At 71.2% G+C, this 92,222-nt stretch carries 78 protein-coding genes and 7 pseudogenes; 27 read left to right on the top strand and 58 right to left on the bottom strand.

Going from position 1 to position 92,222, the window contains the following annotated elements; genetic code table 11:
• Positions 1–89: 89 nt before the first annotated feature.
• Positions 90–2,051 (top strand): annotated as a pseudogene (locus ACIBJF_RS27630) (discoidin domain-containing protein); the annotation flags it as partial.
• 145 nt (positions 2,052–2,196) lie between these two features.
• On the opposite strand, the gene ACIBJF_RS27625 reads toward ACIBJF_RS27630, so the two are convergent.
• A complete protein-coding gene (locus ACIBJF_RS27625) occupies positions 2,197–2,910 on the bottom strand; it encodes a DUF1275 family protein (protein WP_399177667.1) in 714 nt (237 codons plus the stop codon).
• Between the two features lie 113 nt (positions 2,911–3,023).
• Between ACIBJF_RS27625 and ACIBJF_RS27620 the strand changes: the two genes are divergently transcribed.
• Positions 3,024–4,238 (top strand): permease, encoded by a 1,215-nt coding sequence (locus tag ACIBJF_RS27620; protein WP_399177665.1) that lies wholly within the window; start codon positions 3,024–3,026, stop codon positions 4,236–4,238.
• Positions 4,239–4,275: 37 nt separating this feature from the next.
• Here the strand turns inward: ACIBJF_RS27620 and ACIBJF_RS27615 are convergent, their stop codons facing one another.
• The 15 genes from ACIBJF_RS27615 to ACIBJF_RS27545 form a co-directional block, all read right to left on the bottom strand.
• A complete protein-coding gene (locus ACIBJF_RS27615; protein WP_399177663.1) occupies positions 4,276–4,827 on the bottom strand; it encodes a DinB family protein in 552 nt (183 codons plus the stop codon).
• A gap of 80 nt (positions 4,828–4,907) precedes the next feature.
• Positions 4,908–5,087: a hypothetical protein gene (locus ACIBJF_RS27610; protein WP_365331574.1), complete on the bottom strand. Its 180-nt coding sequence runs from the start codon at positions 5,085–5,087 to the stop codon at positions 4,908–4,910.
• Between the two features lie 258 nt (positions 5,088–5,345).
• Positions 5,346–6,494 carry a glutamate--cysteine ligase gene (locus tag ACIBJF_RS27605; RefSeq protein ID WP_399177660.1) on the bottom strand — a complete coding sequence of 383 codons (1,149 nt, stop codon included), beginning with the start codon at positions 6,492–6,494 and terminating at the stop codon, positions 5,346–5,348.
• A 527-nt stretch (positions 6,495–7,021) separates the two neighbouring features.
• Positions 7,022–7,645, bottom strand: a complete 624-nt coding sequence (locus ACIBJF_RS27600; protein ID WP_399177659.1) for an RBBP9/YdeN family alpha/beta hydrolase — start codon at positions 7,643–7,645, stop codon at positions 7,022–7,024.
• Positions 7,642–8,982 carry an MFS transporter gene (locus tag ACIBJF_RS27595; protein ID WP_399177657.1) on the bottom strand — a complete coding sequence of 447 codons (1,341 nt, stop codon included), beginning with the start codon at positions 8,980–8,982 and terminating at the stop codon, positions 7,642–7,644. The genes ACIBJF_RS27600 and ACIBJF_RS27595 overlap by 4 nt, the downstream gene beginning before the upstream one ends.
• A 33-nt stretch (positions 8,983–9,015) precedes the next feature.
• Complete coding sequence (locus ACIBJF_RS27590; RefSeq protein ID WP_399177655.1) at positions 9,016–9,936, bottom strand: TauD/TfdA dioxygenase family protein; 921 nt, start codon at positions 9,934–9,936, stop codon at positions 9,016–9,018.
• 38 nt (positions 9,937–9,974) lie between these two features.
• Entirely contained in the window at positions 9,975–10,949 is a 975-nt protein-coding gene (locus tag ACIBJF_RS27585; RefSeq protein WP_399177653.1) for a quinone oxidoreductase family protein, read from the bottom strand.
• A gap of 47 nt (positions 10,950–10,996) precedes the next feature.
• Positions 10,997–12,055, bottom strand: coding sequence for a 3-keto-5-aminohexanoate cleavage protein (locus ACIBJF_RS27580; protein ID WP_399177651.1), 1,059 nt, complete (start codon positions 12,053–12,055; stop codon positions 10,997–10,999).
• A 310-nt stretch (positions 12,056–12,365) separates the two neighbouring features.
• Entirely contained in the window at positions 12,366–13,388 is a 1,023-nt protein-coding gene (locus ACIBJF_RS27575; protein ID WP_399177649.1) for an AraC family transcriptional regulator, read from the bottom strand.
• Positions 13,389–13,841: 453 nt separating this feature from the next.
• Complete coding sequence (locus ACIBJF_RS27570; protein ID WP_399177647.1) at positions 13,842–14,723, bottom strand: bile acid:sodium symporter family protein; 882 nt, start codon at positions 14,721–14,723, stop codon at positions 13,842–13,844.
• Between the two features lie 18 nt (positions 14,724–14,741).
• The gene (locus ACIBJF_RS27565) at positions 14,742–16,076 is read right to left on the bottom strand and encodes a Dyp-type peroxidase (protein WP_399177645.1); all 1,335 of its coding nucleotides are present in this window, start codon (positions 16,074–16,076) and stop codon (positions 14,742–14,744) included.
• Positions 16,077–16,097: 21 nt separating this feature from the next.
• Positions 16,098–17,108 (bottom strand): hypothetical protein, encoded by a 1,011-nt coding sequence (locus tag ACIBJF_RS27560; RefSeq protein WP_399177643.1) that lies wholly within the window; start codon positions 17,106–17,108, stop codon positions 16,098–16,100.
• Positions 17,109–17,118: 10 nt separating this feature from the next.
• The gene (locus ACIBJF_RS27555) at positions 17,119–17,652 is read right to left on the bottom strand and encodes a hypothetical protein (RefSeq protein WP_399177641.1); all 534 of its coding nucleotides are present in this window, start codon (positions 17,650–17,652) and stop codon (positions 17,119–17,121) included.
• A 667-nt stretch (positions 17,653–18,319) separates the two neighbouring features.
• Positions 18,320–19,315, bottom strand: coding sequence for a hypothetical protein (locus tag ACIBJF_RS27550; protein WP_399177639.1), 996 nt, complete (start codon positions 19,313–19,315; stop codon positions 18,320–18,322).
• A 68-nt stretch (positions 19,316–19,383) separates the two neighbouring features.
• The gene (locus ACIBJF_RS27545) at positions 19,384–19,809 is read right to left on the bottom strand and encodes a PPOX class F420-dependent oxidoreductase (RefSeq protein ID WP_399177674.1); all 426 of its coding nucleotides are present in this window, start codon (positions 19,807–19,809) and stop codon (positions 19,384–19,386) included.
• A 168-nt stretch (positions 19,810–19,977) separates the two neighbouring features.
• On the opposite strand from ACIBJF_RS27545, the gene ACIBJF_RS27540 reads away from it, so the two are divergent.
• From ACIBJF_RS27540 to ACIBJF_RS27515, 6 genes are all read left to right on the top strand, one after another.
• Positions 19,978–20,790: an amidohydrolase family protein gene (locus ACIBJF_RS27540; RefSeq protein WP_399177637.1), complete on the top strand. Its 813-nt coding sequence runs from the start codon at positions 19,978–19,980 to the stop codon at positions 20,788–20,790.
• A 486-nt stretch (positions 20,791–21,276) separates the two neighbouring features.
• Positions 21,277–21,738 carry a hypothetical protein gene (locus ACIBJF_RS27535; RefSeq protein ID WP_399177635.1) on the top strand — a complete coding sequence of 154 codons (462 nt, stop codon included), beginning with the start codon at positions 21,277–21,279 and terminating at the stop codon, positions 21,736–21,738.
• A gap of 222 nt (positions 21,739–21,960) precedes the next feature.
• On the top strand, positions 21,961–22,803 hold the full coding sequence (locus ACIBJF_RS27530; protein ID WP_399177633.1) for a hypothetical protein: 843 nt from the start codon (positions 21,961–21,963) through the stop codon (positions 22,801–22,803).
• A gap of 134 nt (positions 22,804–22,937) precedes the next feature.
• Positions 22,938–24,794, top strand: a complete 1,857-nt coding sequence (gene dnaK, locus ACIBJF_RS27525) for a molecular chaperone DnaK (RefSeq protein WP_399177631.1) — start codon at positions 22,938–22,940, stop codon at positions 24,792–24,794.
• 2 nt (positions 24,795–24,796) lie between these two features.
• Positions 24,797–25,330 (top strand): nucleotide exchange factor GrpE, encoded by a 534-nt coding sequence (grpE, locus tag ACIBJF_RS27520; protein WP_399177629.1) that lies wholly within the window; start codon positions 24,797–24,799, stop codon positions 25,328–25,330.
• 81 nt (positions 25,331–25,411) lie between these two features.
• Positions 25,412–26,371, top strand: a complete 960-nt coding sequence (locus tag ACIBJF_RS27515) for a DUF4240 domain-containing protein (protein WP_399177627.1) — start codon at positions 25,412–25,414, stop codon at positions 26,369–26,371.
• A 352-nt stretch (positions 26,372–26,723) separates the two neighbouring features.
• On the opposite strand, the gene ACIBJF_RS27510 is transcribed toward ACIBJF_RS27515, so the two are convergent.
• From ACIBJF_RS27510 to ACIBJF_RS27500, 3 genes are all read right to left on the bottom strand, one after another.
• Positions 26,724–27,032, bottom strand: a complete 309-nt coding sequence (locus tag ACIBJF_RS27510) for a putative quinol monooxygenase (protein ID WP_399177625.1) — start codon at positions 27,030–27,032, stop codon at positions 26,724–26,726.
• Positions 27,033–27,344: 312 nt separating this feature from the next.
• Positions 27,345–27,884 carry a hypothetical protein gene (locus ACIBJF_RS27505; RefSeq protein WP_399177623.1) on the bottom strand — a complete coding sequence of 180 codons (540 nt, stop codon included), beginning with the start codon at positions 27,882–27,884 and terminating at the stop codon, positions 27,345–27,347.
• Between the two features lie 681 nt (positions 27,885–28,565).
• The gene (locus ACIBJF_RS27500) at positions 28,566–29,288 is read right to left on the bottom strand and encodes a VOC family protein (RefSeq protein ID WP_399177622.1); all 723 of its coding nucleotides are present in this window, start codon (positions 29,286–29,288) and stop codon (positions 28,566–28,568) included.
• Positions 29,289–29,793: 505 nt separating this feature from the next.
• Here ACIBJF_RS27500 and ACIBJF_RS27495 point away from each other — a divergent pair.
• Positions 29,794–30,231 (top strand): MarR family transcriptional regulator, encoded by a 438-nt coding sequence (locus ACIBJF_RS27495; protein WP_399177620.1) that lies wholly within the window; start codon positions 29,794–29,796, stop codon positions 30,229–30,231.
• Between the two features lie 173 nt (positions 30,232–30,404).
• Here ACIBJF_RS27495 and ACIBJF_RS27490 read toward each other — a convergent pair whose 3' ends face one another.
• Entirely contained in the window at positions 30,405–32,669 is a 2,265-nt protein-coding gene (locus tag ACIBJF_RS27490) for a SpoIIE family protein phosphatase (protein ID WP_399177618.1), read from the bottom strand.
• A gap of 450 nt (positions 32,670–33,119) precedes the next feature.
• Here ACIBJF_RS27490 and ACIBJF_RS27485 point away from each other — a divergent pair, with 450 nt between their 5' ends.
• Positions 33,120–34,397: an ATP-binding protein gene (locus ACIBJF_RS27485; RefSeq protein ID WP_399177616.1), complete on the top strand. Its 1,278-nt coding sequence runs from the start codon at positions 33,120–33,122 to the stop codon at positions 34,395–34,397.
• A 53-nt stretch (positions 34,398–34,450) separates the two neighbouring features.
• Here the strand turns inward: ACIBJF_RS27485 and ACIBJF_RS27480 are convergent, their stop codons facing one another.
• Positions 34,451–35,674 carry a saccharopine dehydrogenase family protein gene (locus tag ACIBJF_RS27480; RefSeq protein ID WP_399177614.1) on the bottom strand — a complete coding sequence of 408 codons (1,224 nt, stop codon included), beginning with the start codon at positions 35,672–35,674 and terminating at the stop codon, positions 34,451–34,453.
• Positions 35,675–35,810: 136 nt separating this feature from the next.
• On the opposite strand from ACIBJF_RS27480, the gene ACIBJF_RS27475 reads away from it, so the two are divergent.
• Positions 35,811–36,518, top strand: coding sequence for a TetR/AcrR family transcriptional regulator (locus ACIBJF_RS27475; protein ID WP_399177613.1), 708 nt, complete (start codon positions 35,811–35,813; stop codon positions 36,516–36,518).
• 145 nt (positions 36,519–36,663) lie between these two features.
• Positions 36,664–37,611: a hypothetical protein gene (locus ACIBJF_RS27470; protein ID WP_399177612.1), complete on the top strand. Its 948-nt coding sequence runs from the start codon at positions 36,664–36,666 to the stop codon at positions 37,609–37,611.
• 133 nt (positions 37,612–37,744) lie between these two features.
• Here the strand turns inward: ACIBJF_RS27470 and ACIBJF_RS27465 are convergent.
• The 5 genes and pseudogenes from ACIBJF_RS27465 to ACIBJF_RS27445 all read right to left on the bottom strand — a co-directional run.
• Positions 37,745–37,840 (bottom strand): annotated as a pseudogene (locus ACIBJF_RS27465).
• Between the two features lie 444 nt (positions 37,841–38,284).
• A complete protein-coding gene (locus tag ACIBJF_RS27460) occupies positions 38,285–39,004 on the bottom strand; it encodes an alpha/beta fold hydrolase (protein WP_399177610.1) in 720 nt (239 codons plus the stop codon).
• A 21-nt stretch (positions 39,005–39,025) separates the two neighbouring features.
• The gene (locus ACIBJF_RS27455) at positions 39,026–39,997 is read right to left on the bottom strand and encodes an alpha/beta hydrolase (protein ID WP_399177608.1); all 972 of its coding nucleotides are present in this window, start codon (positions 39,995–39,997) and stop codon (positions 39,026–39,028) included.
• Between the two features lie 285 nt (positions 39,998–40,282).
• Positions 40,283–40,555, bottom strand: a complete 273-nt coding sequence (locus tag ACIBJF_RS27450; protein WP_399177672.1) for a (2Fe-2S)-binding protein — start codon at positions 40,553–40,555, stop codon at positions 40,283–40,285.
• A 76-nt stretch (positions 40,556–40,631) separates the two neighbouring features.
• Positions 40,632–42,557 (bottom strand): annotated as a pseudogene (locus ACIBJF_RS27445) (xanthine dehydrogenase family protein molybdopterin-binding subunit); the annotation flags it as partial.
• A 307-nt stretch (positions 42,558–42,864) separates the two neighbouring features.
• Here ACIBJF_RS27445 and ACIBJF_RS27440 point away from each other — a divergent pair.
• A complete protein-coding gene (locus ACIBJF_RS27440) occupies positions 42,865–43,440 on the top strand; it encodes a Dps family protein (RefSeq protein ID WP_399177606.1) in 576 nt (191 codons plus the stop codon).
• Positions 43,441–44,225: 785 nt separating this feature from the next.
• Here the strand turns inward: ACIBJF_RS27440 and ACIBJF_RS27435 are convergent.
• The 4 genes from ACIBJF_RS27435 to ACIBJF_RS27420 all read right to left on the bottom strand — a co-directional run bounded on the left by ACIBJF_RS27435 (position 44,226) and on the right by ACIBJF_RS27420 (position 50,207).
• The gene (locus ACIBJF_RS27435) at positions 44,226–45,197 is read right to left on the bottom strand and encodes a helix-turn-helix domain-containing protein (protein WP_399177604.1); all 972 of its coding nucleotides are present in this window, start codon (positions 45,195–45,197) and stop codon (positions 44,226–44,228) included.
• On the bottom strand, positions 45,191–46,231 hold the full coding sequence (locus ACIBJF_RS27430) for a helix-turn-helix domain-containing protein (RefSeq protein WP_399177602.1): 1,041 nt from the start codon (positions 46,229–46,231) through the stop codon (positions 45,191–45,193). Before ACIBJF_RS27430 ends, ACIBJF_RS27435 begins: the two co-directional genes overlap by 7 nt.
• A gap of 73 nt (positions 46,232–46,304) precedes the next feature.
• On the bottom strand, positions 46,305–47,291 hold the full coding sequence (locus tag ACIBJF_RS27425) for an alpha/beta hydrolase (RefSeq protein WP_399177600.1): 987 nt from the start codon (positions 47,289–47,291) through the stop codon (positions 46,305–46,307).
• A 69-nt stretch (positions 47,292–47,360) separates the two neighbouring features.
• Complete coding sequence (locus tag ACIBJF_RS27420; RefSeq protein WP_399177598.1) at positions 47,361–50,207, bottom strand: AAA family ATPase; 2,847 nt, start codon at positions 50,205–50,207, stop codon at positions 47,361–47,363.
• A gap of 268 nt (positions 50,208–50,475) precedes the next feature.
• On the opposite strand from ACIBJF_RS27420, the gene ACIBJF_RS27415 reads away from it, so the two are divergent.
• Positions 50,476–53,247 carry an AAA family ATPase gene (locus ACIBJF_RS27415; protein WP_399177670.1) on the top strand — a complete coding sequence of 924 codons (2,772 nt, stop codon included), beginning with the start codon at positions 50,476–50,478 and terminating at the stop codon, positions 53,245–53,247.
• Positions 53,248–53,289: 42 nt separating this feature from the next.
• Here ACIBJF_RS27415 and ACIBJF_RS27410 read toward each other — a convergent pair whose 3' ends face one another.
• From ACIBJF_RS27410 to ACIBJF_RS27365, 10 genes and pseudogenes are all read right to left on the bottom strand, one after another.
• Positions 53,290–53,715, bottom strand: a complete 426-nt coding sequence (locus ACIBJF_RS27410) for a hypothetical protein (RefSeq protein WP_399177596.1) — start codon at positions 53,713–53,715, stop codon at positions 53,290–53,292.
• A 2-nt stretch (positions 53,716–53,717) separates the two neighbouring features.
• Complete coding sequence (gene ctaD, locus ACIBJF_RS27405; RefSeq protein WP_399177594.1) at positions 53,718–55,427, bottom strand: cytochrome c oxidase subunit I; 1,710 nt, start codon at positions 55,425–55,427, stop codon at positions 53,718–53,720.
• Positions 55,428–55,756: 329 nt separating this feature from the next.
• The gene (locus tag ACIBJF_RS27400) at positions 55,757–56,107 is read right to left on the bottom strand and encodes an ArsR/SmtB family transcription factor (RefSeq protein ID WP_399177592.1); all 351 of its coding nucleotides are present in this window, start codon (positions 56,105–56,107) and stop codon (positions 55,757–55,759) included.
• Between the two features lie 203 nt (positions 56,108–56,310).
• Positions 56,311–56,724, bottom strand: coding sequence for an anti-sigma factor antagonist (locus ACIBJF_RS27395; RefSeq protein ID WP_399177591.1), 414 nt, complete (start codon positions 56,722–56,724; stop codon positions 56,311–56,313).
• Between the two features lie 47 nt (positions 56,725–56,771).
• The gene (locus tag ACIBJF_RS27390) at positions 56,772–57,197 is read right to left on the bottom strand and encodes an ATP-binding protein (RefSeq protein ID WP_399177588.1); all 426 of its coding nucleotides are present in this window, start codon (positions 57,195–57,197) and stop codon (positions 56,772–56,774) included.
• Positions 57,197–57,604, bottom strand: a complete 408-nt coding sequence (locus ACIBJF_RS27385) for a pyridoxamine 5'-phosphate oxidase family protein (protein WP_399177585.1) — start codon at positions 57,602–57,604, stop codon at positions 57,197–57,199. The genes ACIBJF_RS27390 and ACIBJF_RS27385 overlap by 1 nt, the downstream gene beginning before the upstream one ends.
• Positions 57,601–59,349, bottom strand: a complete 1,749-nt coding sequence (locus tag ACIBJF_RS27380; RefSeq protein ID WP_399177583.1) for a SulP family inorganic anion transporter — start codon at positions 59,347–59,349, stop codon at positions 57,601–57,603. The genes ACIBJF_RS27385 and ACIBJF_RS27380 overlap by 4 nt, the downstream gene beginning before the upstream one ends.
• On the bottom strand, positions 59,346–59,687 hold the full coding sequence (locus ACIBJF_RS27375) for an ArsR/SmtB family transcription factor (protein ID WP_399177581.1): 342 nt from the start codon (positions 59,685–59,687) through the stop codon (positions 59,346–59,348). The genes ACIBJF_RS27380 and ACIBJF_RS27375 overlap by 4 nt, the downstream gene beginning before the upstream one ends.
• Positions 59,688–59,851: 164 nt before the next feature.
• On the bottom strand, positions 59,852–60,211 hold the full coding sequence (locus ACIBJF_RS27370; protein WP_399177580.1) for a zinc ribbon domain-containing protein YjdM: 360 nt from the start codon (positions 60,209–60,211) through the stop codon (positions 59,852–59,854).
• A gap of 109 nt (positions 60,212–60,320) precedes the next feature.
• Positions 60,321–60,744 (bottom strand): annotated as a pseudogene (locus tag ACIBJF_RS27365) (response regulator); the annotation flags it as partial.
• 344 nt (positions 60,745–61,088) lie between these two features.
• On the opposite strand from ACIBJF_RS27365, the gene ACIBJF_RS27360 reads away from it, so the two are divergent.
• Genes ACIBJF_RS27360 through ACIBJF_RS27340 form a run of 5 tightly spaced genes read left to right on the top strand, consistent with a single transcriptional unit; the run spans position 61,089 to position 67,425 of the window.
• Complete coding sequence (locus ACIBJF_RS27360) at positions 61,089–63,017, top strand: maleylacetate reductase and hydroxyquinol 1,2-dioxygenase domain-containing protein (RefSeq protein ID WP_399177578.1); 1,929 nt, start codon at positions 61,089–61,091, stop codon at positions 63,015–63,017.
• Between the two features lie 17 nt (positions 63,018–63,034).
• Entirely contained in the window at positions 63,035–64,807 is a 1,773-nt protein-coding gene (locus ACIBJF_RS27355; protein WP_399177577.1) for an FAD-dependent oxidoreductase, read from the top strand.
• A gap of 31 nt (positions 64,808–64,838) precedes the next feature.
• Positions 64,839–65,597 carry a CoA transferase subunit A gene (locus tag ACIBJF_RS27350; RefSeq protein ID WP_399177575.1) on the top strand — a complete coding sequence of 253 codons (759 nt, stop codon included), beginning with the start codon at positions 64,839–64,841 and terminating at the stop codon, positions 65,595–65,597.
• A complete protein-coding gene (locus tag ACIBJF_RS27345) occupies positions 65,594–66,238 on the top strand; it encodes a CoA transferase subunit B (protein WP_399177573.1) in 645 nt (214 codons plus the stop codon). Before ACIBJF_RS27350 ends, ACIBJF_RS27345 begins: the two co-directional genes overlap by 4 nt.
• A complete protein-coding gene (locus ACIBJF_RS27340; protein WP_399177571.1) occupies positions 66,235–67,425 on the top strand; it encodes a thiolase family protein in 1,191 nt (396 codons plus the stop codon). The genes ACIBJF_RS27345 and ACIBJF_RS27340 overlap by 4 nt, the downstream gene beginning before the upstream one ends.
• A 24-nt stretch (positions 67,426–67,449) precedes the next feature.
• Here ACIBJF_RS27340 and ACIBJF_RS27335 read toward each other — a convergent pair whose 3' ends face one another.
• Positions 67,450–68,319: a helix-turn-helix domain-containing protein gene (locus tag ACIBJF_RS27335; protein WP_399177569.1), complete on the bottom strand. Its 870-nt coding sequence runs from the start codon at positions 68,317–68,319 to the stop codon at positions 67,450–67,452.
• Between the two features lie 182 nt (positions 68,320–68,501).
• On the opposite strand from ACIBJF_RS27335, the gene lpdA reads away from it, so the two are divergent.
• Complete coding sequence (gene lpdA / locus ACIBJF_RS27330; RefSeq protein WP_399177668.1) at positions 68,502–69,914, top strand: dihydrolipoyl dehydrogenase; 1,413 nt, start codon at positions 68,502–68,504, stop codon at positions 69,912–69,914.
• Between the two features lie 36 nt (positions 69,915–69,950).
• Here the strand turns inward: lpdA and ACIBJF_RS27325 are convergent, their stop codons facing one another.
• The 3 genes from ACIBJF_RS27325 to ACIBJF_RS27315 are packed head-to-tail and all read right to left on the bottom strand — an operon-like array spanning position 69,951 to position 72,254.
• Positions 69,951–70,658: a B3/4 domain-containing protein gene (locus ACIBJF_RS27325; protein WP_399177567.1), complete on the bottom strand. Its 708-nt coding sequence runs from the start codon at positions 70,656–70,658 to the stop codon at positions 69,951–69,953.
• A gap of 52 nt (positions 70,659–70,710) precedes the next feature.
• Complete coding sequence (locus ACIBJF_RS27320) at positions 70,711–71,358, bottom strand: FMN-binding negative transcriptional regulator (RefSeq protein ID WP_399177565.1); 648 nt, start codon at positions 71,356–71,358, stop codon at positions 70,711–70,713.
• Between the two features lie 59 nt (positions 71,359–71,417).
• Positions 71,418–72,254, bottom strand: coding sequence for an EamA family transporter (locus ACIBJF_RS27315; RefSeq protein WP_399177563.1), 837 nt, complete (start codon positions 72,252–72,254; stop codon positions 71,418–71,420).
• 120 nt (positions 72,255–72,374) lie between these two features.
• Between ACIBJF_RS27315 and ACIBJF_RS27310 the strand changes: the two genes are divergently transcribed.
• Both ACIBJF_RS27310 and ACIBJF_RS27305 read left to right on the top strand, forming a co-directional pair.
• Positions 72,375–72,959, top strand: coding sequence for a helix-turn-helix domain-containing protein (locus ACIBJF_RS27310; RefSeq protein ID WP_399177561.1), 585 nt, complete (start codon positions 72,375–72,377; stop codon positions 72,957–72,959).
• Positions 72,960–73,195: 236 nt separating this feature from the next.
• Positions 73,196–74,224, top strand: coding sequence for a LacI family DNA-binding transcriptional regulator (locus ACIBJF_RS27305; protein ID WP_399177559.1), 1,029 nt, complete (start codon positions 73,196–73,198; stop codon positions 74,222–74,224).
• 55 nt (positions 74,225–74,279) lie between these two features.
• On the opposite strand, the gene ACIBJF_RS27300 is transcribed toward ACIBJF_RS27305, so the two are convergent.
• The 3 genes from ACIBJF_RS27300 to ACIBJF_RS27290 all read right to left on the bottom strand — a co-directional run bounded on the left by ACIBJF_RS27300 (position 74,280) and on the right by ACIBJF_RS27290 (position 78,416).
• The gene (locus ACIBJF_RS27300; RefSeq protein ID WP_399177557.1) at positions 74,280–76,397 is read right to left on the bottom strand and encodes a SpoIIE family protein phosphatase; all 2,118 of its coding nucleotides are present in this window, start codon (positions 76,395–76,397) and stop codon (positions 74,280–74,282) included.
• 199 nt (positions 76,398–76,596) lie between these two features.
• Complete coding sequence (locus ACIBJF_RS27295) at positions 76,597–77,829, bottom strand: MFS transporter (protein ID WP_399177555.1); 1,233 nt, start codon at positions 77,827–77,829, stop codon at positions 76,597–76,599.
• Positions 77,826–78,416 (bottom strand): helix-turn-helix domain-containing protein, encoded by a 591-nt coding sequence (locus ACIBJF_RS27290; RefSeq protein ID WP_399177553.1) that lies wholly within the window; start codon positions 78,414–78,416, stop codon positions 77,826–77,828. The genes ACIBJF_RS27295 and ACIBJF_RS27290 overlap by 4 nt, the downstream gene beginning before the upstream one ends.
• Here ACIBJF_RS27290 and ACIBJF_RS27285 point away from each other — a divergent pair.
• The 4 genes from ACIBJF_RS27285 to ACIBJF_RS27270 all read left to right on the top strand — a co-directional run bounded on the left by ACIBJF_RS27285 (position 78,415) and on the right by ACIBJF_RS27270 (position 81,244).
• A complete protein-coding gene (locus ACIBJF_RS27285; RefSeq protein WP_399177551.1) occupies positions 78,415–78,936 on the top strand; it encodes a GNAT family N-acetyltransferase in 522 nt (173 codons plus the stop codon). The genes ACIBJF_RS27290 and ACIBJF_RS27285 overlap by 2 nt on opposite strands.
• A gap of 156 nt (positions 78,937–79,092) precedes the next feature.
• A complete protein-coding gene (locus tag ACIBJF_RS27280) occupies positions 79,093–79,593 on the top strand; it encodes a winged helix-turn-helix transcriptional regulator (protein WP_399177549.1) in 501 nt (166 codons plus the stop codon).
• Between the two features lie 86 nt (positions 79,594–79,679).
• Positions 79,680–80,186 carry an SRPBCC family protein gene (locus tag ACIBJF_RS27275; protein ID WP_399177547.1) on the top strand — a complete coding sequence of 169 codons (507 nt, stop codon included), beginning with the start codon at positions 79,680–79,682 and terminating at the stop codon, positions 80,184–80,186.
• Positions 80,186–81,244: an LLM class flavin-dependent oxidoreductase gene (locus ACIBJF_RS27270; protein ID WP_399177545.1), complete on the top strand. Its 1,059-nt coding sequence runs from the start codon at positions 80,186–80,188 to the stop codon at positions 81,242–81,244. The genes ACIBJF_RS27275 and ACIBJF_RS27270 overlap by 1 nt, the downstream gene beginning before the upstream one ends.
• 180 nt (positions 81,245–81,424) lie before the next feature.
• Here ACIBJF_RS27270 and ACIBJF_RS27265 read toward each other — a convergent pair whose 3' ends face one another.
• From ACIBJF_RS27265 to ACIBJF_RS27220, 10 genes and pseudogenes are all read right to left on the bottom strand, one after another.
• Positions 81,425–82,660: an RNA polymerase sigma factor gene (locus ACIBJF_RS27265; RefSeq protein ID WP_399177543.1), complete on the bottom strand. Its 1,236-nt coding sequence runs from the start codon at positions 82,658–82,660 to the stop codon at positions 81,425–81,427.
• Entirely contained in the window at positions 82,647–82,988 is a 342-nt protein-coding gene (locus tag ACIBJF_RS27260; RefSeq protein ID WP_399177540.1) for a YciI family protein, read from the bottom strand. Before ACIBJF_RS27260 ends, ACIBJF_RS27265 begins: the two co-directional genes overlap by 14 nt.
• A 95-nt stretch (positions 82,989–83,083) precedes the next feature.
• Positions 83,084–84,346 (bottom strand): FAD-dependent oxidoreductase, encoded by a 1,263-nt coding sequence (locus tag ACIBJF_RS27255; RefSeq protein WP_399177537.1) that lies wholly within the window; start codon positions 84,344–84,346, stop codon positions 83,084–83,086.
• A gap of 124 nt (positions 84,347–84,470) precedes the next feature.
• A complete protein-coding gene (locus tag ACIBJF_RS27250; RefSeq protein WP_399177535.1) occupies positions 84,471–85,130 on the bottom strand; it encodes a flavin reductase family protein in 660 nt (219 codons plus the stop codon).
• A 66-nt stretch (positions 85,131–85,196) separates the two neighbouring features.
• Entirely contained in the window at positions 85,197–86,213 is a 1,017-nt protein-coding gene (locus ACIBJF_RS27245) for a cytochrome c oxidase assembly protein (RefSeq protein WP_399177534.1), read from the bottom strand.
• Between the two features lie 155 nt (positions 86,214–86,368).
• Positions 86,369–87,519: pseudogene (locus ACIBJF_RS27240) on the bottom strand (sulfite reductase flavoprotein subunit alpha); the annotation flags it as partial.
• A gap of 149 nt (positions 87,520–87,668) precedes the next feature.
• Positions 87,669–88,226 carry a lamin tail domain-containing protein gene (locus ACIBJF_RS27235; RefSeq protein ID WP_399177532.1) on the bottom strand — a complete coding sequence of 186 codons (558 nt, stop codon included), beginning with the start codon at positions 88,224–88,226 and terminating at the stop codon, positions 87,669–87,671.
• A 359-nt stretch (positions 88,227–88,585) separates the two neighbouring features.
• Positions 88,586–90,250, bottom strand: coding sequence for an alkaline phosphatase family protein (locus ACIBJF_RS27230; RefSeq protein ID WP_399177530.1), 1,665 nt, complete (start codon positions 90,248–90,250; stop codon positions 88,586–88,588).
• A 260-nt stretch (positions 90,251–90,510) separates the two neighbouring features.
• Positions 90,511–91,062 (bottom strand): YciI family protein, encoded by a 552-nt coding sequence (locus ACIBJF_RS27225; RefSeq protein ID WP_399177528.1) that lies wholly within the window; start codon positions 91,060–91,062, stop codon positions 90,511–90,513.
• 151 nt (positions 91,063–91,213) lie between these two features.
• A pseudogene (locus ACIBJF_RS27220) lies at positions 91,214–91,668 on the bottom strand (hypothetical protein).
• A gap of 30 nt (positions 91,669–91,698) precedes the next feature.
• Between ACIBJF_RS27220 and ACIBJF_RS27215 the strand changes: the two are divergent.
• Positions 91,699–92,085, top strand: coding sequence for a PIG-L deacetylase family protein (locus ACIBJF_RS27215; RefSeq protein WP_399177526.1), 387 nt, complete (start codon positions 91,699–91,701; stop codon positions 92,083–92,085).
• Between the two features lie 37 nt (positions 92,086–92,122).
• Here the strand turns inward: ACIBJF_RS27215 and ACIBJF_RS27210 are convergent.
• Positions 92,123–92,222: pseudogene (locus ACIBJF_RS27210) on the bottom strand (RNA-guided endonuclease TnpB family protein); the annotation flags it as partial.

Genomic DNA, 92,222 nt, shown 5'->3' with positions numbered 1-92,222 from the left:
GACGGCGATCCGGCTATCCCTGCCCTGCTCCGCAGGAGTCCGATTCCTCCCCGGCCTGAAGGCCGGGGCATCCTCGGAGGAACCCGGTGAAGTCGGTGGACAACGGGGCGGTGCCGCTGCCGTTCAACAACGGCAACGCGAGCCTGCAGATCGAGGACTTCGACCAGCAGACCGCGCGCTACGTCCGGCTCATTTGCGGGCTGCGCAACACCAGTTGGGGGAACTCGCTGTGGTCGTTCGGCGTGATCGACGGCAGTGACCCGGGTACCGACCTCGCGCTGCGCCAGAAGGCCACCGCCTCCACCGAGGAGTCCGACCATCCGGCCGCGCACGCCACCGACGGCGACCCGAACACCCGCTGGTCCTCCGCCTACGAGGACCACCAGTGGATCCAGGTCGATCTCGGCTCCTCGCGGACGTTCGGCCGCGTGGCCGTGGTCTGGGAGACCGCGTACCCGAAGACGTACGTGATCCAGGTGTCCGACGACGGCGAGAAGTGGACCGACGTCAAGTCTGTCTCGAACACCCCGGACCCGCTGAAGATCAGCGTCAACGGGGTGCGTGTGCTCGCCCGCGGCGGCAACTGGGGCTGGGACGAACTGCTGCGCCGGATGCCCGCGGAACGCATGGACGCGGCGGTACGCATGCACCGCGACATGAACTTCACCATGATCCGCAACTGGGTCGGCTCCAGCGATCGCGAGGAGTTCTTCGCGGCCTGTGACCGGTACGGAATCCTGGTGTGGAACGACTTCCCGAACGCCTGGGGCATGGACCCGCCGGACCACGAGGCGTTCAACTCCCTCGCGCGCGACACCGTTCTGCGCTACCGCGTGCACCCTTGCGTGGTGGTGTGGTGCGGCGCGAACGAGGGCAATCCCCCGGCGGCCATCGACAAGGGGATGCGCGAGGCGGTGGAGCAGCAGGTGCCCGGCCTGCTCTACCAGAACAACTCGGCGGGCGGCATCATCACGGGCGGCGGCCCCTACGGCTGGGTGGAGCCGCAGAAGTACTTCGACCCCACGACCTACGGCAGCCGGGACTTCGGCTTCCACAGAGATCGGCATGCCCGTCGTCTCCACCGCGGCGAGCACCCGCGCCATGACGGGCGACGAGCCGGAGTGGCCCATCCGGGGCGCGTGGTACTACCACGACTGGAGCGAGCACGGGAACCAGGCGCCGCAGAACTACAAGGCGGCCATCGAGGCCCGGCTCGGCGAGTGCGGCGACCTGGACGACTTCACCCGCAAGGCGCAGTTCGTCAACTACGAGAACACCCGCGCCATGTTCGAGGCGTGGAACGCCAACCTGTGGGACAACGCCTCCGGCCTGATGCTGTGGATGTCCCACCCACCTGGCACAGCACGGTCTGGCAGACGTACGACTACGACTTCGACGTCAACGGTACCTACTACGGCGCCCGTTCGGCCTGCGAACCGCTGCACGTTCAGGCCGACCCGGTCGAATGGCAGGTCATCGCGGTGAACCACACCTCGGCAGACCTGCAGAATGCGACCGTCACCGCCCGGCTGTACGACCTCTCCGGCCGGCTGCTCGGCAGGAGCCGGTCGGCACGGGTGGACGTGCAGCGGGCGGACACCGCGAAGGCGTTCACCTCCGCCTGGACGGACGACCTGCCGGATCTGCACCTGCTGCGGCTGACCCTGGAGGACTCCCGGGGCAGGGAACTGGCGCGCAACACCTACTGGCGCTACCGCGACGCCTCCGACCTGCAAGCGTTGAACAAGGCCAAGCAGGTGCGGCTGACCGGCGCCGTCACACAGGTGTCGCGTTCCGGGGACCGCCAGGAGCTGACGGCGATCGTCCGCAACGCCGGCTCCGCGGTGGCCGCGATGGTCCGGCTGTCGCTGCTGGAGGACACGCGCGGCCGCCGGGTGCTGCCGACGCTGTACAGCGACAACTACCTGTGGCTGCTGCCCGGCGAGTCCCGCACGGTCCATGTGTCCTGGCCGGCGACGTCGTCCACGTCACGGCACCCGGTGCTGACGGCCGAGGCGTACAACAGCCCGGTCGCGACACTGCGCGGCTGAGCTGCCGCCCTGTCCGGTCGCGGCCGCGCACGCCGCTACCGGGCAGGGTGGCCGGCCGGGCGTGCAGGGCGGACGTCGTCCCGGCTCAGGCGTGACGCTGCATCCGGAGTGAACAAGCCGAGGACGGCAGTAGGTGGGCGGTGGTTCAGGCGGGGGCTACGGTGTTCCGGCGCCGTGCGGCGGAAAGCGGCAGGCAGGCGGTGGCGATCGCACACAGAATCAGGATCACGGACGGCAGCGCGGCCCAGGCACGCGCCTCCTTCAGCAGCGCGGCGGAGACGGCCGCACCCGCGATGAGGCCGACGAACCGCAGCGGCACCCACACGCCGGGGCGGCCGGTGCCGATTCCCTTGACGATGTAGGTGGCGAGCGTGCCGGTCAGGTAGGTGGTCGGCGCGGCGGCATGTCCTGCGGCGACCATGCACGCGGCCTGCACTCCCATGGCCAGCGCGGCCCCGAACTGCATGACGTCCCGGGCCGTCTCGCCCGGTGTGCCGCCGGTCAGGCCCCAGGCCAGCGCGCCCGCCGCCAGCAGGGCCGCCTCGACGCCGAGGAAGAACATGACGTGCCGGGACCAGTGGCTCGTCGGCACCGCGGAGCCGCGGGTGCACCAGGCGACGACCGCCGTGCCCACGCCGAACCCGGACAGCGCCAGCACCGCCGCGGTGACGCCGACGGCCTCGCCCCGGCCGACGGCCATGCCGAGCAGCGCGAGGTTGCTGGTCATGACTCCCGCGAAGACCCGGTCGAGCCCGAGGAAGGAGACGGATTCGACAGCGCCGGACGCCGCTACGAGGAGCACCACGGCGATACGCAGAGAGCGTCCCGCGCGGGCGTCCGACTGAACCTGCTGCTCCACGGCTTTCCCCCGGGGGCTCGTCACTCAGGGTGCGCCATCGTAACCTCCCACATACCCCTACGGGGTATACACTCAAGGCTGCGGGCGGCAGGCAACGGCGAAAGGTGTGCGGCATGGATGCGATCGGGCACGCGTTGTCCATTGCCGGGTCCATGACCTGGGAGATCACCTGGGCTCTGATCCTCGGCTTCACCTTGTCCGCCGTCGTCCAGGCAGTGGTCCGCCGAGAGACGGTCGTACGGCTGCTGGGGGACGACCGGCCCCGCACGCTCGCTCTGTCCGCGGGGCTCGGCGCGGCCTCGTCGTCCTGCTCGTACGCCGCCGTCGCCCTCGCCCGCTCGCTGTTCCGCAAAGGGGCGAACTTCACGGCGGCGATGGGCTTCGAGATCGCCTCGACCAATCTGGTGGTCGAACTCGGCGTGATCCTGGCCTTGTTGATGGGGTGGCAGTTCACCGCTGCGGAGTTCGTCGGCGGTCCGATCATGATCGTCGTACTCGCGGTGCTGTTCCGGCTCCTCCTGCGTGAGCGGTTGCTGAGGCAGGCGCGGGAGCAGGCCGAGCGCGGACTGGCCGGGTCGATGGAGGGGCATGCGGCGATGGACATGTCCGTGCGCGGCGAGGGCGGCTTCCTGCGCCGGCTCCTCTCCCGCGACGGCGTCACCTCCGTCTCGCACATCTTCGTCATGGAGTGGGCGGCGATCCTGCGCGACCTGGTGGCCGGCCTCCTGATCGCCGGGGCGATCGCCGCGTGGGTGCCGGACGACTTCTGGCGCACCTTCTTCCTGGCCGACCATCCGCTCGCGGCCAAGCTGATCGGGCCGCTGATCGGGCCGGTGGTGGCCATCGCCACGTTCGTCTGCTCCATCGGCAACGTGCCGCTCGCCGTGGTGCTGTGGAAGGGCGGCATCAGTTTCGGCGGTGTCATCGCCTTCATCTACGCCGACCTGCTGATCCTTCCGATCCTCAACATCTACCGGAAGTACTACGGCGCCCGGATGGCCGCCTTCCTGCTGGGCACGTTCTTCGCCGCGATGGCGGTGGCCGGCTACGTCGTGGAGTTCGCCTTCGGGGGTCTGGGCCTCATCCCCGACCAGGCCGACGCGAAGATCCCCGAGGAGGGCGTCAGCTGGAACTACACGACCTGGCTCAACATCGCCTTCCTGCTGCTGGCCGCCGCCCTCCTCGTCCGCTTCCTGCGCACCGGCGGCCCGGCGATGCTGCGCATGATGGGCGGCTCACCGAACCACGGCGAGCATGACCACGACAACGGTCATGGGCAGACAGCGGGACACGGGCATGGACAGGGCGAGCACCACCACCATCACTGAGCCGGCCGCCCGGCGGGGCCGGCACAGCAACCCTGGGTCACACCCCGACCGCGCCGTCGATCCGTTCGCGGATCAGGTCGGCGTGTCCGTTGTGACGGGCGTACTCCTCGATCATGTGGATGAGCACCCAGCGCAGGGAGACCGTGCCGCGCCAGGGGTCCTGGCCCTCGATGTCGAGATGCGGAGCCTCGGCGACGAACGCTTGCGCGAAGGCGACTTCGGCCCGCCAGGCCGCCCAGGATGCCGCCACGACCTCGGGATCGGGGCTGGCGCCGTCGAAGTCGCCCTCGGGGACGTCCGAGGAGGAGAAGCACAGCTCGACGTCGTGCCCGGCGAGCACGGCCCGGAACCAGCGGCGTTCCACGTCCGCGAGGTGCCGGACAAGGCCGAGCAGGGAGAGCGAGGACGGAGACACGGACCGCATGGCCAACTCCGGCCCCAGACCGGAGCACTTCAGCTCCAGGGTCGCCCGCTGGGCGTCCAGCATCGCCACAAGCATGGTCCGCTCGTCACCGGTCGTGGGGCCGCTGAACCGGTTCTCGCTGCCGGTGCCGGTGAACAGTTCGATCCGTCGGTCGGGAATCTTCATGCCCACATCATGACGACACGCCGTCTTCGAGGTCGATCCCGCCGAGCGCCGTCGGCGCAGACAGCGATCACGTCCCGGCGTCACCGGGCGCAGCCGACGTCCAGCACCTCGACCACGTCGCCGCGGATCGTATACACCAGCCAACACCATTCCCCGAACGCGGCCGCAAGGTCCGGCGCCCGTGTCTCGTTGTCGTCGGTGACCACGCTGATGAGCATGATGATCTCTTCGTGCATCTCGTCCGGCACGTCGAAGAGCACGTCGGCGGCCCTTTGGATCATTTCGACTTTCATGGCACCCCCCGGGCGAGCAGGAGCGGCAGGGTTCGGCGAAGCCGAGGACTCCGGGCTGCGCTCAACGTCCGAACAAAGCCCTCAGGAACACCGTAAACCCGGCGATGTCCATCGTCGCCGAGGGATGACAGGCGAGTTCGGCCCAGGCATCCGGGCACCGCGCCGACTGGTACGGCCTGGCGCAACAACACCCACACCAGCCACATGGCCCCCAACCGGCCGACCTCACGGAACCTCGACGGCGAGGTCGTCCACCACGGCCCGCAGGCCACCCTCGTGCCGTTCCGCCGCACGCCTCTGCCGCGCGGAGCCGGACCCGTGGAGCTGGACATCGCCCAGCCAGTCCCTGACCCGTCCGTCGTCGCCGTGCCGACTGAGGTGTGGCTCGACCCGTTTCCACAGCTCCTCGATCAGCCGGCCGACGTCCGTGGGAGCGCAGTCGCGGGTGTGCGTGCCGGGCAGGGCGCCGACGGATCCGTGCCGGGCGGCCTGCCAGCACGCCGCCCTCAACAGCAGGTCGGGGACGTCGGGCGCGGGTTCGCCGGAGCGCCCCACCTCCACGGCGTGCCCGACGAGGGCACGGACGAGCAGCGCGTACGCGGTGGTGGTCCTGGCGTCGGGCATCACGTCCGCGATGCGGACCTCGACGGTGGGAAGATGCGCCGAGGGCCGGACATGCCAGTAGACCATGGCCGGATCGAGCGCCGCTCCGGACGCCACGAGCTGGTCGACGACCCGTTGGTAGTGCGCCGCATCGCGCAGGTGGGGAGGAGGTCCCGCCGAGGGCCAACGGCTCCAGAGCACCGATCGCCAGCTCGCGTATCCGGTGTCCGCGCCATCGCTGTACGGGGAGTTGGCGGTCAGCGCCAGCAGCAACGGCATCCAGCCCCGCAGATGGTTGACCGCCCGAACGGCATCCTCCCGGTCGGCCACGCCGACGTGTATGTGGCAGGCGTTCACGCCCTGCCCGTGAATCACGGGTCCGAAGCGGCGTGCAAGGGCCTGGTACCGTGCCCGATCGAGGACGGGCGGCGGCCCGGAACGGCCCAGCACCGCAACGCCACTGGGCACCAGCAGGCAGTCGTGCTCGGCCGCTGCGGCAGCCGCACCGGCGCGTAATCGAAGGACTTCCGCCTCTACTTCAACTCCGGTACGGCACACCGCACTTACCGTCTCCACCTGGGATTGCGACAGCTCGGGGGTGACATGCGCCCCGCCGAGGCGAGCGCGCGCGGCACGCACCACGGAAAGAGACCTGCTGACGGTCGACCTGCTGCGCCGGTCAACCAGGACGAACTCCTCCTCCGCACCGACCGTCGGCGGTGCGGCCGCCTCCGGCGCGTATCCCGCCCCGCCGACGGCAGCGGGGGTCACGGCATCAAACGGCTCTGGCACATCCAGCCCTTTCCGAAAGACACGGGTCACCGGAAACCAGCCGTCGCCGGCTCCGCACAGGTCACGTTCATTCCTCACGCACCCGCGCGCACAAGCCCTCTTACCGCCGGAACAACGAGTGGGAACCGTCATGCTGAGCCTTCGAGCGAAGCCCTGCAAGCGGTTGCCAAGCCACGATCACAGCGAGCGGACAGCCCATGACCGCTTCCGCCGCCGGGCACCGTAGCGCGCAGCCCCGCGGCTCAGCGGCAGGCCCGGACCCGGCTACCACCAGGGCAGTCGCCGACGGATCATGCACAAGACGCGGCGGACCGACGACACGTCCAGCCGGCGCCGGCCGTTTCCGTACGAGCAGCAGGGGGAGGGAGGGGCACCTGCAGCCGCGAGACGCTCGGCACGACGTGTCCGACACTGAACGCTCCCGCTTGGTGTCCGACGGACGGCCTCTCGGCGGACGAGCCGGCTTGCGCGGGCGAAGGGTGTCCGCAGCAGTTCGGTGTCCGGCGTCATGGGCACCCTCCGGTGGGCCTCGCCCATAGCGGCGCGCCGGCGGAGTCGGACTCCAGCATGCGGATCAGTTCCTCGGCAAGGGGCCATTCGCCGTATCCCGAGGCCGGGTTGAGGTGACCGACCGCGCCCAGCTCCACGAGGCGGCTGCCCCAGCTGCGGGCCAGCCCGGCGACGCGCTCCGGTGCGCCGAGGGGGTCGTCGGCGCTGGCGGCGACGAGGCTGGGGAAGGGCAGCGGCGCGCGGGGCACGGGGGTCCATCCATGGTCCGCCAGTTCGACAGGGGTGGGGTAGCCGTCCGGCAGCGGTGTCTCGAAATCCGTTGGCGTGGCGAGCAGCGCTCCGCGGACGTCGGCGCGGTGACGCCCGGCCCAGTGCACCGTGGTGATGGCTCCGGCGCTGTGGGCGACGAGCAGGACCGGTCCGTCCAGGGGCGCCAGCGTGGCGGCCAGGTTGCCGACCTGGACGTCCCGACCGAGTCGGTTCCCCTCCACCGGGGGAACGGTGCGGACGGCGCGGCCGGCCTGGGCCAGCCGTTCGGCCAGCAGGGTCTGCCAGTGGTTCGCGACGTGGTCGCGCAGACCGGAGACGATGACCACGGTGGGTTCCGCGGTGGGGCTCATGAGGGGACCTCCGACGGGTACTTCGGCTTGGCCTTGCTTGGGAGGTCGTCGAGGCGACGGAGGTCGCGCTCGTACCAGTGCCGGCCGACCAGGAAGGCCACCGTGGCCGCGACCGCGACGAGGGGCACGATGCGCAGGGCGCCCAGCAGGCCGAAGCGGTCCGCGAGAGCACCCGTGACCGCGGGGCCCGGGGCCAGCCCGAGCAGGCTGTTGGCCAGGGTGAGGGTGGCGAACGCGGTCGCCGCGATGGAGGCGGGGGTCAGGTTGGCCACCATGGCCGCCGCCGGGCCGGCGGAACCGGCCGACACCAGGGCGCCAGCCGCCAGAGTCAGCAACTGAACCGGCCCCGCGGGTAGTTGGAAGGCAAGGGTCAGCAGGAGGAGCGAGCCGACGCTGCACCCTACGGCGACGGCCCACTTGCGGATCGGGGTGGTGGAGCTGATGCGGTCGGAAGCGATGCCGCCGAAGATCATCCCGAAGCCGATGATCACCGCATAGCCGCCGGCGACCGCGCCCGCTCTGGCCGTTGCCATGTGGTAGTAGCGGTTGAAGAAGCTGGGCAGCCAGGACAGCAGCGCGCCTGCGACGAACAGTTGCAGTCCGCTGCCGGCATAGGCGCTGACGACGGAGACGGAGGAGAACAGACGCGGCAGGTGGGCGCGCAGCCGCCGACGCTCCCGCACGCCGTCCTCACCGCCCGTGGACCGTCCGCGCGGCGCCAGTCTGCTCTCCTTGACCACGACGCCGTACACCACGGCGAGGACCAGGCCGAAGATCCCCATCGCGGCGAACGCCCAGCGCCAGCCCGCCGCCTGGGCCACCGCGCCGCCGACGGCGACTCCGAGCACCGAGCCGAAGGCGCCGCCCGCGATGAAGGCACCGGAGAGGGTGGCCCTCAGGGCGACCGGGAAGACGCTGAGGACCACGGCGATTCCCACACTGCCGTACGCCGCCTCGCCGATGCCGACGAAGAGCCGGCCGACGAACATCTCGCCGTAGCCGGCCGACACCGCGCACCCGAGGGTGGCCAGACTCCACATCGTGGCGGCGAGCAGCAGGCTGCGTACCCTCCCCCACCGGTCGGCCATGAGGGACATGGGGAAGGTGAGCACGCCGACCGCCAGGGCCACGATGCCGCTGAGCGACCCCAGGGCGGCGTCGGACAGCAGCCATTGGGCCTTCAGCATCGGGAAGACAGCGTTCAGGACCTGGCGGGACATGTAGTCCGACAGCAGCAGGCCGAAGCCGAGTGCGAAAACCGTCCAGGCATAACCTTTGGACACGGGCCAGCCGGACGCGGCCCCGGACGTGGACTGCGCAGTGGTGTGAAACTCCATTGTCATCACCTCGACTGCTCGGGAAGTGGCAGGTCAGAACGGTCTGTCGCCCACGATTCCGGCACGCTCCATCTTGCGGACGGCGGGCCAGTAGTCCTGGACGGCGTAGTGCTGGGTGGAGCGGTTGTCCCAGATGGCCACGCTGTTGGGACTCCAGCGCCAGCGCACCTGGTACTCCGGGATGGCGGCCTGGCTGATCAGATAGCTGAGCAAGTGGCTCGCGCCCGGCGCGTAGTCCTGGCCGAAACGCACGTTCTCGGGCGTGTGGTAGTTCACGAAGTGCGTCGCGAACGCGTTGACGAAGAGGATCTTCTCGCCCGTCTCGGGGTGAGTGCGCACGACCGGGTGCTCGGCGTCCGGGAACCGCTCCTTCAGCGTGTGGCGCTGTTCCTCGGGCAGGACGGCTCCGAAGGTCGCCTCGATGCTGTGCCGGGCGCGCAGCCCCTCGATCCGGGTCTTGATGTGGTCGGGGAGCCGGCGGTACGCCTCGGCCATGTCGACCCAGATCGTGTCGCCGCCGACCGGGGGCGATTCGATGCAGCGCAGCACGGCGCCCATCGAGGGGTTCACCCGCCACGTGCCGTCCGTGTGCAGGGCGTTCTCGTAGTGCTCGGGGGGACTGTCCAGGTCCTTGTAGATCCGGACGAGTCCGGGGTGGTCGGGGTCGCTGCCGGCGACGGGGTGGTCCTCCAGCGGGCCGAAGCGCGAGGCGAACGCGACGTGGTCGGCGCGCGAGATGTCCTGGTCCCGCAGGAAGAGGACCTTGTACCGCAGCAGCAGGCTCTTGATCTCGGCGAACAGCTCGTCGTCACGGGCCGCGTCGGCGAGGTTCACGCCGGTGATCTCCGCTCCGATGGTGCAGGTCAGCGGCTCGGCTTCGATCGCGGTACGGAACGCGCCGGGGCGCACCGGCGCCGGGGCGTGCCGCGGCGAGGACGAGAGGATGTCTGGCATGGGTGCTCACTCCCTGGATGGAACGGGGTTGCGCCCTGTCACAGGACGAAGACCGAGGACCCGGTGGTCCGGCCGGCTTCCAGGTCGCGGTGGGCCTGCACGGCGTCCTGGAGGGCGTAGCGCTGATTGATTTCGATCTTGATGCGCCCCGAGGCGACGTGCTCGAACAGCTCGTCGGCCAGCGCGGTGCGCTCGGCGGGGTCGGCGATGTAGTCGGCCAGGGCGGGCCGGGTGACGAACAGCGAACCCTGGACGGCGAGTTGCATCGCGTCGATCGGCGGGACGGGGCCGGAGGCGGTGCCGAAGCAGACCAGCAGGCCGCGGCGGGACAGCGAGGCCAGCGAGCCGGCGAAGGTGTCCTTGCCGACGCTGTCGAGCACCAGCGGTACTCCGGCGCCGTCGGTCAGTTCCCGCACCCTTTCGGCGACGTTCTCCTGCCGGTAGCGGATGACGTGCCGGCATCCGTGTGCGCGGGCGATCTCCGCCTTCTCCTCGCTGGAGACCGTGCCGATGACACGGATGCCGAGCAGTGCGGCCCACTGGGAGACGATCAGGCCCACGCCGCCGGCCGCCGCGTGCAGCAGTATCGTGTCCCCCTCCCGCAGCGGGTGGATCCTGCGCAGCAGGTAGGCCGCCGTCAGGCCGCGCATGGTCATCGCGGCCGCCGTCTCGCAGCTGATTTCGGCGGGCAGCCTGATCAGGTGCGAGGCGCCCATGACCCGTTCGGTGCTGTAGGCCCCGAGGGGGCTTCCGGTGTACGTCACCCGGTCCCCCGGGGCGACATGGGTGACGCCCTCGCCGACGGCTTCCACCACTCCGGCGGCCTCGACGCCGATGCCGTCGGGCAGCCGCACCGGGTAGAGCCCGGTACGGAAGTAGGTGTCGGCGAAGTTGAGGCCGACGGCCTCGTGCCGGATGCGCACCTGGCCCGGTCCAGGGTCGCCGACGGACACCTCCTGCCAGGTGAGGACGTCAGGGCCACCGGTTTCGTAGAAGCGGACGGCGTGTGCCACGGAAAGCTCCCGGAGAGGGTCGCAGGGGTGGGGAAGGGGGCCGGGGATCAGCCCTGGACGTCGCGCAGCATGAAGCCGCGCTGTCCCGGGCGGCGGTTGGGCACCATGCCGAGCCGGGCGAGGGTGTCGTCGGCATCCGCGTAGTACTCGCCGAGCCGGTAGATCCGCTTGGCGTCCGCTCCCGTGGCGATCTCACGGCCGAGCGCCTCGGAGATCCTCACCATCTGTTCGACCTGGGCCACGGAGGACATCCGCTCGCCCTTGGCGCGCCAGAGGTTGTCCTCGTTGCCGACGCGCACGTGCTGGCCGAGGGCGATGGCGACAGCGTTCATCGGGGCCACGGCGCGCATGGAGCTCTCGATCGTCAGGACGGCGCCGTCCGGCACGCGGCGGATGAACTCGACCAGGTCGGCGGGGTGTCGGCCGGCGAAACCGCCACCGATGGCCACGTAGTTGAGGATCAGCGGCCCGGTGTAGATGCCCGCGCGGATCAGCCGCTCCACGGTCTCCAGCTGGGCCAGGTGCGCGAGCTGGAAGTGGGGCTGGATGCCGTTCGCGTGCAGGCGCTTGAGGTGCTCCAGGTAGAACTCCGGACCGGCCTCGACGACCATGTCGCGGTAGGCGCGGTAGTAGTCCGGCTTCGCGATCGACGTGCCCTCCAGGTCGTCGTCGTTCATGATCTCGACGATGTTCATCTGGCTGGTGTTGATCGCGATCGTCACCTGGTCCGGCGCCGGGGTGAGGTCGGCCAGCAGGTGGCGGGTGTCGTAGGCGAGCCACTTGGCGTCCTCGCCCTCGCCCTCGGGCGCGAAGGAGATCGAACCGCCGATCTGGAGCACCATGTCCGGCACTGCCTCGCGCAGCCGCCCGAGCAGCTCGTTGAACATGGACATCCGCTTGGAGCCCTTTCCGTCGAGCTCCCGCACGTGGATGTGCAGCACCGTCGCACCGGCGTTGTAGCAGTCGACGGCCGCCTGTACGTGCTCGTCCATGGTCAGTGGCAGGTCGTCCGCGTCTCCGGGAAGCCACTCGGGGCCGTACGGCGCGGCCTGGATCACCAGCTTCTCCTGGTTCTCGGGAAACAGGGAGTCGTCGTGGAAGTGCACGGTGCTTCTCCTTTGTCGCAGGGGTGATCGCGTCACGGAGCAGGCGGCGGACGCGGCAACAGGGCATGCCGCAGCGGACGTACGGGCTGGTGCCGACACCCGGCCCAGACCGCATTGGACCGAAACGATCCGGAGGGAGTGCCCTCAGGGGAGCGGGAAAGCACTCCCTCCGGAGGCCGGCCGCCTGCGCGGTGGTGCCACCGTAGGGCGGGCAGTACGCGCCTGCTTTGCCTGTGGTGACAGGTGACTTGCCAATCGGGGACACACCTGCGAGTCCATGGGTCCCAGCGGCCCCGCGCGTCCCGCAGGCTCAGCTCCCGCCGCGCCCTGCCGAGCCGCTCCGGCTCTTGCGCCACTCCCGCGGACCGGTGCCGAAGTGCTCGTGGAACCAGCGGGAGAACGCACTCAGCGAGGAAAACCCCAGCAGCGTCGAGACCTCGGTCAGGGAGCGGCTGGGATTGGCGACGAACTGCTCCGCGAGCCCCATGCGGGTCGCATTGAGCAGGGAGGAAAATGTCTCGCCGGAACGCGCCAGATGACGGTGCACGGTGCGCCGGTCGACGCCGAGGCTGCGTGCGATCTGCTCGATGGAGCAGCGCCCGGTCGGCAGCAGCGCCTCGATGAGGTCACGCACCCGGTCGGCCTCGGACGCCTCCCTGGGAGACGCGACGGACTCGAAGTACTGGCGGGTGTAGCTGCGCAACTGGGCGTCGGCCATGGCGTTGGGGGCGTCGAGGTCCTCGGCGTAGCAGACGATGCCGTTGAAGTCGCGGTCGAACTCCACCAAGGGCCCGAACAGCCGGCGGTGACCGGCGGTGTCCCGCGGCGCCCGGTGGGCGAAGCACACCGACGACGGCCGCCAGTGCGGGCCGAGGAAGCCGCACAGCACGCGGTGGAACGCGCCCACGGCGAGCTCCGTGCTCTGCCGGGCCGGCTGCGGTTCCCCGAGCCGGAGGTCCACCTTGAGCGTGGCCACCCCGTTGCCCTCCGAGAGCCGGGCGTGCAGGACCTCGTTGTACGTGTGCTGATGACGGATCAGCAGTGCCAGCGCGCTGCGCACATCAGGCTCTTCACGGACGAGCAGGCTGATGGGACCGAGGTTGGAGAAACGCCGCAGCTCCGCCAGGAGCAGACCGAAGTCCTCACGCCCGGAGGCAGTGGCCGACAGCTCCAGCAGTCTGACGACCGCTGTGCCGGAGATCCACCGGTCCTGCACGGCCAGGTCCGCGGTGTCCAGGCCGACGCTCTTCATCAGCGCACGGGGATCGAGACCGAGGGAACGGCTCAGCTCGACGTAGCCGTTCAGCGCGGCGGTGCGGACAAGAGGCCTCATGAGGCACGCTCCAGGGGCGGCGGCAGTCCCCAGAAGTTAAGTTTCCCGTCTCCATACATCAAGCATGAGGCGCGGGAGATTCATAGCATCCCCGTCGACGCGGTCGTGGGGCGTCCGGCAGCCGCACCCCCTCGCCCGCGCCACCGAACGAAGCCGTTCGGCTCACCCGACCTCGCGGAGGCGACCATGGCCGAAACCCCGGAGACGACGGGTGCTGCACGCCCGCTCGGCGTACGAGGACTTCGACGCCGCGGAACACAAACGTCACTTGCTGCGCCTGTGGCTGGCCCGCCACAAGGACGCCGGCCAGGCCGATCGGTCGGCCGGACCGCACTCCCGTCCCGTGACACGCGCCTGGGTCACCCCACGTGACGTCATCCTCCCCCGGAGCCTGCACACGACGCGCCCGGGCTGCGGCTGTCCGCCGCCCCGCACCGGCTTGTAGTCACCTGGTCATCGCGTTGCTGCGGCCTCTGGCACACCCCGGCGTCTGCTGAGAAACGTGGCGATCGGGAGGGCTGCCGCCATGCCGCTCAGAAGGATCGCGGCGAGTGCGCCCAGGACGGCGGGCTGGTCGGCGAAGGCGAGGCCGATGGCGGCCAGCGCGGGGCCGGCGTTGCGCACCGAGGCGACGCCTCCCATGGTGGTGCGGCGCATCGTCGGGCCGGTGGCCAGCAGCGTTCCCAGGGCGAAGGCGAATCCCGCGAGCAGGAACCCCGCGAGCAGGGCCAGTGAACCGAAGAGTTCGACGACGTCCCGCCAGTTGCCCAGCAGCATGCCGGCCAGCACGACCAGGAACGTGACGTTGGAGACCGCGGCCGCCGTGGGGTGCCACGACTGTGCGGTGGGCTCGGCGTAGCGCCGCACGAACAGGCCGATGGCGAAGGGGACGAGTTGCAGCAGCGCCACCGTCCGTACGAGCGCGCCGACGTCGAGGGAGACCTTGGTGCCGAGGTCGGCGGCGTTGAGGATGGCGTTGACGGTGGGCGCGAAGGTGAGGCTGCCGAGGGAGGCGAGCAGCACCTGCATCGCCGCGCCCGCGACGACGTCCCCCTGCTGGACCGCCGCCAGCTTCGCCCCGAACGGACCGCCTGGGGACGAGGCGATCAGGACGAGGGCGATGAAGGACGTCGAAGGAAGACCGAACAGCTCACCGATGCCCCAGCCGAGCAGCGGAATGACCACCATGTTGGCGATCAGGGCCAGCAAGAGCAGCGGAATGTCGGCGAAGACCCCGCGCAGTGCCGGGACGGTGGCTCTCAGGCCGGCGGCGAACATGGTGGCCGCGATGAAGATGACGGTGACCGCGTTGAGGACGAGATGCAGGGCGTCCATTGGTGCCTGCCCGCCCTGTCAGTCGCGAAGGTCCCCGAGCCAGCGCAGGGCGCTCAGGCTCGGCAGGAAGCAGTACTCGCCTCCTCGGGTGACGACGAACCGGGGCAGCGGGGCGAGGCGGCGCCGCACAGGCCGCCGGGGAATGGTGTAGCCCGTCTCCCCGTCCGCGGATCCGACGACGGGGTCCCTGGTGTTGCCCGCCCCGAAGAAGACGCCGTCGTTCATCCACTGCGACTGGACGAACTCGAACTGCCGGCCCAGGTGGGCGCCGATGAACGCGAACATCAGACCGCGGTCCGCCCCGTCGTCCTCCAGCACTCCCTCGGGCAGCGGCGGGCCGTAAACGGCGCCGCGCCGGATCATGCGATGCAACCGCACCTCCCCGGCGACCGAGGCGTCGCGCGGGTTGGCCCGGCGGATGTGGCAGCCGCCGGGTGTGATGAACCCCGTCGGATCGTCCTGCTCGTACAGGAAGGTGTTACGGCGGTGCGGGTCGGAGCCGAGGGCCGGGTCGTCGTGCTCCGGGGCGAGGGCCAGCGGGGCACCGCTGCGCCAGCGGCCCATGATCTTCGCGGCGATCAGCTCCTCGTCCTCGGCCCCGGTGGAGTTGTCCCCCAGGTACCGCCTGAACTGGGCAACCCTCTGATGGAGTTTGCGGAAGACCGCGTAGCTGCCGTTGCGCCCCAGCACGGCCGGCCGTGGCGCCTGGACACCGCCGATCTCGTCGGGGTGGCCGAGGACGAACTCCCCTGCCTTCAAGGGCGCTTCCAACTCATTGGATCCTGGAATGCCGCTGCCTTCGACGGCCGGATGGCTGACGCCGTCGAGGTAACCGAAGTGTTCCTTCTCGGTGGGCAGTGCGTAGCAGTCCTGCCGCCAGATCGCCGTCACGCCGGAGAGGCGGTCGTAGGCGGGCCGTGCGCGGTCAATGGCCGCCTCCAGACGTGGAGGGTCGGGTGCGACCGCTGTGATCACGACATGGACGTCGGGCGTGCCGAGCGGTGTCTCCCAGTGCTCCGGGCTGCTGTCCCCCACATCGCCCAGCGCTCTGGCCCGGGCGGCCATTCCCTGCCGGAACTCCCACGCGAACGTCTCCAGCGATGAGCGCGGCACCCCCAGCGCCTCCAGGCCCCCGTACGTGAGGGCGACACTGACCCAGGTGTCCCCGAGGGGGCTGGAGGAGTCGGCGGCCGAGGTCGCCGCCGCGCTCGCCCGCCGCATCAGCTCCCGGCCCTGGGAGCGGTCGTCGACGCGGAAGGCCAGGTACGTCGCCGCGTAGGGCGTCGGCCGCGGGCTGAGTACCCCGCGCTGGATGTCGTCGAGTTCCAGCGTGACCTCCGTGGGTGCGCTCACGTCAGCCTCCCTGCGGCATCGCTACGAGACGAGGTTGCGCCAGAAATTCCGCAGGCTGTCGTCGGCGCCGAAGAGCGTGCTGAAGATCGTCGAATCGGCCAGCAGCACGTCGGCCGCGTGGTCACCGCTCGGTGGCATCCACAGGAACATGTTGAACTCGGTGTTCCCGTCCTCGGTGAACGGATGGGGCCGGGACGTGTCGATCGGCTGCCGGGCCAGCACGTGGATGGCCTTCGGCTCATCGGTCGTCACCGCGTAGTGCGGCAGGTGCATGTGGAAGTTGAAGTTCGTGACGCCTCGCAGCCAGCCCCTCTCGTCCAGGTCCTTGACGGTCGACAGGGGAGCGATCCGGTTGTCCTCACCGGTGGCTGGGCGCAGCCCGTACCGGTTGATGACCGGCACGCCCAGGCCCTTCATCAAGTCCCTGACGTAGGTGGCGAAGCGCTGCTGGCGAGGCACCAGGGGATCGCCGTGGTGACGGTACTCCACCTCGCGCACGGACAGGTCGTCCGAGGCACCGACGTCGTGATGGGGCCCCAGGACGAGGCGGGCGTCCTCCCGCGAGAGGAAGGCCCGCAGCGCCTCGATCTCTCCGGGCTGTGCCTCCTGCCCGGTGATCATGTGGTCCAGTCCGAACACGAACAGCACGTCCGTGTCGTCGAGCACCCGCTCGTCGAGCGGGGTGTGGAAGCCGGCCTGGTCGATGCGCTGGTAAACCGGTACGCAATGGCCGGTGACCTCCTCGACGAAGTCCTGGAACGGCACCCAGGCCCAGAAGAACAGCTCCAGCGATCCCGCGATGCCCTGCTGGAACCGATAGGGGTCCGACCACTTCGGGTCCTCGTAGGCCGGCCACGCCACCCGCCGGACCTCGGTCATGGTGGAGAACCGGTTATCCAGTTCGGCCGCGTTCCGGCCCGCCTCGGCGGGGTAACTCCACGACACGTAGACGCTCACGCGCCGCCCGGCTGGGGTGTACTTCCGGGGAACGTGCCGCTGGTTGTAGGTCCGCGCAGTCGCAACCTCGCTCATCGCCCATCCCTCACTGCATCTGGTCCAGCATGTCCGACAGAGCGCTCTTGATCCGCAAGGCCTTCTTGATCTCGTCCGCCGTTACATACGGATACTCTCCGTACTCGATGAAGCTCGGACAGTGGTGTTCACGGACGAATCTGACGAACGCCTCCGGATTGGTCCGCCAGTCCTCGGGGAATCCCTCCAGATGCTCGAACGCCGTGCTCACGCCCGCCTTCGAGAAGAGCGCGATGGCGTCCTCGGTGTACTTGTCGAAGTCGGTGTCGAAGATCCCCTGGTACATGAAACGCGTGTCGTCGTCGAAGAGAATCCAGCGCAAGTAGTGCAGCTTCAACGGTGCGAGAAGGTACGGATCCTGTTCCAGAGCCTTGGCCAGCGAGTAGCCGTACTCGCGCATCGCATCGGCGTGGCCGGGCTTGACGGGCGCGACGATGGTGAACCCGTAACACGCCGGCGTCCTGGGGAAAACGGGCCCGTACTTCCCCTGTTCGAGTTGATCCGTGTCCTTGGGGAGGACAACCGCCTGCGGCCTGATTTCCATCTCCGCTCCTCCCACCGACAGTGACCGGTACGCACCCATCTTCTCGCCCGCCTACGGGGCGCGCTCGCCGGCAGGAGGAGACCGACTGCACCGCATTCTGCCGCCAGCGACGAGTTCGCCCAGCTCGGTGGGCACTTGGTCGCCGCACACAGAGCCTCGGCGACCGTGGCGTCGTCGATCGCGTGGCCGGCCCGGTCGAACCCGCACCGACGTGATGAGCACTCCGGGTGTGGTGTCGGGACACAGCTCAACGGACCGATCACCCTCCCCGGTCGTCGCCACTCCCGCGAGCAGCCGGCGGGCCAGGAGATCACCAGGGGGTGACGCCCCATCCCGGAGCGCCCGGCCCACCGCCTGCCGCCCGCCCAGCGAAGCGAGACACCATGCCGATATGACCTGGACCACACTTCCGAAGGGTTTCCGTCACGGCATGTGGAGGCGTAGGTTCCGTTTACCCCGCGAGAGCGTCCTCACAGGCGCCGGTCCGCCAAGTCCCGGGACGGCGGACCAGCGGGGGCCAAATCTTCACACATCTCCAGCGGGGCTGGACGCGGGTCAGGCCGCACCGACGTGCCCGGCCCGCTGCCACGGAGATACCCGGACAGCCGGGGCCGAGCCGCCTGCCCGTCCAGGAGGCTCAGGTCGTCCGACAGGGTACGGGAGGTCTTCAGCCGGTGGGGAGCCCAAGGCCGTAGAACGTGACGTGGTACGGGCCCATGTACTCCGCCTCGCCGCCGATTATGAGGTCTTCCGGCTGCCGCACTCCCGCCGCGCGTGCCGTCGCCACCAGCATCTCCGCCAGTTCGTGGCCTCGCGGCTGCCCCGGTCCGCCCGCGTCGACGCGCCAGCGGGGGTCTTGGTCGTCGTCCCACACCTCTCGCGTGGCCGGGTGGTCCGCCATCTGGCCCCAGCCGAGGGCCTCCGGCCGCGGGTCCATCTCGTGCGGCGGGAAGCAGCCGATCACCAGGCGGTCGTCGCAGGAGATCTCGAAGAGGAGCGGTGCGCCCGGCCCCGCCCCGCGGCCGTACACCGGCATGCCGATCGGCCTGCCCAGGGCCGTGGTCTCGGCCGGGAGGGTGGACAGGAAGTCCGCCAGCGAGTGCGTCACCGCCTCCCAGCTCCTCGCACGCCAGCCGCCGGGGTGGCCCAGGCCGATGTTCGCGGGGTCGTTGCGGCTGCCGAAGAATCCGCTGATCGCGTGTTCCTCGCCGTGCCCCTGGCGCCAGAACCAGTTCTCCAGCGGACCGGTCGGCTGCAGCACCAGCTCGGGGCCGTCCGCCCCGGCCCGGAGTTCCAGCGTGTTCGGCCGGCCGCGCCAGCGCAGGTACGGCGTGCCCCAGGCCGGACCTGAGGCGTAGAAGGGGCCGAGGTCGCCGTACACACCCATGATCGACGCCTCGCCGAGTTCCGCCGTCAGTTCCTCGCTCACCGCACGGAAGGCCGCCGCCTGGGCCGCGGCCCCCGTGCCGGCCGGCTTCAGCACCGGCACCGCGAGCTCCACGTACGCCTCGCCGTTCATGTACGGCTCCTCGAACCGGCCCACCGCGCGGAGGCGGCCCTCCCGGCCGATGGCGGCGAGCAGATCCTGGGCGCTTGTTTCCGTCCAGCCGTCCGTGTCGGCCGCGAGCAGGCGTCTTGCCAGGTGTGCGTGCGTCTCGTTCATGCGAAGATCATCGCAGTCGGCACTGACAATCATGTCTGGACGGAACGCCGGCGCCGGCGCGGACCGGCTCAGGAAGGGATGACTCCCGGGCGGAACGGTTCGACGCCGACGATGGGGCGCACCCGCTCCGGCTCGACCAGAACGTGCACCCGCTGCTCGCCTTCAATCAGCCAGGGATATCCGTTCATGCCCAGGTACTTGCGGGCCAGCCGGTCCATGCCACGCTCGGCCTCCTTCCCCTCCACGAATCGCACCGCGCGACCGGAGATCTGCACCCGGTCGTAGGGGTTCTCGGTGTCGGCGTGCGAGAGGTGGACCCGGGCGTCGTTGCGGAGGTTCTCCTCCTTGATCCGGCCGACCGAGGTGTTGAACACGATCAGCCCGTCCTCCAGACCCACCCACATCGGCGTGACGTGCGGCGCCCCGTCCGGCGTCACCGTGGCCAAGTACCAGAAGTTCGGCGCCTCCAGCCGCTTCCGCACGTGCTCGTTCATCTCCGCCGCCACGACCGCGCTCCCCTTCTTGGCCACCTCTTGCCGAACCACTTTGCCACAGCCGCTCGTTGACGGAGCGTCAGTGCCGTGCCGGGTCTGGAGACACCTGCCAAGGTCAAGCGACTATGGTTGCAGTAAGCGATCGCTTAGCCCCTTGCTGGAGGATCCATGCCGGTCATCGACGTGTGGATGCAGCATCCCACGCTCCGTCACTCCAACCACGAGATGTTCGAGTCGTTGCGCCGATGGACGGGGCAGGGACTGCTGGAGGAGCCGCTGCCGGTGAAGACCACCGTGGCGGCCATGGCCGCGGCAGATGTGGAGATCGGTCTCGCGGCGGCCTGGTACGGGCCTCAGGGACCGCTCATCAGCAATGACGAGGTGGCCGAGTTCGTCGCACAGTCCGGCGGACGGCTGCGCGGGGTCGCCGGCGCGGACCTCACCCGGCCCGTCCAGGCCGTGCGCGAGCTGCGCCGGGCCGTGGAGGAACTCGGCTTCGCCGCCCTGCGGATCGTGCCCTGGCTGTGGCAACTGCCGCCCACCGACCGGCTGTACTACCCGCTGTACGCCGCCTGCGTCGACCTCGGCATCCCCTTCTGCACCCAGGTCGGCCACACCGGCCCGCTGCGCCCCTCCGAAACCGGTCGCCCCATCCCCTACATCGACCAGATCGCGCTCGACTTCCCCGAACTGACCATCGTCTGCGGCCACATCGGCTACCCGTGGACCACGGAGATGATCGCGGTGGCCGACAAGCACGCCAACGTCTACATCGACACCAGCGCCTACACCGCCCGCCGCTACCCGCGAGAGCTCGCCGAGTACCTGCGCGGCCGGGGCCGCAGGAAGGTGCTGTTCGGTTCGAACTACCCCATGATCACCCCTGCCCAGGCACTGGAACACCTCGGCGATCTCGACCTGGACGAAGAAGCCACCGGGCTGTTCCTGTCCGGGAACGCCCGCCGGGTCTTCAACCTCTGACCGCGCAGTCATTTCGGGTCACTTGCGACGGCGGTAATAGGTGATGTCGCCCCTCGTCCTGTCCCGCAGGCAGAAGGTGCTGCCGGGCGGTGCCTGCCCGAAGCGAAGCCGGTCGTCGGCGGGGTGGCGAGTGGCCTTGGCGGCGGACTGCCCGGCAGTCGGTACGGCCTTCCCCGGGACGACGTAGACGTCGGTGAGTGGCTGGATCTCATAGGCTCCGTCGCCGTCACCCCCGGCGTCCGTGCCGACCCGGTGGATGTCGCGCCGCCGTCGCCGGTCTGCGGCGCCAGGACACCGTGGATCACTCCGCCCACCGCGGCGGTGACGGCCGCCGACACCACGGCGGTCGTCACGCGCTCACGGGTCGGCCACCGACGTCCGCCGGGCGGCTCCGGCGGTGGGTCGGAGGGATCCGCGTCCGGGCCGTCGGGCGGGTCCGCGTTCGGGGGCGTCGTCGTCGGGGCCGGTCGGCCGTCGTCCTGATCGATGGAGGGCGCGGGCGCGGTTTGCGCGGCCCACGGATTCGGTGCCTTGTCGGCGACGCCGGAGGCCGCCACAGCGAAGGCGATGACGACCGCCCACCGATTGGCCGCATCACAAGGAGCACGACCAATCGCCGCCTACCCATTGACCTTGATCGTCTACATCCTTAGCCTCCGCGTGGCCCTCGGCTCGGCCACGGTCGCCGTCGTGACCGCCTCGGGCGTGGGCTTGCCGCTGCTCGCCGGCAGCGGGGTCCACCCGGAGATCAAGGTCCTCGCCATCTCCTGCGGATCGATCGCCTTCTCGCACGTCAACGACCCCGGGTTATGGATGTTCAAGGAGTACTTCAACCTGTCGGTCATCGACGCGATCAAGGCGCGCACCACCTACACGACAGTGCTGTCCGTCCTCGGTCTCGGCGGCGTCCTCGCCATGGAATCGGTTCTCGACGCCCTGAGCGTGTGACGGCGAAAGGTCCGGAGGTTCCGTACTCATCGGCCGGCCGGACCGAAAAGCAGCGGTCCTGAAACCGACCCTGGCGGTGCTGCCGATCCACGGCACCGCCAGCACCCAGGCATCACCGTGCGGACGAAGCACGCCCGAGGACCTCGGTGTGGCAGTCATTCCATGACATAAGGGGCGAGACATGATGGAGGTACCGAGGTGTTCCGCGGGGAGGAGTACGGCATGGCCGAGTCCGGCTCTGGCGGTACCGGGGGCGTGGCGGCCGGCAAGTCGCGGTTCGACGACATCTACGACCGGCCGGACCCCCGCATGTACTTCCGTCGGCTGGCCCCGCTGGAGTACGAGATCCCGCACCATGCCCAGCCGGTCTTCCGGCAGGCCGCCGCCGAACGGGCCGCGCTCGACGACGGACACCCCGGCAGGCCGGCGGTGCTGGATCTGTGCTGCTCGTACGGGATCAACGCGGCGCTGCTCAACCACGATGTGACGCTCGCGGACATGTACGCGCGGTACACCTCACCCGATCGCCAGGAGATGTCGACGGCGCGACTCGCGGCGCAGGACAAGGAGTTCTACGCCGGGCGGCGCCGACCGGACGCGGTGCCGGTGTTCGGCCTGGACGTCGCGGCGCCCGCCGTGCAGTACGCGCTGGAGGTGGGTCTCCTGGACGCCGCCTTCACCGACGACCTGGAACAGGGACCGCCCGGCCCCGGGCTGAGGCGTGCGCTCGCCGAGGTCGGGCTCGTCACGCTGACCGGCGGCGGCAGCTACATCACCGACCGAACCTTCACGGCACTGCTCGACAGCACCCGGAGACCGGTGTGGATCAGCGCGTTCGTCCTGCGGACGGTGTCGTACCAGCCGATCGTCCGCACACTGGCCGCGCACGGCCTGCAGACCACACTCGATGTCTCGCGCACCTATCCCCAGCGGCTCTTCACCGACGAACGGGAACAGCAGTTCGCGATCGCGACGGTACGGGCACTGGGTCATGACCCCGCCGGGCGCGAGGAGAGCGGCCGCTTCCACAGCCTGCACTATGAGTCACGACCTGGCACTCGGTGACATCCGCCGGTGCAAGACTTGACGAGAAGGCACCCAAGTTTTACTCAGGCAATTGGCGACGTGGTCCGAATGAGCAGCTCGCAGTGGTCAGCCGGCGGGCCGAGAATGGAGGCGGAGCAGGAGGGAGAGTCCTGATGGCGCGTCCAGTCGGTATTGATCTGGGAACGACGAACTCCGTTGTCTCGGTCCTCGAAGGCGGCGAGCCCACCGTGGTCACCAACGCCGAAGGGGCCCGGACCACACCTTCGGTCGTGGCCTTCGCCAAGAACGGCGAGGTGCTGGTCGGGGAGGTCGCCAAACGGCAGGCCGTCACCAACGTCGATCGCACCGCGCGCTCCGTGAAGCGGCACATGGGCGATCACGGCTGGCGGTTCCCCGAGCACGGTGACATCGACGGCAAGCGCTACACGGCGCAGGAGATCTCCGCGCGCGTGCTGCAGAAACTGAAGCGGGACGCCGAGGCGCACCTGGGCGAGGACGTCACCGACGCCGTGGTCACCGTCCCCGCCTACTTCGACGACGCCCAGCGGCAGGCGACCAAGGAGGCCGGGGAGATCGCCGGCCTGAACGTGCTCCGGATCATCAACGAGCCGACGGCCGCCGCGCTGGCGTACGGGCTGGACAAGGAGAACGACCAGACGGTCCTCGTCTTCGACCTGGGCGGCGGCACCTTCGACGTGTCGCTGCTGGAGATCGGCGAGGGCGTCATCGAGGTCAAGGCCACCAACGGCGACACCCACCTCGGCGGCGACGACTGGGACCAGCGGATCGTCGACCACCTGGTCACGACCTTCAAGAACAACCACGGCATCGATCTGGCCAAGGACAAGATGGCCGTGCAGCGCCTGCGGGAGGCCGCGGAGCGGGCCAAGGTCGAGTTGTCGAGCTCGACGGAGACGAACCTCAACCTCCCCTACATCACGGCCTCTCCCGAGGGCCCGCTGCACCTGGACGAGAAGCTCACCCGCGCCCAGTTCCAGCAGCTGACGTCGGATCTGCTGGAGCGGTGCAAGGGCCCGTTCCACAACGCGGTCAAGGACGCCGGGATCAAGGTGTCAGACATCAACCACGTCATTCTGGTGGGCGGCTCGACCCGTATGCCCGCGGTGACGGAGCTGGTGCGGGAGCTGACCGGCAAGGATCCGCACAAGGGCGTGAACCCGGACGAGGTGGTGGCCGTCGGCGCCTCGCTCCAGGCCGGTGTCCTCAAGGGCGAGGTCAAGGACGTCCTGCTGCTCGACGTCACCCCGCTGTCCCTCGGTATCGAGACCAAGGGCGGCATCATGACCAAGCTGATCGAGCGCAACACCACGATCCCGACCAAGCGCTCGGAGATCTTCACCACCGCCGAGGACAACCAGCCCTCGGTGACCGTGCAGGTCTTCCAGGGCGAACGGGAGATCGCCGCGTACAACAAGAAGCTCGGCATGTTCGAGCTCACGGGTCTCGCGCCCGCGCCGCGCGGAGTGCCGCAGATCGAGGTCGCCTTCGACATCGACGCCAACGGGATCATGCACGTCTCCGCCAAGGACCTCGGCACCGGCAAGGAACAGAAGATGACCGTCACCGGCGGCTCCGCGCTGCCCAAGGACGACATCGACCGCATGGTCCGCGAGGCGGAGCAGCACGCCGAGGAGGACCGCCGGCGCCGGGAGACCGCGGAGACCCGCAACCAGGCCGAACAGCTCGTCTACTCCACCGAGAAGCTCATCCGGGACAACCCCGACAACATCCCGGCGGACGCGAAGAGGGAGACGGAGAGCGCGCTCGCTGAGCTGAAGGAGCGGCTGAAGGGCGAGGACACGGCCGCGATCCGGCAGGCCATGGAACGTGCGACAGAGGCGGCGCAGAAGATCGGTACGGCGATGTACGAGCGGTCCCGCACGGAGAGCCAGACGGCCCCCGGTGCGGACACGTCCGCTGCCGACTCCTCGGACGAGGGCGTGGTGGACGCCGAGATCGTCGACGACGACAAGCCGGAGGCGGGCTGACCATGGACAAGGGCCGGCTGCAGAACCCGGACCCCGCCCTGCTGCAGCGTCTTCTGGAGGAACGCACGGCCGACCTGCAGCGGGTGAAGGCCGAGTACGACAACTACCGCAAGCGGGTGCGCCGGGACCGCATGGCCGTACGCGAGATCGCCGTGGCCAACGTCCTGCGTGCCCTGCTGCCCGTCCTGGACTCCGTCGACCGCACGTGCGCGCACGAGCCCATGACGGTGGGGCTGAAGGACATCGCCGACACGCTTGGCGCCCAGTTGGGGTCCCTGGGACTGGAGATGTTCGGGGAAGAGGGCGACCCCTTCGACCCCGCGTGCCACGACGCCGTCACCCATCATGTCTCCCCCGACACCGACCGGTTGATCTGCACGAAGATCCTGCGCCCCGGCTACCGGCTCGGCCCCCAACTGCTCCGCCCGGCCCACGTGGAGGTCACCGGACCGCCACCACCCGCGAGAAACCCGCTGTGTACGTCGGCGTCTGAGGGCCCGCTGCGAAGCGGACCTGGCCGCTCCGTGCCGTTTTGACGGAAGTACCCTCCCGCACACACGAACAGACGCATCAAACTGCCCAAAGGCCTGTCGGATCCGAGTGCCATGATGGCCGGCATGGATGAGGACGTGTTCTGGACGCTGATCGAGGAATTCCGACTGGACGGACCTGACCCCGATGCAGATGGTCTCGCGGCGGCCCTTACCGCTCGGCTTGCGGCCGGGCCGGTGTCCTTGATCGCCGAGTTCGCCGAGCAGTTGGCCTGGGCGCTGTACCGATTGGACCTCCAGGAGTACGGCCATTGCCTCTCCGGTGACGCGTTCCTCTACACGCGTGCGGCCGTCGTCGCCGATGGACGCGAAGCCTACCGGCGGGTACTCCAGGATCCCGCGCGCTTCACGACGTATGCCGCCGGCCTGATGTGGGCCGAGCCTCTGCTCTATGTGCCAGACCGGGCGTACAAGGCCCTCACCGGGCAGGAGTGGGATCGCGGCACCCGCTACTCGTACGAGTCTTACTCGAACCGGGCCGGCTGGGGGCGACAGGCCATGACCGACGACGAGCTTGTCGAGGCCGTCCGCACCTGCGTCGCCGACCGCGACCTACCCCCGCCGGCAACGCCGGAGGACGTCGCGGCGGTCGAACGCGCGGTCGGCCGCCCGATGCCACAGTTGCTGCGACGCCTCTACCTCGAAGTCGCCAACGGCGGCTTCGGGGTTTGGGAATGCCTCTCGTTGACGGACACCGGCAATTGGTTCAGCGACGAGCGCGACATGCTCGAGGCCCACCGGCTCTTCTCGGCGCAGGACGACTCCGACATCCCCGCAACACCCGAGGGGGTCGTCCCGCTCATGGACCGCGGCTGCTGCATGTGGACGATGATCGACTTCAGCACTCCCGAGGGCCGCGTCTGGGACTGGGATGCCAATGACTGCTGCGTCCTGGTGCCGACCACTTTGACCCTCGCCCGGTGGCTCACAGGCTGGCTGGAGGGCTGGATAGTCCCAGGGCCGTACTCCCGGTTCCGCATACACGCCGACGGCTGCCCCGACCGACAACCGTCAGTTTCTTCGTAGGGGGCTCGGCTCCAAGCATCCCGTCATCGAGGTGCTGGGGCTCTACGACAACACCGCTGTTCAGGACCTTGCAGACTTGAGGTCGGACAGGGCTCGTCCGCCAGTAGTCCAGGGGAGCCCTGACCACCGCTTTAGGAGTTCGATCCGTGGCCCGCCGAGCAGCTACTCGACGCTGGCTACTTGGCATCGCCCCGTGTGCTGGGAGTCGTCGGTATGCGTCGGTGTTCGCCCTCGTTGATGTCGAGGGTGGATGTCACCCACCATTGGTCGGCCTTGGGCATCGCTTCACGGCCCGCAGACGGCCCGGAGCCGGCCGATCGACGCTCTGCTGTGACAGCCCAGAGGCGGGTCGCTAGTGGATCACGCCCTTGTTGGGGTCGCCGAGGGGGACGCTCTCCACCGGCCAGATCTCGGAGGGTGCGGCCAAGAGAGGCTTGAGCGCGTCCCTGATTCGCTGGAGGTTCGAGCTGGCCACGTGCGTCTGGAAATCCTCGGAGGTGAGCCAGTGCTCGACGATGAAGACGCCCTCGCCGTCGGTGTGCAGCGCGAACAGCTCGCATCCCGGTTCCTGATGGACCAGCGGGGCGAACTCGCGGTACACGTCAAGCACCTTCTGGGTCTGGCCCGGCGCGGGAATCAGGCGGGCGATGACAACGGGCATGCGCGCAAATCCTTCCGGGGCAGCCTCGCGAGCTGTGAACGTGGGATGGCCGGGCCTCGCTTCCAGGATGCACCTCACCAGCCGATTCGCCACCGATCGGTGGTGGCAATCGATGTGCCGGGCATCATTCGCAGCACCTGCAGCGGCCCCCTCTGCACAGCCACAACCGATCAACGGCGGCGTGACCTGCGGCCGCCTCATTGGTCACCATCGAGTGCCCCAGGCGGCGACTGTATGCAGCACGACAGCCGCCTCAGCCATGCTCCCGCGTCTCAGCCTCGGCATGGTCCGAGACCGGGGCGGTGATGTGGTTCAGGCGCCCCAACGAGTGGCGACGGCTTCCGCGACGCTGAAGACCGCATCGCACTCGGCGCACTGCGCTTTGCCGAAAACGTAAGTCAACTTATGCGCGACATCGGTCTGGCCGTCTGCGAGCGCGCGACTGTGGAGTCTTTGGGCCAGTCCCTCCAGTGTTGAGGGATTCGCAGGCTGCAGCGGGATCCTATTTGCCGCGGTCTCGTTCATGTACATGCTGTCGGTGGTCGAGAAGAAGCCGTACTCGCCGAAGGCTATGAAGTTCTCTGCACCGCACGCGGGACAGGGGACTTCGTATTCATCGTCGTTCAGTCCGTCGAGCTGTTCGCCCCACGCCTCGACCCCCTCGAAGCCGAGGAGCGCGGCGAGCAAGTAGACGTAAGTGCGGGGGTCGTCGGCGAGGATGGGATCCCGAAGAGCTTCCTCGGTCAGTTGCACCAGGTCGGACATCTCCGGGGCATAGGCCACATGGGGATCCTGCTCGCCGTATGGCTGATCGGTGCTGGCCGCGATGGCGCCGGCCACCACGAGTGGCATCTGTCGGTCCGCGGGCGACTACTGGCGTGCCATGTCTCGCAGGGCAGACAAGGCCGCGTGGCTTGCTGAGTAGACGGTGCCCTGATGACACAGCCGGGACCAGAGTTCGGTCCAGTTGGGATCCCCTGGGACCGGACTCACTGCGTTGAGCAAGCCGGGAATGTCTTCTGCCGTGCCGTAGGCGTGGTGGTACTGGGACCAGTCCGTCATGCGGATGATCTAAGCAGCCGAGTGAAGCGTCGCGCAGCTGCGGTCGTGACGACGGCCGGCCGTCGCCGACCGAATCCGTGCGCAATCTGGAGGCAGTGCGCCGCGTGAGGAACGCTGACGCCTGTGGAGCGCAACGGTTCAGACCAGTGGATTCCTGTGCGGGAGGCCCTTGTCGCGTAGCTGGCAGTGGGGCTTGCCGCGGCATCCGCTCTTCACGCGCCGACCTCAGTCCGGGCCGGACCCCGTCCTGGTGCCCAACCGAGCCGGCGAGCATGAGCGGCGCCTGGTGCGAGAGGGGCAGCGGCTGTACGACCTGGGTTATTGGGGGCCTGACCCGACCAGCTGCGTGGTCGGCGTGGTGCCCGGCGAGGGGCGTGTGCTCTGCCTGCTCCAGAACCGGTGGACTGCCGAGTGACAGCTTGTGTCACAGGTGAACGCCGGTGACCAACAGCCCAGCCGACAACAACGGCACTACCGGGGCCTCTGTACGGAGAACTCGTTGCCGTCGGGGTCGAGCATCAGTACCCGGACGCCGTCGCCATCGCCGGTGTCGGTGCGCGTCGCGCCGAGCGCGATCAGGCGGTCGACCTCCGCCTCCCAGTCGGCGTCGGCGGGGAGCGCCAGCTCGAAGTGCAGCCTGTTCGGCCCCCTCTTCGGCGCCACCGGAGGACCACCCCACGTGATCTTCGTACCGCCGTCCGGGGATTGGATCGCGGTCTCCTGGTCCTGGTCCCAGACGAGTGGCCATCGCAGCGCCTCGCTCCAGAAGTAACCGACCTCCTGCGTACCGTCGCAGGCCAGCGCTCCGATGAAGGCGGTGTCGGCGAGGAACTTGTTGCCCGCCTCGATCACGCAGAACTCGTTGCCGTCTGGATCGGCGAGCACCACATGCCCCTCTTCCGGGAGTTGGCCCACGTCGATGTGTTTCCCGCCGAATTCCAGCGCCCTGGCCACCGTCCGCTGCTGATCCTCCGGGGAGGTGCTCGTCAGGTCGAAATGCGCCCTGTTCTGGCCGATCTTGGGCTCCTGACTGGGCAGGAAGCGGATGCGGAAACCGGCGGTATCAGGGGGCAGGATCTCGACGTCGTCGTCCGGACCATCGGCCGACTCCCAGCCCAGGAGCCGGGACCAGAACCGCGCCAGGCCCGACGGCTGGGCAGTGTTGAAGCAGATCGCGTACAGCTGACTGGTCATACCCCGTGCATCTCCGATCCACTGACGGTCGATACAGCGCCTCGGCCTCACCGCGAGCGCAGCCTAGAGGTGGCCGCGGGGCACTCGCATCCGAGTTTCCATCGACGGGGAGCCCAGGACCCTACACGATGACGATCCTGCTGAACGGCACCATCGCCCACGGCACCGGCCGAGCCAGCCCGTCACGCAGGGGCGGCGGCCGGTTCGCCCTCGCAGGCGCGTCCCGGCCCACTTCGCATGGACACGCGGGCGAACTCGGCTTGGCTCTTGCGCGAGGTCTCCTCGATCCACCCGCAGGCACTGCACTGCCAGATGCCTTCTGTCCGGTCCGCCGGCGCAGGATTCCCCCAGCCCTGGGCGAGCATGCACCGGTCAGACCGGCCTTCTGGCGCACGTTTTTGCCGGGCTACCCGACGGTTCCCTTCGCCGAACGAGTCATGGTCTTGACCTCCCGCGAAGGCGCTGCTCCACAGGGGCACTGGCAGCGCTGGCCCCTCTCCGGAACATGCCTGAGGGGCTGCGCCTGCGATCTCCTCGACTCGGCGGGCTCTCCCTGGTCCAGGTCTCACTCCTCGAGCCACTGGCCGCGGAGGCGGACGTCCCGGTGGGCCGGCTGGCGAGCAGTGCGGACGTCAGCGTCCCCACGGCCACGCGCGTGCTCCGGCAACTGGTGACGAAGGGCATCGTGGTGCGGCGCCGGTCCGCCGAGGACGAGCGACGCGTGCTCGTCAGCCGCACCGATGACGGAGCCGAGAGACTCGCCCTGCTCCGGTCCCGGCTGCGGGAGCGCCGGCCAGGGGCTACGAGGCGTTCACCCGGCCGAGCGGGTCCAGTTGGTCACACTCCTGCGCCGCCTCACCGAACTCGTCGCCGATTCAGGCGGCGGTTCCGAGTCCGCCTGATTCGGAGGCGGGGTCGGCTTCGTCGACCGGGGACGACCTAATTGCCCATCGATGTGCAGATCAATGGGATTGCTCACTGCCGTGCAACTAGGGGCGCCGGGATCTCCGCCACACGATCGGCACCCAGATCGCGACGGGGTCGGCACCAGGAGCAACCGGTGGCGCTCCCCCATCGGCCGGATCGAGGACACGAAGTAGGCGGGCGCCCGTCCGGCTAAATGGAGGCCGGCGTCGGCAGTCCGGCGCCGTCGTCCAGCTCGGCCCAGACCGTCTTGCCCCGGCGGGCGTGGCGCGTCCCCCAGCGTCGGGCGACTTGGGCCACCAGGAGCAGGCCGCGTCCGCCCTCGTCGAAGACACGGGCCCGGCGCAGATGTGGGGTGGTGCTGCTGTCGTCGGAGACCTCGCACAGCAGGGTGCTGTCGTTGATCAGGCGCAGCCGGATCGGCGGCTGGCCGTAGCGGATGGCGTTGGTGACCAGCTCGCTGACCACCAGTTCGGCGGTGAAGTCGAGATCCTCAAGGCCCCAGGCGGTCAGTTGCTCGGAGACGCTCGACCGGGCTCGGGAGACGGCGACGGGATCCGCTTCCAGCTCCCAGGTGACGACCTGGCGGTCCCCGAGGCCGTTGGTGCGGGCCAGGAGCAGCGCGACATCGTCGTCCGGTCGGGCCGGGAGCAGCGCGTCGAGCACGGTGTCGCAGGTGGCCTCCAGGGAGACCGAGGGCCGGGCGAGGACATGACGCAGCTTGCTGAGGCCCGCCTCGACGTCGTGGTCGTGGGCGACGAGCAGGCCGTCCGTGTAGAGGGCGAGGAGGCTGCCGTCGGGCAGGTCGACCTCCGCCGCCTCGAAGGGCAGGCCGCCCAGTCCCAGCGGTGGCCCGGGAGGCAGGTCGAGGATGTCGACGGCGCCGTCCCGGCTCACCATGGCGGGCAGTACGTGCCCGGCACGGGCGAGGGTGCAGCGGCGGCAGACGGGGTCGTAGACGGCGTACAGGCAGGTGGCGCCGATGTCCCCGTCGCCTCCCCCGTTCGGCCCTTCGCCATCCCCGGCCGGGCCGCCACCTCCCCCGGCCGACCCGCCGCACTCTGCGGCCGGGACGGCGCCCTGTCCGTCGAGGGTGGCGGTGTTCTCGGCGGACAGCCGGATGACGACGTCGTCCAGGTGCGTGAGCAGTTCGTCGGGGGGCAGGTCGATGTCGGCCAGGGTGCGTACCGCGGTCCGCAGCCGGCCCATGGTGGCAGCGGCATGGATGCCGTGGCCGACCACGTCGCCCACCACGAGGGCGACCCGGGCACCGGACAACGGGATGACGTCGTACCAGTCGCCCCCCACACCGAGCTCCGCGTCGGCCGGCACATAGCGGCGGGCGACCTCCACGGCCGAATGCCCCGGCGCGCCCTGCGGGAGCAGGCTGCGCTGCAGGGCGAGCGCGGCGGCACGCATCTGCGTGTAGCGGAGGGCATGCTCGACGGCCACCGCCGTCCTGGCGACGATGTCCTGCACGAAGAGCAGATCCGCGTCGTCGAAGGGTTCGGGGCTCAGGTGACGAAAGAACTGGGCGACGCCCAGGGTGGTGCCCCGGGCACGCAGCGGTATCACCAGGGCCGAGTGGATACCGCGGGCGCCGGCGTCGAGGCCGGGTTCAGCGGTCGTGGGCGATGCGCCCGTGAGGCCCGTGAGAGAGGAGGCGTCGGTGTCGTACCGGGCGGAACGCCCGGTGGCGAGGGCGCGATCCGGTGGGGATCCGGGTACGTAGGTGTGGAGCTGCTGAGGCTCGGTCGTCGGTTCCGGCGACTCGCCGGCCGCTGACTTCTGGGCGATCCGGCGCAGGGCGCCCGGGTCGCCGCCGGCCGGGGTGCCAGGTGTGCGGAGCACGGAGTCGAGCAGGTCGACGGTGACGAGGTCGGCGAACTGCTCGGTGGCGAGGTCCGCCAGTTCCTGGAGGGTGCGGGCGATGTCCAGGGTGGTCCCGATGCGGGTGCTCGCCTCGTTCACGACCGACAGCCGCCATCGCACCCTGCGGTCGCGCTCCTCCTGGAACGCGATGACGCCGCGCTCGGACGCGCGGTCCACGTACTCGGTCGCAATCCCGATCAGCTTGCCCGCGGCAGCGCTGATCAGTTCGGGATCGCTGGTGAGCCGGGGCATCTCCTCGAGCAGTCTGGCGACGACGACGCCCTGCCCGAGGCGAAAGGCCCTCAGCATGGCGGTGACGGGCTTTCCGTGCCGGGCCAGCCGGCGTGCATGCTCCGCGTCGGCGTCCGGCGGTTCGAGCAGGCTCCTGTCGGGGCCGTGCTCAAGGGCGAAGAGCACGGTGGCTACGTGGTCGGCGATGTTCTGCGAGGTCATGAGGTCCGGGTCTTCCCACAGCTCGGGAACGTCCCGGCGCAGTGCATCCTCCATCTCCTGCACCAGTGCGCCCGCCTTCGGGCCGAGCACCTGGGCCGCACGGCTCAGCAGACTGTCCGCGGTGAAGTCCACGCTTACGACGTTACGCCGCGCACGCGCTCCTGCATGCGGTGCGGCCCGTCACCGGTGTGGGCGGTGCGGAGGGGCGCGGGGGGCTTTGCGACGAGGGCCTGGCACACCCCGCGTTCCGCGAAGGTCAGGCGCCGAGCTCCCGGAGGCGGTGCGGGACGGGCCGTCCAGCCACGCCTGATGGCCGTTCAGCAGCGGGTTCGGAGTCCGGCGTGGCCGGCTCCGCGGCCGGGCGATCGATCCGGGCGGTCGCGACGACGAGCAGGGCGTGGCCGGGCACGCCGCGGTCGGCGTCGGCTCCCGCTTTCCCTTGGCGGCCGGGGCACAGCGGCGGTGTCGTCGGATCCTGGTGATCGATCGCGGCGCCGCTGCGGAAGATCGGGATCGGCTCGGTTCGCCCCCGGGTGCCGCAGCGGAGACAATGGGGCTCCCGCACCGGGCGAGGTGGTGGCGATGCCCGCTTGGCATCTGCGCGATTATCACGACGACGATCTCGACCAAGCCATACAGATCTGGGACCAGAGCCGGCGGGCCGACGAGGACCGGGTGTTCCCCGTCTCGGAGGTGATGGCCGCGGCCAAGGCCGGTCAGACGGCGGTCGTCGCCGTGGTCGGCGACGAACTGGTGGGTATGGCCGTGGCGCAGGCCCACGGCAAACGGGGATGGATCCTTCTGCTGGCGCTCGCCGCCCGATGGCGCGAGCGCGGGATCGGCAGTGCTCTCCTCGCCGAACTGGAACGGCGGCTGCGCGCACTGGACGTGCGCCACATCAGCGCGCTGCTGCCGGCCGGTGCCGCGGGGACGAAGGCTCTGGAGAACTCCGGCTACCGGTTCCGCGACGACCTGACGTACTACGAGAAACTGGAACCTCCGGGGACCGCCAACGCCGACGTCCTCGCCGCGCTGGGCGGCCGTGTGCTCCCCGAGGGGCTCTGGGACACCATGGCCGGCATGGAGCGCGAGAAAGCGGTCATCGAGCGCCGTGTCGTACTCCCGCTGACCGAGCCGACGCTGGCGGACCGCTACGGTGTCACCCCGCCCAAGGCGATCATCCTGTTCGGCCCGCCCGGCACCGGAAAGACCAGTTTCGCCAAGGCGGTGGCCTCCCGTCTCGGCTGGCCGTTCGTGGAACTCTTCCCGTCCCGGCTCGCGGCCGACACGAGTGAGGGCTTGGCCGCCGCGCTGCGGGAGACCTTCGCGGACCTGGCGGAACTGGACTCGGTGCTGCTCTTCATCGACGAAGTCGAGGAGATCGCCGGGGTGCGTTCCGGAAAGGCAGTCGATCCCGGCCACGGGGTAACCAACGAGCTGCTCAAACTCATCCCCGTCTTCCGCGAGCACGACTCCCGGTTGCTGGCCTGCGCCACCAATTCGGTGCGCTCTCTCGACGCGGCCTTCCTGCGGCCGGGCCGGTTCGACTACGTCATTCCCGTCGGCCCTCCGGACCCGACCGCCCGCGCGGCGATCTGGGACCGCTATCTCAGGGCATCCGCGGCCTCCGTCAACCTCGACCAACTGGTCGGGGCCAGCGAGCTGTTCACCCCGGCCGACATCGAATTCGCCGCCCGCAAGGGCGCGCAGGCGGCGTTCGAACGGGAAGTCACCCAACGCCGGGGCCGGCCGGCCACCACCGAGGACTACCTGACCGCCATCGCCGACACGCGGCCGACGCTCACCGCGCAGGCGATCGAGGAGTTCACCGAGGACATCGACACCTACAGCCGGCTCTGAGCCACGACATCGCCCGCCGCGCGCCTGCCCGCCAAGGGAGGTGGACAGGGGGATCAGCTGTCGTCGCGCAGGCCCCACGGAGAGCCGTACTCGGTGAGCAGGTCCAGGAAGGGGCGCGGGGGCAGGGCTTCCGGACCGAGAACGCCCTTACCGGACCAGGCGCCGGTGGACAGCAGTTCCAGGGCGACGACCGGGTTGAGCGCCGTCTGCCAGACGACGGCCTGCGAGCCGTACTCGCGCATCGACCACTGGTTGTCGACCACGTGGTACAGGTACACCTCACGCGGTGCCCCGTCCTTGGTGCCCTTGACCCAGGTGCCGGCACACGTCTTGCCCGTCATCCGCTCCCCCAGGCCGGCCGGGTCGGGCAGGCACGCGGCGACCACGTCTCGCGGCGAGACCTGTACGGGGCCGTCGTTCCCGGGCACGCTCACCCTGGCCGTCGCGTCCAGGCCCAGTTCGTGGAGGGTCTTCAGCTTGGCGATGAAGTCGTCGCCCAGCCCGTACTTGAACGTGACACGACGCGCATCCACCCAGCGCGGTATCAGCAGCACCTCTTCGTGCTCGACGTTGACACACTCCACCGGACCGATGCCCTCGGGGAAGTCGAAGACCTCGGGCTCGCTGAACGGTGCCGTGGTGAACCAGCCGCGGCCCTTTTCGTACACCACCGGCGGGTTGAGGCACTCCTCGATGGTCGTCCAGATACTGAAGGACGGCGCGAAGTCATAACCCTCGACCGTCAGGTTGGCGCCGTCGCGGACACCGATCTCCTCGATGTCGTCGAACAGTTCGTCGGCCGCGTACCGGGCGAAGACGTCGGACAGGCCCGGCTCGACACCCATGCCCACCAGTGCCAGCCGTCCGGCCTCTTCCCAGCGCCGGGCCAGTGCGAACTGTTCGTCCCCGAGCTTGACACCGCACTCCTCGTAGGGGCGCGAGCCGTGCGGCGCGGACAGCGACATCGCCATGTCCAGGTAGTGCGCGCCGGCCTCCAGGGCGGCGTGGAACAGGGGCATCACGAACCGGGGGTCGGTGGCGTTGAGCAGCACGTCGCACCGCTCCTCGACAAGCGTCCGGGCCACCGCGTGCTGATCGGAGGCGTCCAGCCGCCGTGCGCTGAACCGCGCGCCCCGTTCCCCGAGCGTCGCGACCGCGGACTCGGCACGGGCGAGGTCGTAGTCGGCGACGACCATGTGGGCGAGGAAGTCGCGACGAGCGGCGATCCGGGTGACGGCCGTACCCACGCCACCCGCGCCCACCAGAAGTACGCGCATGTCACACACCTTTCTGCCGGGAGGCGAGCGCCTCCGGACGGGGTCGATGCAACGCGACGCCGGGATATAAGGTCAATCCCGTTGGCATAAGGGTGGGCGCAGGCGGCTCGCGACCGGCGACGGAAAGACGACCGAGATGGCGAAGCAAGTGGTGCCGGAGGCGGCGCGCCGCCGGCGGCGGCCCACGCGCGGCGGCACCGTGCTGTCGGAGGAGATCATCGTGCGGACCGCCCTGCGTGTCCTGCGGGAGCACGGCAGCACCGGGCTGACGGCACGCCGTCTCGGCGCGGCGCTGGGCGCCGATCCGAGCACCCTCTACCGCTACTTCGCCGGGATGGACGATCTGGCCCGGGCCATCGGGGACGAGCTGATGGGCCGGGCCCTGGACAGCTGGACGGCCACCGGGGACTGGCGCACGGACCTGCGCGCGCTGGGCCGGGCCATCCACGCCTCCTACCTCGCCCACCCGCAGGCGGCCGTCCTCACCGCCAGCCGGGTCACCGGAAGGCCTCGCGAGATCGCGGTGGACGAGACCATCCTCGGCATCCTGCGCGGCGCCGGGCTGCCCGACCCCGTGGCGGTCCGCGTGTACCACGCGTTCATCGACCAGAGCCTCGCGTTCGCCGCGCTCGACGCCGGATCCCTCGCGCTGGCGGACGAGGCTCGTGCGGGCGACGAGGAGATGTGGCACTCCACCTACGCCCGCCTGCCCGCCGAGTCGCATCCGAACATCGCCGCCACGGCCCACCTGCTCGCCCGCTGCATGCCGCACAGCGCCTATCCGGCCGCCCTGGAGATTCTGCTGGAACACACCGCCGCGCAACTGTCCCGGCCGGGGGCGTGAGGCGTGGGGTTCCGCCTGTGTGGCTTCCTGTCCGCGGGTTTCCCGTCCAGGCGTGTCCCTCTGTCAGATGTCCAGATGACAGAGCGCTCGCACGCTGCTGCAAACACCTGTGCGGTCGACCGCCTGCACCCTTTATGGTCTCGGCATGCGGCGCACGGATATCCGTCGGGACGACGGCACGTGGACGGGCCCGTCCTTGGCCGTACAGTCACGCCGCCAACCAGGCCTGTGCCTGTTCAGCACCGAGCGGCGGCTGCTTCTCGCACAGCAGTCGCGGCCCGTGCTCCTGGCCGCTGTCGAGGAGGACCACTGCGGCGTGGGGTTCTGGCGCACCGACGCCTACCGCTCTGTCATACCGCCGTTGCGTGCCGACACGGGACGGGCTCTGGCAGGCCATCTGGATCGCTGGGCGTACCGCTTTGCGCAGTACCTGTTCGACTCACCGGGCAGCCCTCTTCACGACGGCCGGTGGTTGCTCTCACGCGAGAGCCCGCTTCTGCGCTGGAATTACGGCCGCCTGCCGCAGTCCGAGTACTGGACCTCGATGCTCATCGACGGCCATCCGGACGGATACATCGACTGGTTCGTCCATTCCGGTTCGTGGGAGATCCTCCCGTTGCGGCAGATGCCCGACGCGGGTGACGGCCGGGTCAAGGCGTACCGCAAGCAGGCCCGGGACGGGCTGCTCCCGCCCGTCTTGTTGTGGTGGGTCAGCGGCTTGGACTGCCATCTGATCCTGGACGGTCATGCGCGACTCGCCGCAGCGATCGCCGAGTCGACCGCTCCGCCGCTGCTGCAACTGCACCGCACCTCACCGAGCAATGCGGTAGTCGCAGGCACTGAACAGGCAGTGCACCGTTACGAGGCCGAACTGGCCCGCTTCGCGGAACTCCGCGCCATCCACGGCGCCGCGGTCCCCGATGGTGCCGCCGTTGCAGGACCGTCCCTTGCCCGACGCCTCCGGGAACTGCACACGGCGCCACAGCCGACCTGGGCCTGGCCTCTGCCAGGCGGAGCGGCGCAGTGGCGACGCGTCGCACGTGCGGTGACTGCCAACCGGAAGTGGGACGCGGACGGCTGGCCATCAGACTGACCGATACCTGGGTTGGTCAGACTCTAAGAGGGCCGTGCCAGAGGGCGAAGACCTCCTTCGACCAGGCGCGGATCGCTCTTGAACCAGGGACGGATCGTTGCACTTTCCGTCGCTCGCACCGTGAGCCGCTGTGCGGAGAGGGCAGGATTCGAACCTGCGTGGACCCCGAGGGATCCGACCGTAAGGCGTTGCTCGCTGGTCCCCGATAAGCCGCTCCGGGCACCTCTCCCGATGCTCCCGGCGGTCCGGTCTCCCGTGCCGCCGTTCACGTGAACAACCATGGCAGGAGCGGCTGACCCGTCTCTGAGGCGTCGCTGACGGCACGGGCTACCCGGACCGCGGTCACCTGGACGCGGCGCGGGCACGGCCGACGGGCAGGTCCTCGACCGGCCAGGCGTGCGGTACGAGGAAGTCGGTGGCCATCAGGGTCTCGCCGGTGCCCTCGGCGAGGCGGAGGTGGCGGTGGACGGCGAGGTGACGAAGCTGGGGCGGTGCGACGCCACCTACAATCGGCGGCGCAGGCCCGATGATCGGCGCGGTGGGGCGGCGTCGCGCCCTGTTCGTGTGGCGCCGGCGGACGAGCCTCGGGGCTCGTGCGGTGTGCCGACGCGGGACGGCGGGCCGCGCGGACTCGGTGCGGGGAGTGGTCCGCGCGGCTGTCGATGCCGCCGGGTCAGCTCGTCGCGCGCACCGCCTCGCGGATCAGGTCGGCGACGTCCTGCGGCCGGGAGACGGCGACCGCGTGCGACGCGCCCTCGATCTCGACGACCGTCGCCCCGGCCCGCTTCGCGCCGAAGCGCTCCACCTCCGGGTTGATCGCCTCGTCCGCGCCGGCCACCAGGGCCCAGGAGGGCTTGGTCCGCCACGCGGCGGCGGAGGCCGTCTCCTCGAACGCCGCGGCGGCGAGCGGGCGCTGTGCCACCGCGAAGACCTTCGTGACCTCCGCGGGCACATCGCCGGCGAAGACCCAGGGGAAGGCCTCCTCGGCGATGGTGACCTCGACGGCGGGATCGCCGTCGGCGACCGGATACGTCCACTGCTTGAGGTTGCTCACCAGCGGCGAGAGCGGGAAGCGTCCCTGCAGTTCGCCGAGGCTCTCGCCCTCTTCCAGGACGTAGGCGGCCACATAGACGAGACCGACGACGTTGTCGGCGGTGCCGGCCACGGTGATGAGGGCACCGCCGTAGGAGTGGCCGACCAGCACGACCGGACCGTCGATCTGCGAGGCGACGGAGGCGATGTACGCGGCGTCGGACGCCAGGCCGCGCAGGGGGTTCGGCGGTGCGATCACGGGAATGCCGTGGCTCTGCAGCTCCGCGATGACCCCGGACCAGCTGGCGGCGTCCGCGAACGCGCCGTGGACGAGAACGACCGTGGGTGTGGAAGTTGTCATGTCTGTGTCGTCTCCTTGTACTCAGGCCGTGTGCAGGGCAGCGCGCAGGGTGCGGACGGCCAGGTCGATGGCGGCCTCGGCCGCGTGGGTCTCGCGCAGGGCGTTGAGCATGACGAAGTCGTGGATGATGCCCTGGAAGCGCACCGCGGTGACCGGCACTCCGGCCTCGCGCAGCTTGTTGGCGTAGGCCTCGCCCTCGTCGCGCAGCACGTCGGCCTCGCCGGTGATGACCAGCGCCGGGGGAAGTCCGGTCAGCTGCTCGGTCGTTGCGCGCAGAGGGGAGGCGGTGATCTGGGCGCGCTCGCTCTCGTCGGTGGTGTACTGGTCCCAGAACCACAGCATGCCATCGCGGCGCAGGAAGTAGCCGGTGGCGAACTGGTGGTAGGACGGCGTGTCGAAGCTCGCGTCGGTGACCGGGTAGAACAGCACCTGCTGCACCAGAGCCGGGCCACCCCGCTCCTTGGCCATCAGGGTCAGCGCGGCCGTCATGTTGCCGCCGACCGAGTCCCCGGCCACGGCCAGCCGCGAGCCGTCCAGACCCTTGGTGCCGCCCTGCTCCACCACCCACTGCGCGACGGCGTAGTTCTGCTCGATGGCGACCGGATAGCGGGCCTCGGGCGACAAGTCGTACTCCGGGAACACGACGGCGGCATCCGTGCCGACGGCGAGCTCGCGCACCAGACGGTCATGGGTGTGGGCGTTGCCGAAGACCCAGCCCGCGCCGTGGATGTAGAGGATCACCGGCAGGGTGCCCTGGGCGCCCGCGGGGCGGACGATCCGGGCCCGGACGGTGCCCGTGGGACCGCCGGAGACGATGATCCACTCCTCGTCCACGGCCGGCTTCTCGATGTCGCCGGACTGCACCTCGTCCACCGCTTTACGGCCCTCCGCCGGGGGCAGGTCGAAGAGGTAGGGCGGCTTGGCGGTCGCTTCCGCGAACGCGGCTGCCGCGGGCTCCAGCACCGGCTCGACCGGCGCAAGGGCATCAGACATGGGCATCTCCTGGAATTCGTCGGGTACGGCGGTCGTTCCGGGACGGAACCCGGATGGTCGTGCCGGGCGCTCCGGCGCCGCTGTTGCGCACGGTAGATCTCCTGTGTGCTCGGTAGTTGCCCGCAAGTGCACGTCTGCTTTCCCCACAGCGCACGGAAGTGTCCCGGTCCGCCCGGCGGTCGCCGTCTCCATGGCCGTCGTGGGCCCTGCTCCCGGGGTGCCTCGGGTCGTGACACAGGTCGATGACGTGGCGCAGCGGGAAGCGCCCGGCTCGGATGTGACCGTTCACGGTGTGTCTCCCCGCCGTTCCCGGGCCGCGCGGGTGATGGCACGCCGGATGGGTTCGTAGCCGGTGCACCGGCAGATGTTGGAGCCGACGACACCCGCGACGGCATCGGGCTTGTCTGCCAGGTCGGGGTCGGCTTCGAGCGCTCCGGCGGCCACCATGAGGAAGCCGGGGGTGCAGAATCCGCACTGGAGGGCGTGCTCGGCCGAGAACGCCCGTTGCAGCGGGTGGGGTTCGCCGTCCGGCGAGTACTTCCTCGGGCCGCACCGCACCGCTCGCCGGCCGCAGGAACGTCATGCCCTCGTAGAGTGCCTGGCCGATGCCCTGCACGGCCGATCCGAACGCCTGGCCGTGCACCACGGTGGGATTGAGGACCACTCCGCAGTCGTCGACGGCCACGAGCCGCAGGACGGTCACCGTGCCCAGGTCCGGATCGACCTCGGTGACCGCGGCATGGGTGCCGAAGGGGAACGCCATGCCGGCCTCGTACGTGTCCTCGACGCGCAGCGGGCCGGTCGCCTTCACCAGATCGCCGAGGCTGGTGGCCGCCGAACCGTCGTGGGCGGCGTGCACGCTGCCGTCCGCCCACTCGATCTCGCCGACCGGCAGGCCCCACAGGTCAGCCGCCCGGGTGCGGGCCTCCTCGATCAGGAGGGTCGCGGCGTGCCGGAGCATGGCGCCGGCGACCTGTGCCGAACGGCTGGCGAAGGAGCCCAGTCCTTCGGGCTGTTCGTCGGTGTCGCCCTCGACGAGGCGGACCTGAGCCTGCGGGATGCCGAGGACTTCGGCGACCTGGGCGGGGAAGACCGTCTCGTGCCCCTGGCCGCTGGGGGCCGCGCCGCAGCGGGCGGTGATGCTGCCGTCCTCGTGCACCTCGAGGCTGCCGAACTCGTGCAGGCCACCGGGTTCGCCGCCCGAGCGCTCCACATAGCAGGAGACTCCGATGCCCAGCGGCAGCGCGTCCGGATCCGCGCGGCGGCGGTCCTGTTCCGCGCGCCACTCCTCGTAGCCGAGCGTCTCCAGGGCCAGGTCCAGGGCGGCGGCGTAGTTCCCGCTGTCGTAGCGGCGTCCGGTCGGTGTCTCGTAGGGGAAGGCGTCGGGCGGGATGAGGTTACGCCGCCGCAGCTCGACCGGGTCGATCCCGAGCCGGCGGGCGAGGAGGTCCATCGTCCGCTCGATGGCGGTCGCCGCCTCGGGGCGTCCGGCGCCTCGGTACGGGTAGGTCACCATGGTGTTGGTGAGCACCGAGCGCAAGGTCGCGTGGACGCGTGGGGTGGTGTAGGCGCCGGTCGCCATCCATGCCGTCTGCATGGGCAGTCCCGCGCCGAGGTGCGGATAGGCACCGACGTCGGCGTCGATCGTCAACTCGTAGGCCACCAGGCGCGCTTCGGCATCTGCGGCGAGCCGGACGGTCTGGTCCTGTCCCCTGCCCCGGGTGGCGACGAGCATCGACTCCAGGCGATCTTCGATCCAGCGTACGGGCCGCCCGAGCGTGACGGCCAGGCAGGCGACGACCACGTATTCCGGGAAGCACGCGCTCTTGGACCCGAAGGCGCCTCCCGTGTCGGGTACGACCACCCGGATCCGGTCCGTGGACCAGCCGAGCAGCGCGTCGAGCTCGCGCCGCAACCGGTGCGGCATCTGGTGCCCCGACCACACGGTCAGCCGGTCCCCTTCGGGTACGGCGAGGATGGTGCGGCATTCCATGGGGCTGGGCAGCAGCAGTCGCTGGTGGTACGTGGCCTCGACCACGGCGGCCGCCTCCTGCCAGACGGACGGGGCGATGGGCGCTCCGGCCTCACCCCGCAGGGCGATGTTGCTCAGTCCGTCGAACAGGCGAACGGCGTCGTCGAGCGCCGCGGCGGTTGTCACCACGGCGGGCAGTGGATCGATCGTGACGGTGACCTCGGCGGCTCCGTCCTCGGCCCGGTACCGGTCCGCGCCGAGGACGACGGCCAGTGCCTCTCCCGGATACCGCACCCGGTCCTTCACGAGGGCGGGCCACTCCCGGCCCGCGACGGCGTCCTTGGTGGAAAGCCCGGCCAGCAGGGTGTACGGCACCGGAGGAAGGTCCGGCAGATCCGCGGCCGACCAGGCTCCCACGACCCCGGCGACGTCACGGGCCGCCGTACAGTCCACTGCGCGCAGTACGCCGTGGGCCACCTTGCTTCTCACGAATGCCGCGTCCAGACATCCCGGAACATGGATGTCGGCAACGTACCGGCCCTTCCCGGAAAGCAGCCGCTCGTCCTCGCGTCTTGTCCATCGCTCCACAACAACACCCCGTTCGTGTCTTTGCGGGAATCGACGCCATCGCGAGGGAACGCCGCGCCGGCGGAACTGCACTTCTCGGACACTAACCGAGGGGACAGCGGCGAAGCGGGCGACAGGCGGGTGCTGTGCGCCGTGCGGACGGTTTTGGCAGTCCCCCGACGTTTCGGCATTTTCCTTGCGGCTCCAGCCGATGAGACGAACCCGTGCGCTGAGGGGCACCTACGCGTGCGCTCGCAGACAATGCGGCCCCCGGTTCGGCACCTAGCGTCGACCGCGCACGATTCGGCACGACATCGCGGAGGCACCCATGACCACCAGCTCCAAGCCCACGAGCAGCCAGCCGTGGCTGCATCAGAAGGGCTCGGTCATCCAGGAGTTCGGGACCGTCAAGCAGTTCCCCATCGCTCTGTCCTACGAGACGCGCATGTACTCCTCTCAGCGCCTCAACAAGGTGCTGGCGGACACCCAGATCCTCTACGGCCTCTACAAGAAGCACCACTGGATCATGCGGGGCGCGACCTTCTACCAGCTGCATCTCCTTTTGGACAAGCACGCGGGAGACCAGCTGGAACTCGTCGACACCCTCGCCGAGCGCGTCCAGACGCTGGGCGGTGTCGCCGTGGGCGACGCCCGGCACGTCGCCGAGATCACGTCGATTCCGCGCCCGCCGGACGGTGTGGAGGAGGTCCCGGCCATGCTCTCGCGGCTGCTCGAAGCCCACGAGGTCATCCTGACGGAGGCCCATGACGCGGCCGCCCGCACCGCCGAATTGGGCGACGACGGCACCAACGACCTGCTGGTGTCGCAGATCATCCGCACCGGCGAACTCCAGGCCTGGTTCCTGGCCGAGCACCTGGTCGACACCCCGCTGGTACGCACCTGAGCCGTGCGGCACGCAGAGGGTGTCCCCGCCTCCGACGCGGACCGGAGTCCCGGCCCACACCCGCTGCCCGGTAAGACGGCGCCCTGCGGGCCGCACGGGAGGTAGTCGGTCCTTTCACGCTGCCGCTGAAGAGACCGGTGGGGCCCCGGCGGGCGCCTGTCGTCCCAGGGGCGGCCCGCCCGGCCTCCGAACGAGGTCGTCCGTCTCGGGCACTCCGCGGACCGGGCCGGTAGCGGCTCAGCGGTGCCCCTCGGTCCGGCCTCAGCTCAGGCACAGGTCGGAGAGCCGCCGTTCGAACGCGGTGACGCCGTCCTCGGGTGCCGCCTCGGCCCGACGAGTGTCCACCAGCGGCCGATTCGCCGCCCGCCGGATGCGCACGGACGGGGGGCGGCGACGGGCACGACGGCCCAGCTGTGCCCCGCTCTGCCGGACGGGCGGGCGGCACGGCTGCCTCGTCCTGAAGCGGGGACGGCCCCCCAATCCCACCACGCTCAGCGCCACCATGGCGCGGGCAGGGCCCATGCCAGCACCCTGTGCTCTGGGTGCCACCTCGGCCCGACGGGTGTCCATCAGCGGCCGACCGCCGCACGCCGGATGCGCACGGGCGGGGCGCCGACGGGCACGACGGCCCAGCTGTGCCCCGCTCTGCCGGACGGGCGGGCGGCACGGCTGCCTCGTCCTGAAGCGGGGACGCCCCCCCAATCCCACCACGCTCGGCGCCACCATGGCGCGGGCAGGGCCCATGCCGACGCGCTGTCTGCTCCGGGAACTGTGCGGACCGGACGTCAGGTCGCCAGGTGCGCGCTGCGCCACTGCACCGGTGACATCCCGTACCTTTCACGGAACGCCCGGCTGAAGTGGGAGGGGTTGGAGAAACCCCAGCGGGCGGCCACCGCCGCGATCGACCTGTGGGCCGCGCCGGTCCGGGCGAGTTCCTCGCTTGCCGACTCCAGGCGTCGGGTCCGCACCCAGGCGTTGACGGTGGTGCCATGCGTCTGGAAGAGACGGTGCAGGTAGCGCAGGGAGATGGCGTGCTGGTCGGCGATGTCCTGGGGGGTGAGTCCGGGGTCTTGCAGCCGGGCCTGGACGGATGCCGTGATCCGCTCCCACAGCGCCGGCGCGGGCCGCCTGCCGGCCTGCTCCAGGGCCACGGTGGCCAGGATCTCCGCCGCGTGCCGGGCGAGTTCGTCGCGTCGAGCCGGATGGGCTCTGGTGACCTCCTCGACGAGCCCGCACAGCAGCGGCAGCAGCAGGGCGGCCGCTCCGTGCCCCGTTTCCTCCACCACGGTGGCCGTGAGGGTGGCCAGCTGCGCTTCCTCCAGCCGGAGCAGGGCGCGGGGCATCATGAGGACCCGGGCCCGCTGTCGTTGCGGCACCACGATCCGGTACGGGCGCCGCGCGTCATGGAAGGCCAGTCGGCCGGGCCGGAGTTCAGCGGTGCGGCCGTCCTGGAGCAGCAGTGCGGTGCCGTCCAGTTGCCGGCGCACCAGGATGTGGGTGCTGTGGTCCGCGGCCACCGACCGGGCGCTGCGCAGGATCGTTCCCGGTCCGAACTCCTCGGTGGCGATCTGCAGGGCGCCCAGTCGTTCCGCGGTCAGCTCGCCCGTCCACGGTCGTCCGTGCTCGACGGCGACTTCAAGACCCACGAAGACGTGCGACAGCGCGCGTTGCCAGGCGGCGACGCGATCGCCGGGTGCGAGGCCCCGAGTGGAGAAGGACACTCCCTCGCCGGGTGTGGTGAGCGATCCGGTCAGCACGGCGTTCCTCCGGCCGTACGGCTCCCGCGCTCCCGGTCGAGCCAGTCCGTGGGAGACAGGCCGAAAGAGCTGTGGAACGCCCTGCTGAAACGGGCCGGACTCGTGAAGCCCCAGCGTCGCGCGACCTGGCCCAGGCTGACGGATTGCGGCTCCCGTACGGCGAGTTCCCTGCGGCACTCGTGCAGGCGCAACTCGCGGATCCACCGGCACACGGTGCTGTCCTCGGCTTCGAACAGCCGGTGCAGATAACGGACGGAGATGCCGTGGGCAGCGGCGATGGCCTGGGGCGTCAGGCCGGGATCCGACAGGTGCCAGCGGATGAAGGTCTTGATCCGCAGCAGCAGGATCCGGTCGGCGCCCGGCGACTCGGCCGAGTTCTCACCCAGTTGGTCGGCCGCCGTGGCCGCGATCAGGTCGATGACGCGTTCGGCGAGTCGCTCTGCCACCGGCGTCGCATAGGCCTCGGAGGAGTCGGCCAGCCGTTCCAGCAACGGGGTGAGAAGCGCTGGCAGACCGCCGCCCGGGCGCACGGCCCGTGCGGTGAGGTGCCGCAGATCGGCCTCCGACCGTCCGAGCAGGCCCCGCGGGACCGCGAAGATCTTCAATTGGAAGCGCTCGGGAAAGGTGGCGCGGAAGGGCCGGACGGTCTCGAAGAATCCGATGTCGCCGGCCCGCAACTCGGTGCTGCGGCCGTCCTGTTCGACCTGTGCCCGCCCGGTGCTCTGGAGCGCCACGAAGACGTCCCGCCCGTCGCCGCGGGCGATGAAGCGCGGCGACCGGTGGACGCGGCCCGGGTCGCATTCCACCGTGGTGATCCGCAGGTCCCCCAGGTGGTCGGTGCGCAGGGCGGCGTCGTAGGTGCGGCCGTCGGTGGCGATGTCCATGCCCACCAGGGTCGCGAGCACGGCGTCGTGCCAGAAGTCCAGGCTGTCGCGCGGCGGAACCGAGCGGGTGCTCAGCACCTGGCCGCGGGGACTGGCGTAGGGGGCCGGAGACCGGCGTCTCTCCTCGAAGAAGTCGATGACGGTTGGCATGGTGTGAGCATGCCGTGAAGGTGCGGGCCGGTGCATCAGTCGGTCGACTGGTCCCCGGGCCGCGCCGCGCCCCTCAGCGCATTCGGGCCCGCAGGAAGGCGCAACCGGTCGCCAGCGCCGCCCGCGTGGGCGCGCTGTCGTACAGGGCGTGCAGCGCCACGAAGTCGTGGATGGTGCCGAGGAACCGTACGGCGGACGCGTCGACGCCGGCCGTGCGCAGGTTTCGCGCGTACTGCTCGCCCTCGTCCCGGGCCACGTCGGCCTCGGCGGTGACGACCAGCGCCGGCGGCAACCCCACCAGGTCCTCGGTGCGCGCCCGCAGCGGGGACGCGGTGGGCTCGTCCCGCTGAGCGGGGTCCGTGACGTAGCGGGCCCAGTACGCGCGCAGCGCCCGGCGGCCGAGCAGGTATCCGGTGGCGAACCGGCGTTGCGAGGGGCTGTCGCAGCGTGCGTCGGTGAGCGGGTAGTAGAGCAGCTGTGCGCTGAGCCGTGGCCCGCCCCGGGACTTCGCCAGCATGGTCACGGCGGCGGCCAGTGTGGCTCCGGCGCAGTCGCCGGCCACGGCCAGCCGGCGCGCGTCCAAGCCGAGTTCGCCGGCCCGGGAGACCGCCCAGTCGAGCAGCGCGTAGCACTCCTCCAGCGCCACGGGGTAGCGGGCTTCGGGGGTGCGGCTGTACTCGGGGACGACGGCGCACACGCCCGCGCCGTCGACGAGCTCGCCGATGAGGCGGGCGTGGGTCTGGGCGTCGCCGAGCGTCCACCGGCCGCCGTGGAGGTACAGCAGGGCGGGGAGCGGCCCGGTCGCACCGGCCGGGCGTGCGGTCCAGAAGCCGAGCAGGCCGAACGGGCCGACGGATGCCACGCGGTAGACCGCGTCCACGTCGAAGTCCTCGAAGCGGTCAACCTGGCTCTCGCGCAGCGCCTGGCGCGCCGTGTCGGGGGCGAGGTCGTCCAGCGACGGGGGCGCGGCGGACGCGGTGACGAGTCGCTGCACCACGGGGTCGAGGAGGACGGCCGCACGGGAGTCGTCGCCCGGTCTGTCCCCGGAGGCACCCGGCATCTCGCACTCTCCTCTGGCTGGCCGCCGCCACTCGTCGGCAGGTCCGCGGGGAACCGGCCGGTCCCCGCCTCATCTGTCCTGAAGCAGATCACGCAGTTGCTGGCGGCGGCTAATGCCGAGCTTCGGGTAGACGTTGTACAGGTGTGAGCCCACGGTACGCGGCGAGAGGAAGAGCCGTTCCCCGATCTCCCGGTTCGACAGGCCGCAGGCGGCCAGCTGGACGATCTGCCGCTGCTGTGCCGTCAACTGCACGAGCAGGTCCGGGGCGTCGGGGGTGGGTGCCGCTCCGCTGGCGCGCAGTTCTCGGGCGGCGGCCGCGGCGAGGGCGCCCGCGCCGAGGTGTTCGGCGGTTTCCAGCACGGTGGTCAGCTGCCCGCGCGCCTCGCGGGTGCGGCGGCAGCGCCGCAGCCAGATGCCGTAGTTGAGGCGGGCGTGGGCGCGTTCCCACGGCCACCGGTCCGCCTCATGGTTGACCAGTGCGAGCTGGAAGTGCTGCTCGGGGTCTTCACCAGGGCCGACCAGGGCCGTGGCGTGGTGCAGGAGCAGCGTCATCCTGGTGCTCGGCCGGTCCCCCTGCTCCGCCCGGACCCGTTCCAGGATCGGCACGACCTCCTGCGACCGGCCGGTCCGCTGGGCGGCGGCGGCGAGTTCGGCGATGCTCCGGGGCGACAGGAAGGGGTGCAGCGGCGTTGCGTCGGCGGTGAACAGCTCGCGCAGGTGCCGCCAGCCGCCGTCCGCGTCACCCACCGCGAGGCAGGCGAGTCCACGGGCGCGCAGCAGGCGGGCGTGCGTGGCCCGGTTCTCGTCCAGACTGACGGCGCGCCAGACCGCAGAGGTCAGCCAGGGCTCCGGGGGTACGGCTCCGCGCAGCGCGTGCAGGATGAGGGCCTGCGCCTCCAGATCCGCCTGGAGACGCGGCAGCCGCAGCACCGCGGCCTCGGCCCCGGCTTCCCGGAGCAGGGGCTCGGCCTCGGTGAACCGGCCGGTGTTCACGAGGGTGTCCAGCAGGGGTGGGAGCGACCAGGCGCGCAGGCCGAAGGCGCCGGCGGCCCGCAGCCGGGCGTCGGCCTCGCGCAGCCGGCCCAAGCACTCGTCCGCCTGATCAGCGTGGTAGGCGAGTGAGGCGAGAGCCATACGGCAGGCCAGGGCGTCCGGGGCATCCAGCGGCACGCCCTGCGGGCGGCCGAGGCGCGACAGCAGGTGCCTGGCGGAGTCCGGCCGGATCACCGCGGTGACCAGGGCCTCCAGCGCCTGCTGTGTGTCCGGCGTGTCCAGCGGGCCCAGAGGGCCCAGGGGTCCGGTCAGCTGAGCCTGTGTCTGTTCGGTCTGCCCGGCCGCCGTCCGGGCGCGGTCGAGCAGCGTGGACAGGGCCGCCCGGTGCTCGGGCAGACCGGACTGGGCGGCGATGCTCGACGCTAGGGCCGTCAGCGCGAGGGCGACCGGCCGGCCGACCGCGGAGAAATGCTTCGAGACGTTCGCCAGAACGTCGAAGGCCTCGTGCTGTGCGGCCTCCTGGGAGAGGGCCGAGGCCAGGGCGCCGGCCGCGACACAGGCGAGTTCCGGAGCCGTGGAGTCCTGGACGAGCCGGTCGTGCAGGTCCCGTACCCAGACGGGGTCTCCCACCGTGTGCGCCGCAGCCAGTGCCTCGGCGACACGGCGGGCGCGGTCCTCCCGGCGGGGGCTGAGCCGGGCCGCCTGCTCCAGGGTGCGCGCGGCGCCGACGGCGTCTTTCGGCCGCCATGCGGCGTCCTCGAGCGCTGCGGCCACCGGCTCGCTGGTCCCGAGGGTGGCGGCGGCCAGATGGCGGGCCCTGCTCTCCGGCCGCGTGACGACCCGGGCGAGGTCCCGATGGGCCTGCCGGCGCTCACCCGCCGGGAGCCGCGAGAGGGCGGCCGACCGTGCCAGCGGATGCCGGAAGACGAGGCGGTCCTCGGCCAGCGAGACCAGACCGTCCGCCTCCGCCGGGGCCCATACCGCGAGGTCGTCGGTGCCCAGCGCGGCCATGAGCGCGGCGACGCTCTCCCCCGGGCCCGCCGCCGCGGCGTACAGCAGGGCCCGTCCCGTCTCGGGGGGTAGCGTGTCGAGTCGGGTCGCGAAGACGTCTGCCGCGGGCCGGTGCCACGCGGTTGCGACGCCGGGACGTCCCGCTCGGGCCTGTGCGCAGGCACGACGACTCAGCTCGACCAGGGCCAGCGGGTTGCCCTCGGCTTCTTCAAGGATCTCCAGCCTGCGGCGGCCCGTGGGCGCTGCCGGCTGCCGGTCCAGCAACGCCGCGGCCGAGGTGGCGCTCAGCGGGCCCAGCCGCAGGCTCTCCGTACCGGGGGGCAGGCCGGGCAGGGGCGCCTCGCCGCGTGCGGTGAGCAGCACCCTGACCGGTCGAGTGGTCAGGAGCCGGGTGGCCGCGCAGAGCGCGTCGAGGAAGGCGCGGTCACAGGCGTGGGCGTCGTCCACACACACCAGTAACGGCCTGGACAGGGCGAGTCGGTCCAGCAACGCCAGTACGGCGGCCCGCACCTGCCCGTCGTCCGGCCCGCCGTCCTGGGCGGCGGGGTTCAGGGCGGCGCTCAGCACCCGGCCGTGTGCGGCGGGCAGGCCGGACAGGTCCTCCAGGACCGGCGCGAGCAGCTGCTGCAAGCAGGCACGAGCGGGCCGGCGGTCCGCGGCCCAGCTCTGCGCCGACAGGACGAGCATGCCGTCGCCGGCGGCCAGTTCACGGGCGTGGCGGAGCAAGGCCGTACGCCCGATCCCCTCCTCCCCGAGGAGCAGCAACGCCTGCGGACCACCGGGCTGCCGCGTCACGCACTGCGTGATCCGCTCGATCTCGCCGTCCCGGCCCAGTGGACGCGACGCCGCCGTGCGGCAGGACCGGCGGGCGGCTTCCTCGCGGGCCGCCGACCGGGGTGGGTGGACCGTCATGCATGTACTCCGGACCTGCTCGGCTGCCCAGGCTGTGGGCGTGTTCCCTGGCCGCGTTCATGATTCGGGGCACCGGGGTCGCCGCGCTTCTGTCATATGACCAGTCGTCCGCCGGTTCCGGCCCTGACCGGCGCCGGGACCACGGGCTGCCGGCTCTGCGGCGGCTCTGCGCGCGCGGTCGGCGGTACGACGGCTTGCGCGCCTGCGGTCGGTCGCGGCCTGACAGGATGGCCGGGGTCATGATCACCGGCTGGAGGAGAACACCTTGGTGCACGTGGGTCCCGATTACCCTGCCGACCCGGGCATCCTGGGGCGGGCCGCGGAGCTGTCCCGGATCGAGGAACTGCTCGGGGCGGTGGACGGCGCCGGCCCGCAGGTGCTGGTGCTGACCGGGGAGCCGGGAGCGGGCAAGAGCACCCTCGTCGACTGGGCCGCCGATCAGGGCCGGGCCCGCGGTCTGCGGACTTTGCGGGCGCGGGGCAGCGAGGGCGAGGCCGGACTGGGGCTTTCGGGCATCCACCAGCTTGTGCACCCGCTCTTGCCCGGCGACACGCTGCCCGCCCGGCAGCGAGCGGCCCTCGACCGCGCCTTCGGGCTGACGGCGGCTCCGGGCGAGGTCTCTCTCGACCAGCTGTCGCTGTGCATCGGCGTGCTCGCCCTCATCGGCGACGCCGCCGCACGCCGGCCGCTGCTCCTGCTGGTGGACGACGCCCAGTGGCTCGACCTCGGCTCGGTGGACGTGCTGGGATTCGTCGCCCGGCGCCTGGCGGACAAGCCGGTGGTGATGCTGCTCGCCGCCCGCGAGGAGTCCGTGCCGGCCCGCTTCGACCGGGACTTCCCGCAGGTGACCGTCGGCCCGCTGAGCCGGGCGGCGGCGGGGCTGCTGCTGGACGCGCAGCCGAACCCGCCCCTCGGCAGGGCCCGCACGCAGATCCTGCAGCAGGCGGCCGGCAATCCGCTTGCCCTGATCGAGTTGCCCCGGGCCCTCGCCCGGGGCCGTACCGGCGGCGGTCAGGACGGCGGCACCGCCCTGCCGCTCACCGCACGCCTGGAGAACCTGTTCGCCGCCGACCTGCCCGGACTGCCCGAGTCCACGCGCGAGGCACTGCTCCTGCTCGCCGCCGCGGGGACGGAACACCTGGCCGACCTGGCGCGCGCCGCCCCGTCGTTGGACGTCGTACGGGCGCTGGACCCCGCTGAGCGCGTCGGGCTGGTCCGGATCGAGGACGGTCAGGTGCTGCTCCGCCACCCGCTGATCCGCTCGGCCGTCTACCAGGCGGCTTCCTTCGCCGAGCGCCGGCAGGCCCATCTCGCGCTGGCCTCCGCTCTCGCCGGGGAACCGGACCGCCGTGCCTGGCACCTGGCCGCGGCGGCGACGGGGCAGGACGCCGAGGTCGCCGGCGGCTTGGCGGAAAGCGCCGAGCGCGCCCGCGCCCGGGGTGGGTACGCGGCGGCCGCGGCGGCGCTGGAACGCGCCGCGGACCTGACCCCGGCACCGGAGCTGCGCGCCCGGCGCCTGCTGATGGCCGCCCAGGCGGCCATGTTCGCCGGCCACCCGCAGTGGGTCGGCGAGATCAGCGGCCGGGTCGGCGGCCTGACCGAGGACGCGCGGCTGCGTGCCGAGGCCTCCCTCCTGGGCGGATGGGCCCTGGGTGTCACGCTCCGCCACGACGAGGCGCTGGCGCTGTTGCTCGGCGTCGCCGAAGCCACCGCCGTCTCGGCGCCAGACCTGGCGATCGGCACCCTGGCCACCGCCGCGACGTCCGTCTACAACTCCGGGGCGGCGTTCCACCGGACCGAACTGCGCCGGATCGGCGCCCTGATCGACGAAACGGACGACCCCGCCAGCCTCGCCTGGTCCCAGGCGGCCATCGACCCGCACCGCCAACGGACAAGACTGCTCGGCCTGTTGAAGGACGGGCTGGCCGTCATGTCACCGGACTCGCTGGGGGACCTCACGGCGCTCGGCGGCACGACCTGGATCTTGGACGAGACCGAACAGGCCGTGCGCATACTCGGCCGGACCATGGACGTCATACGCCGCGCCGGCAGCGCGGGCACGAACGCGACCGTCACGCAGGCGCTCGCCCTCGCCCTGTTCGAAAGCGGTTCCTGGACGGCGGCCCAGGACGCGGCGGACGACGCGTTCTGGATGGCGACCGAGGCAGGAGCCGACAACGTGACCCTGGGCTCCTGCATCCTCCAGGCCACCCTGCGGGCCCTGCGGGGTGACCACGCCGTCGCACGCACACAGGTCATGGAAGCCGTACGGGGCGTCGACCTGCGCAGATCACTGAGCCTTCAGGTCCGGCACCGGCACGCCCTGGGCATGGCCGCGTTCGTCGCCGGTGATCACGCCGACGCCTACGAACAGCTGCGCGCGACCTTCACCCGCGATTTCCGCCCCGCTCCCGTCCACTACCACGCCTCCCTGTACTACCTGGGCGATCTGGCCGCCGCGGCGGTCCGCGCCGGTCGCGGGGACGACGCACGCACGGTGGTCGACGCCGTCGAGGACAGCCTGGAACCGGTCAGGTCACCTCGGCTGGCCGCCGTCCTCCACCGGGCCGCCGCCCTGCTGAGCGACACCGACGACGCCGAGGACCACTTCCGTGCCGCCCTCGCCGGCTCCGCCGTCGACTGCTGGCCCTTCGAGAAGGCGCTCACCCAGCTCGACTTCGGGGAGTGGCTGCGCCGACGCCGCCGCAGCGCCGAGGCACGCCCGCACCTCAACGCGGCGCTGGAGTGCTTCCAACGGCTCGATGCCCGGCCCTGGGCCGACCGCACCGCCGCCGAACTACGGGCAGCGGGAGCTCCGGCGTCAGCGGCGACGACCCCGAGTGCGACGGGCGAACTCACCGCACAGGAACGCCAGATCGCCGAACTGGCCGCACAGGGCCTGACCAACCGCGACATCGCGGCCCGCCTGTACCTCTCCCCCCGCACCGTCGGCTACCACCTGCACAAGATCTTCCCCAAGCTGGGCATCCACGCCAGAGCCCAACTCCGCGACGCCCTTTCGCAGGATCCGGCCCAGTGACGGGATGCCGGGCCACCGCGCGTACGTCCGTACGGTGCCCGGCTACCCGGCCACCCCGACGGCAGCCGCGGCCACGGCGACGACCAGACCCGAGGTGATGAGCACGACGACCACCCGCCGGGCGCGTTCGGTGTCGAGTGGTTGCCGTTCCACGCGCAACTCCGCCCAGTGGTGCGCTGCCTCACGCGTCTCACGGCGGCGCTGCACGGCCGCGCCGGCCCGGAACCCCAGCGTGACGGCAACGCCGGCCCCGGCCGCGGCGGAGGGTGTCCACCACCCTTCGCAGACGAGCAGCAGTACGGCGACCACCCCTGCCGTGGTCCAGCCGCTGAGGCAGGCCGCGGCGGCCCGGCGGTGCGAGAGGGGCCGGTCGGCCCCTGCGCGCAGGTCCGCGAGCGCCGGCAGGTACCAGACGCACCCGGCCGCGGTCACCGCGGCGACCCCCAGGGCGAGGACGGCTCGGGCCATGTCTACTTCGCCGCCTCGAGCGCCGCGATCTCCGGATGGTGCAGGTCGAAGGCCGGGGACTCGCTGCGGATCCGAGGCAGCGAGACGAAGTTGTGGCGCGGCGGCGGGCAGGAGGTCGCCCACTCCAGTGAACGGCCGTAGCCCCAGGGGTCGTCGGCCTCGACCGGCTCGCCGTACTTCGCGGTCTTCCAGACGTTGTAGAAGAACGGCAGGATCGACAGGCCGAGCAGGAACGAACCGATCGTCGAAATGGTGTTGAGAGCGGTGAAGCCGTCGGCGGCCAGGTAGTCGGCGTAGCGGCGGGGCATACCCTCGGCGCCCAGCCAGTGCTGGACCAGGAACGTGGTGTGGAAGCCGACCGTGAGCGTCCAGAACGTGATCTTGCCCAGGCGCTCGTCGAGCATCTTGCCGGTGAACTTGGGCCACCAGAAGTGGAATCCGGCGAACATCGCGTACACGACCGTACCGAAGACCGTGTAGTGGAAGTGCGCGACGACGAAGTACGAGTCGGAGAGGTGGAAGTCCATCGGCGGCGAGGCCAGGATCACTCCGGTCAGTCCGCCGAAGAGGAAGGTGATCAGGAAACCCGTGGTCCACAGCATCGGTGTCTCGAAGGACAGCGAGCCCTTCCACATCGTGCCGATCCAGTTGAAGAACTTCACCCCGGTCGGCACCGCGATCAGGAAGGTCATGAAGGAGAAGAACGGCAGCAGGACGCCGCCCGTGACGTACATGTGGTGCGCCCACACCGTCACCGACAGGCCTGCGATCGCGATCGTCGCCGCGATCAGTCCCATGTAGCCGAACATGGGCTTGCGGGCGAAGACCGGGATGACCTCGGAGACGATGCCGAAGAACGGCAGCGCCAGGATGTACACCTCGGGATGGCCGAAGAACCAGAAGAGGTGCTGCCACAGCAGGGCCCCGCCGTTGGCCGCGTCGAAGACGTGGGCGCCGAACTTGCGGTCCATCTCGAGGGCGAACAGCGCGGCCGCCAGGACCGGGAAGACGATCAGGACCAGCACCGCGGTCAGCAGCACGTTCCAGGTGAAGATCGGCATCCGGAACATGGTCATGCCCGGCGCCCGCATGCAGACGATCGTGGTGATGAAGTTGACCGCGCCCAGGATCGAGCCGAAGCCGGACAGCGCCACACCCATGATCCACAGGTCGGCGCCGAGGCCCGGCGAGTGGACGGCGTCGGACAGCGGGGCGTACAGGAACCAGCCGAAGTCCGCGGCACCTCCCGGGGTCAGGAACCCGAAGGCCGCGATCGACGAGCCGAACAGGAAGAGCCAGTAGGCCAGCATGTTCAGGCGCGGGAACGCCACGTCGGGCGCGCCGATCTGGAGCGGCATGATCCAGTTGGCGAAGCCGGTGAACAGCGGCATCGCGAACATCAGCAGCATGATCGAGCCGTGCATGGTGAAGGCCTGGTTGAACTGCTCGTTCGACACGATCTGCAGGCCCGGCCGGGCCAGCTCGGCGCGCATCAGCAGGGCCATCACACCGCCGACGATGAAGAAGGCGAACGCGGTGACCAGGTACATCGTCCCGATCTTCTTGTGGTCGGTGGTCGTCAGCCACTCCGCCCACGACGGCCGTCCGCTCGCCGCCTGTTCCGTTCGCCCGGCTGTCCCGACGGCCACGGATACCGCCGCCGCGTCCCTCGGCCGTGCCGACCTCACCTGCTGTACCTGCGTCTCGTCCACCGGACGACGTCCTCCCCTGCTGTCACGGAAAACCGCGAACCGGGAAGGGGCCACTGGTGCGGGTATGCGGGTGTGGGGCCGGCCTTCCCGGCCGCCGCCTCATGATCGTCGGAGAGGTACCGGGGCCGGATAGGGCCGAACAGCCCCGGATCAGTCGTCGCCGGGGGCCCAATGGCCCTCTTCGGGCCGCGCCGGGCGCAGCCGCCCGGGGCCGCTTACGACACGATCCAGCCGTCCCGCGCTCGGCGTGTCCGGCAAGGCTGCCGGGGCCCGGCCACCAGGCGGCCGCGGCTGGAGTCCACCCGCGCCGCCCATTGCGGTGGCCGTCGCTACGACCGCGGCTCACCGTGTGACTGGGCGGCCTTGAGGTCGGCGAGCAGTTCTGCCTGACCGGCCAGCACACCGGAGAGGATGGTGCGGGCGACCCGGAGAAGCTCGGCGACGTGGGGGCTGGTCAGGGAGTAGTACACGGCCGAGCCCTCCTTCCGTGTCTTGACCAGGTTCGCGCGCCGCAGGACGGCCAACTGCTGGGACAGGTGCGCGGGCTCGATGCCCACCTCGGGCAGCATCTCGGCGACCGCGTGCTCGCGCTCGCTCAGCAGCTCAAGGACACGGATGCGAGCCGGGTGACCGAGCGTCTTGAAGAACTCGGCCTTCAGTTGGTACAGCGGCGTACTCATCGAGCCGTCTCCTTCTCGACACCACAGTACGGTCCCGCCGGCCGGGCCCCGGCGCATCGCATCCACCCACTCGTCACACACATGCGGCCCATCCTCGCCTGCGCAACCGGCCGGACCCAAGCCGCCCACCGAGGAGCCGGGCCGCCGAACCCAGCGGCGACCACGGCGCGGCACAGGCATGACGTCATCCATGGGGGCTCGGGTCACTCCCCCAGTCGGTCTCCCGCCGGCCGGCCCGTCGTACGCCACACATGGCGCCCGTCCACCCGCTCCGCGGACTCCGCTCCGTGCGCGGCGAGTGCCGTGGCCAGGTCCGCGTGAACCGGGATGGGCGGGCAGTCCCCGTCCGGGACGAGGGATCCGTCGGCGGGGATGGCGGCCAGTTCCAGGCCCCGGCCCGCCCCCGCGAGGCGGCGGGCGGCATCGGCGATGGCCAGTTGACCCTCGGCCGACCAGCCGCGCAGCCGGGTCAGGTCGACGATCACCGGGCCGGTACCGCGGGCGACGGCCCAGCCGATGGCGCCGTTGAAGCGCCGGACGGCATCCGGGTTCAGACATCCGGCGACGGACAGGATGCCGCGGTGCTCCTCGGCCGTGTACCGCCAGTCGATGGTCATGGTGGTGAACTTCCTTGTGCAGGTGGCCGGTCGGGCGCTCGTAGGGATCAGAGGGGCAGGGTGATCCATATGCTCTTGCCGCCGCCGTCGGCGTCCCTGCGGACGACTGCGGTGCCGCTCAGGCCGGTGACGAGTTCCATGACCGTGGCGAGACCGCCCGTACGCCCGCTCGCCACTGATCCGTGCAACGGCGGCTGGTAGGGATGGCGGTCGTGGACGGCGAAGGCCAGGCAGTCCCTGCCCGCCGCGTAGATCACCGTGAGCTGCGGGGAGAGGGCGGCCGCGTGCCGGACGCCGTTGGTGACGAGCTCGCTGAGGATCAGCAGGGCCGGGTCCACCGTGGGGTGTCGCAGTCCGATTCCCCACTCCACCAGGGCCAGCTCCGCGGTCTGACGGGCCAGCCGGACAGCGGACGGTTCGCTGGGCACCGTGAGTACGTGCCGGTACGGCAGGACTTCCAGCTGCGTCGACATCAGACCTCCGCGCGGGCCAGACGGAACCCGGTGACGTTTTTGGGGTGGATGCGCAGGACCGTGTCGTGCGGGCCGTGGACCCAGCCGGCCAGCGTGCGCCGGTAGTGGGCGATCTCGTCGCGATCCGTGATCACCTCGGCGGGGCCGGCCACGGTCGCGGTCCAGCCCGTACCGGTCGCTTCCTGGATCTCGTCCACGTGGTACATCGCGGTCGCGGGCACCGTCGCGCTCGGGGCAGGGGTTCGTACGACCAGCCGGCCGTACTGGAACACGTGCCGGGCCGGGCGGACGACGGTCTGCTCCCGCAGTACGTACACCAGGCGTCCCAGGCTGCCGCCCTCCAGCAGCCACAACGCCTCGGCGCCGGACAGTTCGAGCATGCGCAGCGGGGCGGGAGACGTGCTCATCGGACGGCTTCCTCGGACTTGGGGTCGGACTGGGGGCCGGGCGTGCGACCGGTCCCGGGAGCGGGGATGGCGGGCAGGACTCCGGCGTTCTCCAGGTGGTCGCGGGCGGCACGGATCGCCTCGGGCGTGGTGGCGTACTCCCCGCCCTCGCGGCGCAGCAGCCGCAGTGCACCGACGGAGTCGAGGACCTGGCGCTGGCCGGGGCGAATGCCGGAGGCGAGGACGAGGATGCCGCGCCGGTTCAGCTTCTCGACCGCGTCCTTGAGGACCAGCGCACCGGTCGCGTCCATGGTCGACACGCGGGACATGCGCAGGATCACCACCCGGACGTCCGCCACCTCGGTCAGCTCCAGCAGGAAGCGGTGGGCGGCGGCGAAGAACAGCGGCCCGTCGATGCGGTAGGCGACGATGTGCTCGGCGAGCAGGGCGTGTTCCTCGGCGCTGTGGTCGCCCTGGTCGAGCGGCACCTGGTCGAGGCGGGCCTGTTGGGCCACCGCGCGCAGGGCGAGGGCGCCCGCGACGACCAGGCCGATGATCACGGCGTAGACGAGGTCCAGGGCGAGCGTCGCGACGGCGGTCAGCACGAGTATCACCGCGTCCGAGCGGGTCGCCTTCGCCATCGCCCGCAGTGAGCCGACCTCCACCATGCGGATGGCCGTGGCCAGCAGGACACCGGCGAGGGCGGCGAGAGGGATCTTCGACACGAGGGGCGCGGCGGCGAAGACGATCACCGCGAGGACGGCGGCGTGCGTGAGCGCGGCGAGCCGGGAGCTCGCGCCGGTGCGGACGTTGACGGCGGTGCGGGCGATCGCGCCGGTCGCCGGGACGCCGCCGAACAGCGGGGCGGCGATGTTGGCCAGGCCCTGGCCGAACAGCTCGCGGTCCGGGTCGTGCTTCTGTCCCACGGTCATGCCGTCGGCGACCGATGCCGACAGCAGCGACTCCAGCGCGGCCAGGGCCGCGACCGCGACGGCCGGGGCCAGCAGGGTGCCGAGGGACCCCACGTCGAGGAAGGACAGCGAGGGCACGGGCAGCCCCGCGGGCAGCGCGCCGATCGGTTGCGCCGCGTCCAGCCCGGCCGCCTGGGCCACGATCGTCGCGGCGACCACCGCGACGATGGAGAAGGGGACCGTCGGCCGCCACCGGCCGCCCGCCAGCATGACCACGGCCACGCCGACCGCGAAGGCGAGGGCGGTCCAGTCGGGGGCCTTCGCGAACTCCTCGACCGCCCGCCAGGTGACGACCAGGACGCGGTCGCCGTCCGGCTTGGGCACGCCCAGGGCGTTCGGGATCTGCTGGAGTCCGATCACGCAGGCGATGCCGAGCGTGAAGCCCTCGACGACGGGCGCGGGCACGTACTGCATGTACTTGCCGGCGCGCAGCGCGGCGAGCGCGACGAGCATCACGCCGGCCATCACGCCGACGGTGAGCACGCCGGTCGGGCCGTACCTGCCGACGATCGGCACGAGTACGACCGTCATCGCGCCGGTCGGCCCCGACACCTGGAGGTTCGAACCGCCGAAGACGGCGGCGAGCGCGCCGGCGACCACCGCGGTCGCCAGTCCCGCTTCCGCGCCCAGCCCGGAGGAGACTCCGAATCCCAGCGCGAGTGGCAGCGCCACGATCGCCACGGTCAGTCCGGCCAGCAGGTCCCGGCGCGGGTCGCGTCGTATCTGGTCGAGATCGGCGCCGGAGGGCAGCAGCGAGAGGATCCGGGTCCGGGCCCGGTTGGTGCCGGAGGTCATCGCGCGGTGCCCTGCGCTTCCCGGAGTTCGGCCAGCAGCTCGTTCCGCCCTGCCAGCATCTCGGTCAGGATTCGACGCGCGGCCTTCATCAGGTCCGCGACGTCTCCGCCGGCCAGCTCGTAGACGACCGTGGAGCCCTCCCGGGTGGCGGTGACGATGCCGGAGCGGCGCAGGACCGCCAGCTGCTGCGACAGGGCGGACGGCTCCACCTCTATCTCGGCGAGCAGGTCCCGCACCGGCTTCGGCCCGTCCTGCAGGAGCTCCAGCACCCGGATGCGCACGGGGTGACCGAGCATGCGGAAGAACTCGGCCTTGGCCTGGTACAGCGGAACGGACACGACCCCTCGGCTTCCCCTCGGACCCCCACCCGGGGGCGGACGCGAACGGCTGTGCCCGCGGCTACCTGCAGGCACAGCCAACTCAGCATCTAACCAATTGCGAAATTTTGCAATTCCGCATCAGGGTGCTCCGATGCCGCCCTGGTCCGGCAGGGCGGGAGCGATCAGGCCTTCTTGACCACGCTGGACTTGAGCTGCATCGCCCCGAAGCCCTCGATCCTGCAGTCGATGTCGTGCCCGTCCACCCCGTCGACCAGCCGGATGTTGCGCACCTTCGTTCCGGCCTTGATCCCGGAGGGGCTCCCCTTCACCTTGAGCGCCTTCACGACGACCACGGAGTCGCCGTCCTGCAGCACGTTGCCGACGGAGTCCCTGACGACCCGCTCCCCGGCGGCGTCCCCGCCTTCTGCCCCGCTCTGTGCGGGAACCCATTCGTGGCCGCACTCCGGGCAGACCACAAGGGAGTTCATCTCATAGGTGTACTCACAGGAGCACTTCGGACAGGGAGGAAGATTCTCGTTCATCCGGCCAGCGTATCCGGCCGCGGCATCCGCCCCGAGCCGGCGAGAACCGCCCCCTCTGGTACCAGACCGACCGCTCCGGAATTCAGTGCCCGTCCTGCTTGCGCCGGTGCCGGTTGGTGAGCCCTTCGCCGATCAGGGCGAGGATCTCCCGCTCCCGGCCGGTCAGGCCCGGCAGACCGTCCGGCTCCCGCTCCTGCCGCTGACCGCCGCGCAGCCGGGCCGCCAGCTTGGAGGTCAGCATCAGGCAGGTCAGCTCGGGCATCCGGGAGCGCAGTTCCCGGCAGGGTCACGCCGTCGCCGTCGGGCAGGCGGACGTCGAGCACGGCCACCTGCGGGCGCAGCGCGGGGACACGGGCCAAGGCCTGCTCCACCGTGCGGGCCTCGCCGACCACGCTGATGTCCGGCTCGTCGTCCAGCAGGTCGCGCACGCCGCGCCGCACCACCTCGTGGTCGTCCAGCAGGAAGACCCGGATCGGGCTGCCCTGCTCGCCGTCCGCCCTCGGTTGCTCCTCGTTTCCGCGTTCCGTGCCGATGTCCGCTCGTGGCTGGGACCGGCGTTCCCGCCGCGATCGTCCTCACCGCCGGGACGCAGTGCCAGGGCCGTTCGGCCCTCTTTCCCGCACCGTCTCCCGCAGGGCCGGGACCGCGCCGCCGCGGTCCGCCCAGGCGGCGAAGGCCGCGCGGCCCGGCTCCGGGGGCCGGACAGCCCTGGGTCACCCCTGCCGACGGCCGGCGGTCCGTGGCCGCCTTCCCGACGCGCACGCGTGTTTCGTGCAGGGGAGCGCGCGGATCGTGCAGGAGTTCACGCGGACGTCATTCGCATACTCGGTGGCTCAAGGAACCGACGGGACCGGATGACACGCGGAGGCAGAGTTCCATGCGGACGTTCGTCTATACATCCCACCCGGCGCGGGTGGTCTTCGGTGCCGGCACGGTCGGCCGACTCGGCGAGGAGGTCGGGCGGCTCGGCTGCTCCCGGGTGCTGCTGCTGTCCAGCGGGCCCCTCGCGGCGGCCTCCGCACGGGTCCGCCAGGCGCTCGGCGGCCTGCTGGCGGCGGAGTTCGACGGCGCGGCCATGCACACGCCGGTGGAGGTGACCGAGCGGGCTCTCGAGGTGCTCAGGGAGTCCTCGGCGGACTGCGTGGTCGCCGTCGGTGGTGGTTCGACCACGGGGCTGTCGAAGGCGCTGGCCCTGCGTACGGGACTGCCGCAGGTGATCCTGCCGACCACCTACGCCGGCTCCGAGGTGACCCCTGTGCTCGGCGAGACCCGGGACGGGCGCAAGGTCACGCAGTCGTCGCCTGAGATCCTGCCCGAGACGGTGATCTACGACGTCGACTTCACCCTCACCCTGCCGCTGTCCATGTCGGTCACGAGCGGCGTCAACGCGCTCGCCCACGCGGTCGAGGCTCTGTACTCCGCCGACGCGAACCCCGTTACCGACCAGCAGGCCCTCGACGCGATCTCCCGCATCGCCCGGGCGCTCCCCCGACTCGCCGCCGACCCGGCCGATCTGGACGCGCGTGCCGACCTGCTGCACGCGGCCTGGCTCGCCGGGACCTGCCTCGCCACCGTCGGTATGGGCCTGCACCACAAGCTGTGCCACACCCTCGGCGGCAGCTTCGACCTGCCGCACGCCGAGACGCACACCGTCGTCCTGCCGCACGCCATGGCCTACAACGCGCCCGCGGTGCCCGACGTGATGCGCCGCATCGCCGACGCGCTCGGCGTGCCCGACGCCCCCAGCGGCGTGTACGACCTGGTCGCCTCCCTGGGCGGCCCCACCTCGCTGCGCGACCTCGGCATGCCGGAGTCCGGCCTGGCCCGCGCGACCGAGCTGGCCACGTCGACGCCGTACCCGAACCCGCGCGAGCTGACCGGCGAGGGCATCGAGGAACTGCTGGCCGGCGCCTGGCACGGACACCGCCCGGAGGGTCCCCCCTCCACGGAGGCCCAGCTGGCCGGTCTCACCGAACGCGTCGTGGCGAGCTTCGCGCAGGCTTCTGACCCGCGCGTCCGCACCTTGCTGAGCGACCTGGTCCGGCATCTGCACACCTTCGTCGCCACCAACGACGTCACTGAGGGCGAGTGGCAGTACGCCGTCGACTTCCTCACCCGCACCGGCCAGATCTGCAGCCCGACCCGCCAGGAGTTCGTGCTGCTGTCGGACACCCTCGGCGTCTCCAGCGCCGTGGATCTGCTCACCAACTCCCGTACGCCCAACACCACTCCGTCGGCAGTGCTCGGTCCCTTCTATGTGGAGGGCCCGCCCGAGACCGCCAACGACGGGGACATCTCCGGAGGACTGCCCGGCATCCCGCTCTGGGTGGACGCGCGGGTCACGGACACCGACGGTGAGCCGATCAAGGGCGCGATCGTGGATGTGTGGCAGTCCAACAAGGACGGCTTCTACGACGTCCAACTCCCCGAGCTGGAAGGGCCGGTGCTGCGCGGCCGGCTGCGCACCGACGCCGAGGGGCGGATCACGTTCTGGTCCATCCTGCCCTCGGAGTACCCGATCCCAGGGGACGGACCGGTCGGGCAGATGCTCGACGCGATCGGGCGCCACCCCTACCGCGCGCCCCACCTGCACTTCATGTTCGACGCGCCAGGCCACCGCCGGCTCATCACACAGCTGTTCGTGTCGGGCGGCGCCTACATGGACAGCGACACCGTCTTCGGCGTCAAGGACGAGCTCATCGTCGACTTCGCGCCGCAGACCGGCCCCACCCCCGACGGCCGCCAGGTCGACGGTGAGTGGCGCCAGCTCGAATACACCTTCCGTCTCGCCCCACTGGCCGGATGACCGAGGAGCGCCCACCCATGACCACGACCGAAGCGCACGACACGTACGACACCGACGTCCTCGTCGTCGGCAGCGGCCCCGCCGGCGGTTCCGCCGCGCTGCTGCTGGCCACCTACGGCATCCGCACCCTGCTGGTGACGAAGTACGGCTGGCTGGCGAACACCCCGCGTGCGCACATCACCAACCAGCGCACCATGGAGGTCCTGCGCGACCTCGGGGTGGAAGCGGAGGCGCTGGCCGTAGGCAGCCCCTCCCACCTCATGGGCGACACGGTGCTGTGCACCGCGCTGAGCGGGCACGAGATCGGCCGCATCCGCAGCTGGGGCACGGGCCCGGCGACGGCCAGCGAATACGCGGTGAAGAGCCCCTGCGAGATGATCGACCTGCCGCAGACCTACCTGGAACCGATCCTGGTGAACAACGCGGCGGCCCGCGGCGCCAAGGTGCGCTTCGACACCGAGTTCCTCAGCTTCACCCAGGACGAGAACGGCGTCACCGCGCTGCTGCGCGACCGGGTCCGCGGCGACGAGTTCACCGTACGGGCCCGCTATCTGATCGGCGCGGACGGCGGGCGCAGCGCGGTCGCCGAGCAGCTCGGCCTCCCCTTCGAGGGCCAAATGGCCAAGGCCGGCAGCATGAACATCGTCTTCAAGGCCGACCTCACCCGGTACTGCGCGCACCGGCCGAGTGTCCTGTACTGGGTGCTGCAGCCCGGGGCGGAGACCGGCGGCATCGGCATGGGCCTGGTCCGCATGGTCCGCCCGTGGAACGAGTGGCTGCTGGTGTGGGGGTACGACATCGAGCAGCCGCCGCCGGAGGTGGACGCGGAGTCGGCGCGGCAGATCGTGCGCGACCTCATCGGTGATCCCGACCTGCCGGTGGAGATCACGTCGACCTCGCTGTGGACCGTCAACCACAGCTACGCCTCGGCGTTTTCGTCGGGGAGGGTCTTCTGTGCGGGCGACGCGGTGCACCGGCACCCGCCGTCCAACGGGCTCGGCTCCAACACGTCCGTCCAGGACGCGTACAACCTCGCCTGGAAGCTCGCCATGGTGATCCGCGGCGAGGCCGGCCCCGAACTGCTGGAGACCTACTCCGCCGAACGGGCCCCCGTCGGGCGGCAGATCGTCGAGCGGGCCAACCTCAGCCGCGACCAGTTCGGCCCGATCTTCGAGGTGCTCGGCATCGGTGGCGGCGCCGACCACGCGGCGATCGCCGAGGGGCTCGACGCGATATCCGCGCCGACACCCGAGGGCGCCAAGAAGCGGCGCCTGCTCGAAGAGGCGATCCAGCTCAAGAACTACGAGTTCAACGCGCACGGCGTCGAGATGAACCAGCGTTACGTCTCCTCGGCGGTGCTTCCCGACGACGGGCCCGACGAAGTCTGGGCAGAGGACCGGGAGTTGGTGGCCCAGCCGACCACCCGGCCCGGCGCGAAACTGCCGCACGCGTGGCTCGTCGACGAGCAGGGCGAGCGCCTGTCCACGCTGGACGTCGTCGGCGACGGCACCTTCACCGTGCTGACCGGCCTGTCGGGTGGCGTCTGGGACTCGGCCGCGACCGCGTGCCGGACAGAACTCGGCGTCCCGCTGCGGGTGGTGCGCATCGGTGCCGACAACTCCCGTGACCCGTACGGCGAATGGAGCCGCGTCAGCGAGATCGCCGAGGACGGTGTGCTGCTGGTGCGCCCGGACGGACACGTCGCCTGGCGCCGCGCCACCGCCCCCGAGACCGCGCAGTCGGCCCAGGACGAGCTGCTCGGCGCGCTGCGCCGGGTGCTGGCCCGGTAGGGCTGAACGGAAGAGAACGGAAGAGACCGGGATGGACAAGGTGATGGCCACGGCCGAGGAGGCCCTGGCGGACGTGACGGACGGACGGTCGTTCGCCGTCGGCGGCTTCGGGCTGAGCGGCGTCCCCGAGGTGCTCATCGGCGCCCTGTACGAGAGCGGGGCGAGCGGCCTGACGGTCGTGTCGAACAACTGCGGCGTCGACGGCCGCGGCCTCGGCGTCCTGCTGGCCGCCGGCCGCATCGCCCGGGTCACGGGCTCGTACATCGGCGAGAACAAGGAGTTCGCCCGCCAGTACCTCGCGGGCGAGCTGGAGGTCGAACTGACGCCGCAGGGCACGCTCGCCGAGCGGCTGCGCGCGGGCGGCGCGGGCATCCCGGCCTTCTACACCCCGGCTGGCGTCGGCACCCAGGTCGCCGAGGGCGGACTGCCGTGGCGCTACGCCCCGGACGGTTCGGTCGCCGTGGCCTCGCCGCCCAAGGAGGCGCGGACCTTCGACGGCGTGGACCACATCCTGGAACACGCCATCACCACGGACTACGCCCTGGTCAGGGCGGCGCGCGGGGACCGCCACGGCAACCTCGTCTTCCGGCGCGCGGCCCGCAACTTCAACCCGCTGGCGGCCATGGCCGGGCGCATCACCGTCGCCGAGGTGGAGGAGCTGGTCGAGCCGGGCGTGCTCGGCCCCGACGAGATCCATCTGCCGGGGGTGTTCGTGCAGCGCGTCGTGGCGCTGAGCCCCGAGCAGGCGGCCGACAAGGGAATCGAGAAGAGGACGGTGCGCGAGCGATGAGCTGGAGCAGGGACGAGATGGCGGCGCGCGCCGCGAGCGAGCTGCGGGACGGCGACTACGTGAACCTGGGCATCGGACTGCCCACGCGAGTGGCCGACTTCCTGCCACCGGGTGTCGATGTCGTCCTGCACTCGGAGAACGGACTGCTCGGCGTCGGGCCGTACCCGTCGCCCGACGAGGTCGACGCCGACCTCATCAACGCGGGCAAGGAGACGGTGACCGTACGGCCGGGGGCGTCCTTCTTCGACTCCTCGCTCTCCTTCGGCATGATCCGCGGCGGGCACATCGACACCGCCATCCTGGGCGCGCTGCAGGTCTCGGTCCGCGGCGACCTCGCCAACTGGGCGGTCCCCGGAAAGATGATCAAGGGGATGGGCGGTGCGATGGACCTCGTGCACGGCGCCGGCCGGGTCGTCGTGCTCATGGAGCACCTGACGAAGGACGGCAACTCCAAGATCGTCCAGGAGTGCACGCTGCCGCTGACGGGCCGCGCCTGCGTGGACCGGATCATCACCGATCTGTGCGTCCTGGACGTCACTCCCGACGGGCTCGAACTCATCGAGACCGCACCGGGCGTGACGGCCGATCAGATCACCGCCCTTACGCCCTTCCTCGTCAGTCCTGTTGGGAGCAACCGATGATCGAGCGACCGCGTGACGTGTACGTCGTCGACGCCGTCCGTACCCCGTTCGGCCGCTACGGCGGTGCCCTGGCGGGCGTGCGCCCGGACGACCTGGCCGCCGGTGTGCTGCGCGCCCTGGTCGGCCGCAGCCCCGGCCTGGACCCCGCGCGGATCGACGACGTGCTGCTCGGCAACGCCAACGGCGCGGGCGAGGACAACCGCGATGTGGCCCGCATGGCCGTCCTGCTCGCCGGACTCCCGGTCAGCGTGCCCGGCGCCACGGTCAACCGGCTGTGCGGATCCGGGATGGAGGCCGTCATCCAGGCGGCCCGCGCCATCGCGCTCGGCGACGCGTCGATCGCGGTGGCGGGCGGTGTGGAGTCCATGAGCCGCGCGCCCTGGGTGCTGCCGAAGCCGGAGCGGGCCTTCCCGGCGAAGGACCAGCAGCTGTACTCGACCACGCTCGGCTGGCGGATGGTGAACCCGCGGATGCCGGCGGAGTGGACGATCCCGCTCGGCGAGAGCGCGGAGCTCGTCGGCGCCAAGTACGCCGTCACCCGGGACGCACAGGACGCGTTCGCCCTGGCCAGCCACCGCAACGCCGCCCGCGCCTGGCGCGAGGGCCGGTACGCGGGAGAGGTCGTCCCCGTCGAGGGCGTGGACCTGCCCCGTGACGAGGGCATCCGGGACGACACCTCCCTGGAGGCGCTCGCCCGGCTCAGGCCGGCCTTCGTCGCGGACGGCACGATCACGGCGGGCAACGCCTCGCCGCTCAACGACGGGGCGGCCGCACTGCTGCTCGCCGACGAGGAGGGGCTCGCGGCGATCGGGCGCGAGCCGCTGGCCCGGGTCCGGGCGGCGGCGGTGACGGGCATCGAGCCGCAGTACTTCGGGCTCGGGCCGGTCGACGCCATCCGCAAGGTGCTCGCCAAGGCGGCGGTCGCTCCCGGCGATCTGCACACGGTCGAGCTGAACGAGGCCTACGCGGCCCAGGCGCTGGCCTGCCTGGCCGCGCTGCCGGAACTCGACCCCGAGGTGGTCAACCCGCGCGGCGGCGCCATCGCCATCGGCCACCCGCTGGGCGCGTCGGGCGCCCGTATCACCGGAGCGGTCGCGCACCAGCTGGCCGCGGCGGGCAGCGGCACGGGCCTGGCGGCGCTGTGCATCGGGGTGGGCCAGGCGCTGGCCCTGGTACTGGAGCGCTGAGGGGAGGCCGCGAGGGGCCTGGCCTCAGCCGGACCGGCGCAGCGCGGCCGGGGTGGTGCCCAGCCTGGCGCGCATCACCCGGGTGAGGTGCTCCTGGTGGGAGAAGCCGCAGGCGGCGGCCACCTCCGCGATCGGCGTGGAGGTGGTGCGCAGCAGTCGGGACGCGGCCTCCAGGCGCAGCCTGAGCAGGAACTGGTGGGGCGACTGGCCGGTGCTCGCGCGGAACCTCCGGGTGAACTGGCTCGGGCTCAGGGAGGCCGAGGCGGCGAGGTCGGCGATCGGCAGCGGTTCGGCCAGGCGCTCGTCCATGAGGTCGCGGACTGCGGCGAGCTGCCGGTCGGACAGTGCGGACCGGTCGGGCGGAGGTGCGTCCGCGTGGACACCGTGGCGGCGTACGAGCTGCGCGGCGAGCATTCCGGTCAGCTGGTCGGTGTACGTGCGGGCCGACGGCTCCCAGGAGCGGACCGTGTTCTCCAGCGCGAGCATGAGCTGTTCGGCGAGTGGGTCGCTGGTCCCGAGCTCCTCGGTCAGTTCCACGGGCCGCCCGCCGTTCGCGTCGCGCAGGGCGTCGTCCGTGAGGTAGGCGTGGATCGTGTCCAGCCGTCCGCCGAGTTCGACGGCGAGACGCCGGCCGGCCGGCTGCAGGAAGAGTCCACCGGCCGGGATCGCCCGCGACCGCCTGTCCGGCCCCTGCCCCCGCCGTACCGTGACGGGGCCGCTGAGGTGCAGGATCAGCAGGTGGGTGGGGGCCGGATCGAAGGCCGCGCGGTAGGGCTGCTCCCGCTGCGCGGAGAGATACAGCCGGTCCCATCCAAGCCCTGAGCTGCTGTGTCGGGTCCGCACGCCGGGCTGCCGCAGGATGCCGACCGTGTCGGCCAGGCCGAGTTCCGTCATGGTGCGACCTCCTCACGGCACCCATGTGGTTGAAGGGTAAACCAGGAGCCGGTCATCGAGAAGCGTCCCGATCGCGCGGGTGAAGTCCACCACCGCCGGGAGGACCCTCCTGTTTGCCGCCGGCGTCGAACGGGGAACTCTGGCCGGAGCCCGAACGCGTCCCTCTGCAGGAGGCATCGATGGTGGACCAGCAGGCCGACCGCTTCGACGTGGTGGTACTCGGTGCCGGCCCCGGTGGCTATGTGGCCGCGATCCGCGCCGCCCAGCTGGGCAAACGCGTCGCCGTCGTCGAGCGGAAGTACTGGGGCGGCATCTGTCTGAACGTGGGCTGCATCCCGACCAAGGCCCTGTTGCGCAACGCCGAGCTCGCGCACATCGTCACCCGCGAGGCGAAGACCTTCGGCATCCGGGTCGACGGACAGGTGTCCTTCGACTACGGCGAGGCGTTCCGCCGCAGCCGCAAGGTCGCCGACGGCCGGGTCAAGGGCGTGCACTACCTGATGAAGAAGAACAAGATCACCGAGATCGACGGTCACGGCACGTTCCTCGACCCGCACACCCTCCAGGTGTCCGGCTCCGACGGCGACACGCGCACCATCGGATTCGACCACTGCGTCATCGCCACCGGCGCCACACCCAAGCTGCTGCCCGGCACCCGGCGCACCTCCCGCGTGGTCACCTTCGAGGAACAGATCCTCGCCGAGGACCTGCCGCAGTCGATCATCATCGCGGGCGCCGGGGCGATCGGCGTCGAGTTCGCCTACATCCTGCACAGCTACGGGGTGAAGGTCACGATCGTCGAGTTCCTGGACCGCCTCGCCCCGCTGGAGGACGCCGAGGTCTCCGCCGAGCTCGCCAAGCAGTACCGCAGGCTGGGCATCGACGCGCTCACCTCCACCCGCGTCGACTCCATCGACGAATCGGGCCCCCGGGTCCGGGTCACGGTCACCGGCAAGGACGGTTCCCAGCAGATCCTCGAGGCTGACAAGGTCCTCCAGGCGCTCGGCTTCGCCCCCAACGTGAGCGGCTACGGCCTGGAGAACACCGGCGTGCAGGTCTCCGAGCGCGGCGCGATCGACGTCGACGGCCGCTGCCGTACGAACGTGCCACACGTCTACGCCATCGGGGACGTCACCGCGAAGCTGATGCTCGCGCACGCGGCCGAGGCGATGGGCGTGATCGCCGCCGAGACGCTCGCGGACGCGGAGACCATGGAGCTGGACTACGCGATGATCCCGCGGGCCACCTTCTGCCAGCCGCAGATCGCCAGCTTCGGCTACACCGAGGCCCAGGCACGCGAGCTGGGCTACGACGTCAAGGTGGCCAAGTTCCCGTTCACCGCGAACGCCAAGGCGCACGGCCTCGGCGACGCCACCGGCTTCGTGAAGCTGATCAGCGACGCGAAGTACGGCGAGCTGGTCGGCGGGCACCTCATCGGCCCGGACGTCACCGAGCTGCTGCCCGAGCTGACCCTGGCCCAGCAGTGGGACCTCACCGTCCACGAGATCGCCCGCAACGTGCACGCCCACCCGACGCTCGGCGAGGCGATCCAGGAGGCGGTCCACGGCCTGGCTGGGCACATGATCAACCTGTGACGCACGCCGGCGCTCCACCCCTTCCGCGCCGAGGTCTCAGGCAGCGGCCTGGGGTTGGGCCGGGCTGAGGTAGTGCACGGCGGTCTGGTCGGCGTGCGGGGCGAGCAGACGCTGCAACTCGTCGGCCGCGACCTTGAGGAGGTCGCCGTCGCGGTCCGCGCGGAGGGTTTCGAGGACGAACGCGACGTGTGCGGAGTCCTCGGTGACGCGGGTGCGGTGGGCGTCGCGGTGGTTCCAGTGGCGGGTGAGGACGCCGGCGGCGTCGGCGTAGACGACCTCGCCCGGCTTGGGATGCTCGACGGCGCCGGGTTCGCCGAGCGGGGTGAAGGACTCGGTGCCGTCCGCGTGGCGGATGTCCACATCGGCGGTGACGTGGGCCAGATCGAAGGCGCCGGCGGGCAGACCGTGGCGTACGGAGACGGAGTTGTAGGAGTCGACGGCCGGGTTGATGCGCGGCAGGCTGCCCTTCTTGGCGAGGCGGCGGCCGAGCGCGTCGACGCTGGGGCGGATACGGCGGGGGTTGGTGCCGAAGGAGCGGTAGGCGGTGTGCCAGGCCTCGATGCGGGGGTCGGTGTCGTCGGCGGGCCGCCAGGTGCCGTCGGCGAGTCGCTGCTCCAGGTCCTGCACCGCGGTGGCGGTGTGGGGCCAGGGCTCGCGGCCGCGCACGCCGGTGGCGACGACCAGGGCGATGAGGGTGCCGGGGAAGGCTTCTGCGACGGCGGGGGCGATGCGGAAGGCGGGCATGGGCGGGTTTCCGTTTCCTGCGGGCGAGCGTTCGGGCGTGGGGTAGCGGAGGTCAGGGCTGCCAGGGGCCGATGCTGTCCAGGCGGCGGAGCTGCCGGCGCGCGGCCGGTATGTCCAGGCCCTGGCCGCGCTCGGTGAGGCGCTCGGCGACGGCGGTGCGGTGCTCGACCGGTTTGTGGTCGTCGTACTTGAACTTGGCCCGCACATCCGTGACTTCCAGACGCAGGCCGCGGATGCCGGACAGCATCCGGCCGTACGGCGGCTGGTCCGCGGCGACGGGGGCGTGGTCGCCGTCGGGCTGGAAGTGGGCCAGCTGACGGCGCAGCAGATCGGCCTTCGCCTCGGGGTCGTCGACGATGTGGGCGCGGCAGATGAACTGGACGGCCGCATAGTAGCTGGTGGGCACGCCGTCGGTGGGCGGGGTGCCGGGCTTGGCGCGCCAGGGGCCGGGGATGAAGGCGTAGTCGCCGATGACGGTGAAGGTGACGTTCGGGTCGTGCTCGATCGTCTGCCAGACCGGGTTGGGCCGGGCGAGGTGGATCAGGAGGTGGGTGCCGTGGCTGGTGAAGTGGGTGGGGACGACGACGGGCGGGTGGCCGGGCAGGCCGTTGACGCTCAGCTGGCCGAAAGCGTGCCCTTCGGCGATCCAGCTCTGCCACTCGGCTTCGTCGAGGCCTGCGTCCCAGGGGTGGATGAACATGCGGATCTCCTTGCGTGCCCGCGAATGCGGCGGGGCTGCGCGGTTGCTCGGGTCGGGGCTCAGGTCAGGGCCAGGAGGCTGACGGCCACGGCGGCGGTGCCGAGGCCGACGAGCTGGCCGCGGTGGATGCGTTCGGCGAGTACGCCGCGGGCGAGCAGGACCGTGCCGGCCGGGTAGAGAGCGGTGATCACGGCGACGACGGTCAGGTCCCCGCTGCGGGCGGCGAGCAGGAAGAGCAGGTTGGCCACCGAGTCCAGCACGCCGGCGGCCGCCGACATCGCGTATGCCGGGCGCTGCGGCCCCAGCCTGCGGCGCAGCAGCCCGGCCGCGGCCAGCGTGACCGCCGAGGAGACGGCCCGGCCGGTGATCAGCGGGGCCACGCCGCTGTCGGACGGCGCCTGGTGCAGGAAGATCAGCTGGAGGGCGATGGCGGCGCCCGCGCCGAAGGCCAGCAGGAGCGCCGTACGGGAGGGGCGGGCCGCGCCCGCGCCGTGTCCGGCGCTGACCAGCACCACCGCGAGCAGCGCGAGCGGCAGGCCCACCAACCCGGCGACGGTCAGGCGCTCGCCCTGCAGCAGCCCGACGGTGACGGGCAGCGCGGCGGAGACCAGCGCGGTCACCGGCGACAGGACGTTCATCGGGCCGATCGCCAGGGTGCGGTAGAGCAGGGCGAACGCTGCGGCCGAGGCGACCCCGGACGCGGCGCCCCAGGCGAGGGTCCCGGAGCTGAACGAGGCGCCGAGCAGCGGCCACAGCAGCAGCTCGGCCGCGAGACTGGCCGGGGCCGCGACCAGCACGGTGCGCAGCACATGGGCCTTGCGGGCGCCGAGGCCGCCGAGGAAGTCGGCGCATCCGTACGCGAGTGAGCTGCCCAGGGCCAGCAGCAGAGCGATCACAGCACATCCCTTGCACTCAATGGAACGACCACACGGTACAACGAACCGACCATTCCATGTCAACAGAACGACCGTGCAGTACATTTCAGTACTCAAGGCCTAGGTAAGGATGGTGATCAGGTGGCCGAGACAGCCGCCGCCCTGCGGTCGGTCGCGCACAACGTCCGGGCGGCCCGCATGCGCGCGGGCCTGTCCCTGGACGAGCTCAGCAGGCGCGCCCAGGTCAGCAAGGGTGCCCTCGTGGGACTGGAGAAGGCCCAGGGCAACCCCAACCTGGCCACCCTGGTCCGGCTGGCCGACACCCTCGGCATCTCGGTGTCCGCGCTGATGCAGGGGCCGCCCGAAGGCCGCGTCCGCGTCGTGTCCAGCGACGCCGTCGCGCCCCTGTGGACCGGAGAACACGGCGGCGAGGCCCGTCTCATGCTCACGACCTCCGGCCCGGCCCCGGTCGAGGTCTGGCGCTGGCGTCTGGAACCGGGCGAGGAGTACCCCAGCCACCCCCACCAGGCCGGCGTCGTGGAGACCGTCAGCGTCACCTCAGGCCGCATGGCCCTGATCGTCGACGGCGCGGAACACACCGTCGAAGCCGGCCAGACCGCCACGTTCGACGGCGACACCCCGCACACCTACCGCGGCGCGGGCACCGGGACCTGCCACCTGATCATGACGGTCCATCTGCCACCCGGCCCGGCCACGACCGTGTGAGCACACCCCGGCCGACACCCCGATGGCGATGACTGCGACGGGCTCGCCGCCCACGGTGCCGGTGCACGTGTGGGGCAGATGTGGGCAACCGTTTTCTCGCTGTGCGGACAGACAGCGGTGACCTGGCATGGTCCGCAGGCGCGGCAGGACCTCTTTCGTGTTGCCCGCTGCTGGCACTGGGCGCCGTCGGCTGTCGGGATGAGGGCCGACGACACCACCCAAGAAAAGGTTTGCTCGTGACCCTCGATCCTGGCTCTCCTCCCGCCGGCCGGGCCCGGCTCGCCGATGTCGCCGCGCTGGCGGGCGTCAGTGTGGGCACGGCGTCCAAGACGCTCAGCGGTGGTGGCCGGATGCGTCCCGAGACCCGGCAGCGGGTCCTGGACGCGGTGGCGGCGCTCGGCTTCCGCCCCAACCAGCAGGCGCAGAGCCTGCACACCGGCCGCAGGTGGACGGTCGGCCTGGTGACGACCGACGGCATCGGCCGGTTCAGCACGCCCGTGCTGCTCGGCGCCGAGGACGCGCTCGGCGCCGGGAAGATCTCCGTGTTCCTGTGCGACACCCGTGGCGACGCGATCCGGGAACAGCACCATCTGCGCAACCTGCTGGACCGCCGGGTGGACGGCATCATCGTCACCGGCCGCCGCACGGACGCGCGTGCCCCGTTGACCGGTGTCACGGGCCTGGAGTCGACCCCGGTGGTCTACGCGCTGTCCCCCTCCACCGACCCCGCGGACACATCGGTGGTCTCCGACGACCGGGGTGGAGCCCGGCTGGCGATGGAGCACCTCCTGGCCACCGGCCGTACCCGCATCGCCCACGTCACAGGCCCTGAGCACCACGCCGCCGCCCGCGACCGCGCCCGCCACGCCGTGGAGCACCTGGAGGCCGCCGAACTCGGCCTGTCGACGGGCCGCGTCCACTTCGGCGAGTGGAGCGAGGTCTGGGGCCGTCGCGCCGCCGACGCGGTGCTGCGCACGGCCCCGGACACCGACGCGTTCTTCTGCGGCAACGACCAGATCGCCCGGGGCGTGGCCGACACCCTGCGCGAACGCGGTGTGGACGTCCCCGGCGAGATCGCCGTCGTCGGCTACGACAACTGGGACACGATGGCGCTGGCCAGCCGCCCTCCGCTCACCACGATCGACATGAACCTCGCCGAGATCGGGCGGATCGCCGCGCTGCGTCTGCTGGAGGCGATCGACGCGGAGGCGACGCCCGGGATGCACACGGTGCCGTGCCGACTGGTGGTGCGGGAGTCGACCTGAGAGACATCGGCTGCCACACGGCCATGCCCGGCATGACCGACGCGCCGAACGGACATCACGGCTCGTGCCCCAGGAAGTGCAGTACGAGCAGGGCGAGGTCGTCGGTGCGCTGCCGCCGGGTGCCGGTTGCTCCGACCAGGGTGTCGATGAGTGCCTCCAGGTCCCTGTCGTCCGCCTGGGCGAGATGGCGGGTGAGGGCGGCGATGGAGTCGTCGAGGTCGACTCCCGGCACTTCGATCAGGCCGTCGGTGTAGCAGGTGAGCATCAGCCCGGGGGCGAGGGGAACCTCGGTCACGGGGAAGGCGGCGTCCGCGCAGATGCCGAGGAGGGGCCCGGGAGACACCTCCAGGGGCCGCGTGCCGCCGCCGGGCAGGCGCATGATCGGTGGCGGATGTCCGGCGCTGGCCAGGGTCATGCTGCCGACGGCGAAGTCGAGACGGGCGTACAGGCAGCTGGTGAACAGGTCGGGAGCGAGATCCGTGAGGAGCCGGTTGGTAGCGGCGAGCACCCGGTCCGGGGTGCCGAGGGTGGAGTGGGCGTGGACGGCGGTGCGGACCTGCCCCATGAGGGCGGCCGCGGCCGCGTCGTGCCCCTCGACGTCGCCGATGACGGCCGCGACGGCCGTTGCACTGAGCGTGATGAGGTCGTAGAAGTCTCCGCCGATGTCCATGCCCCGGGTGGCGGGCAGATAGCGGGCGGCGGTCCGCAGGCCGGAGACGGCGGGAAGAGCCGGCGGGAGCAGCGCCTGCTGGAGGTTGTGGGCGAGGTCGTGCTTGGCGTCGTAGAGACGGGCGCGGTCCAGGGCCTGGCCGACGAGGCCGGCAAGCGAGGTCAGGACGGCACGGTCCTCGGCCGTGAACTCGTGGGGCCGGTCGTAGGACAGGATGCAGCAGCCGACGGGCCTGCCGGAGACGATCAACGGCAGGAAGGCCCAGGCCTGTTTGCCGCTGATCACCGAGGACTCGGGATAGACGCGCCGCAGTTCCTCGGGGTGGGAGAAGAAGGCGGGGATGCCCCGGGCGAGGGCCTGCCCGGCCGGGGTGAAGGTGGTGTCGAGGGGCAGTCCGTCGAGGCGTTCGATGCTGTCGGCGTCGTACCCTCGGTGTCCGGTGATCCGCAGCCGCCCGGCGTCGGCGGCGGACAGAACCAGTCCCTGCGCGCCGAAGGCGGGCATGACCTGGTCGGCGACGAGGTCGATGACGTCCTGGACACCGACCACCTCCGTCAACCCCGCGGCGAGGTGCATCATCTGGTAGATGCGGCCCGCCCGGGCCGGTGCGTCGGTGCGCGCCGTACGGGCGCGCGCCGGGGTGGAGGGGCGCTCCACCCCGCTGCGCACGATACGGACGCTGATGCCGCTGGCGTCCGGATACAGATGGAAGTCCAGCCAGCGGTCCGGCGGACAGCACGCCGTGAAGACGACGGGCTCCCGGCTGATGACCGCAGCGCGGTAGCGGTCCTCGTACGTCGGATCGTCCAGCCAGCGCAGGGACTGCCACGGCAGCGTGCCCAGCAGTTCGTCGGCGCCCCGGCCCAGCAGCTCACAGGCACCCGAGCTCAGGTAGGTGAAGTGCCCCTCCAGATCCAGGGCGCAGCTGCCGCCCGGCAGTCGCTCGACGAAGTCCGCGGCGGCCAGAGGGGGACCCCCGGCCGGACGGGCCGCTCCGGCGGAGAGGGTGCGCGGGACGTCACGAGGGGCCGGAAACCGTCCGTGGGCGACGCCCTCCTCGAGCAGCCTGGCCAGCCGTCCGCAGCTGGACATGATGTGTCCGCGCTCCCGCTGGGTCATGTGCGCCGGACGGGTGGCGGGCCACATCAGCAGCAGGGCTCCCCACCGGCGCACACCGGCGACCGGCGCGGCGGCGATCGCGAGCGGGTACGGCAGCGCCATCGCGGTGCGCGGATAGCGGCAGGCCGTCTCCTCCGGGGCCACCCACACCAGGTGATCCTCACGGACCGCGTCGGCCACCGGCGCCGGAGCGGTCAGCGGAACCCTCACCCACGGCGCCGCGAACTCCAGCGGCGCCCCGTACAGCACGTCCAGGAACAGCTGTTCTTCGTCGGGGGTGAGGAGGTAAAGGCCGCCGATGGCCGCGCCCGTCCGGCGCACGGCGTCGGCGAACGCGGCATCAAGCGCCTCCGCGTCCGCTGCCCCAGCACCAGCACTGGTCACAAAGCGCCTCCAGCCTGGCAGCCGCGACTCCTCGAACGTCGCGCGGAGGGGCCTCCGACCGGGCAGCACGGGTTGGCACGCCGGCTGCACCCGCCCCCTCCTATGGGGACGGTACGCCCCCGGACGACGATCGGCACGCCGTCGCCGACCACGCGATGGCCGCCGTGCCGGCACACAGCCGTATGCGCCCCGGGAGTTCTCAGGTCGTTGATCCGCCCACTCGCTCCCGCCCCGGTGCTTGCGGATCGCGTTGCCGAGTCCGGTCGGTGAGGCCGGTCTTGACGTGCCTGAGCGCAAGGGCGGCGGCGAGGAGCAGCGCGGTGAGTGCGGTGAGGGCGGTTCCCCGCCAGCCGAGGGTGTCGAGCAGGGGTGCGGCGAGCGCGGTGCCGAGGGCTCCGACCGTGAAGTACAGCACGAGATAGACGCTGGTGAGGCTGCCGGAGCGGTGCGGGTCGAGAGCGATGACGCTGCTGAGGTTGGCGGCCTGGGCGGCGAAACAGCCGGCGTCGAAGAGGGCGAGGCCCAGGGCCGTGGCCGGCGGGGTGTTCAGTCCGGTGGCCAGCAGCGCGGTTCCGACGGCCGCGGCCAGCATGGCGGCGATGATCACCGTGGCCGGGGTGTGGCGGTCGGCGAGTCGGCCGGTGAGCGGGAGTGCGCCGAAGCCCAGGAGTCCGGCCAGGCTGTACAGGCCGATGGTGGTCGGGCCGAGGGAGTACGGAGGCTCGGCCAAGGCCAGGGCCAGGGCGACCCAGATGATGTTGAAGGCGAAGTACCACAGTCCGCCCATGACCACCGCGCGGCGCAACTTGGGGTACCGGCGCGGCAACGGATGCAGTGACAGCAGAGCGGCGCGGTAACTGCGGTCGGCGGCAGGCCGTTCCCGGGGCAGGAGCCCGGCCGCGGCGATCGCACCGAGCAGGGCGAGCACCGCGAAGACGAGAAGCATCCGGCGCCATCCCAGCATGTCGGTGAGCGCTCCTCCCACCAGGCGGCTGAGCAGGATGCCGGCCGACATTCCGGCGGACACCGCGGCGACGCCGGTTCCGCGGCGCCCGGGCGCGGCAAGGCGTCCCGCGATGTTGCTTCCCTGGGCCGCGACACTGGCGGCCGCCCCGACGAGCAGGTACGCGGCCAGCAGAACGACCGGTCCGGGTGCCGTCGCGGCGAGGGTGAGCGCGGCGGCCAGGGCGGTGAGCTGGACGGCCACCAGGCGGTTGGGGGCGAGGTGATCGGTGAGGGGAAGCAGGAGGGCGAAGCCGGTCATGCAGCCGGTGAGCGCGGCGGTCGGTACGAGACCGATCACGGAGAGAGGGACGCCCAGTTCGGCGGCGACGGCCGTGAGCGCGGGCTGCACGGCGTAGTTGTTGGCGATCGCCGTCCCGGCTATGGAGGCGAGGAGCAGCGTGCCGCCTCGGGGAAGGGGGCGGGTCATGGCTGCGTGCCGCGGGTGAGGATCACCGCGTAACGGCACTCCGTGTCGGTGGTGTTGGCGAAGACGCGCTCGGCGGGCTCGCCGAGTTCGATGGTGTCGCCCGCGCCGAGTTCGTGGACCGTGTCGCCGTCGTGGAAGGTCAGATGGCCCTCCAGGACCCAGACGACCTGTCGGACGAACGCGAAGGCGGCGGCCGGATACGGCACCTGGGCGCCGGCGGGCAGGTGGATCTCGGCGACCTCGGCGGGAAAGTCCGGGCCGGTGATCTGGCGGCGCCGGTAGCCGGTGCCGGGGTCCCGCCACTCGGCCGTGTCCGTCCGGCGGCGCACGCCTGTCACGCTCGGGGAGCCGTCCGGCGTCCCTTCGGCCAGGGCCAGCAGGGAGGCGATGCTGAGCTGGAACGCGGCCGACAGCTTGCCCAGGACGACGGCGGTGGGGCTGCTCTCCCCGCGCTCGATGCGGCTGATCATGGCCTGCGACACACCGGAGACGTCCGCGAGCTGGGCCAGGGTCCACCGGCGCCGTTCGCGTTCGGTGCGGACTCGGGCAGCGATCCGACCCACCAGTGGATCTACTATGTTGGACATGGATCCAATATACGAGAGAAGCTCTACGGCCGTCACGGTCCGCCGGGCCCTGCCCGGTGACGCGGAGGCCATCCGGGCCATCCGCAACCACGCGATCGAGCATTCCACGGCCTTGTGGACCCAGACCCCGCAGTCCTCCCCCGAGAGCGTCGCATGGCTCGCCACCCACCTGGAGCGGGGCTCGGCGTTCGTGGCCGAGACGGCGGGCGACGTGGCCGGGTTCGCCGTCTACGGTCCCTGGCGGGCACTGGACGGATACCGCTACACGGTCGAGGACTCGGTCTACGTCCGCGAGGACCGGCACGGGCTCGGCATCGGCTCCGCACTGCTGGCGGCCCTGATCGACTCGGCAGGCACTGCCGGTCACCACGTCATGATCGCCGGCATCGAAGCCGGGAACACCGCGTCGATCCGGCTGCACGAACGGTTCGGGTTCCAGCATGTCGGCACCGTGCCGGAGGTGGGCACCAAGTTCGGCCGATGGCTCGACCTGACGCTCATGCGACTGCTCCTCACCTGAGCCGCCCGAGAACTCCTTTGCCCATGGCGCGCACCCTAACCGGGGGTACTGGCACTGGGGTTGGTGTGCCCTTCCATGCGAACACGAGTCATCGGGCATCCAGAGCCCGCCACACTCCTGCTGAGTTTCTTTGCGAGACTGACTACCATCGGGAACATGAAACGAACGTCCTTCGCCAACTGGCCGTGCTCCGTCGCGCGCACCCTCGACCTGCTGGGTGACCCCTGGACACCCCTCGTCGTGCGGGAGGCGTTCTACGGCATCCGCCGCTTCGACGAGTTCCAGCAGGAACTGGGGATCGCACGCAACACCCTCACCGACCGGCTGCGCCGTCTGGTGGACGAGGGGGTACTGGAGAAGCGGCTCTACGAGAGCGAACCACCGCGCTACGACTACGTCCTGACAGAGAAGGGGCGCGACCTCTTCACCGTGCTGGCCACGATGTCCCGATGGGGCGACCGATGGCTGGCCGGTGACGAGGGCGTCCCGGTGGTGTTCCACCACGACGCGTGTGACCACGACACCACGGCGGAGGTGGTGTGCTCCGTCTGCCGACGCCCCCTGACGGCCCAGGAGACGTCGATGCACATGGGACCCGGCTATCCCGAGCGGCTCAGGCGCCGGCCGGATGTGCAACGCCGGTTCGGCGCGGCCTGATCAGGGCTGCATTCGCGCTCTTGACAGGGTAAGTCTTATGACGCAACTCTGATGCCACACCCCTGACGGCAAGGAGGCCGGTTGACGTGGAGTGGACAGGCGCGCGCTACGCGGACAAACCCACGGTCGAGGTGCGTACCTGGATCGACGCCCCACCGGAGCGGGTGTGGGCATTGGTCAGCGACATCGCCTTGATGCCGGCCATGAGCGAGGAACTCCAGTCCGTCGCATGGCTCGACGGCGCCGACGGACCCACCGTGGGCGCCCGGTTCGTCGGCCACAGCAAGCACCAGGCGTTCGGCGAGTGGTCCACCACCTCGCACGTCATCGAGTGCGAACCCGGGCGAGTCCTCGCCTGGGCGGTGCAGGACCCCGCCAGCCCCTCCGCGATCTGGCGCTTCCGCCTGCGGCCCGAGAACGGCGGTACGGAGCTGTCGCAGTGGATGCAGTTGGGCCCGGGACGCTCAGGGCTCTCCGTCGCGATCGACCGGATGCCGGACAAGGAGCAGAAGATCGTGTTCGTGCGGCTGCGCGAGTTCGAGCGCAGCATCACCACGACCCTCGGGCACATCAAGAAGCAGGCGGAGGCGTGATGCGTACGGCCACCACGATCGAGGCGTCGGGCGGCGAGAACTGGTCCGAGCAGGCGGACTTCGTCGTCGAGGCGGAGAAGCTGGGCCTGGACATCTGCTGGGTCGCCGAGGCCTGGGGCTCCGACGCCCCCTCCGCGCTGGGCTACTACGCCGCGCTCACCGACCGGGTGCTGCTGGGGTCCGGGATCATGCAGCTGGGCACCCGTACCCCGGCCGCCGTCGCGCAGACCGCCATCACGCTGTCCAACCTCTCCGGCGGACGCTTCCTGCTGGGCCTGGGAGCCTCCGGCCCGCAGGTCATGGAGGGACTGCACGGGGTGCCGTTCGCCCGGCCGCTGCGCCGCATGCGGGAGACCGTGGAGATCGTCCAGCGGCTGCTGGGCGGCGGCAAACTCTCCTATTCGGGGGCGGAGTTCACCATCCCGCTGCCCGGCGGCGAGGCGGTCCCCATGCGGCTGTCGATGCGGGCCGAGCACCCGGTACCGCTGTACCTGGCCGCCCTGTCACCGGCCATGCTGCGGCTCACCGGAGAAGTCGCCGACGGCTGGCTGGGCACCAGCTTCGTACCCGAAGGCGCGGACGACGCCTACTTCACCCACCTCGACGACGGCCTGACCCTCAGCGGCCGCACCCGCGAAGACCTGGACGTCTGCCAGGGCGCCGAGGTCGCCTTCGCACCCGACGAGGAGGCCCTCGGCGCGATGACCGCCCGGCGCAAGAAGGAACTGGCCTTCAGCTTGGGCGGCATGGGGTCGGCGTCCACCAACTTCTACAACAACGCCTACAGCCGTCAGGGCTGGGCCGAGGTCGCCGCCGAGGTGCGCGAGCGATGGCAGGCCGGCGACCGGGACGGCGCGGCGGCGCTGGTGACCGACGAGATGGTGCTGGGTACGACGCTGATCGGTACCGAAGCCATGGTGCGCGACCGGCTCCGGGTGTGGCGCGCCGCCGGGGTGGACACCGTGCGTCTGTACCCGGCCGGGGAGACGCTGCACGCCCGGCTGGACACCCTGTCCAGGGCGATAGAGCTGGTGCGAGAGGTCGACGGCACGACGTGATGTGTCGGTGCCGTGGACCGGCGGACCAGATCACGCTGGCGGCGCGCACAACACCGGCTTACGGCGTACGGCACGCCGAGGACGTGGTGAGGGCCGTCGTGTCACGGGAACATGCTCCGGCCGCTGCCCTCCGGGCGGACCTCCGGCGAACGCAGGGCCCCCCTGAAGCCCGTGGCACGTCTACGGTGTCAGGCGGGCGGTGAGCAGGGAGCGCTCGGCGGGGTTGGCGGTGAGGCGGAGGGCCTGTCGGTCGGCCTCGGTGGCCTCCGCGTCGCGGCCGAGGTCGCGCAGGAGTGCGGCCCGGGTGGCGTGGAACAGGTGGTAGCGGCCCAACCGATCACCGAGAGCCTCGACTTGGGCCAGCGCGATGGCCGGGCCGTCGGTGTGGCTGAGCACGATCGCACGGTTCAGGCGCACCACCGGTGACGGGTCGACGGCCAGCAACATGTCGTACAGGCGCAACAGTTGGGGCCAGTCGGTGTCCTTCCAGGTGGGGGCCTCGCAGTGCACGGCGGCGATGGCGGCCTCGATCTGGTACGGGCCCGGCCTGCCGAGCGTGGCCGCCCGCTCGATGAGGGCGGTGGCACTGCGGATGCGCCGGCCGTCCCACCGGGTGCGGTCCTGGTCGGCGAGCGGAACGAGCCGCCCCTCGGGGTCCAGGCGGGCGGACCAGCGGGCCGCGTGCAGGCGGATCAGGGCGAGCAGGGCGAGGGGTTCCGGTTCCCGGGGCAGTGAGCCGGCGAGGAGGGCGGCGAGCCATTCGGCGTCGTCGACCAGTTCGCGCCGCACCCCCAGATCTCCCCCGGTGGTGAAGCAGCCCTCGTTGACGACGAGGTAGACCACGCGCATGACCTGGGGCAGTCGTGCGGCGCGCTCCTCGGGCTCGGGCGCGCGGTAGGGGATGCCGGCGGTGGCGATCTTCTTCTTGGCCCGGGTCACCCGCTTGGCGAGGGTGGCCTCGGGCACCAGGAACGCCCGCGCGATCTCGGCGGTGGTCAGGCCCACGACGGCGCGCAGGGTCAGCGCGACCTGGGCGTCCGGGTCCAGCGCCGGGTGGCAGCAGGTGAAGATGAGCCGGAGGCGGTCGTCCGGCTCGCGCTCGGCCGTCTCGGGCAGCGCCTCGATGCGGGCCGCGAGCTGCGGGAGCCGGTCCTGGAAGCGGGCCTCGCGGCGGATGCGGTCGAGGGCCCTGTTGCGCGCGCAGGTCAGGAGCCAGGCTCCGGGCCGCCTGGGCGGGCCGGTGCTCGGCCAGTGCCGCAGCGCCTCGACGACGGCTTCGCTGACCATCTCCTCGGCCAGGTCGAAGTCGCCGAGGAGGCGGACCAGGCTGGCGGTCAGCCGGCCCGCCTCCTCGCGGAAGACCCGCTCGATCAGCGACCGGGTGTCCCCGGCGCCTGACGGGTCAGCGCTCGACAAGCGGACGCACCTCCACCTTGCCGTCCGGCACCGGGAAGCTCGCCGCCAGTTCCAGGGCGGCGTCCAGGTCGGGCACCTCGACGACCGCGTAGCCGCCGATCGCCTCCTTGGCCTCCAGCAGCGGGCGGTCGATCATGGTGGAGCGGCCCTCCTCGACCACGACCGTGGTCGCGGTGTCGGGTTCGCGGAGCTGCTGGGCGTCGACGATCGTGCCGTCGGCGCGGTGCTTGGTGAACCATTCCATGAGCCGGCCGTAAACCTCTCCGCGTTCCTGGTCGGAGCCCTCTTCCTGCCAGGCGCCGCGCGTCAGAAGCAGTACGTACTTCATGGTGTCCTCCTTGGTCGTGTCTGCCGTCCACCTTCACGACGAACGAGCCGACGCCCGCAGGACAGGAACGTCCCGGCAATTTCAGTCCGACCATGTCATCCGACCGGCTCGGTGTCCGCCCGTGCCCGCCGCACGGCCGATTCGGGAGGCCGTTCCTTGAGTGCGCCGTAGCCGATGAAGTACGCGGGCAGCCGGCGCACCCACCGTGACTCGGCGAGCAGCCGCGCCATGCGCCGGGCCCGCTGCTCCCGCCCGAAAGGTGGCCGGCCCTGCAGGACGGGAGCGATGAGGCGGGCGTGGGCCACCCGCTGGAGGGTCTGTGTGGCGACCGTGGTGGGACGGCGGCGGCGCTGCAGACGGCCTACGTCGCGCCGGTCCACCTTCCCCCGGCGCAGTGGCTCGGTGAGGTAGCGGGCGGCGGCCACGGCGTCCTGGACCGCGAGGTTGATGCCGATGCCGAAGATCGGGGACATCGCGTGCGCGGCGTCGCCGATGCACAGCAGGCCGGGTCGGTGCCAGCGGCGCAGGCGGTCGAGGCGTACGTCGAGCAGCTTGACCTCGTCCCACGAGCGCAGGGCGTGCGCGCGGTCGGCGATCCAGGGGACGGCCGCGGTGAAGTCGGCCCGGAAGCGGTCGAGGCCGGCGGCGCGGCGCCGGGCGTCGGTGCCCTTGGGGATGAGCCCGGCGCACTGCCAGTAGTCGCCGCGGTCGATCATCGCGGTCAGGAAGCGGTCACCGGCGGCGCCGTAGAGCCCTTGCGGATCGCTGTCCCGGCGCGGCAGCCGGAACCACCAGGCGTCCATCGGGCAGGGGAAGCGGCGCAGGCGCAGCTCCGGGCGGGAACGGGCCAGTGAGCCGCGGCCGTCGCAGGCGACGGTGAGCAGGGCGCGCAACTCGCCGGTGCGGCCGTCGGCGGTGCGGTAGCGCACCCCGTTCACCCGTCCGGATTCGATCAGGAAGCCGGTCGCCTCCGTGTTCATCCGCAGCTCGAAGGACGGCTCGCGCCGGGCCTCGTCGGCGAGCAGGTCCAGCAGGTCCCACTGGGGCACCATCGCCACGTAGTTGTAGGGACCTGGCAGGACCGAGAGGTCCCCGACCCTGACCACCGCGCCGTCGGTTCCGATGGGCAACTGGACGGTGCGGACCCTGCGTTGCGGCAGCTCGGCGAAGCGCTCGGCCAGACCGAGGTCGTCCAGCAGCGCCAGCGTGGAGGGGTGGACGGTGTCGCCGCGGAAGTCGCGCAGGAAGTCGCCGTGCTTCTCCAGCACCGTCACCGGGACACCGGACCGGGCCAGCAGCAGAGCGAGCACCATGCCCGCGGGGCCGCCTCCGACGACGCAGCATGTGGTCTGTTCCATGGCGGTCTGCCCTTTCACGAGACCCTCGGTTCAGCTAATTCACCATTCGATGAATATCCAGCCTACTCCTTCGGGCGGATTCCGGCCTCCCCCCGACCGCGCCGCCGCGCCGTGGGCGCGGCGCTCAGCGAACGGAGGCGACGGCGCTCCTGCTCGGCGTTTCGGAGATTCCGCTGTGCCCGAGCTCGGGGCCGAGTCCGAAGTAGTGCCGGAAGTTGTAGATCAGCGGGCTCCAGGCCGCGGGCTCGATGTGCTGGGTTCCGGGGACCACCAGGCGCGGGTCGGCGCGCACCTTCAGCACCCGGGCCTCGACTATCAGGAAGTCCCCGGCGGCGTCGGTGCCCACACGGACGGCCCGCGCCTCCAGCTGGATCGGGCATTCGGCCACCCGCGGCGGGCGGACGGTGTGCGAGGCCTGGGCCCGGAAGCCGGCCGCCGTGAACTTGTCCGGCTCGTAGCGGGCGCGGCGCGGTCCGTGCCCGGCCGCCGCGGGCCGGCCGGTGAGCTCGCCCAGTCGCTCGACGGCCGCCCAGTGCCCGGGTTCGGGCAGGCTGATGACCAGCTCCGGCCGGGCCGCCAGGTTCGCTCCGGTCTGCCCCTGTCTGCCGAGTCCCAGCACCACGACCTGCCCGAGCGCCCAGGCCGAGGAGATCGGCGCCAGATTGAAGGTGCCGTCGGCGTTCTCGGTGGTCAGCAGCACGACGGGGGTGCCGAAGTACAGAATGCTCGGGGTGATGGCCAGGCGGGTGCCGGTGTTCCCGACCGGGTGCGGTGCGGTGTCCATGCGGGTGACGGTAGGGCGCTGGCCGTTCGGCGGGAGCCGAACCGTGCACACGCGATCATGACAGGCTCACTTCTCCCGGTGCTGGCTCCGGATCCGCGCGGCCACCTCGTTCTGTTCGGTCTCCCACCAGGGGCGCACCCGTTCGGGAACGGCTGCCTGGCCGTGGTCCGGGGAAGGTGCCGCGACGGGAGCGAGTTCCGCGTCGAGGCGGCGGTCGAGGGCCGCGGTCTGGACCCGCTCCGCCCGCGCCCACTGGAACAGCAGCGCCAGCAGGAAGGGCAACGCGACCAGCTCGGCGATGCTGAGCATCGCGCCGCCGCCGATCTGCTGGTCGTGCTCCACGTCCGGGGACCAGGTCGGCGCGTGGTGCAGGTACCAGGCGCCCGCGATCAGCGTGCTGTGCGTCATCACCACGACACCCGGGACCGCGTCGACGATGCCGTCCAGGAACACCAGCGCCGCCCGTACCGGGTGGGTGCACCAGGCGGGCAGCGCCGCTTCGTGGGTCAGCACCGGTACGACGAACAGGCATCCGGCCACCAGCAGGTGCAGATACATCAGTTCGTGCAGCCAGCCCACGCGCAGGGCGGTCTCGAAGTACGGCGTGAAATACACCGTCAGCTCGGTGCCCAGCACCAGAGCCGTACTGACCAGCGGGAACGTCAGCACCCGCACCAGACGGCCGGACATGGCCCGGCGCACTCGTCCGGCGGCCCCCTCCGGCAGTGCCTCGACGGCGAGCCGCAGCGGATCGCCGAGGGCCAGGCCCAGGGGTGCGACGAGGTCGAGGAGGATGTTCTGCACGGCGGCCGGCCAGAACAGCACGTGGTCGTACACGGCCAGGGCGGACATCGTGGCCACCACCAGTGCGCCCAGGCCGAGCAGCGCGAACGCGACAACCCGGGCCGGCGGCCAGGGCGTACCCCGCTTCCGCAGCCGCGCGACGCCCCAGCCGTAGAGCGCGCCCAGGGCGATGACCAGCAGCAGCGCGGGGACGTCCAGGTGCCAGGTGGACAGCAGACGCCCCGTGGTCAGCTCGGGGAGCTGGCCCTCCGACAGTTCGGTCATCGCGTGACCATCCATGCAGATCGTCCTCCTTCGGCTCGACACGGAAGAACCGGCCCGGATCCGTAACGGGAAGACGCTAGTCCCCCAGGCCCCGACAGCGGGCATCGGGGTGCCGCACGCCGGGGTGAAAAGCGGGGATCGAGCGGGACGGGGCGCTGGTACGATCCGGGTCAGTACACGTCCCGTACGTACCGCTTCTCGGCGCCGAGCTGTCTGACGTATGCCGTCTCCGCCTCGTCCAGGCCGCCGTGGACCATGGCGATCTCGCGGAGGGCCCGGTCGGCGTCCTTGGCCATGCGGGAGGCGTCGCCGCAGACGTAGAGGTGGGCGCCGTCGCGGAGCCGGGACCACGGCAGGGGCCCGTGCTCGCGCATCCGGTCCTGTACGTAGACCTTGGCGCGCTGGTCACGGGAGAAGGCAGTGTCCAGGCGGGCGAGCGTGCCCTCGGCCACGAACGCGGTCAGCTCCTGCTCGTAGTAGAAGTCCGTCGCGCGGTGCTGTTCGCCGAAGGACAGCCAGTTCGGGGCGCGGTGGCCGCGGGCCCGGCGTTCCTCCAGCAAACCGACGAACGGCGCGATGCCCGTGCCCGGGCCCACCATCACCGCCGGTGTGGCGGGGTCGGCGGGCGGACGGAAGTGCGGTGCCCGCCGGCCCCGGACCGGTACCGGGGCACCGGGTTCGGCGTCGGCGAGGAAGGGCGAGCAGACGCCCTGGCGGGGCCGGCCGGCCAGGTTCTCGTACCGGACGACGGAGACGGTCAGCGACACCAGGTGGGGGTCCGTGAGGAGGCTGGAGGATATGGAGTACATGCGGGGTTGCAGGCGCCCCAGCAGGGCGGCCCACTCCTGTGCCCCGGCCCGGATGCCGAACTCGGCGACCACGTCGACGGCCTGGCGTCCCCAGGACCACTGCGCCGGCTCGCCCTTGTTGTCCGGCCGCAGGAGCTTGCGCGGCTCGCGCGGGTCGCGGGCCCGCTCGGCGGCGAAGCGCAGCAGTTCGGCAGTGATGCGGGTATGTCGAGGTGGCGCAGCAGGGCCTCGGCGAACGGCGCCTCTCCGACGTTCTTGATCTGAACGGCCGCGTCCGCGTCCAGACCGGTCACGGCGAGCCACTCCGTCACGAGGTCCGGCGAGTTGACCGGGTGGACGGCCAGGGCGTCGCCGGCCTCGTAGACCAGCGGGGTGTCGCTGTCGCGGGTGGCGAAGGTGAAGCGGCGGACTTCCTTGCCCCCGCCGGGCGGGCTGAGCAGGCGGTTGCCGGTGAGGCGGGCGGTGACGGGGGTGGGCCTGCGGCTCGGCCGGGGAGCCGCGGGCGCTGCGGGAATGGAGTCGGCCGGGGCCGGCCGGTCGGTGCTCCGCAACGCGAGGGTGTGAGGGGACAGCCCCGGACGGCGTGCGGCCGTCCGGGGCCGGCCCCGTGCAGGTGTGCCTTCAGCAGTGCACCCGGGGCCTTGGGCCGCGGGCCGACGGATCAGTGACGGTAGTCGCCGTGGTGGTAGTCGCCGTGGTGGTACTCGCCGGCACCAAGGCGGTAGCGGCCGTCGCCGTGGTGCCATCCGGCCCCGTCGCGGCGGTCCATGTCCCAGCGGTGGGTGCGGCGGCCCCAGGAGACGGAGTCGACGAGGCGGCCGCGGTCGTCGCGCAGGGCCGCGGTGTCGGCGTTGACGTCCCACACGCGGTGACGGCGGTCCTGGTAGAGGTCGTTCCTGGTGTCGCGGCCGATCCCGGTGTGCACGCGGACGGTGGCCCGGCCCTCCAGCCACACGTGGCGGAAGGTGTAGGTGTAGCCGTCCCGGTCGGACAGCGTCCAGCCGTTCAGGTTCCTCCCCCGGCGGGAGTCGTTCGTGATGTCCACCCACTCCTTGTTCAGCGAGCGGTTGGAGCGGTAGTCCCGGCCCTGCCAGTCGTGCTGTACGCCGCTGATGTACGCCTCCGCGTGGTGCATACGGCCCAACTGGTGGCCGACGGCAGCGGCCGGGAGCGCCGCGGTGCCCACGATGGCTGCGGCCACGGCAGCGGCTGCGGTCATACGGCGGGCGGAAGAAGAAACGGACACTAGGTCCCCCTTCACGAGGATGCGTGGTGGGAGTCGGCGACCGGTCGGCCACACATGCACACATTGCTACCTACGTCCCGATTTATGAAGAAAACACGTAGTACATAACGGATCCTGCATGAATCTATGACTCTCGTCTGCAATGACCATTTATGTTCTGAATGCGGAACGTTGATGGCCTGTCAGCCGCGCTCGCCTTGAAAACATGAGCCCGAGGCAACCAACCCCGGATTCCGCCACCCCACGCGCCACCCGAGCCGACCACCCGAAAGTGTGTAACAAAGCGGTACGCCGTCCGGAGGAGGCGTCCGAGCGGCGCGGGGGTGCGAGGGTCAGCGGACGGGAAGCGCCGGGGTGTGCTCGATACGGACGGCGTCCAGGTCCTGCGGGTCCAGGCCCAGCAGCCGCAGGATGGTCGGGGCGATCTGCGTGGTGTGCACCGGTCCGTCGACGCGTACGCCCTGCGGGGCGGCGGCGCCGGAGACGACGAGCGGGACGTCGAGGTCGTCGGCGTGGGCGCCTCCGTGCTCGGCGATCTTGCCCTTGCCGCCGGTGTAGACGACGCCGTACTGGGTGACGCCGGCCAGGTCGGGCACGCGGGAGTCGCCCGGCCGGGCGTGGAAGTACCGGGCGGCGGCCGCGCCCGCGTAGAGGGCCTGCAGACCGCTCGCGGTGAACGGCTTGGCCTTGCCGTCGATGTCGTTGCCCGTGCCGGACCGGGCGAGCAGGTAGGCCTTGGCGAAGCCGGTGGCGGCCGGGGAACGGTCGGTGAGCCAGATCAACATGGCGTCATCGTCCACAGCGTGGGCCACGAGGTCGCCGGAACCCGGGTGGGCGGCCTTCCAGGCGGCGTTGAGGCCGTCGAGCAGCGGGCCGTCGTCGATGCGGGTCAGCGCCGTGGGGTCGGTGGGCGACTGTCCGTGCTTGGCGGACAGGATGACGGTGGTGCTGTCGGCGAGGTGCCGCTCGCGGAGTTCGGCGAGGAACGCACCGACCTGCCGGTCGACGAAGTCGAGGTTCTTCACCACAAGGGGGCCGGGCACGCCCTTCGCCTGGTAACCGCCCGTCAGACCGTCGGAGGTGGGCAGCTTCTGGGCCGTCGAGACGGACTGGAAGTTCATGCCGAAGACCGCCGGGGTGCCGACCTCGTGGGTACGGCTGTGGTCGTAGCCGTCGATCTCGTTGAGCACGGCTTGCGCCTTGTACCCGTCGTACTGCTCGGTCGCGGCGTTGTCCTTCGTCCAGTCACCCGCGTTGTAGCCGATGGCCTTGCTGTTGATCTCGGGCGTGAACAGGTCCTGAATGCCGTTGCCGGAGGGGCCGTCGAGGATGTCGTAGGCGGCGTGCTTGTCGGACCAGGCGGTGCGCAGGCCGGCCGTGCGGACCACGTCGAAGACGGTGTTCACCCTCAGGTAGGAGTGAGGGTAGAGCGGTCTGCAGGTCGTCGGGTCGACCGGCAGCTTCGACGGGTCGATGAGCCGGGCGGAGTCGCCGGTCATCTGCAGGATGCTGCCGGGCAGGCCGCTCAGGCCCTGACCGGCGTCGAGGGAGTCCTTGTTCCGGTCGAGGTCCTCGGTGAGGTCCACCTCGGCACCGGGCTTGGCGCCGGTGCAGTCGGTCGTGCCGGCCGGCAGGAGGGCGGAGCTGTAGGTGTCGTCGTAGTAGACGCCCGTGGTGCCCGGGTCGCCGCCCGTGAGCTGGCCGATCATGCCCGGGAAGGAGTCGGAGGGGTTGGTGGTCGCCGCGTGGGTGTACTGCACGCCGCCTGCGGTGAGCCCGGCGAGCGCCGAGTGGGGGTGACGGGCGATGTACCAGGCCAGGTCGGACTGGTGCAGACCGTCGACGGACAGCAGCAGGACATGGCGGGCAGCCTGGTGCGGGTGTGCGGAGGCGTGCGCCGAGCCGGGCACGGCCGCGGCGGTGAGCGCACCAACCGCGGCCAGCGCGGCCGCAGCCGCCGTGACGGAACGTGCGGGGTGGGCCGGACGTCGGGACATGGCTTCTCCTCGGACTGTGTCGAGCCGGCGAGCGGGTGCGCGTCGCGCACCGACATCCGAGAGGTGGAACATGTACACCAGCGGACCGTCATGCCGTGTCCAGCCCAAGAAACGTATCGGCGCCGGCAAAGACTTCTGCCCTCCTGACAGCCACTCAGGTCGCAGCCGTCACGCAGAGAAGACGGCCCTTCGCCTCCTATGCCAGATGGCCGGGCGGGAGCAGGCGCACGCGCCGAGTTCGGCGGGGCCTCCCGCGGGGTTCATGATGGCCGTCCGCCGAACTGCCAGTCGTGGACCTCGATCTCGGCATACCGGTCCACGGTCAGCACGGCGCGTGCCGTGTCCGGGTCCGGGGCCCGGAGCAGGGCTGCCGTACCCAGCCAGGTGTTGCCGTCGTCGGACAGCAGTGGTCCGTATGCGATCAGCTCGTTCCGGTCCGGCGGCACGGTGAGGTCGGCGGCCCGTCCCTGGCCGAGGCCGAGCACGAGGTACCGGCGGCCGCCGGTCCGCCCGCCGGGGAAGTCCCACATGGTGCGCCCCAGCATGTTGCGCCATCGGCGCAGCAGCACGTCACGGTACATGCCGGCCTGGTAGCCGGGCTCGTCGAAGGCGAACGCGCGGGCGGCGGCGGGATCGGGCAGGTCGACGATGTGCACGCTGCCGGTGGGCACTTCACCGTCACTGGTGAGGGCCGGACCGCGGGCGATCATCTCCTTGTCGAACCGGTCCATGTACGACCAGTGCGCCTCCAGGAGCTCCGTGCGCAGCTCCAGCGAGCCTCGCCGATCGCGGTGGTAGCAGAAGAATTCCATGCCCGCAGTCTGTCGGTGCCGGGGTACGAGAGCACGGTGATTGTCTGTGAGAACGCTCTCGATGGACCGCGACCCCCGTCTGGCCACGCTGCCTCACAACGCCCTGGCCGGGGCGCGCACGTCGTCATCCCTCCGCTCGGTCGTCGAGGACTCACTGCTCGGTGATGAGTGCGGGCAGTTTGCGCATGTCGTGGAAGACGGCCGTGCCAGGGCCTTCGAGCCGTTCGGCCGGGGTGAGTCCGCCGGCGTACCAGAAGGCACGCATGCCGGCCGCCCGAGCGGCATGCAGGAACAGGTCGGGGGCAGGTTTGCCACGGGCGACTTCGGTGGCGCTGTAGGGACCCGCTGGAGGCCGCGCCGGTCGGCAGGCAATCGCGTCCAGCGCCTCGGACAGCCCGTCCACCGGCGCGAGATCGGCGTTCACGGCCTCGCGTGGAGCTGTTCGAACCGCTCCGCCCAGACCGCCGCGGTCTCCTCACCCAGCCGGGCGGCGACCTGCTCACGGATGACGGCGTCCGAGCGCCCGATGAAGCGCTCGACGACCTCCTCATGCGTGAGCGGCCAGCCCAACTCCACGCCGAGAGAGACCTGGACGCGCGCTGCCATGCGCTCACCGTCCTGGTGCAGGATGGGCTCATGGCAACCGTCCTGGCCTTTCACGCCCACCCTGACGACGAGGTGTTCCTGACGGGAGGCACGCTCGCGCGGGCCGCGGCCGAGGGGCATCGCGTCGTGATCGTGGTCGCCACGGACGGGCTCATGGGCGCCGTGCCGGATGGCGGAGCGCCGCGACTGACGGAGCTTCGGGCGAGCGCTGCACTGCTGGGCGTGCAGCGTGTGGTGCATCTGGGGTATGCGGACAGCGGCCACGGTGCGGTGCTCTACCCGGATCCGCCGGACCGGGCACGTTTCGTGCGGGCGGACCCGGAGGAGGCGGCCGGGCGGTTGGCCGCCGTCCTGCGCGAGGAAGGATTGAAGGCTCCCCTCCCTGAAGGGAGTGGATTCTCCACCCTCCAGGGCTGAGCGGGGATTTACGGCTCAGGCCGCCACCGGAGCCGGCGGCCCCGGGTGGTCTTACGCCCTCGGCACCGTCCGGGTTCCAACCTGCCCGGACCAGCATCACGCGGGCGGAGTTCTTGTCCCTGGGGGACACGGCTCCA

Source organism: Streptomyces sp. NPDC050743 (assembly GCF_044456925.1).
Lineage (GTDB): Bacteria > Actinomycetota > Actinomycetes > Streptomycetales > Streptomycetaceae > Streptomyces.
This window is presented reverse-complemented; position numbering and strand designations above follow the sequence as displayed.

Excerpts from the sequence above, each read along its gene's own strand:
- ACIBJF_RS27235 (WP_399177532.1), bottom strand. The coding sequence starts at position 88,226 with ATGACCGCAGCCGCTGCCGTGGCCGCAGCCATCGTGGGCACCGCGGCG.
- ACIBJF_RS27350 (WP_399177575.1), top strand. The coding sequence starts at position 64,839 with ATGGACAAGGTGATGGCCACGGCCGAGGAGGCCCTGGCGGACGTGACG.
- ACIBJF_RS27600 (WP_399177659.1), bottom strand. The coding sequence starts at position 7,645 with ATGAGCCCCACCGCGGAACCCACCGTGGTCATCGTCTCCGGTCTGCGC.
- ACIBJF_RS27400 (WP_399177592.1), bottom strand. The coding sequence starts at position 56,107 with ATGAGTACGCCGCTGTACCAACTGAAGGCCGAGTTCTTCAAGACGCTC.
- ACIBJF_RS27470 (WP_399177612.1), top strand. The coding sequence starts at position 36,664 with ATGCGGCGCACGGATATCCGTCGGGACGACGGCACGTGGACGGGCCCG.
- ACIBJF_RS27215 (WP_399177526.1), top strand. The coding sequence starts at position 91,699 with ATGGCAACCGTCCTGGCCTTTCACGCCCACCCTGACGACGAGGTGTTC.
- ACIBJF_RS27575 (WP_399177649.1), bottom strand. The coding sequence starts at position 13,388 with ATGAGGCCTCTTGTCCGCACCGCCGCGCTGAACGGCTACGTCGAGCTG.
- ACIBJF_RS27395 (WP_399177591.1), bottom strand. The coding sequence starts at position 56,724 with ATGACCATCGACTGGCGGTACACGGCCGAGGAGCACCGCGGCATCCTG.
- ACIBJF_RS27270 (WP_399177545.1), top strand. The coding sequence starts at position 80,186 with ATGCGTACGGCCACCACGATCGAGGCGTCGGGCGGCGAGAACTGGTCC.
- ACIBJF_RS27410 (WP_399177596.1), bottom strand. The coding sequence starts at position 53,715 with ATGGCCCGAGCCGTCCTCGCCCTGGGGGTCGCCGCGGTGACCGCGGCC.
- ACIBJF_RS27595 (WP_399177657.1), bottom strand. The coding sequence starts at position 8,982 with ATGGAGTTTCACACCACTGCGCAGTCCACGTCCGGGGCCGCGTCCGGC.
- ACIBJF_RS27390 (WP_399177588.1), bottom strand. The coding sequence starts at position 57,197 with ATGTCGACGCAGCTGGAAGTCCTGCCGTACCGGCACGTACTCACGGTG.
- ACIBJF_RS27335 (WP_399177569.1), bottom strand. The coding sequence starts at position 68,319 with ATGACGGAACTCGGCCTGGCCGACACGGTCGGCATCCTGCGGCAGCCC.
- ACIBJF_RS27425 (WP_399177600.1), bottom strand. The coding sequence starts at position 47,291 with ATGCCGGGTGCCTCCGGGGACAGACCGGGCGACGACTCCCGTGCGGCC.
- grpE (WP_399177629.1), top strand. The coding sequence starts at position 24,797 with ATGGACAAGGGCCGGCTGCAGAACCCGGACCCCGCCCTGCTGCAGCGT.
- ACIBJF_RS27230 (WP_399177530.1), bottom strand. The coding sequence starts at position 90,250 with ATGTCCCGACGTCCGGCCCACCCCGCACGTTCCGTCACGGCGGCTGCG.
- ACIBJF_RS27515 (WP_399177627.1), top strand. The coding sequence starts at position 25,412 with ATGGATGAGGACGTGTTCTGGACGCTGATCGAGGAATTCCGACTGGAC.
- ACIBJF_RS27590 (WP_399177655.1), bottom strand. The coding sequence starts at position 9,936 with ATGCCAGACATCCTCTCGTCCTCGCCGCGGCACGCCCCGGCGCCGGTG.
- ACIBJF_RS27295 (WP_399177555.1), bottom strand. The coding sequence starts at position 77,829 with ATGACCCGCCCCCTTCCCCGAGGCGGCACGCTGCTCCTCGCCTCCATA.
- ACIBJF_RS27500 (WP_399177622.1), bottom strand. The coding sequence starts at position 29,288 with ATGACCAGTCAGCTGTACGCGATCTGCTTCAACACTGCCCAGCCGTCG.
- ACIBJF_RS27510 (WP_399177625.1), bottom strand. The coding sequence starts at position 27,032 with ATGCCCGTTGTCATCGCCCGCCTGATTCCCGCGCCGGGCCAGACCCAG.
- ACIBJF_RS27380 (WP_399177583.1), bottom strand. The coding sequence starts at position 59,349 with ATGACCTCCGGCACCAACCGGGCCCGGACCCGGATCCTCTCGCTGCTG.
- ACIBJF_RS27570 (WP_399177647.1), bottom strand. The coding sequence starts at position 14,723 with ATGGACGCCCTGCATCTCGTCCTCAACGCGGTCACCGTCATCTTCATC.
- ACIBJF_RS27495 (WP_399177620.1), top strand. The coding sequence starts at position 29,794 with ATGCCTGAGGGGCTGCGCCTGCGATCTCCTCGACTCGGCGGGCTCTCC.
- ACIBJF_RS27535 (WP_399177635.1), top strand. The coding sequence starts at position 21,277 with ATGGAGGGCGCGGGCGCGGTTTGCGCGGCCCACGGATTCGGTGCCTTG.
- ACIBJF_RS27420 (WP_399177598.1), bottom strand. The coding sequence starts at position 50,207 with ATGACGGTCCACCCACCCCGGTCGGCGGCCCGCGAGGAAGCCGCCCGC.
- dnaK (WP_399177631.1), top strand. The coding sequence starts at position 22,938 with ATGGCGCGTCCAGTCGGTATTGATCTGGGAACGACGAACTCCGTTGTC.
- ACIBJF_RS27440 (WP_399177606.1), top strand. The coding sequence starts at position 42,865 with ATGACCACCAGCTCCAAGCCCACGAGCAGCCAGCCGTGGCTGCATCAG.
- ACIBJF_RS27545 (WP_399177674.1), bottom strand. The coding sequence starts at position 19,809 with ATGAACGAGCACGTGCGGAAGCGGCTGGAGGCGCCGAACTTCTGGTAC.
- ACIBJF_RS27615 (WP_399177663.1), bottom strand. The coding sequence starts at position 4,827 with ATGAAGATTCCCGACCGACGGATCGAACTGTTCACCGGCACCGGCAGC.
- ACIBJF_RS27460 (WP_399177610.1), bottom strand. The coding sequence starts at position 39,004 with ATGACAACTTCCACACCCACGGTCGTTCTCGTCCACGGCGCGTTCGCG.
- ACIBJF_RS27385 (WP_399177585.1), bottom strand. The coding sequence starts at position 57,604 with ATGAGCACGTCTCCCGCCCCGCTGCGCATGCTCGAACTGTCCGGCGCC.
- ACIBJF_RS27320 (WP_399177565.1), bottom strand. The coding sequence starts at position 71,358 with ATGTTCATCCACCCCTGGGACGCAGGCCTCGACGAAGCCGAGTGGCAG.
- ACIBJF_RS27370 (WP_399177580.1), bottom strand. The coding sequence starts at position 60,211 with ATGAACGAGAATCTTCCTCCCTGTCCGAAGTGCTCCTGTGAGTACACC.
- ACIBJF_RS27620 (WP_399177665.1), top strand. The coding sequence starts at position 3,024 with ATGGATGCGATCGGGCACGCGTTGTCCATTGCCGGGTCCATGACCTGG.
- ACIBJF_RS27530 (WP_399177633.1), top strand. The coding sequence starts at position 21,961 with ATGGCCGAGTCCGGCTCTGGCGGTACCGGGGGCGTGGCGGCCGGCAAG.
- ACIBJF_RS27345 (WP_399177573.1), top strand. The coding sequence starts at position 65,594 with ATGAGCTGGAGCAGGGACGAGATGGCGGCGCGCGCCGCGAGCGAGCTG.
- ACIBJF_RS27325 (WP_399177567.1), bottom strand. The coding sequence starts at position 70,658 with ATGCCCGCCTTCCGCATCGCCCCCGCCGTCGCAGAAGCCTTCCCCGGC.
- ACIBJF_RS27505 (WP_399177623.1), bottom strand. The coding sequence starts at position 27,884 with ATGCCACTCGTGGTGGCCGGCGCCATCGCGGCCAGCACCGATCAGCCA.
- ACIBJF_RS27340 (WP_399177571.1), top strand. The coding sequence starts at position 66,235 with ATGATCGAGCGACCGCGTGACGTGTACGTCGTCGACGCCGTCCGTACC.
- ACIBJF_RS27280 (WP_399177549.1), top strand. The coding sequence starts at position 79,093 with ATGAAACGAACGTCCTTCGCCAACTGGCCGTGCTCCGTCGCGCGCACC.
- ACIBJF_RS27355 (WP_399177577.1), top strand. The coding sequence starts at position 63,035 with ATGACCACGACCGAAGCGCACGACACGTACGACACCGACGTCCTCGTC.
- ACIBJF_RS27250 (WP_399177535.1), bottom strand. The coding sequence starts at position 85,130 with ATGGACACCGCACCGCACCCGGTCGGGAACACCGGCACCCGCCTGGCC.
- ACIBJF_RS27285 (WP_399177551.1), top strand. The coding sequence starts at position 78,415 with ATGGATCCAATATACGAGAGAAGCTCTACGGCCGTCACGGTCCGCCGG.
- ACIBJF_RS27480 (WP_399177614.1), bottom strand. The coding sequence starts at position 35,674 with ATGCGCGTACTTCTGGTGGGCGCGGGTGGCGTGGGTACGGCCGTCACC.
- ACIBJF_RS27540 (WP_399177637.1), top strand. The coding sequence starts at position 19,978 with ATGCCGGTCATCGACGTGTGGATGCAGCATCCCACGCTCCGTCACTCC.
- ACIBJF_RS27430 (WP_399177602.1), bottom strand. The coding sequence starts at position 46,231 with ATGCCAACCGTCATCGACTTCTTCGAGGAGAGACGCCGGTCTCCGGCC.
- ACIBJF_RS27455 (WP_399177608.1), bottom strand. The coding sequence starts at position 39,997 with ATGTCTGATGCCCTTGCGCCGGTCGAGCCGGTGCTGGAGCCCGCGGCA.
- ACIBJF_RS27555 (WP_399177641.1), bottom strand. The coding sequence starts at position 17,652 with ATGGAAATCAGGCCGCAGGCGGTTGTCCTCCCCAAGGACACGGATCAA.
- ACIBJF_RS27560 (WP_399177643.1), bottom strand. The coding sequence starts at position 17,108 with ATGAGCGAGGTTGCGACTGCGCGGACCTACAACCAGCGGCACGTTCCC.
- ACIBJF_RS27550 (WP_399177639.1), bottom strand. The coding sequence starts at position 19,315 with ATGAACGAGACGCACGCACACCTGGCAAGACGCCTGCTCGCGGCCGAC.
- ACIBJF_RS27255 (WP_399177537.1), bottom strand. The coding sequence starts at position 84,346 with ATGGAACAGACCACATGCTGCGTCGTCGGAGGCGGCCCCGCGGGCATG.
- ACIBJF_RS27290 (WP_399177553.1), bottom strand. The coding sequence starts at position 78,416 with ATGTCCAACATAGTAGATCCACTGGTGGGTCGGATCGCTGCCCGAGTC.
- ACIBJF_RS27475 (WP_399177613.1), top strand. The coding sequence starts at position 35,811 with ATGGCGAAGCAAGTGGTGCCGGAGGCGGCGCGCCGCCGGCGGCGGCCC.
- ACIBJF_RS27245 (WP_399177534.1), bottom strand. The coding sequence starts at position 86,213 with ATGGATGGTCACGCGATGACCGAACTGTCGGAGGGCCAGCTCCCCGAG.
- ACIBJF_RS27485 (WP_399177616.1), top strand. The coding sequence starts at position 33,120 with ATGCCCGCTTGGCATCTGCGCGATTATCACGACGACGATCTCGACCAA.
- ACIBJF_RS27260 (WP_399177540.1), bottom strand. The coding sequence starts at position 82,988 with ATGAAGTACGTACTGCTTCTGACGCGCGGCGCCTGGCAGGAAGAGGGC.
- ACIBJF_RS27360 (WP_399177578.1), top strand. The coding sequence starts at position 61,089 with ATGCGGACGTTCGTCTATACATCCCACCCGGCGCGGGTGGTCTTCGGT.
- ACIBJF_RS27225 (WP_399177528.1), bottom strand. The coding sequence starts at position 91,062 with ATGGAATTCTTCTGCTACCACCGCGATCGGCGAGGCTCGCTGGAGCTG.